Origin of the sequence: Enterobacter cloacae complex sp. 309I3, assembly GCF_050031595.1 — a bacterium.
GTDB lineage: Bacteria > Pseudomonadota > Gammaproteobacteria > Enterobacterales > Enterobacteriaceae > Enterobacter > Enterobacter cloacae.
Window position 1 is genome coordinate 2,800,374 of the sequence record NZ_JBLGWI010000001.1, and the last position, 115,343, is coordinate 2,915,716.

General features: G+C 55.3%; 96 protein-coding genes, 2 tRNA genes and 2 pseudogenes (2 of these 100 cut by a window edge). 28 read left to right on the forward strand and 72 right to left on the reverse strand.

All coding sequences use genetic code 11. The features are described from left to right. Nucleotides 1-1,104 carry the 3' portion of a cardiolipin synthase gene (gene cls / locus ACQG22_RS13330; RefSeq protein ID WP_020690926.1) on the forward strand. The gene continues 357 nt to the left of window position 1, outside the view, so the window shows 1,104 of its 1,461 coding nt (coding positions 358-1,461); its start codon lies off the left edge, out of view; the stop codon is at nt 1,102-1,104. A gap of 33 nt (nt 1,105-1,137) precedes the next feature. Further along, on the forward strand, nt 1,138-1,467 hold the full coding sequence (locus ACQG22_RS13335; protein WP_013096276.1) for an HI1450 family dsDNA-mimic protein: 330 nt from the start codon (nt 1,138-1,140) through the stop codon (nt 1,465-1,467). 29 nt (nt 1,468-1,496) lie between these two features. Here the strand turns inward: ACQG22_RS13335 and ACQG22_RS13340 are convergent, their stop codons facing one another. The 7 genes from ACQG22_RS13340 to ACQG22_RS13370 all read right to left on the reverse strand — a co-directional run bounded on the left by ACQG22_RS13340 (nt 1,497) and on the right by ACQG22_RS13370 (nt 9,381). Further along, a complete protein-coding gene (locus ACQG22_RS13340; RefSeq protein ID WP_020690925.1) occupies nt 1,497-2,366 on the reverse strand; it encodes an ion transporter in 870 nt (289 codons plus the stop codon). Nucleotides 2,367-2,380: 14 nt separating this feature from the next. After that, nucleotides 2,381-3,385 (reverse strand): murein tripeptide/oligopeptide ABC transporter ATP-binding protein OppF, encoded by a 1,005-nt coding sequence (oppF, locus tag ACQG22_RS13345; RefSeq protein WP_020690924.1) that lies wholly within the window; start codon nt 3,383-3,385, stop codon nt 2,381-2,383. Next, on the reverse strand, nt 3,382-4,395 hold the full coding sequence (locus ACQG22_RS13350) for an ABC transporter ATP-binding protein (RefSeq protein ID WP_102752826.1): 1,014 nt from the start codon (nt 4,393-4,395) through the stop codon (nt 3,382-3,384). The genes oppF and ACQG22_RS13350 overlap by 4 nt, the downstream gene beginning before the upstream one ends. A gap of 11 nt (nt 4,396-4,406) precedes the next feature. Further along, entirely contained in the window at nt 4,407-5,315 is a 909-nt protein-coding gene (oppC, locus tag ACQG22_RS13355; RefSeq protein ID WP_013096272.1) for an oligopeptide ABC transporter permease OppC, read from the reverse strand. 12 nt (nt 5,316-5,327) lie between these two features. Beyond that, nucleotides 5,328-6,248, reverse strand: a complete 921-nt coding sequence (gene oppB / locus ACQG22_RS13360; RefSeq protein ID WP_013096271.1) for an oligopeptide ABC transporter permease OppB — start codon at nt 6,246-6,248, stop codon at nt 5,328-5,330. 83 nt (nt 6,249-6,331) lie between these two features. Further along, on the reverse strand, nt 6,332-7,963 hold the full coding sequence (gene oppA / locus ACQG22_RS13365) for an oligopeptide ABC transporter substrate-binding protein OppA (protein WP_020690922.1): 1,632 nt from the start codon (nt 7,961-7,963) through the stop codon (nt 6,332-6,334). Between the two features lie 770 nt (nt 7,964-8,733). Beyond that, nucleotides 8,734-9,381 carry a YchE family NAAT transporter gene (locus ACQG22_RS13370; RefSeq protein WP_020690921.1) on the reverse strand — a complete coding sequence of 216 codons (648 nt, stop codon included), beginning with the start codon at nt 9,379-9,381 and terminating at the stop codon, nt 8,734-8,736. Here ACQG22_RS13370 and ACQG22_RS13375 point away from each other — a divergent pair. Together ACQG22_RS13375 and adhE are read left to right on the forward strand one after the other, a co-directional pair. Then, complete coding sequence (locus ACQG22_RS13375) at nt 9,287-9,562, forward strand: hypothetical protein (protein ID WP_162185062.1); 276 nt, start codon at nt 9,287-9,289, stop codon at nt 9,560-9,562. The genes ACQG22_RS13370 and ACQG22_RS13375 overlap by 95 nt on opposite strands. A gap of 297 nt (nt 9,563-9,859) precedes the next feature. Continuing rightward, nucleotides 9,860-12,538 (forward strand): bifunctional acetaldehyde-CoA/alcohol dehydrogenase, encoded by a 2,679-nt coding sequence (adhE, locus tag ACQG22_RS13380; RefSeq protein WP_013096268.1) that lies wholly within the window; start codon nt 9,860-9,862, stop codon nt 12,536-12,538. 73 nt (nt 12,539-12,611) lie between these two features. Here the strand turns inward: adhE and tdk are convergent, their stop codons facing one another. Then, a complete protein-coding gene (gene tdk / locus ACQG22_RS13385; protein ID WP_013096267.1) occupies nt 12,612-13,226 on the reverse strand; it encodes a thymidine kinase in 615 nt (204 codons plus the stop codon). A gap of 549 nt (nt 13,227-13,775) precedes the next feature. Here tdk and hns point away from each other — a divergent pair. Next, nucleotides 13,776-14,189, forward strand: coding sequence for a histone-like nucleoid-structuring protein H-NS (hns, locus tag ACQG22_RS13390; protein WP_008502781.1), 414 nt, complete (start codon nt 13,776-13,778; stop codon nt 14,187-14,189). Nucleotides 14,190-14,388: 199 nt separating this feature from the next. Here hns and galU read toward each other — a convergent pair whose 3' ends face one another. From galU to rssA, 3 genes are all read right to left on the reverse strand, one after another. Next, the gene (gene galU, locus ACQG22_RS13395; RefSeq protein WP_029883446.1) at nt 14,389-15,297 is read right to left on the reverse strand and encodes a UTP--glucose-1-phosphate uridylyltransferase GalU; all 909 of its coding nucleotides are present in this window, start codon (nt 15,295-15,297) and stop codon (nt 14,389-14,391) included. A 200-nt stretch (nt 15,298-15,497) separates the two neighbouring features. Continuing rightward, nucleotides 15,498-16,511, reverse strand: a complete 1,014-nt coding sequence (rssB, locus tag ACQG22_RS13400) for a two-component system response regulator RssB (protein ID WP_013096265.1) — start codon at nt 16,509-16,511, stop codon at nt 15,498-15,500. Nucleotides 16,512-16,602: 91 nt separating this feature from the next. Then, a complete protein-coding gene (gene rssA / locus ACQG22_RS13405; RefSeq protein WP_013096264.1) occupies nt 16,603-17,505 on the reverse strand; it encodes a patatin-like phospholipase RssA in 903 nt (300 codons plus the stop codon). Between the two features lie 115 nt (nt 17,506-17,620). Between rssA and ACQG22_RS13410 the strand changes: the two genes are divergently transcribed. The 4 genes from ACQG22_RS13410 (at nt 17,621) to ACQG22_RS13425 (ending at nt 19,331) form a co-directional block, all read left to right on the forward strand. Then, complete coding sequence (locus ACQG22_RS13410; protein ID WP_369706753.1) at nt 17,621-18,079, forward strand: YchJ family protein; 459 nt, start codon at nt 17,621-17,623, stop codon at nt 18,077-18,079. Between the two features lie 48 nt (nt 18,080-18,127). Then, nucleotides 18,128-18,970 carry a formyltetrahydrofolate deformylase gene (gene purU, locus ACQG22_RS13415; protein ID WP_013096262.1) on the forward strand — a complete coding sequence of 281 codons (843 nt, stop codon included), beginning with the start codon at nt 18,128-18,130 and terminating at the stop codon, nt 18,968-18,970. A gap of 156 nt (nt 18,971-19,126) precedes the next feature. Next, nucleotides 19,127-19,211, forward strand: a tRNA-Tyr gene (locus ACQG22_RS13420). 35 nt (nt 19,212-19,246) lie between these two features. Continuing rightward, nucleotides 19,247-19,331, forward strand: a tRNA-Tyr gene (locus ACQG22_RS13425). A 137-nt stretch (nt 19,332-19,468) separates the two neighbouring features. Here ACQG22_RS13425 and ACQG22_RS13430 read toward each other — a convergent pair. Beyond that, complete coding sequence (locus ACQG22_RS13430) at nt 19,469-19,912, reverse strand: Lrp/AsnC family transcriptional regulator (protein ID WP_029740417.1); 444 nt, start codon at nt 19,910-19,912, stop codon at nt 19,469-19,471. Nucleotides 19,913-20,019: 107 nt separating this feature from the next. On the opposite strand from ACQG22_RS13430, the gene ACQG22_RS13435 reads away from it, so the two are divergent. Continuing rightward, nucleotides 20,020-20,916 (forward strand): DMT family transporter, encoded by an 897-nt coding sequence (locus ACQG22_RS13435; protein ID WP_038419835.1) that lies wholly within the window; start codon nt 20,020-20,022, stop codon nt 20,914-20,916. On the opposite strand, the gene narI is transcribed toward ACQG22_RS13435, so the two are convergent. The 5 genes from narI to ACQG22_RS13460 all read right to left on the reverse strand — a co-directional run bounded on the left by narI (nt 20,913) and on the right by ACQG22_RS13460 (nt 29,351). Then, on the reverse strand, nt 20,913-21,590 hold the full coding sequence (narI, locus tag ACQG22_RS13440; RefSeq protein WP_369706754.1) for a respiratory nitrate reductase subunit gamma: 678 nt from the start codon (nt 21,588-21,590) through the stop codon (nt 20,913-20,915). The two genes, ACQG22_RS13435 and narI, sit on opposite strands and share 4 nt — an antisense overlap. Continuing rightward, a complete protein-coding gene (gene narJ, locus ACQG22_RS13445) occupies nt 21,590-22,300 on the reverse strand; it encodes a nitrate reductase molybdenum cofactor assembly chaperone (protein WP_013096258.1) in 711 nt (236 codons plus the stop codon). The genes narI and narJ overlap by 1 nt, the downstream gene beginning before the upstream one ends. Then, nucleotides 22,297-23,832 carry a nitrate reductase subunit beta gene (gene narH, locus ACQG22_RS13450; protein ID WP_013096257.1) on the reverse strand — a complete coding sequence of 512 codons (1,536 nt, stop codon included), beginning with the start codon at nt 23,830-23,832 and terminating at the stop codon, nt 22,297-22,299. Before narH ends, narJ begins: the two co-directional genes overlap by 4 nt. Continuing rightward, nucleotides 23,829-27,572, reverse strand: coding sequence for a nitrate reductase subunit alpha (locus tag ACQG22_RS13455; protein ID WP_038419839.1), 3,744 nt, complete (start codon nt 27,570-27,572; stop codon nt 23,829-23,831). The genes narH and ACQG22_RS13455 overlap by 4 nt, the downstream gene beginning before the upstream one ends. A gap of 381 nt (nt 27,573-27,953) precedes the next feature. Further along, nucleotides 27,954-29,351 (reverse strand): NarK family nitrate/nitrite MFS transporter, encoded by a 1,398-nt coding sequence (locus tag ACQG22_RS13460; protein ID WP_369706755.1) that lies wholly within the window; start codon nt 29,349-29,351, stop codon nt 27,954-27,956. Nucleotides 29,352-29,660: 309 nt separating this feature from the next. On the opposite strand from ACQG22_RS13460, the gene narX reads away from it, so the two are divergent. Beyond that, a complete protein-coding gene (gene narX, locus ACQG22_RS13465) occupies nt 29,661-31,457 on the forward strand; it encodes a nitrate/nitrite two-component system sensor histidine kinase NarX (protein ID WP_151348028.1) in 1,797 nt (598 codons plus the stop codon). Continuing rightward, nucleotides 31,450-32,100, forward strand: coding sequence for a two-component system response regulator NarL (gene narL, locus ACQG22_RS13470; RefSeq protein WP_003856701.1), 651 nt, complete (start codon nt 31,450-31,452; stop codon nt 32,098-32,100). Before narX ends, narL begins: the two co-directional genes overlap by 8 nt. Before the next feature lie 3 nt (nt 32,101-32,103). Here narL and ACQG22_RS13475 read toward each other — a convergent pair whose 3' ends face one another. The 7 genes from ACQG22_RS13475 to nasR all read right to left on the reverse strand — a co-directional run bounded on the left by ACQG22_RS13475 (nt 32,104) and on the right by nasR (nt 44,467). Next, nucleotides 32,104-33,510: a YchO/YchP family invasin gene (locus tag ACQG22_RS13475; RefSeq protein ID WP_044158289.1), complete on the reverse strand. Its 1,407-nt coding sequence runs from the start codon at nt 33,508-33,510 to the stop codon at nt 32,104-32,106. Between the two features lie 137 nt (nt 33,511-33,647). After that, the gene (locus tag ACQG22_RS13480; RefSeq protein WP_259387372.1) at nt 33,648-36,125 is read right to left on the reverse strand and encodes a nitrate reductase; all 2,478 of its coding nucleotides are present in this window, start codon (nt 36,123-36,125) and stop codon (nt 33,648-33,650) included. Next, complete coding sequence (gene nirB, locus ACQG22_RS13485) at nt 36,122-40,111, reverse strand: nitrite reductase large subunit NirB (RefSeq protein WP_369706756.1); 3,990 nt, start codon at nt 40,109-40,111, stop codon at nt 36,122-36,124. Before nirB ends, ACQG22_RS13480 begins: the two co-directional genes overlap by 4 nt. 13 nt (nt 40,112-40,124) lie before the next feature. Next, nucleotides 40,125-40,913: an ABC transporter ATP-binding protein gene (locus ACQG22_RS13490; RefSeq protein WP_013096250.1), complete on the reverse strand. Its 789-nt coding sequence runs from the start codon at nt 40,911-40,913 to the stop codon at nt 40,125-40,127. A gap of 9 nt (nt 40,914-40,922) precedes the next feature. Then, nucleotides 40,923-41,804: a nitrate ABC transporter permease gene (gene ntrB / locus ACQG22_RS13495; RefSeq protein ID WP_013096249.1), complete on the reverse strand. Its 882-nt coding sequence runs from the start codon at nt 41,802-41,804 to the stop codon at nt 40,923-40,925. 2 nt (nt 41,805-41,806) lie between these two features. Further along, complete coding sequence (locus ACQG22_RS13500) at nt 41,807-43,054, reverse strand: CmpA/NrtA family ABC transporter substrate-binding protein (RefSeq protein WP_095454523.1); 1,248 nt, start codon at nt 43,052-43,054, stop codon at nt 41,807-41,809. 228 nt (nt 43,055-43,282) lie between these two features. After that, a complete protein-coding gene (gene nasR, locus ACQG22_RS13505; protein ID WP_129328040.1) occupies nt 43,283-44,467 on the reverse strand; it encodes a nitrate regulatory protein NasR in 1,185 nt (394 codons plus the stop codon). A gap of 72 nt (nt 44,468-44,539) precedes the next feature. Between nasR and ACQG22_RS13510 the strand changes: the two genes are divergently transcribed. The 3 genes from ACQG22_RS13510 to ACQG22_RS13520 all read left to right on the forward strand — a co-directional run bounded on the left by ACQG22_RS13510 (nt 44,540) and on the right by ACQG22_RS13520 (nt 47,236). Then, nucleotides 44,540-44,893: a DsrE/DsrF/TusD sulfur relay family protein gene (locus tag ACQG22_RS13510; RefSeq protein WP_048972373.1), complete on the forward strand. Its 354-nt coding sequence runs from the start codon at nt 44,540-44,542 to the stop codon at nt 44,891-44,893. A gap of 106 nt (nt 44,894-44,999) precedes the next feature. Next, complete coding sequence (locus tag ACQG22_RS13515; RefSeq protein WP_057072599.1) at nt 45,000-46,784, forward strand: methyl-accepting chemotaxis protein; 1,785 nt, start codon at nt 45,000-45,002, stop codon at nt 46,782-46,784. A gap of 212 nt (nt 46,785-46,996) precedes the next feature. Continuing rightward, complete coding sequence (locus ACQG22_RS13520; protein WP_013096243.1) at nt 46,997-47,236, forward strand: DUF1883 domain-containing protein; 240 nt, start codon at nt 46,997-46,999, stop codon at nt 47,234-47,236. 41 nt (nt 47,237-47,277) lie between these two features. Here the strand turns inward: ACQG22_RS13520 and ACQG22_RS13525 are convergent, their stop codons facing one another. Together ACQG22_RS13525 and chaB are read right to left on the reverse strand one after the other, a co-directional pair. Further along, complete coding sequence (locus tag ACQG22_RS13525) at nt 47,278-47,973, reverse strand: gamma-glutamylcyclotransferase (protein WP_013096242.1); 696 nt, start codon at nt 47,971-47,973, stop codon at nt 47,278-47,280. Between the two features lie 177 nt (nt 47,974-48,150). Next, complete coding sequence (gene chaB, locus ACQG22_RS13530; RefSeq protein WP_013096240.1) at nt 48,151-48,381, reverse strand: putative cation transport regulator ChaB; 231 nt, start codon at nt 48,379-48,381, stop codon at nt 48,151-48,153. A 270-nt stretch (nt 48,382-48,651) separates the two neighbouring features. Here chaB and chaA point away from each other — a divergent pair, with 270 nt between their 5' ends. Continuing rightward, a complete protein-coding gene (gene chaA / locus ACQG22_RS13535) occupies nt 48,652-49,752 on the forward strand; it encodes a sodium-potassium/proton antiporter ChaA (protein ID WP_013096238.1) in 1,101 nt (366 codons plus the stop codon). A gap of 89 nt (nt 49,753-49,841) precedes the next feature. Here chaA and kdsA read toward each other — a convergent pair whose 3' ends face one another. From kdsA to hemA, 7 genes and pseudogenes are all read right to left on the reverse strand, one after another. Further along, entirely contained in the window at nt 49,842-50,696 is an 855-nt protein-coding gene (kdsA, locus tag ACQG22_RS13540) for a 3-deoxy-8-phosphooctulonate synthase (RefSeq protein WP_013096237.1), read from the reverse strand. Between the two features lie 36 nt (nt 50,697-50,732). Continuing rightward, nucleotides 50,733-51,542: an invasion regulator SirB1 gene (gene sirB1 / locus ACQG22_RS13545; protein ID WP_013096236.1), complete on the reverse strand. Its 810-nt coding sequence runs from the start codon at nt 51,540-51,542 to the stop codon at nt 50,733-50,735. 3 nt (nt 51,543-51,545) lie between these two features. Then, nucleotides 51,546-51,688, reverse strand: a pseudogene (locus tag ACQG22_RS13550) (siroheme synthase); the annotation flags it as partial. Between the two features lie 123 nt (nt 51,689-51,811). Beyond that, nucleotides 51,812-51,910 (reverse strand): annotated as a pseudogene (locus tag ACQG22_RS13555) (siroheme synthase); the annotation flags it as partial. Beyond that, on the reverse strand, nt 51,880-52,716 hold the full coding sequence (gene prmC / locus ACQG22_RS13560; RefSeq protein ID WP_369706757.1) for a peptide chain release factor N(5)-glutamine methyltransferase: 837 nt from the start codon (nt 52,714-52,716) through the stop codon (nt 51,880-51,882). The gene prmC and the pseudogene ACQG22_RS13555, both read right to left, overlap by 31 nt. Continuing rightward, nucleotides 52,716-53,798 (reverse strand): peptide chain release factor 1, encoded by a 1,083-nt coding sequence (gene prfA, locus ACQG22_RS13565; RefSeq protein ID WP_013096233.1) that lies wholly within the window; start codon nt 53,796-53,798, stop codon nt 52,716-52,718. Before prfA ends, prmC begins: the two co-directional genes overlap by 1 nt. A gap of 41 nt (nt 53,799-53,839) precedes the next feature. Then, nucleotides 53,840-55,096, reverse strand: a complete 1,257-nt coding sequence (gene hemA, locus ACQG22_RS13570) for a glutamyl-tRNA reductase (protein ID WP_013096232.1) — start codon at nt 55,094-55,096, stop codon at nt 53,840-53,842. 201 nt (nt 55,097-55,297) lie between these two features. On the opposite strand from hemA, the gene lolB reads away from it, so the two are divergent. From lolB to dauA, 4 genes are all read left to right on the forward strand, one after another. Next, nucleotides 55,298-55,909 carry a lipoprotein insertase outer membrane protein LolB gene (lolB, locus tag ACQG22_RS13575; protein WP_013096231.1) on the forward strand — a complete coding sequence of 204 codons (612 nt, stop codon included), beginning with the start codon at nt 55,298-55,300 and terminating at the stop codon, nt 55,907-55,909. Next, a complete protein-coding gene (gene ispE, locus ACQG22_RS13580) occupies nt 55,906-56,775 on the forward strand; it encodes a 4-(cytidine 5'-diphospho)-2-C-methyl-D-erythritol kinase (RefSeq protein ID WP_369706758.1) in 870 nt (289 codons plus the stop codon). Before lolB ends, ispE begins: the two co-directional genes overlap by 4 nt. A gap of 127 nt (nt 56,776-56,902) precedes the next feature. Continuing rightward, a complete protein-coding gene (gene prs, locus ACQG22_RS13585; RefSeq protein WP_003856663.1) occupies nt 56,903-57,850 on the forward strand; it encodes a ribose-phosphate diphosphokinase in 948 nt (315 codons plus the stop codon). Nucleotides 57,851-58,095: 245 nt separating this feature from the next. Then, complete coding sequence (dauA, locus tag ACQG22_RS13590; protein WP_038419850.1) at nt 58,096-59,775, forward strand: C4-dicarboxylic acid transporter DauA; 1,680 nt, start codon at nt 58,096-58,098, stop codon at nt 59,773-59,775. Here dauA and ACQG22_RS13595 read toward each other — a convergent pair. Together ACQG22_RS13595 and ychH are read right to left on the reverse strand one after the other, a co-directional pair. After that, entirely contained in the window at nt 59,761-60,819 is a 1,059-nt protein-coding gene (locus ACQG22_RS13595) for a MerR family transcriptional regulator (RefSeq protein WP_161657418.1), read from the reverse strand. The two genes, dauA and ACQG22_RS13595, sit on opposite strands and share 15 nt — an antisense overlap. Nucleotides 60,820-60,943: 124 nt before the next feature. After that, nucleotides 60,944-61,219, reverse strand: a complete 276-nt coding sequence (gene ychH, locus ACQG22_RS13600) for a stress-induced protein YchH (RefSeq protein ID WP_013096227.1) — start codon at nt 61,217-61,219, stop codon at nt 60,944-60,946. 273 nt (nt 61,220-61,492) lie between these two features. Here ychH and pth point away from each other — a divergent pair, with 273 nt between their 5' ends. Then, on the forward strand, nt 61,493-62,077 hold the full coding sequence (pth, locus tag ACQG22_RS13605) for an aminoacyl-tRNA hydrolase (protein ID WP_013096226.1): 585 nt from the start codon (nt 61,493-61,495) through the stop codon (nt 62,075-62,077). A 126-nt stretch (nt 62,078-62,203) separates the two neighbouring features. Beyond that, nucleotides 62,204-63,295: a redox-regulated ATPase YchF gene (gene ychF / locus ACQG22_RS13610; RefSeq protein WP_013096225.1), complete on the forward strand. Its 1,092-nt coding sequence runs from the start codon at nt 62,204-62,206 to the stop codon at nt 63,293-63,295. Between the two features lie 135 nt (nt 63,296-63,430). On the opposite strand, the gene tri1 is transcribed toward ychF, so the two are convergent. The 28 genes from tri1 to ACQG22_RS13750 form a co-directional block, all read right to left on the reverse strand. After that, entirely contained in the window at nt 63,431-64,501 is a 1,071-nt protein-coding gene (tri1, locus tag ACQG22_RS13615; RefSeq protein ID WP_369706759.1) for an ADP-ribosylarginine hydrolase Tri1, read from the reverse strand. Further along, nucleotides 64,498-65,832, reverse strand: a complete 1,335-nt coding sequence (locus tag ACQG22_RS13620; RefSeq protein ID WP_369706760.1) for a PAAR domain-containing protein — start codon at nt 65,830-65,832, stop codon at nt 64,498-64,500. The genes tri1 and ACQG22_RS13620 overlap by 4 nt, the downstream gene beginning before the upstream one ends. A 2-nt stretch (nt 65,833-65,834) precedes the next feature. Further along, nucleotides 65,835-66,629: a DcrB-related protein gene (locus tag ACQG22_RS13625; protein ID WP_045903136.1), complete on the reverse strand. Its 795-nt coding sequence runs from the start codon at nt 66,627-66,629 to the stop codon at nt 65,835-65,837. 11 nt (nt 66,630-66,640) lie between these two features. Beyond that, nucleotides 66,641-68,569 carry a type VI secretion system Vgr family protein gene (locus tag ACQG22_RS13630; RefSeq protein ID WP_045903137.1) on the reverse strand — a complete coding sequence of 643 codons (1,929 nt, stop codon included), beginning with the start codon at nt 68,567-68,569 and terminating at the stop codon, nt 66,641-66,643. A 65-nt stretch (nt 68,570-68,634) separates the two neighbouring features. Then, nucleotides 68,635-69,102, reverse strand: a complete 468-nt coding sequence (locus ACQG22_RS13635; protein ID WP_369706761.1) for a hypothetical protein — start codon at nt 69,100-69,102, stop codon at nt 68,635-68,637. Between the two features lie 51 nt (nt 69,103-69,153). After that, nucleotides 69,154-69,618: a hypothetical protein gene (locus tag ACQG22_RS13640; RefSeq protein ID WP_251999594.1), complete on the reverse strand. Its 465-nt coding sequence runs from the start codon at nt 69,616-69,618 to the stop codon at nt 69,154-69,156. Then, nucleotides 69,602-70,405 carry a hypothetical protein gene (locus tag ACQG22_RS13645; RefSeq protein WP_045903140.1) on the reverse strand — a complete coding sequence of 268 codons (804 nt, stop codon included), beginning with the start codon at nt 70,403-70,405 and terminating at the stop codon, nt 69,602-69,604. The genes ACQG22_RS13640 and ACQG22_RS13645 overlap by 17 nt, the downstream gene beginning before the upstream one ends. 20 nt (nt 70,406-70,425) lie before the next feature. Then, nucleotides 70,426-71,859 (reverse strand): serine/threonine protein kinase, encoded by a 1,434-nt coding sequence (locus ACQG22_RS13650; RefSeq protein WP_280595779.1) that lies wholly within the window; start codon nt 71,857-71,859, stop codon nt 70,426-70,428. Nucleotides 71,860-71,883: 24 nt separating this feature from the next. Next, nucleotides 71,884-74,499: a type VI secretion system ATPase TssH gene (tssH, locus tag ACQG22_RS13655; protein WP_369706762.1), complete on the reverse strand. Its 2,616-nt coding sequence runs from the start codon at nt 74,497-74,499 to the stop codon at nt 71,884-71,886. A 38-nt stretch (nt 74,500-74,537) separates the two neighbouring features. Continuing rightward, nucleotides 74,538-75,581: a type VI secretion system baseplate subunit TssG gene (tssG, locus tag ACQG22_RS13660; RefSeq protein ID WP_350365570.1), complete on the reverse strand. Its 1,044-nt coding sequence runs from the start codon at nt 75,579-75,581 to the stop codon at nt 74,538-74,540. Beyond that, nucleotides 75,578-77,449, reverse strand: coding sequence for a type VI secretion system baseplate subunit TssF (tssF, locus tag ACQG22_RS13665; protein ID WP_368267312.1), 1,872 nt, complete (start codon nt 77,447-77,449; stop codon nt 75,578-75,580). Before tssF ends, tssG begins: the two co-directional genes overlap by 4 nt. 2 nt (nt 77,450-77,451) lie before the next feature. Then, nucleotides 77,452-78,015, reverse strand: coding sequence for a type VI secretion system baseplate subunit TssE (gene tssE, locus ACQG22_RS13670; protein ID WP_013096188.1), 564 nt, complete (start codon nt 78,013-78,015; stop codon nt 77,452-77,454). Then, nucleotides 78,008-78,820 carry a type VI secretion system accessory protein TagJ gene (locus ACQG22_RS13675; RefSeq protein ID WP_048972779.1) on the reverse strand — a complete coding sequence of 271 codons (813 nt, stop codon included), beginning with the start codon at nt 78,818-78,820 and terminating at the stop codon, nt 78,008-78,010. The genes tssE and ACQG22_RS13675 overlap by 8 nt, the downstream gene beginning before the upstream one ends. A 9-nt stretch (nt 78,821-78,829) precedes the next feature. Beyond that, nucleotides 78,830-79,816 carry a hypothetical protein gene (locus ACQG22_RS13680; RefSeq protein WP_369706763.1) on the reverse strand — a complete coding sequence of 329 codons (987 nt, stop codon included), beginning with the start codon at nt 79,814-79,816 and terminating at the stop codon, nt 78,830-78,832. Nucleotides 79,817-79,832: 16 nt separating this feature from the next. Next, a complete protein-coding gene (locus ACQG22_RS13685) occupies nt 79,833-80,630 on the reverse strand; it encodes a PP2C family protein-serine/threonine phosphatase (RefSeq protein ID WP_013096185.1) in 798 nt (265 codons plus the stop codon). After that, nucleotides 80,627-82,396, reverse strand: a complete 1,770-nt coding sequence (gene tagH / locus ACQG22_RS13690) for a type VI secretion system-associated FHA domain protein TagH (protein ID WP_061771445.1) — start codon at nt 82,394-82,396, stop codon at nt 80,627-80,629. Before tagH ends, ACQG22_RS13685 begins: the two co-directional genes overlap by 4 nt. Nucleotides 82,397-82,483: 87 nt before the next feature. Further along, a complete protein-coding gene (locus tag ACQG22_RS13695; RefSeq protein ID WP_013096183.1) occupies nt 82,484-82,837 on the reverse strand; it encodes a T6SS amidase immunity protein Tai4 family protein in 354 nt (117 codons plus the stop codon). After that, nucleotides 82,834-83,325 (reverse strand): type VI secretion system amidase effector protein Tae4, encoded by a 492-nt coding sequence (locus ACQG22_RS13700; protein ID WP_248047895.1) that lies wholly within the window; start codon nt 83,323-83,325, stop codon nt 82,834-82,836. The genes ACQG22_RS13695 and ACQG22_RS13700 overlap by 4 nt, the downstream gene beginning before the upstream one ends. Before the next feature lie 58 nt (nt 83,326-83,383). Continuing rightward, entirely contained in the window at nt 83,384-83,866 is a 483-nt protein-coding gene (locus ACQG22_RS13705; RefSeq protein ID WP_008502640.1) for an Hcp family type VI secretion system effector, read from the reverse strand. 335 nt (nt 83,867-84,201) lie between these two features. Then, nucleotides 84,202-85,701, reverse strand: coding sequence for a type VI secretion system contractile sheath large subunit (gene tssC, locus ACQG22_RS13710; RefSeq protein WP_013096181.1), 1,500 nt, complete (start codon nt 85,699-85,701; stop codon nt 84,202-84,204). A gap of 3 nt (nt 85,702-85,704) precedes the next feature. After that, the gene (gene tssB, locus ACQG22_RS13715) at nt 85,705-86,229 is read right to left on the reverse strand and encodes a type VI secretion system contractile sheath small subunit (RefSeq protein WP_008502644.1); all 525 of its coding nucleotides are present in this window, start codon (nt 86,227-86,229) and stop codon (nt 85,705-85,707) included. A gap of 75 nt (nt 86,230-86,304) precedes the next feature. Next, nucleotides 86,305-87,321, reverse strand: a complete 1,017-nt coding sequence (tssA, locus tag ACQG22_RS13720; RefSeq protein WP_013096180.1) for a type VI secretion system protein TssA — start codon at nt 87,319-87,321, stop codon at nt 86,305-86,307. Between the two features lie 11 nt (nt 87,322-87,332). After that, nucleotides 87,333-88,049, reverse strand: a complete 717-nt coding sequence (gene tagF, locus ACQG22_RS13725; RefSeq protein WP_048972782.1) for a type VI secretion system-associated protein TagF — start codon at nt 88,047-88,049, stop codon at nt 87,333-87,335. A 16-nt stretch (nt 88,050-88,065) separates the two neighbouring features. Next, nucleotides 88,066-91,686 carry a type VI secretion system membrane subunit TssM gene (gene tssM, locus ACQG22_RS13730; protein ID WP_369706764.1) on the reverse strand — a complete coding sequence of 1,207 codons (3,621 nt, stop codon included), beginning with the start codon at nt 91,684-91,686 and terminating at the stop codon, nt 88,066-88,068. A gap of 2 nt (nt 91,687-91,688) precedes the next feature. Further along, nucleotides 91,689-92,927 (reverse strand): DotU family type VI secretion system protein, encoded by a 1,239-nt coding sequence (locus tag ACQG22_RS13735; RefSeq protein WP_013096177.1) that lies wholly within the window; start codon nt 92,925-92,927, stop codon nt 91,689-91,691. A gap of 17 nt (nt 92,928-92,944) precedes the next feature. Further along, the gene (gene tssK / locus ACQG22_RS13740) at nt 92,945-94,288 is read right to left on the reverse strand and encodes a type VI secretion system baseplate subunit TssK (protein WP_020690866.1); all 1,344 of its coding nucleotides are present in this window, start codon (nt 94,286-94,288) and stop codon (nt 92,945-92,947) included. Between the two features lie 25 nt (nt 94,289-94,313). After that, a complete protein-coding gene (gene tssJ, locus ACQG22_RS13745) occupies nt 94,314-94,817 on the reverse strand; it encodes a type VI secretion system lipoprotein TssJ (RefSeq protein ID WP_013096175.1) in 504 nt (167 codons plus the stop codon). A 23-nt stretch (nt 94,818-94,840) separates the two neighbouring features. Beyond that, nucleotides 94,841-95,335 carry a hypothetical protein gene (locus ACQG22_RS13750; protein WP_013096174.1) on the reverse strand — a complete coding sequence of 165 codons (495 nt, stop codon included), beginning with the start codon at nt 95,333-95,335 and terminating at the stop codon, nt 94,841-94,843. An 861-nt stretch (nt 95,336-96,196) separates the two neighbouring features. Here ACQG22_RS13750 and ACQG22_RS13755 point away from each other — a divergent pair. Next, on the forward strand, nt 96,197-98,485 hold the full coding sequence (locus ACQG22_RS13755; RefSeq protein WP_369706765.1) for an FdhF/YdeP family oxidoreductase: 2,289 nt from the start codon (nt 96,197-96,199) through the stop codon (nt 98,483-98,485). 101 nt (nt 98,486-98,586) lie between these two features. Here ACQG22_RS13755 and ACQG22_RS13760 read toward each other — a convergent pair whose 3' ends face one another. The 3 genes from ACQG22_RS13760 to ACQG22_RS13770 all read right to left on the reverse strand — a co-directional run bounded on the left by ACQG22_RS13760 (nt 98,587) and on the right by ACQG22_RS13770 (nt 101,801). After that, nucleotides 98,587-99,189, reverse strand: coding sequence for a hypothetical protein (locus ACQG22_RS13760; RefSeq protein ID WP_102752121.1), 603 nt, complete (start codon nt 99,187-99,189; stop codon nt 98,587-98,589). An 892-nt stretch (nt 99,190-100,081) separates the two neighbouring features. Then, nucleotides 100,082-100,837, reverse strand: a complete 756-nt coding sequence (locus tag ACQG22_RS13765) for a phosphate/phosphite/phosphonate ABC transporter substrate-binding protein (RefSeq protein ID WP_369706664.1) — start codon at nt 100,835-100,837, stop codon at nt 100,082-100,084. Then, a complete protein-coding gene (locus ACQG22_RS13770; protein WP_369706663.1) occupies nt 100,830-101,801 on the reverse strand; it encodes a fatty acid desaturase in 972 nt (323 codons plus the stop codon). Before ACQG22_RS13770 ends, ACQG22_RS13765 begins: the two co-directional genes overlap by 8 nt. Before the next feature lie 164 nt (nt 101,802-101,965). Here ACQG22_RS13770 and ACQG22_RS13775 point away from each other — a divergent pair, with 164 nt between their 5' ends. Then, a complete protein-coding gene (locus ACQG22_RS13775) occupies nt 101,966-102,946 on the forward strand; it encodes a GlxA family transcriptional regulator (RefSeq protein WP_020690861.1) in 981 nt (326 codons plus the stop codon). A 78-nt stretch (nt 102,947-103,024) separates the two neighbouring features. Next, the gene (gap, locus tag ACQG22_RS13780) at nt 103,025-104,035 is read left to right on the forward strand and encodes a type I glyceraldehyde-3-phosphate dehydrogenase (RefSeq protein WP_040020048.1); all 1,011 of its coding nucleotides are present in this window, start codon (nt 103,025-103,027) and stop codon (nt 104,033-104,035) included. 41 nt (nt 104,036-104,076) lie between these two features. Here gap and ACQG22_RS13785 read toward each other — a convergent pair whose 3' ends face one another. Next, nucleotides 104,077-105,264, reverse strand: coding sequence for an MFS transporter (locus ACQG22_RS13785; protein ID WP_013096167.1), 1,188 nt, complete (start codon nt 105,262-105,264; stop codon nt 104,077-104,079). 115 nt (nt 105,265-105,379) lie between these two features. On the opposite strand from ACQG22_RS13785, the gene ACQG22_RS13790 reads away from it, so the two are divergent. Next, nucleotides 105,380-106,336 carry an AraC family transcriptional regulator gene (locus tag ACQG22_RS13790; RefSeq protein ID WP_058684083.1) on the forward strand — a complete coding sequence of 319 codons (957 nt, stop codon included), beginning with the start codon at nt 105,380-105,382 and terminating at the stop codon, nt 106,334-106,336. A gap of 13 nt (nt 106,337-106,349) precedes the next feature. Here ACQG22_RS13790 and ACQG22_RS13795 read toward each other — a convergent pair whose 3' ends face one another. Together ACQG22_RS13795 and ACQG22_RS13800 are read right to left on the reverse strand one after the other, a co-directional pair. Further along, on the reverse strand, nt 106,350-107,729 hold the full coding sequence (locus ACQG22_RS13795) for a carbohydrate porin (RefSeq protein ID WP_289467064.1): 1,380 nt from the start codon (nt 107,727-107,729) through the stop codon (nt 106,350-106,352). A 94-nt stretch (nt 107,730-107,823) separates the two neighbouring features. Then, complete coding sequence (locus tag ACQG22_RS13800) at nt 107,824-109,182, reverse strand: glycoside-pentoside-hexuronide (GPH):cation symporter (RefSeq protein WP_038984676.1); 1,359 nt, start codon at nt 109,180-109,182, stop codon at nt 107,824-107,826. A gap of 365 nt (nt 109,183-109,547) precedes the next feature. On the opposite strand from ACQG22_RS13800, the gene ACQG22_RS13805 reads away from it, so the two are divergent. Next, entirely contained in the window at nt 109,548-111,233 is a 1,686-nt protein-coding gene (locus ACQG22_RS13805) for an alpha,alpha-trehalase (RefSeq protein WP_040020044.1), read from the forward strand. 67 nt (nt 111,234-111,300) lie between these two features. Here ACQG22_RS13805 and ACQG22_RS13810 read toward each other — a convergent pair whose 3' ends face one another. Both ACQG22_RS13810 and ACQG22_RS13815 read right to left on the reverse strand, forming a co-directional pair. Further along, nucleotides 111,301-113,403, reverse strand: a complete 2,103-nt coding sequence (locus ACQG22_RS13810) for a TonB-dependent siderophore receptor (RefSeq protein ID WP_038419884.1) — start codon at nt 113,401-113,403, stop codon at nt 111,301-111,303. A 113-nt stretch (nt 113,404-113,516) separates the two neighbouring features. Next, entirely contained in the window at nt 113,517-113,771 is a 255-nt protein-coding gene (locus ACQG22_RS13815) for a GlsB/YeaQ/YmgE family stress response membrane protein (protein WP_013096161.1), read from the reverse strand. A gap of 206 nt (nt 113,772-113,977) precedes the next feature. Between ACQG22_RS13815 and ycgR the strand changes: the two genes are divergently transcribed. After that, entirely contained in the window at nt 113,978-114,709 is a 732-nt protein-coding gene (gene ycgR, locus ACQG22_RS13820) for a flagellar brake protein YcgR (protein ID WP_023621730.1), read from the forward strand. Between the two features lie 38 nt (nt 114,710-114,747). On the opposite strand, the gene emtA is transcribed toward ycgR, so the two are convergent. Next, nucleotides 114,748-115,343, reverse strand: partial view of a membrane-bound lytic murein transglycosylase EmtA gene (gene emtA, locus ACQG22_RS13825; RefSeq protein WP_023621731.1) — the 3' portion only. It continues 16 nt past the right edge of the window; 596 of the gene's 612 nt are visible here — the last part of the coding sequence; its start codon lies off the right edge, out of view; it ends in the stop codon at nt 114,748-114,750.

Below are 115,343 nucleotides of genomic sequence, written 5' to 3' on the forward strand. Positions count from 1 at the left end.
CAGCTCCAGCTGCTGACCTCTTCTGATGACGTCATGCAGGCCTTGATCCGCGATATTCAACTGGCTCGTCACAATATCGAGATGGTGTTCTATATCTGGCAGCCCGGCGGGATGGCAGACCAGGTGGCGGAATCGCTGATGGCTGCCGCACGTCGTGGCATTCACTGCCGTTTGATGCTCGACTCCGCAGGCAGCGTCGCCTTTTTCCGTAGCCCCTGGGCAGGGATGATGCGTAATGCCGGCATCGAAGTGGTGGAGGCGTTAAAGGTCAATTTACTGCGCGTTTTTCTGCGCCGGATGGATCTTCGCCAGCACCGCAAGATGATCATGATCGACAACTATATTGCCTATACCGGCAGCATGAACATGGTTGACCCCCGCTTCTTCAAGCAGGACTCGGGTGTCGGCCAGTGGATTGACCTGATGGCAAGGATGGAAGGACCGATCGCCACCTCCATGGGGATTGTCTATTCCTGTGACTGGGAGATAGAAACCGGCAAACGTATTCTCCCGCCGCCGCCGGATGGCAATATCATGCCCTTTGAAGAGGCCAGCGGACATACCATCCATACCATTGCCTCTGGGCCGGGTTTCCCGGAGGATTTAATCCATCAGGCGCTACTGACCGCCACTTACGCAGCGCGTGAATATCTGATCATGACCACCCCCTACTTCGTTCCGAGCGATGACCTGCTGCACGCAATCTGCACCGCAGCACAGCGCGGTGTCGATGTCAGCATCATTCTGCCACGCAAAAATGACTCACTTCTGGTGGGCTGGGCCAGCCGCGCGTTCTTTAGCGAACTGCTTGCCGCCGGGGTAAAAATCTACCAGTTTGAAGGCGGGCTCCTGCATACCAAAAGCGTCCTCGTGGACGGTGAGTTAAGTCTGGTGGGCACGGTAAACCTGGATATGCGCAGCCTGTGGTTAAACTTTGAAATTACGCTGGTCATTGATGATGCCGGATTCGGCGGAGACCTGGCGGCGGTACAGGACGATTATATCTCCCGTTCGCGCCTGCTGGATGCCCGGCTGTGGGTAAAACGTCCGCTGTGGCAGAGAATTGCTGAACGACTGTTTTACTTCTTTAGTCCGTTGCTGTAAAACGTGCCCAACGATGTTTAACAGGTAGTCATCATGGAAATGGATCTGAACAATCGCCTGACCGAAGACGAAACGCTCGAGCAGGCCTATGACATTTTTCTCGAACTGGCGGTTGATAACCTCGATCCCGCAGATGTGATCCTCTTTAATCTGCAGTTCGAAGAGCGCGGCGGCGCGGAGTTATTCGACCCTGCAGAAGACTGGGCTGAGCACGTGGATTACGATCTCAATCCTGACTTCTTTGCCGAAGTGGTGATTGGGCTGGCAGATGAAGATGGTGGCGAAATTAATGACATCTTCGCCCGCGTGCTGCTCTGCCGCGAGAAAGACCATAAGCTGTGCCATATCATCTGGCGCGAATAGTAAAAGGCTGCGGATGCAGCCTTTTTTGTTTAATCCGGTAGCGCACTCCCGCAACGGTTACAGAAGCGGGCGTTAAGCTCATGTTCAGCCTGGCGACAACCCGGACATTTTCGCTGCTGTTTGCGGCTCTGAAATGCGCTGCTCATATGGGTTGTGATAAGACCTGTCGGAATGGCAATCACCGAATACCCAATCAGAATCAGCACCGATGCGACGATACGTCCAAGCGGCGTATGCGGCGTGATATCCCCGTAGCCAACGGTCGTGACGGTGACAATGGCCCAATACACAGAGGCATTCAGCGTTGTGAAGCCATATTTTGGCCCTTCTATCAGGTACATCAACGCACCGAAAACAATCATGACGATCGCGATAAACGAGTAAAACAGAATGAGCTGATGCCGGGCACTGACTATTGCGCTCCAGAAGACCCGCAGAGACGGCATAAAACGCAGCAATTTCAGAATACGTAATACACGAATAACGCGCATCGCCCGCCATGCAAAGACATAGCTCAGGCTAATCTCCGGCCACAACCACATGACGTAGAGCGGCAGGACGGTGGCTAAATCGATAAATCCCCAGAAACTGAAAACATATCTCGCCGGGTTGGGCCAGCAGACGACCCGCAGCAGATATTCGGCAGTAAAGACCAGGGTAATAATCAGTTCGATCCAGACAAATATATGCCATTCATCATAGGTCAGGTGATACTGCGTCCCGGCTCCCGATTCAAAGAAAATAACCACCACGCTGATGAGTGCAAACAGCCCGCAGATCCCTTCGAAGCGGCGTCCGGATATCGTTTTAGGATCGAATAAAAAATGATAAAGCCGCCGACGGGCAGAGGTGAATAGACTCGACACGGTAACCTCGCAAAAAATAAGGGCTGACATCATGTCAGCCCTTGCGATTATAACGGGTCTACTTTCAGGCAGGAAACCGCATGTCGGAAACTGCCTTCCAGAACTGGTCGTGTTTTCGCACACTCCGGCCCGGCCAGTGGGCATCGCGTACGGAACACGCAGCCTGATGGCGGATTAATCGGCGACGGCAATTCGCCTTCCAGCAGCTGGATGGTTTTATTTTTTTCCAGATCGGGATCGGGAATTGGCACCGCGGACATCAGCGCTTTGGTGTAGGGGTGCAGTGGATTGTGGTACACCTCATCATAGGTGCCCAGCTCCACGGCATGGCCCAGGTACATAACCAGTACGCGGTCAGAAATGTGCTTCACCACCGCCAGGTCGTGCGCAATGAAGATCAGCGACAGCCCCATCTCACGCTGTAGCTTCTGCAGCAGGTTAACCACCTGCGCCTGAATCGACACGTCCAGCGCGGAGACAGGCTCATCGCAGATGATCAGCTTCGGCTCAAGGATTAACGCGCGGGCAATACCGATACGCTGACACTGGCCGCCGGAGAATTCGTGCGGATAGCGGTTGATGAGGTTTGGCAGCAGCCCCACTTTCATCATCATCGCCTTAACACGATCGCGTACTTCCTGACGTGGCATCTTCGGATGATAGGTCCGCAGCGGCTCGGCAATGATTTCACCAATGGTCATACGCGGGTTTAAGGACGCCAGCGGATCCTGGAATATCATCTGGATATCGCTGCGTACGTCGCGCCACTCTTCGGGCTTCATCCCCAGCAGATCTTTACCCAGCCATGCCACTTTACCACCGGTCGCTTTCACCAGACCGATAATGGCACGCGCAAAGGTCGATTTACCGCAGCCGGACTCACCCACCACGCCCAGCGTTTCCCCTTCATACAGACGAAGCGTTACGCCATCCACAGCTTTCAGGGTCTTGGGCGGCTGCCAGAACCACTGTTTACCGTCTTTGATGTCGAAATGCACTTTAAGATCGGCAATTTCGAGCAGCACATTTCTTTTTTCATCTAATGCGTTCATACCAGCTCCTCCTGCGGCTTAAAGCAGGCGCGCAGACGGCCTGGTGCAAACTCTTCCAGCGGCGGAGCGCTGTTACAAATCTCCATCGCGTGCGGGCAGCGCGGCTGGAACGGGCAGCCTTTCGGCAGGCGCAGCAGGTTTGGCGGGTTGCCCGGAATGGTCAACAGGGATTCCCCTTCCGCATCAAGACGTGGCACCGCATTCAACAGGCCGATCGAGTACGGATGCGCAGGCTGATAGAAAACATCGCGCGCTTTGCCATATTCCATCGTACGACCAGCATACATCACCAGCACTTTGTCACAGATACCGGCAACCACGCCCAAATCGTGGGTGATCATGATAATCGCCGTGTTGAACTCACGCTTAAGCTCGTTCAGCAGGGTCATGATTTGCGCCTGGACGGTCACATCCAGCGCGGTGGTCGGTTCATCGGCAATCAGCAGTTTTGGACGACACAGCAGCGCCATGGCAATCATCACACGCTGACGCATACCGCCAGAGAACTCATGTGGGAACATGCGCATGCGCTTACGCGCCTCTGGCATTTTTACCGCATCGAGCATTTGAACGGACTCTTCAAAGGCTTCGGCTTTGCTCAACCCTTTGTGCAGCATCAGGACTTCCATCAGTTGCTCACCGACGCGCATGTACGGGTTCAACGAGGTCATCGGATCCTGGAAAATCATCGAAATCTGCTCAGCACGCAGCTTGTTCAGCTCGTGTTCAGGCAGGTTGAGGATCTCACGTCCGTTGAATTTGGCGGATCCGCCAATTACACCGTTTGCGGCCAGCAGCCCCATCAGCGCGAACGCCGTCTGAGATTTCCCGGAGCCGGATTCGCCCACGATACCCAGCGTTTCACCCGCGCGCAGGTTGAAGTTGAGATCGTTTACGGCGGTGACATCCCCGTCCGGCGTCTTAAAGGTGACGCGGAGATCGTTTACATCCAGCAGAAGGTCACTCCGCTGTTGCGCCTGTGGCGCGGTTGCCGTTTCAATAATTGTCATGACGGCGCTCCTTAACGGTCTTTCGGGTCGAGGGCATCACGCAGGCCATCGCCGATAAAGTTGAAACAGAACAGGGTCACGACCAGGAAACCCGCCGGGTATAACAGCAGCCACGGTGAAACTTCCATTGAGTTTGCGCCATCGCTCAACAGCGCGCCCCAGCTGCTCAGCGGCTCTTGCGTGCCCAGCCCAAGGAAGCTCAGGAAGGATTCAAACAGGATCATGCTTGGTACCAGCAGTGAGGCATACACCACCACCACGCCCAGCACGTTAGGAACAATGTGGCGGACAACGATATTTCCTGTCGATACACCCCCCACCTGCGCCGCTTCGATAAACTCTTTGCGTTTAAGGCTCAGCGTCTGGCCACGTACGATACGCGCCATATCCAGCCAGGAAACCATGCCGATGGCCACGAAGATCAACAGGATGTTCTGGCCGAAGAAGGTCACCAGCAGGATCACGAAGAACATGAACGGGAAGGAGTTTAAAATCTCCAGCAGACGCATCATGACCGAGTCCACTTTCCCGCCGAGATAGCCGGAGAGCGAGCCATAGAGCGTGCCGACGATCACGGCCACCAGCGCTGCAGCAATCCCCACCATCAATGAAATACGGCCACCAATGGCGACGCGGACCAGCAGGTCACGGCCGGACGAGTCCGTACCAAAGTAGTGGCCGGACTCCATATCCGGCGCGCTGGACATCATGCCCCAGTCCGTATCGAAATAGGTGAATTGCGAGAGCATCGGCGCCAGGGTCACAAACAGCGCGATCAGCACCAGAACAACCAGACTGGCGACCGCTGCGCGGTTATGCATAAAGCGACGGCGGGCGTCCTGCCAGAGGCTACGCCCTTCGACTTCCAGTTTTTCACTGAAGTTTTCCAGCGCCTCGCTGTTTTTCTTACTCAACATCATGGCGTGCTCCAGTTAGTAACGGATTTTCGGGTCGATAACGGCATACAGCACATCGACAACAGCGTTAAAGAGAATGGTCAATGCACCCACAAGGATCGTCAGGCTCAGCACCAGAGAATAGTCGCGGTTAAGGGCACCGTTAACAAACAGCTGGCCAATACCCGGCAGACCGTAGATGGTTTCAATAACCATTGAACCGGTAATAATACCGACGAACGCCGGTCCCATGTACGAGAGCACAGGTAAAAGAGCCGGCTTGAGCGCATGGCGGAAGATAATCCGGCGCATCGGCAACCCTTTCGCGCGCGCGGTACGGATGAAGTTTGAATGTAACACTTCAATCATCGAACCACGGGTGATACGCGCGATACTGGCGATGTAAGCCAGAGAAAGCGCCACCATCGGTAAAATCATGAATTTCAATGCCCCGCCGTTCCAGCCGCCGCCGGGCAGCCATTTCAGCGTGATGGCAAATATCATCACCAGTAACGGCGCGACAACGAAGCTGGGGATAACCACCCCGGTCATTGCAACCCCCATTACCGTATAATCCCATTTGGTATTTTGTTTAAGCGCGGCGATAACGCCTGCGGTGACCCCGAGAACCACGGCCAACAAGAATGCCGCAGCACCCAGTTTTGCCGATACCGGGAAGCTGGACGCCACCAGGTCGTTAACGGAATAGTCTTTATATTTGAATGACGGCCCGAAATCGCCATGCGCCAGTTGCTTCAGATAGTTGAAGTATTGCGTGGAGATAGGATCGTTTAAATGATATTTCGCTTCGATATTCGCCATCACTTCAGGTGGCAGCGTACGTTCACCCGTGAATGGACTTCCCGGCGCGAGACGCATCATAAAGAAGGAAATTGTAATTAGAATAAATAACGTTGGTATCGCTTCTAAACAGCGACGCAGGATAAATTTCAACATTGCCCGTACCTTCTGGCGTGTGCCTGATGAATGTTACAAAGTAGACACAGTGGGGCAAGCCAGGCCCGCCCCACGTATTGCCATTAATGCTTGATAATATAAAGATTCTTAACGGAAATATTATCCAACGGGTCTTTACCGGTATACCCGCCAACCCATGGTTTCACCAGGCGGGCGTTCACGTAGTAGTAAACCGGTACAATTGCCGAGTCTTTATCGAGCTGTTGTTCTGCTTTGGCGTACAGGTCTGCGCGTTTTGCATCGTCAGTAACCTGCAGCGTTTCAGCGATAAGCTTATCGAATGCCGGGCTCTTATAGTGCGCCGTGTTGTTCGAGCTGTCGCTGAGCATGGTATTCAGGAAGGATGTCGGTTCATTATAGTCCGCACACCAGCCTGCACGCGCCACGTCAAAGGTGCCCTGATGACGGGTATCCAGGAAGGTTTTCCACTCCTGGTTTTCCAGCTTAACGTTCGCGCCCAGGTTTTTCTTCCAGATAGAGGCAACGGCAATCGCCAGTTTTTTATGCAGATCGGAGGTGTTGTACAGCAGGTTAAACGTCAGCGGCTTATCTGCGGTGTATCCTGCTTCGGCCAGCAGTTTTTTCGCTTCTTCGTTACGTTTTTCCTGTGACCACTTGAACCACTCAGGTTCAACCAGTTTCATGCCATCGGTGTACGGTGGAGTGTAGCTGTAGGCTGGCAGATCGCCCTGGTTTTTCACTTTGTTCACGATGATATCGCGATCCAGTGCCAGCTTAAGCGCCGTACGGACACGTACGTCGGTGAACGGTGCTTTCTGGTTGTTAATTTCGTAGTAATAAGTACACAGGTATGGATCGACATGAACTTCTTTTGGGATTTCTTTCTTCAGTTTCTGGAACAGTTCAATCGGCATGTTGTTATAGGTCATGTCGATTTCACCGCTGCGGTAGCGGTTCACGTCAGTCACTTCAGAAGAGATTGGCAGGTAGGTCACCTGGTTAATCACGGTTTTGGCGTTATCCCAGTATTGCGGGTTACGCTCCAGAACCATACGTTCGTTGACCACCCAGTCTTTCAGTTTATAAGCACCGTTGGTCACAATATTGGCAGGCTGGGTCCATTTTTCACCGAATTTTTCCACTGCGGATTTCGGTACCGGGGAGACAGACGGGTGAACCAGCAGCTTATAGAAGTACGGAACAGGTTCGCTCAACGTCACTTCAAACGTGTTGGCATCAATCGCTTTTACACCCAGATCGGTGACCGGTTTTTTACCGGCGATGATGTCATCGATATTGGCGATATGGCCATATTGCAGATAGCTCGCATACGGAGAGGCGGTGTTTGGATTCGCCAGGCGCTGCCAGCTGTAAACGAAATCTTCGGCGGTAACCGGTGTACCGTCGGACCATTTAGCATCTTTGCGCAGATGGAAGGTCCAGACTTTAAAATCTTTGTTTTCCCACTTTTCGGCGACACCCGGCGCCGGGTGGCCTTCTACGTCAGTGACCAGCAGCCCTTCAAACAGGTCGCGGTTGACGTTTGACTCTGGCACGCCCTCAATTTTATGCGGATCAAGAGACTGAACTTCCGCCCCGTTGTTACGTACCAGCGTCTGCTTCTCAGCCAGCTGTACCCCTGCAGGCACGTCCGCAGCCATTGCAGCGTTGCCCGCGATTAGCGCAGTTAAAATCCCCGCCGCTACCAGATTTTTTTTTGTGATGATGGACATTGTGTTGGTACTCCACTCATTATAATTACTGGCCTTCGCCAGCTGTGTAATCCCCTGTTGGGGCCTGTACAGCGCAGGAGTTTTTTTTGCTGCTGTCAGGTTCTTTTTTTACTTCTTGCTATCACCGACTTCTTTATTACTGACCGCTCGTATGGCCGTCTTGCGTCGATTCTTTACACGTCTCCCCTGTCTGAGACATGTGTTGGATATTCGCGAAGATGACTATATGAAAATAATTCTCATCTTCTTGTTTTATGCTGCAAAATATTAGGCCGGAAAGTATCAAAAGGCGTAAACGCACGCCAATACATTTTGCAAATTTGTTAAGCAATTCTCTTTTACGAAGTGTACTAAATCGTTGAGGGCAGCCCTGCCTGACATGAAAGGACAAGAAAAATCTTTTCATTCAAAGAGATAAAAAAATCAGTCTCTCTGCGCGCGTCGCTGCGCTACCATCACGTCATTTTGTACAAAAATTTAACAGCTGATTATTATTTAGCACATTCCTCTAAGGGAACGTTGAATTTACTAATATCATTTCGGTTATCACTCAGCAAGCCCCAGAGTATCGTGTGAGTAAAATAACAGAATGATCGCAGGTTTTCTGTGCAGGCAGGAAACGGTGGGATTAATAACTTGTTGAAATATAAGAATTGAACATTATTAGTAGAATTTATTATGGCAGGTAAGCATTTCAACTTTATTTATATGATTTGCTGATATTCACGTAAAAAAACGGAGCCGTTGGCTCCGTTCTTTCATATGAAACGTCAGTGCAATAAGCCGGGGAAAATGCTTTTGATGCCGGTCACAATGAATTCGATGCCCAGGGCCATCAATAGCAACCCCATAATACGGGTAATGACGTTGATGCCTGTCTGCCCAAGCAGACGCACCAGCCAGGGTGCCATGCGGAAAACGCCCCAACAACAAAGCGCAAAAATGGCAATGGCGACAGAAAAGCCAATCAGATGCATCCAATTGTGGTAGCGCGTACCCCAGACAATCGTCGAGCTGATAGCGCCGGGACCGGCCATCAGCGGTAACGCCAGCGGCACTACGCCAATGCTCTCGCGAATGGCGGTTTCTGATTTTTCCTGCTTGTTCTGTTTGTCTTCCCCCAGCTTACCGCTGATCATCGACATAGCGATGGTGACCACCAGGATCCCACCCGCAATACGGAAAGAATCAATCGAGATACCGAACACCTGAAGAATGGCATCCCCAAGGTAAAGGGAGGTCAGGAGAATAATCGCCACTGACAGGTTAGCGGTAAGATTGGTTTTGTTTCTGGCCGCCGCCGTCTGGTAACTGGTCATACTAATGAAGACAGGAATGATCCCCACCGGGTTGACCAATGCAAACAAACCAATAAAAAACTTAAAATATGTAGGAAAATCAAAGAGCGATAAGATCACATTTTGCTCCGCTTATGCGTATGCCCCGGGGCTGACAACTGTCAGTGAAAATCGCGCTGAAGATACGCTTTTTATCAGCATACTTCACCAGAAATCTGTGCCAAAACGTTATCAATTCATGATGTTAAATATTTGTATAAGCAATGATAGCGCCACTTCCAATAGTTACTTAATTATTTAACACTGGAATAATCTCAAAGAAATAACCCTGCTGAAAGGTATCAGCTTGGGGGAAAATTGACGCAGATCATGATTTTCGTACTCAGAAGTGAGTAATCTTGATTACGCCCCCAGGGAGATGACCTGCCAAAAAAGGATGATGCTAAGGTAAGGCTCTTTTAGTAAATTAGTGTGCTGGTGCAGGAAGTAACCCATTGTTTTACTGTGTGTTACGCAAGTCGTATTGGCTCTGTCTATACTGTCTGACGTATCGAGCGCTGGTTTACTAAAAGAGTTTAAACATTATCAGGAGAGCATTATGGCTGTTACTAATATCGCTGAACTGAACGCCCTCGTCGAGCGCGTTAAAAAAGCCCAGCGTGAATATGCCAATTTCACCCAAGAACAGGTTGATAAAATCTTCCGCGCGGCCGCTCTGGCTGCTGCAGATGCTCGAATCCCTCTCGCTAAAATGGCCGTTGCCGAATCCGGCATGGGTATCGTTGAAGATAAAGTGATCAAAAACCACTTCGCTTCAGAGTATATCTACAACGCCTATAAAGATGAGAAAACCTGTGGCGTGCTGTCTGAAGACGACACTTTCGGTACTATCACCATTGCAGAACCTATCGGCATTATTTGCGGTATCGTTCCAACCACCAACCCAACGTCTACCGCTATCTTCAAATCTCTGATCAGCCTGAAGACCCGTAACGCAATCATCTTCTCCCCGCACCCACGTGCAAAAGATGCGACCAACAAAGCCGCTGACATCGTTCTGCAGGCTGCGATTGCTGCCGGTGCACCTAAAGATCTGATCGGCTGGATCGACCAACCGTCCGTTGAGCTTTCTAACGCGCTGATGCACCACCCGGACATTAACCTGATCCTGGCGACCGGTGGTCCTGGCATGGTTAAAGCGGCATACAGTTCCGGTAAACCTGCTATCGGCGTAGGCGCGGGTAATACCCCAGTGGTTATTGATGAAACAGCCGATATCAAACGTGCTGTTGCGTCCGTGCTGATGTCCAAAACCTTCGACAACGGTGTTATCTGTGCTTCTGAACAGTCTGTTGTTGTTGTTGATTCCGTTTATGATGCTGTTCGCGAACGTTTCGCCAGCCACGGCGGCTACCTGCTGCAGGGCAAAGAGCTGAAAGCGGTTCAGGATATCATTCTGAAAAATGGCGCGCTGAACGCGGCTATCGTGGGTCAGCCAGCGTATAAAATCGCTGAACTGGCAGGCTTCACTGTTCCGGCAACCACCAAAATTCTGATTGGTGAAGTTAAAGTTGTCGACGAAAGCGAACCGTTCGCTCACGAAAAACTGTCCCCTACTCTGGCGATGTACCGCGCCAAAGATTTCGAAGACGCAGTAGAGAAAGCAGAGAAACTGGTTGCGATGGGTGGTATCGGCCATACCTCGTGCCTGTACACTGACCAGGATAACCAGCCAGAACGTGTTGCTCACTTTGGTCAGATGATGAAAACTGCACGTATCCTGATCAACACCCCGGCTTCTCAGGGTGGTATCGGCGACCTGTACAACTTCAAACTCGCACCTTCCCTGACTCTGGGTTGTGGTTCCTGGGGTGGTAACTCCATCTCTGAAAACGTTGGTCCAAAACACCTGATCAACAAGAAAACCGTTGCTAAGCGAGCTGAAAACATGTTGTGGCACAAACTTCCGAAATCTATCTACTTCCGCCGTGGTTCTCTGCCAATCGCGCTGGATGAAGTGATTACTGATGGCCACAAACGTGCGCTCATCGTGACTGACCGTTTCCTGTTCAACAACGGTTACGCTGACCAGATCACCTCTGTTCTTAAAGCCGCTGGCGTAGAAACTGAAGTGTTCTTTGAAGTTGAAGCTGACCCAACCCTGAGCGTTGTGCGTAAAGGTGCGGAGCTGGCTAACTCCTTCAAACCAGATGTGATTATCGCACTGGGTGGTGGTTCCCCAATGGACGCCGCGAAAATCATGTGGGTAATGTACGAGCATCCAGAAACCCACTTCGAAGAACTGGCGCTGCGCTTTATGGACATCCGTAAACGTATCTACAAGTTCCCGAAAATGGGCGTAAAAGCGAAGATGATCGCCGTTACCACCACTTCCGGTACAGGTTCTGAAGTTACGCCGTTCGCAGTGGTCACTGATGACGCAACGGGTCAGAAATACCCACTGGCTGACTACGCGCTGACCCCAGATATGGCCATCGTTGATGCCAACCTGGTGATGGATATGCCGAAATCACTGTGTGCATTCGGTGGTCTGGACGCTGTGACTCACGCCCTGGAAGCCTATGTTTCCGTACTGGCTTCTGAGTTCTCTGATGGTCAGGCTCTGCAGGCGCTGAAACTGCTGAAAGAAAACCTGCCAGCGTCTTACAACGAAGGGTCTAAAAACCCGGTTGCCCGTGAGCGTGTCCACAGTGCAGCAACCATCGCCGGTATCGCGTTTGCTAACGCCTTCCTCGGGGTTTGCCACTCCATGGCTCACAAACTGGGTTCTCAGTTCCACATCCCTCACGGTCTGGCGAACGCCCTGTTGATCAGCAACGTTATCCGTTATAACGCGAATGACAACCCAACCAAGCAGACTGCTTTCAGCCAGTACGACCGTCCGCAAGCACGTCGTCGTTACGCTGAAATCGCAGACCACCTGGGTCTGAGCGCACCGGGCGACCGTACTGCTGCGAAGATCGAGAAACTGCTGGCATGGCTGGAAAGCCTGAAGGCTGAACTGGGCATTCCTAAATCTATCCGCGAAGCGGGTGTTCAGGAAGCTGACTTCCTGGCACACGTTGATAAGCTGTCTGAAGATGCATTCGATGACCAGTGTACTGGTGCGAACCCGCGCTACCCACTGATCTCCGAGCTGAAACAGATCCTGCTGGATACATTCTACGGACGTGAGTTCAAAGAAGGTGACGTCGCTGCTGTGAAAACAGAAGCACCCGTCATTAAAGCTGACAAAAAAGCGAAGAAAAGCGCTTAATTGACCGCTGTTAAAAAACCCGCCTCTGGCGGGTTTTTTTATGTCTGAAGATCAGGCTTTAAGTTCTTTGAAACTACTTCCTGTTATCGTGCTGAATCGCCGTCAGGGAGCCCACAGACAACGCCTCTTTATAATGCTTACGACAGACCGACACATAGCGTTCATTGCCCCCTATCACCACCTGCTCACCGTCTGCATAGGGTTTACCAGACTGATCGAGACGAAGCACCATACTCGCTTTACGGCCGCAAAAACAGATGGTTTTCAGTTCGACCAGTTTATCGGACCAGGCAAGCAAATACTGGCTACCGGCAAATAGCTCCCCGCGAAAGTCGGTGCGCAAACCATAGCAGAGAACGGGAATATCAAGTTCATCTACGACCTCTGAAAGCGCATGCACCTGTTCACGCGTCAGGAACTGGCTTTCATCGACCAGAACGCAATGAATGGGCTGGGAAGTATGCTCGGCACGGATATCCTGCAACAGGTCCGTTTGTGGGTTAAACAGTCTGGCCGGAGACGAGAGACCAATTCTTGAACTCACCTTACCTGCACCGAAGCGATCGTCGATTTCAGCGGTGTAAACAACGGTGCGCATCCCTCGTTCCTGATAATTGTAAGAGGATTGCAGTAACGCCGTGGATTTTCCGGCATTCATTGCCGAATAGTAGAAATAAAGTTGTGCCATTGGCCGTCAAACCCTAATCAATGTGTAATATTCCCAATGATTCATTGTACCATATTTTGTCTGGTCATCAGCGATACACCACACAGAGTATGGGGTTCAAGCCGCAGTTAACCACGAGATGTACAGGAAAATAATGCGATAAAACAGGAGGTAAACTGATTCAGCATGCTCTATATGTCGCGAACCCACTAAACATAACACTTCTTTTTATACTGGAATCCACGTTCATTAAAATTCACTATTTATTAACTATTTTTGCCTTGGCAACGCTGGCAGAAACTAATACAAAAGGCTGATATTTATCCGCCGCAACTATAATTCCTGCGGTAAATGTCACAAAAAAAAGATGCAACCGAACGGGTTAAGCAGGTAAGCGTGATAACAAGCGAGCCTGTGTGGGTATGAAATTTAAGTTAGCGTAATTAATAATAGCGCCCATTATTCCGTATTTTTTGAATTCCTTACATTCCCACCTATTGCACAACTGAATTTATCGCTCTATTATTAGGACAACAAACCACCCCCCATTATAAGTTTGAGATTACTACAATGAGCGAAGCACTTAAAATTCTGAACAACATCCGTACTCTTCGTGCGCAGGCAAGAGAATGCACCCTGGAAACGCTTGAAGAAATGCTGGAAAAATTAGAAGTTGTAGTTAATGAACGTCGCGAAGAAGAAAGCGCTGCTGCTGCTGAAATCGAAGAGCGTACGCGTAAACTGCAGCAATATCGTGAAATGCTGATTGCTGATGGTATCGATCCAAATGAATTGCTGAACAGCATGGCTGCAGCGAAGACCGGTACTAAAGCAAAACGCGCTGCTCGTCCTGCTAAATATAGCTATGTAGACGAGAACGGCGAAACTAAAACCTGGACTGGCCAGGGTCGTACACCTGCTGTTATCAAAAAAGCCATGGATGAGCAAGGTAAACAGCTGGACGACTTCCTGATCAAGGATTAATCCTAACGTATTCAGAAAAATCCCGCTTAATGCGGGATTTTTTTTATCCTCAATTCCTGCAAACATCCCCTTACATACCGTCATATTGGGACATCGTACTATTTAGCGTTCCTTACAGACCGGCGTGGTTACCCTGAGTTATGGGCATAAAAAAACCGGTGGGCATCGCCTCACCGGTCTTGATCATTTGCAGCCGGGGTTATTTTTTAATACCCACGCTCTCTTTCAGCCAGGCTTTAAATTCTTCACCCAGTGAGTTGTGGCGGATGCCATATTCTACGAACGCCTGCATATAACCGAGTTTATTACCGCAGTCATGGCTCTTACCTTTCATATGGTAGGCTTCAACGGTCTCTTTCTCGATCAGCATATCGATGGCATCGGTCAGCTGGATCTCATCTCCTGCTCCTGGAGGCGTTTTCGCCAGCAGTGGCCAGATTTCAGCACTCAGGACATAGCGACCTACTACCGCCAGATTAGACGGCGCTACGTCGGCTTTAGGCTTCTCTACGACGCCTACCATTGGCACGCTTTCACCGGGTTCAAGATTAACGCCTTTACAGTCAACAACACCGTAAGCCGTCACGTCTTCAACAGGTTCAACCATAATCTGGCTGCTGCCCGTTTCGTCAAAGCGCTTGATCATCTCAGCAAGGTTATCCTGAGAGAGATCGGATTCATATTCGTCCAGAATGACGTCTGGCAGAATGACCGCAACAGGTTCATTACCCACAACAGGATATGCACAAAGTACCGCGTGGCCCAGACCTTTCGCCAGCCCCTGACGCACCTGCATAATGGTAACGTGCGGAGGGCAAATAGACTGAACTTCTTCTAACAGCTGACGCTTAACGCGTTTTTCCAGCATGGCTTCGAGTTCGAAACTGGTATCGAAATGGTTTTCGATAGAGTTTTTAGATGAATGTGTAACCAGCACAATTTCAGTGATGCCGGCCGCGATACATTCGTTTACGACATACTGAATTAATGGCTTATCAACCAGTGGCAACATCTCTTTAGGAATTGCCTTAGTTGCTGGTAACATCCTGGTCCCCAATCCCGCTACCGGGATGACGGCCTTTCTGACTTTCGAATTTAGGGCAGCCATTCAAATTCTCCTGAGCTGTTCAAGTTTTGAACTTTTATGCATTAAATAACGCGTTGAGTATATCAGCCTCATCACACAGTCCGGGTCTGAAAAGAACGCGTTGCCGATCAATTAGGATAAATACGCATGAATCTGGGCAGCGATAGTAGCACTCCCCACAAAACACAGGTAAGGCAATCTTAAAATTAAGATCCAACTGCTTATTCCGTGGACAACATTAACCGCAACCGTCCGCCGGCACCCCAAATTTGGCACTGCCAGGAAGAACAGCGATGGCTAATTTGATTAAGATAAGCCGTACCCAATGTCCCCAGCGGCACACCGTTGCTAACCTGAATATGATGTTCCCCGGTATTCAGAGAGGCGTTCAGACCCGCTGAAACGAGGATAAGATTTTTCAATCCACTATGGTAATAGCCAACCAGCAATGGAAATTGTCCTGGTAAATTGGCCTGGCGAAAAAGCTGGTTAACCTGTTTAAGTAAACTGCCTAACTCCGGAAGCCGTTGCCCCTGATGCGATAACTGTTCCTGCAACAGCCCGTTAAATAGCGCACGAAGTAATAATGCTGCTAATACACCATTATCCCCGGCACGGGTAACATCCAGGGAATAAAACGCAAGATCGGAATCCGATAATGGCGCAATATCCAGCACCAGACCGGGCTGATCCGCGGCCACAAGCTGGCGATAATTTATTCGACAGTGTGAAAAGGTCTGTTGTACCGGCGGCTGAAGTTCCTGCAATAGCTTGGCCGCGGCAGGCGGATTACTGACTAAAGCATCCCAGTCCTGGAAAAGGCGCTCTTCTTCCTCGACGCGGGAATTAAACATATTCGGATAAAGGCAGGCCAATACCGTTTCACGCAAACGGTTCAGATCTTTTACTGGTTTCAGCAGAATATCCTGCACCCCCAGACGCAATGCTTTGGCAATATCCGCCATATTTTCCGTCGCGGAGATCACCAGTATGGGCGTCTGGTTGCCCTCATTACGCAGATGTTCAACCAACTTCAGGCCATTCATCCGTGGCATTGCGATATCACAGATCATCAGGTCGGGCGTGATACTGACCATTTTTTCCAGGGCATCAACACCATCTTCAGCCAGGGCAGTGGTTGCCCCCAGCGAGGATAACCACGAATCCAGTAGCGATCGGAAAACGGGCTCGTCTTCAACAATCAAAATGTGTTTTCCGGCCAATGGCTGCGTCATGGTTCCTCCCCTGGCTGACAGTTACTAAATAGTGGCATGCTATCGGCACTATCGCCTGTCAGATTTTGCTGAAGTAGTCAAAAAAAGGTGCTCAACGTGCGGTTCGCACAAATGGCAATAATTCGTCCATTTTCTTTTCGACGGCTAAAGAGCCCGCTGCGATGGCGGCCTCAGCCCGATGGAAATCAAGGGTAGAGATTTGTGGACAATAGGGTTGAATCAGAATATCCGGTGGGTCGCCCGCCATACGGTTACGTTTCAGGCGGTTTTCCAGCACCTGGATTGAGGTGGTCATAATCTCCATTGCCGTGGGTGCAGCGACCGAGCGGCGCGCGGCTATCCGACCAATTCGCCCGCGTAAGCGCTCATGCCAGGCCAGTTTTTCCGCCTCGGCATCTTCGCTTTGCAAATTGACCGGCATGAGGTCTTGCTGCATCAGGTGAGCGTCGTGTTGTAAATCGACCGCGATCACGATGTCAGCCCCCATTGCCCGCGTCAAAGAGATTGGCACAGGGTTAACGACACCGCCATCAACAAGCCAGTACCCATTATGCGGGACAGGAGCCATAAGGCCCGGCATACTGCAGGAGGCGCGAACGGCAAGGTGGATGTCCCCTTCGGTCAGCCACAGCTCACGTCCCGTACTGAGATTCGTCGCCACGGCACCAAATGGCAGCTGACAATCGCTGAAGTCCTGAAGAGGCATAATCTGACGGAACTGGTTAAAGACGCGTTCACCGCGAAGCAACCCACCGCGCTGCCACGAAAGGTCCATCAGGCGCAGCACGTCCCAGTAACTGAAGGATCGCACCCACGCTTCAAGTTCAGGCAATTTGCCGCACGCATAGGCGGAACCTACCAGCGATCCAATCGAACATCCTGCAACAATATCGACATCGACGCCCATCTGGTTTAAGGCATTTATCACGCCGATGTGTGACCATCCGCGGGCTGCACCTGAGCCCAGCGCCAGTCCAATTTTAACCTTTCTCATTCGCCCTGTTTTACTTCCCCTGGATTCCCGACATAGCGTCAACGCAACAGCTCAGTTAACATGGTGCTACCCGAAGCGTTTTACGCCCTTAATTTTTTGTTCCAGGAAGAGAATCGTGTCTCAACTCTGCCCCTGTGGTAGCGCTCTGGAGTATAGCCTATGTTGCCAGCGATATCTTTCTGGCGATCAGGTTGCACCAGACCCATCACACCTTATGCGTTCACGGTATACCGCTTTTGTGATCAAGGACGCAGACTACCTGATTAAAACCTGGCACCCCTCATGCCAGGCCGCCAGTTTCAAACAGGAGATCGAAGCTGGGTTCGCCAATACCCAGTGGCTCGGTCTTACCGTTTATGAATCCGCACCCGGTAGTCACGAAAATGAAGGTTACGTCAGCTTTGTTGCCCGGTTTACTGAACACAATAAACCGGGTGCCATTATCGAGCGTTCCCGGTTCTTAAAGGAAAGCGGGCAATGGTATTATATTGACGGAACGCGCCCGCAGCTTGGTCGTAACGATCCCTGCCCTTGTGGTTCTGGTAAAAAATTTAAAAAGTGTTGCGGGCAGTAACGCCCGACAACCGAGACTTCGCAAATACTCAAACAGGATTTCCCGGCGATGCAATCACTACAACGTAAAGTTCTGCGCACCATCTGTCCCGATCAAAAAGGGCTGATCGCACGAATTACCAACATCTGTTACAAACATGAATTGAATATCGTGCAGAACAACGAATTCGTTGACCACCGTACCGGTCGTTTCTTCATGCGTACCGAACTGGAAGGTATTTTCAACGACACCACTCTGCTTGCCGATCTGGACAGCGCGCTGCCGGAAGGTTCCGTACGCGAGCTGACACCAGCAGGCCGTCGTCGCATCGTGATTCTGGTGACCAAAGAAGCCCACTGCCTGGGCGATCTGCTGATGAAAGCTAACTACGGCGGTCTGGATGTCGAAATCGCCGCCGTTATCGGTAACCACGAGACGCTGCGTACGCTGGTAGAGCGTTTTGATATTCCCTTCGAGCTGGTGAGCCATGAAGGCCATACGCGTGAAGAGCACGACAATCTGATGGCTGAGGCTATTGAAGCGCACAACCCGGACTACGTTGTCCTGGCGAAATACATGCGCGTGTTGACGCCCTCCTTCGTGGCGCGTTTCCCGAACAAAATTATCAACATTCACCACTCCTTCCTGCCCGCCTTTATTGGCGCACGCCCCTACCACCAGGCCTATGAACGCGGCGTGAAGATCATCGGCGCAACGGCGCATTACGTGAATGACAATCTGGATGAAGGCCCAATCATCATGCAGGACGTGATTCATGTGGATCACACCTACACGGCGGAAGACATGATGCGTGCCGGACGCGATGTTGAGAAGAACGTTCTGAGCCGCGCACTCTATCAGGTGCTGGCGCAGCGCGTATTCGTGTACGGTAACAGAACGATCATTCTTTAATCGACAGTGAAATGAATTGGTTAGCTTTACAGCTTTGCGGGTAAAAATCAGGCAACCAGTTTATTTTTCTTGTGGTAACGCTTTACAGGGGCGTGTCATTTGATATGATGCGCCCCGCTTCCAACAGGAAGCAGGCCAGTACAAGCATTACCCCGTGGTGGGGTTCCCGAGCGGCCAAAGGGAGCAGACTGTAAATCTGCCGTCATCGACTTCGAAGGTTCGAATCCTTCCCCCACCACCATCTCTCAGCACGACCTCAAAATTTGAATTACCCCTGGTGGGGTTCCCGAGCGGCCAAAGGGAGCAGACTGTAAATCTGCCGTCATCGACTTCGAAGGTTCGAATCCTTCCCCCACCACCATTACCTCCATGCCGCAGGGCGCAACGCGCCGAGTAATCCTTCCCCCACCACCATCAATTCCAAAAATCATAATAAAACCAAACCAAGCACACTTTCGTAGGCCGGGTAAGGCGCAGCCGCCACCCGGCGACAGACGGCTACATTGGCGGCAAGCGTCGCTTCACCGGTGAGCTCTTCACAATCGACGTATTACACTGGGCATGCTCCGCCAGCCCGTCCAGCAACACATCCAGTTGCTCAATTGACCGCACCACCAGCCGGATGACAAAACAGTCTTCACCGGTCACTTTGTCACTTTCAATGCACTCCGGCATCGCCTGGATGTATTTATCCACTTTATGTAACAGTCCAGGCAACGGGCGAACCCGCACCAGCGCCTGCAGCGTATAACCTAACGCCGCCAGATTGACCCGCGCACCGTAACCCTGAATCACTCCACGCTCTTCCAGCCTTTTCAGGCGTTCTGCCGTGCTGGGCGAAGTCAGACCGATACGGCCGCTGAGCACCTTCAGCGACATACGCGCATCCTCGACCAGACAAGCCAAAATTTGCCGATCGATATCATCGAGAAGGTATTCCATCGTTTTCACCTAATTTTAAAAAGCCATTCGCGTATTTAACCTTATCTCAACCCTGTAAAACCCGACAGCAATTTTCGACAATAGCGTCATCAACCAGGAGGTGAATGATGCGTGACTTACATAAAGGCGTCTGGCAAATGAGCCTGGCGATGTTAATTTCCGGCTCGATTGGCGCGTTTGTTTTACTCTCCGGACTGCCAGTGTCAGAAGTGGTTTTCTGGCGCTGTCTGATCGGCGCAATCGCACTGTTCATTTTCATTCGAATGAGCCAAAAACCCTTTAGTCCCCTCACCCGCACCTCTCTGCTGCTGGCTATTCTCGGCGGGGTAGCATTAGTGGTGAACTGGCTGCTGCTGTTCGCTGCCTATGAACGTATTTCGATTGGCCTTTCCACTGTGGTCTATAACACTCAACCCTTTATGCTGGTGATGATGGGTATGTTATTAGGCGAACGCGTCAGTCTGGTCAAATGGGGCTGGCTGTTTCTTGCCTTCGGCGGGGTGATAATTTTGCTCTCAGGCGAACTGTCCGGTTCCCATGGCTCAGCCTGGCTCGCGGGGATCGGTCTGGCACTGGGTGCGGCGTTCTTCTATGCGTTGACGGCGATTATTGCCCGCAAACTGAAATCCATCGCGCCACAGCATATAGCGTTTATTCAGGTGCTGACAGGCGTGGTAATGCTACTGCCGTTTGCCCGTATGCCCGCCTTGTCCGCTGATTTTCCGTGGCCAATTTTACTGACGCTGGGCATTGTCCATACCGGTATCATGTATCAGCTGCTGTATAGCGCCATCCAAAAACTTCCGACGCCCATTACCGGTTCACTGTCCTTTATCTATCCGGTAGTAGCCATCGTTGTCGATAACGTGGTCTTCGGGCATTCGCTGGATATTACCCAACTGGCGGGCGGCGCGCTGATCCTGTTTGCTGCGGCAGGCAATAACCTGGGCTGGGGCGAAAAAAAACCCCGCGAATGCGGGGTTAGTATCAAAACGGCAAATTAGCGACGGGCACGCACAATCTGGTATTTGCGCGTCAGGTACTCCACCGGCGCGCTCCAGATGTGCACCAGACGAGAGAACGGGAACAGCACAAACAGGGTCATACCCAGCACCAGGTGCAGGCGGAAGATAAACGCCACCCCGTCCAGATGTTCAGATGCACCACCGTGGAAGGTCACTACGGACTGCGCCCATCCCACCAGCTTCATCATCTCGCTGCCGTCCATATGCTGCGCCGAGAATGGAATGGTCAGCAGACCCAGTGCGCACTGAACCATCAGCAGAGAGAGGATCAGGATATCCGCCGTGGTAGTGGTAGCCCGCACACGCGGACTGAACAGACGGCGTTTCAGCAGCAGCAGACCACCCACCAGAGTCATCACGCCGCAAGCGCCACCCGCGCTCATCGCCATCTTCTGCTTCACTTCGATGGGCAGCCACGCTTCATACATCCAGTGTGGCGTCAGCATTCCCAGGAAGTGACCGGCAAAAATCCCCAGAATACCGATGTGGAACAGGTTAGACGCAACGTGCATCCCTTTACGATCCAGCATCTGGCTGGAGGCAGCACGCCAGGTGTACTGGCCATAGTCATAACGCAGCCAGCTTCCCACCAGGAACACGGTGCCCGCGATATACGGGTAAATGTCAAAGAAGAACATATTCAGGAAGTGCATTAGTGCCGTCCTCCGTTAGAGATATTCAAATATTGCGGGGCAACCGCGCCGGCAAAACGACGCTGGTGAGCCGAAATTTCAGATTCGCCGCAGCTCTGGTCAGCAAAGAATTTCACCTGCTCTTCTTCCCAGACTGCATCCAGCGCCTGTGGCGTGTCGTCGCGGGCTTCGTCCGCAATTTTCTCCGCCACTTTTTCACTGTCGACCGAGGCATTCGCCAGCTTCACCAGCACCCCAAACAGCACCGCATAGCGGCTCTCGCGCTGCTGAAGACGGGCGCTGAGCAACGCCAGAATCGGCGCGATGTCCTGCAGACCACCCAGCGCTTCTTCTTTTGGCAACTGCGCCAGATACTCCAGGTACAGCGGCAGATGATCCGGCAGCTCGCGGCTGTCGAGCTGCAGGCCGTGCTGCTCGTACTGGGCCATCAGGTCCACCATCGCCTGCCCCCGATCGCGGGATTCACCGTGAACGTGTTCAAACAGCAGCAGCGAGGTTGCGCGACCGCGATCAAACAGCTGGCTGTAATCCGCCTGCGCATCGAGAAGATCGCGCGCTAACAGGTCGCGGAGGAAAACGCCCAGTGTCTGGGCATCTTCTTTATCCAGGTTTTCAGAGGACGCGAGCGCATCAAAGAGTTCCTGCTGATGCTGCGCCAGCGCGGCATCCGGGTACTCCAGCAGACGCGAAACAATCACGAGTTCAATCATGGGTGCGGCTCCGTTTTGCTGGTCACATCCATGGCGTCGATGCGGCGGCTGTTGAACAGGTTGAATTTGCTGTCTGACCCGTGGCAACCGTCGCCAAAGCTAAAGCCACAACCGTTTTTCTCCGGGAAGGCTTCGCGGGCCAGTTCACGGTGGCTGCTTGGTACCACGAAACGATCTTCATAGTTGGCAATGGCCAGGTAGCGGTACATCTCCTGGGCCTGCGCTTCGGTCAGGCCGACCTCTTCCAGCGCACGGGTGTCGGTCACGCCGTCCACGGTTTCCGCACGTTTGAAGTGGCGCATCGCCAGCATACGTTTCAGCGCCAGCAGTACCGGCTGGGTATCGCCTGCGGTCAGCAGGTTTGCCAGGTACTGAACCGGGATACGCAGGCTCTCCACGTCCGGCAGAATGCCGTTGCTGCCCAGCTCGCCTGCATCCGCGGCTGACTGAATCGGCGACAGAGGCGGCACGTACCAGACCATCGGCAGCGTGCGGTATTCCGGGTGCAGCGGCAGGGCCAGCTTCCAGTCCATCGCCATTTTGTATACCGGAGACTGCTGCGCCGCGTCGATTACGCTCTGCGGAATGCCGTCTTTCAGCGCCTGCTCAATCACTTTCGGATCGTTCGGGTCAAGGAACACGTCCAGCTGACGCTGGTACAGATCTTTCTCGTTCTCGGTGCTCGCGGCATTTTCAATCGCGTCCGCGTCATACAGCAGCACGCCGAGGTAACGAATACGACCTACGCAGCTCTCAGAGCAAACGGTCGGCATACCGGCTTCGATACGTGGGTAGCAGAAGATACACTTCTCTGACTTACCGCTCTTCCAGTTGAAGTAGATTTTTTTGTACGGGCAGCCGGTGATGCACATACGCCAGCCGCGGCACTTATCCTGGTCGATCAGCACGATGCCGTCTTCTTCACGCTTGTAGATGGCGCCGCTCGGGCAGGTCGCCACGCACGCCGGGTTGAGGCAGTGCTCACACAGACGCGGCAGGTACATCATGAAGGTGTTTTCAAACTGGCCGTACATCGCCTTCTGCATGTTCTCGAAGTTCTGGTCTTTGGCGCGTTTTTCGAACTCGCCGCCCAGAATCTCTTCCCAGTTTGGACCGCTGGTAATTTTGTCCATGCGCTGGCCGGTGATCAGCGAGCGAGGACGGGCGATCGGCTGGTGCTTACTTTCCGGCGCGTTATGCAGGTTCTGGTAGTCGTAGTCAAACGGTTCGTAATAATCTTCGATACCCGGCAGATGCGGGTTGGCGAAGATTTTACCCAGCAGCATCGCACGGTTACCCATGCGCGGCTGCAGCTTACCGTTGATTTTACGGATCCAGCCGCCCTTCCACTTCTCCTGGTTTTCCCAGTCGGTCGGGAAGCCGGTACCCGGCTTACTTTCCACGTTGTTGAACCAGGCGTATTCCATCCCTTCACGGCTGGTCCAGACGTTCTTACAGGTGACTGAGCAGGTATGACAGCCGATGCATTTATCCAGATTCAGCACCATGCCGACTTGTGAACGAATTTTCATTTTACGCTCTCCTGTACCTGGTCATTACCTTCGCCATCTAACCAGTTAATATTTTTCATCTTACGTACCACCACGAACTCATCGCGGTTAGAACCTACCGTACCGTAGTAGTTAAAGCCGTAGGCCAGCTGTGCATAGCCACCGATCATGTGGGTCGGCTTCGGCGTAATACGGGTCACGGAGTTGTGAATACCGCCGCGCTGCTCGGTGATCTCTGAACCCGGCAGGTTCACGATACGTTCCTGCGCGTGGTACATCATGGTCATCCCGGCCGGTACGCGCTGGCTCACCACCGCACGCGCCGTCAGGGCGCCGTTGCTGTTGAACACTTCGATCCAGTCGTTATCTTCAATACCCAGATCTTTGGCGTCCGCTTCACTCATCCACACAATCGGACCACCGCGGGACAAGGTCAGCATCAGCAGGTTGTCGCTATAAGTAGAGTGGATCCCCCACTTCTGGTGCGGCGTCAGGAAGTTCAGCGCCTTCTCCGGGTTACCGTTCGATTTCGCGCCCATCACCGCTTTCACGGAGCGGGTGTCGATTGGTGGACGGTAAACCAGCAGGCTTTCACCGAAGTCACGCATCCACTGGTGATCCTGATACAGTGACTGACGACCGGACAGAGTACGCCATGGGATCAGCTCGTGAACGTTGGTATACCCGGCGTTATAAGAGACATGTTCATCTTCCAGGCCAGACCAGGTCGGGCTGGAGATAATTTTGCGCGGCTGCGCCTGAATATCGCGGAAGCGGATTTTTTCGTCTTCTTTGTTGAGCGCCAGATGCGTGTGGTCGCGGCCGGTAAATTCGCTCAGCGCTTTCCAGGCCTTCACGGCAACCTGGCCGTTGGTTTCCGGTGCCAGGGTCAGGATCATTTCTGCCGCATCAATCGCCGTATTCAGCATTGGCTGGCCTTTGGCCGGGCCGTCCGCTTTGGTGTAATTGAGCTTGCGCAGCAGATCCATTTCGCTCTGGGTGTTCCAGGCAATCCCTTTCCCGCCGTTGCCGATTTTCTCCATCAGCGGGCCGATAGAGGTAAAGCGCTCGTAGGTCGCCGGGTAGTCACGTTCCACCGGAATAATGTGCGGTGCCGTTACGCCCGGGATCAGGTCACACTCGCCTTTTTTCCAGTCCTTCACGTCCAGCGGCTGCGCCAGTTCAGCGGCGGAGTCGTGCTGGATAGGCAGCGTCACCACGTCGGTCTCTTTGCCCAGGTGCCCTACGCAGACTTCAGAGAACTTCTTCGCGATGTCTTTGTAGATATCCCAGTCGCTTTTTGATTCCCACGCCGGATCAACGGCCGCAGACAGCGGATGAATAAACGGATGCATATCCGAGGTATTCATGTCGTCTTTTTCGTACCAGGTAGCGGTAGGCAGCACGATATCGGAGTACAGGCAGGTGCTGGAGAGACGGAAGTCGAGGGTCACCACCAGATCCAGCTTGCCGTCGAGACCGTTGTCTTTCCACTCCACCTCTTCCGGCTTCACGCCGCCCTGCTTGCCGAGATCTTTACCCTGGATACCGTTTTCGGTACCGAGCAGGTATTTCAGCATGTACTCGTGGCCTTTACCGGACGAGCCCAGCAGGTTGGAACGCCAGATGAACAGGTTACGCGGATGGTTTTTACCGTTTTCCGGCTGCTCGGCCGCAAAACGGATTGAACCGTCTTTCAGAGACTTAACGGTGTAATCCACCGGCGACATCCCTGCCTTCTTCGCCTCTTCTGCAATACGCAGCGGGTTAGTGCCCAACTGAGGTGCAGACGGCAACCAGCCCATGCGCTCGGCACGGACGTTAAAGTCGATCAGATGACCGCTGTAGCGGGATTTATCTGCCATCGGTGATAGCAGCTCCTGCGCGGTAACCGTCTCATAGCGCCACTGGCTGGAGTGGTTATAGAAGTAGGAAGTGCTGTTCATATGACGCGCCGGACGCTGCCAGTCAAGGGCAAACGCCAGCGGCTGCCAGCCGGTCTGCGGACGCAGTTTTTCCTGGCCCACGTAGTGCGCCCAGCCGCCACCGCTCTGACCGACACAGCCGCAGAAGATCAGCATATTGATCAGGCCACGGTAGTTCATATCGAGGTGATACCAGTGGTTCAGACCGGCACCGACGATAATCATTGAACGACCGTGGGTTTTGTCAGCGTTTTCTGCGAATTCACGGGCGATACGGGTGATCTGCGCACGCGGTACGCCGGTGATCTGCTCCGCCCAGGCTGGGGTGTACGCCTTCACATCGTCATAGCTGGTCGCGCAGTTTTCATCGTTCAGACCGCGCTCCAGACCGTAGTTGGCCAGCGTCAGGTCATACACGGTGGTCACCAGGGCGCTAGAGCCGTCGGCCAGCTGCAGGCGTTTCACCGGCAGTTTGTGCATCAGGACGTTCTGTAGCTCAACCTTGTTGAAGTGCTCAGAACCTTCGCCGCCGAAGTACGGGAAGCCCACTTCTGCGATCTCATCCTGGCTGCCCAGCATGCTCAGGCGCAGCTCGGTCTCTTCGCCGGTTGTACCGTTACGTTGTTCAAGGTTCCATTTGCCCTTCTCACCCCAGCGGAAGCCGATTGAACCGTTTGGCACCACCAGCTCACCGTTGCTGTTATACGCGACGGTTTTCCACTCAGGGTTGTTTTCCTGGCCAAGCGCGTCCACCAGATCCGCCGCACGCAGCGTACGGCCTGCCGCGTAGTAGCCGTCACGCTCTTCCAGCATCACCAGCATTGGCATGTCGGTATAACGACGCACGTAATCGGTGAAGTACTGGCTTGGTTTATCGAGGTGGAATTCACGCAGCATGACGTGGCCCATCGCCAGCGCCATCGCGGAGTCAGTACCCTGTTTAGGCGCCAGCCACAGGTCACACAGCTTGGCAATTTCGGCGTAGTCCGGGGTCACCGCAACGGTTTTGGTGCCTTTGTAACGCACTTCAGTAAAGAAGTGTGCATCCGGGGTACGGGTCTGCGGTACGTTTGAGCCCCAGGCGATAATGTAGCTTGAGTTATACCAGTCGGCGGACTCCGGCACATCGGTCTGTTCACCCCAGGTCTGTGGAGACGCTGGTGGCAGGTCGCAGTACCAGTCGTAGAAGCTCAGACAGGTTCCCCCAATCAGGGAAAGATAGCGCGCGCCAGAAGCGTAAGAGACCATCGACATCGCCGGGATCGGCGAGAAGCCTGCCACGCGGTCAGGACCGTAAGTTTTGACGGTATAGACGTTAGAAGCGGCAATCAGCTCATTCACCTCTTTCCAGGAGGAGCGAACAAAACCACCGCGGCCACGCGCCTGCTTGAAGCTTTTCGCTTTGTCGGCGTCTTCGATAATGGATGCCCACGCCTCTACCGGATCGCTGTGCTGCACCTTCGCTTCACGCCACATTTTCATCAGGCGCTTGCGCATCAGAGGATATTTAAGACGGTTCGCACTGTAGAGATACCAGGAGTAGCTGGCGCCACGCGGGCAGCCACGTGGTTCATGGTTCGGCATATCCGGGCGGGTGCGCGGATAGTCGGTCTGCTGCATTTCCCAGGTCACCAGACCGTTTTTAACGAAAATCTTCCAGCTACACGAGCCAGTGCAGTTTACACCGTGGGTTGAACGGACGACTTTGTCATGCTGCCAGCGCTGGCGGTAACCGTCTTCCCAGTCCCGGTTGGTATCCAGAACCTGGCCGTGCCCATCGGCAAAAGTTTCACCCTTCTGTTTGAAGTAGCGAAACCGGTCCAAAAATTTGCTCATCGGGTATCTCCTGTGTGGAGCCTGTGGCTCTCTAAATCGACATTGCTGATTTGCAGCGAAGGTAACGTCCTGTAAGAGAGGGAGAATTGATAACGATCAAGACGGAGGGGGACTATGAAGTAAGGTGTTATAGCGAATACCACCAAAGCGGTAGAATTTTTATTTTTATATCATGATGATTTTTAAAGGTATTTTTTATTTATCGTACAATAAGCCCGCCTGTTTTTAACATCTCGGGTATTAAGGGGTAGGCTCGGCTGAAAAGCGATGGCGATCACAGAGTTACCTGCGGGCAGGACGTTAGAAAAACCAGGAGTATGTTGTAACTACTGAGAAAACAAAAAAACGCGACCCGAAGGTCGCGTAAACGGATAATCAAACTTACTTATTTTTCTTGGAATTACGGCCATATACCAGCCATGTGATGGCGACACAGGCGATATAGAAAACGAGGAATACTTTCATTGCTCCTGCCGGGGAGCCGGTCAGGTCCAGCGAGATCCCGAACGCTTTTGGAATAAAGAAGCCACCGATAGCGCCAATCGCGGAGATAAAGCCCAGCGCTGCCGCCGTATCCGTTGCCGCTTCGCGCATGGCCTGCTCTTCGCTACCGCCCTGCGCTTTCACGCGGTCCATGGTCAGCTTACGGAAGATGACGGAGATCATCTGGAAGGTAGAAGCACTTCCCAGTCCGGCCGTCAGGAACAGCACCATAAACACGCCGAAGAAGGCGATGAAGTTACCGCCCTGTTCGTCGGCTGGCAGGGTCAGGAACAGCAGCGCACAGAAGACCGCCATCACAACGAAGTTAATCAGCGTCACGCGGGTCCCGCCCAGACGGTCAGAGACCATGCCGCCCAGCGAACGCGCCAGCGCGCCAATAAACGGTCCGAAGAAGGCGAACTGCAGAATTTGCACTTCCGGGAACTGGGTTTTCGACAGCATGGCAAAGCCCGCAGAGAAACCAATGAACGAGCCGAAGGTCGCCAGATAGAGCAGCGCCATTACCCACAGGTGGCCGCGCTTCAGCACCGGCAACTGCTCGCTCAGGGATGCCTTCGACGCAGACAGGTCATTCATAAAGAACCAGGCCGCAAGGGTAAAGACCACCAGGAACGGTACCCAGATCCAGGCCGCGTTTTGCAGATAGAGGGAAGAGCCATCTGCCTGCGTCACACCACCGCCGCCAAACGCCGCGAAGATAGAGACGGAGATCGCCAGCGGTGCAATCAGCTGCATTACGCTGACGCCCATGTTACCCAGGCCGCCGTTAATCCCCAGCGCACCGCCCTGCTTCGCTTTCGGGAAGAAGAAGCTGATGTTTGCCATGCTGGACGCGAAGTTTGCGCCCGCAAAGCCGCAGAGCAGAGAGATGATCACGAACACGCTAAACGGCGTGGAGGTGTCCTGCACCGCAAAACCGAGCCACACACAAGGCACGATCATGATACCGGTACTGAACGCCGTCCAGCGACGGCCGCCAAAAACCGGCACCATGAACGCGTAAGGCACGCGCAGCAAGGCTCCCGACAGCGACGGCAGCGCGGTCAGCATAAACAACTGATCGGTGGTAAAGGTAAATCCGACCTTAGGCAGATTCACCGCTACCGCGCTGAACAACATCCAGACGCAAAACGCTAACAATAAACATGGAACGGAAATCCACAGATTTCGGCTTGCGACACGGTGGCCGCGCTGCTGCCAGAACGCCGGATCTTCCGGACGCCAGTCAGTTATAACGGCACCATTTTCCCTTTCGGGAGCGGATGTGTGACTCATAGACACCTCTGATTCTCGAATGATGCTGCAAACATTAGGGTTTTAGGGCGGCGGTAAGTTGATATAAATCAAAGGAAAAGTGGGAGGATTTGCGGCGAAAAAAAAGCCATCATCCTTAGTGAGTAGAGTAAAACGGTAAAAAAGACGTGGTTTTTCACAGGACTGACGTCTCGCTGTCCATTCCTCCCCCTGAGCCTTACCCCATTGGCAATTTAGAGGTAATCCTTTATTGGTATGGGTATACTCCAGGGTATGCACCAGAATAACGCCATTCCTGCAAGCAGGCCACGTCAGGAGCCCGGCAACTCTATGTTAAAAAGATGTTTATCTCCGCTAACACTCGTCAATCAGGTCGCCCTGATCGTTTTGCTGTCCACCGCCATCGGCGTGACCGGCATGGCGATTTCCGGCTGGCTGGTACAGGGTGTACAGGGTAATGCCCATGCCATCAACGAGGCAGGCTCACTACGCATGCAGAGTTATCGTCTACTGGCATCGGTGCCGTTAACCCAGGACGATCAGAAGCTGCTGGACGATATGGAACATACCGCTTTCAGCACCGAACTGGAAAGTGCCGCGATTCGTGCCGGTCAGGAATCCCAGCTTAAAGCCCTTCAGGGCTACTGGCACACTCAGCTGGAGCCGGGGTTAAAGCAGGCGAAAAATCCTGATACCGTTGCCCATGATGTCGCCGGGTTCGTTTCCCGCATTGACACCCTGGTCTCTTCTTTCGATCAAACCACCGAATTACGCATCGACCGGGTGGTGATGATCCACCGGGCGATGGCGCTGTTTATGGGGCTGCTGCTGATTTTCACCATTGTCTGGCTGCGCGCCCGGCTGCTGAATCCCTGGAAGCAACTGCTGGCGATGGCCCGCGCGGTGACCGCCCGGGATTTTACCCAGCGCACCCACATCAGCGGACGTAACGAAATGGCGATGCTGGGCCAGGCGCTCAACACCATGTCAGATGAACTCGCCGAGAGTTATGCGGTACTGGAAAAACGCGTACAGGAGAAAACCGCGGGGCTGGAGCAGAAAAACGAGATCCTCTCGTTCCTGTGGCAGGCTAATCGCCGCCTGCATATGCAGGTGCCGCTGTGCGAACGTCTCTCCCCGGTCCTGAATGGCCTGCAGAATCTGACCCTGCTGCACGACCTGGAGCTTCGGGTGTACGACATGGAAGATGAAGAAAATCACCAGGAGTTTACCTGTCAGTCAGACATGACCTGCGATGACAAAGGCTGTCACCTGTGCCCACGCGGCTTACCGCCGCTGACCACCAGCGGCACGACGCTAAAATGGCGGCTGACAGACAGCCACAACCAGTACGGTATTCTGCTGGCGACCCTGCCCGCCGGGCGTCATCTGAGCCACGACCAGCAGCAACTGGTGGATACGCTGGTTGAACAACTGACGGCCACGCTGGCACTCGACCGCCATCAGGAGAAGCAGCAGCAACTGATCGTGATGGAAGAGCGCGCCACCATCGCCCGCGAACTCCACGACTCTATTGCCCAGTCGCTCTCCTGTATGAAAATGCAGGTCAGCTGTCTGCAAATGCAGGCCGCAGAAATGCCGGAAAGCAACAAAGCGCTGCTGAGCCAGATCCGCAACGAGCTGAACACCTCCTGGGTACAGCTTCGCGAACTGCTGACCACCTTCCGCCTGCAGCTCACCGAGGCCGGCCTGCGCCCGGCGCTGGAAGCAAGCTGCCAGGAATTTAGCGCCCGACTGGGGTTCCCGGTGAAGCTCGATTACCAGTTACCGCCTCGTTTTGTGCCTTCGCATCAGGCCATTCATTTACTGCAGATCGCCCGCGAAGCGCTGAGCAACGTGCTAAAACACGCTGACGCGACGGCGGTCACCGTTACCGTTAGCCAGCACGATAATCAGGTGAAGCTCACGGTTCATGACAACGGCCGCGGCGTGCCGGAAAATGCCGAACGGACAAACCATTACGGTTTAATTATCATGCGAGACCGCGCCCAAAGCCTGCGCGGTGATTGCCAGGTTCGTCGGCGAGAAACAGGTGGCACAGAAGTGGTTGTCACCTTTATCCCCGAAAAACCCCTCACAACTATCCAGGGAGAAACCCATGACTAATCAGGAACCGGCATCCATCCTGTTGATTGACGACCATCCGATGCTGCGTACTGGCGTAAAACAGCTGGTCAGCATGGCACCTGATATCACCGTCGTTGGCGAAGCCAGCAACGGTGAACAGGGTATTGAACTTGCCGAATCGCTTGATCCTGATTTGATCCTGCTCGATCTCAACATGCCAGGCATGAACGGTCTGGAGACGCTCGATAAGCTGCGTGAAAAATCGCTGTCGGGACGCGTGGTGGTCTTCAGCGTCTCAAACCATGAAGAAGATGTGGTCACGGCGTTAAAACGCGGTGCAGACGGCTACCTGCTGAAAGACATGGAGCCGGAAGATCTGCTCAAGGCCCTGCAACAGGCTGCCGCAGGCGAAATGGTACTGAGCGAGGCGTTAACCCCGGTGCTGGCCGCCAGCCTGCGGGCAAACCGCGCCACCTCCGACCGCGACGTCAGCCAGTTAACCCCGCGCGAGCGCGATATTCTGAAGCTGATTGCCCAGGGTCTGCCGAACAAAATGATCGCCCGTCGTCTGGATATCACCGAAAGCACGGTCAAGGTGCATGTGAAACATATGCTGAAGAAGATGAAGTTAAAATCCCGCGTTGAAGCCGCCGTGTGGGTGCATCAGGAACGCATTTTCTGAGGATTACTCATCCGGGAGTAACTTCCAGCGCGGGTCGTCGTCAGGTAACGCGACAAGCGGCTGAACCACGGTAAGCGTGATCTCATTGGATGAGACGCGCTGTCCTTTTTCATCTTCAACCACCGCCGACAGGTGCCAGCGGTTCTTCGCCCCGTCACTGTCATCCCAGGCAGGCATAATCACACTCCAGCCATCGCTGCTGTGCGTGTTGGCCGGTGCGGTCAGGCTCAGTGCCTGGGTATCGCCCTGCCAGTGGATCTGCCGAATACCGTGAGTGCTGCGTACCTGAAGCTTGAGCATCACGGTCTCGCCCCCTTTCAGATCCCACGGCGGGGTCGCCAGCCAGACGGAGAGCGTTTTGCGCTGGCGAAACTCCATTACCGGCAGGTTATCCCGCTCCGGTGAATCATAGCGACTGCCGCGCAGGGAGCGCGTGGCGGCAACTTCGCTGGCGGAAAGCTGCTTGGAAAGAGGCACGCCGAAGCGGTAGTTGAGCTTAAGCCCGAGGTTGTTCTGACTCGCACCGCTCTCGCCCTGCTTATGCGCCGCCGTCAGGGTGACCAGCGGAACAGGCGTATAGTTAAGCCCCAGGTTGACCGCCACCGGGTTGTGATAGCCGGTTCCACTGTTGAACAGGTCAACGTTGTCACCAAAGTACTGCTCAAAGCTGACGCTGGTGTTGAAATGATGAAACCACGGCAGCCAGGCTTTAGCGGTCACGTCATAGCCACGCGCCATGCGCTGCTCCTGCACGTCCGAACTCTCGCGCCAGCTGGCCAGCGGTTGATAGTAATTGGCAGACAGACGCAGATTCTCGCCCCACGCCTCCGCACCCAGTCCGGCACGCTGCAGGTTTTCATCAAGCAGATTATCGTAAAAGGTGTTGTAGCCGAGCAGCCATTTTCCGGCAACCCAGCGCTGACCGATGCCGGCATTGCTCACCAGGCCGTCACTCTGCTGCGTCAGCCCCAGCTGGCTCCAGCTCAGGTAACGGTTGTTATCATTCCAGGGGATGAACCAGCTCCCGCTGCTGCCGTTAAAGTTCCCCTCGTCATCCACCAGTAAATTGACGCTGGCGTTGCCCCAGGGCGAGAGCCAGGACTCAATCTGCTGATTCACCTCGCCGCTCACCGCGTCACGCACCTTACCAAACGCGAACTGACGCGCCTGCTCGCCGGTGGTGAGGCCGTTATCGGTCATACTGGCTTCGCCAAAGGCTTTTGCCATTTCGGCCAGGTGCTTTTCCCCCTCGTCTGTTGGCGTCGCCATGCCGAGATCGGGCAAACTGTCCCCGTTGTTATCAAAGGGGTTTTCTGCCTGATGCATAAAGGAATTCGGGGCACCGTGAACGGCACCCGCCGTAAGAAGTGGGAGTAATAACAGAAAGCGAATGCGGGACGATACAGCCATCAACGTCGTAAATAAGAACCTGTGTTTATGAGGCAACGCTTTTAATGTTAACGCGATAAGCTGTGAAATGCAGTCTTAGCGCAAATTTCAGGAATATCCTGAACATTATTGTCGCTTTACCCGACACTCTTAGACCATTATCCAAACAGCCCTTTCAGCTCCGGCACGCAGGAACCGCAGTTGGTGCCACACCGTAGCTTCGCCCCCAGCGATGCAACGGAATCGCACCCGCCGACAATCGCCTCCCGTATCGCATTTTCCCCGACGCAGTAACAGCTGCAGATAATGCGTCCCGGATCGACACTCTCCCCCGCGCCCGCGCCGTTCAGGAGCGCATGCCGCTCCGCAAGCGTCTCAGGAGCCCGACGAAAAGCCTCTTCGATAGTCGCATGCGCCAGCGCTGGCAACGTAGTCCCTTCCCAGAATCCGAGCATCAGCTCGCCGTTATGCCATGCCAGTACGCTGCTGCGCGCATCCGTCCGGGCAAGTTGCAGTTGCCAGCCCTGCTGTTCAGCATACTCTTTCACCCACGGCATCAACGGTTCGTCACTCGCCACCGTCAGGCGTGATGCTTTGCGCCACCAGTGTACCGAAGGCGGCAGTTCCGGCAGCACACGGGCATACAGCTCTCCCTGCCATTCAGGCTGCCATGGCATGATCCTGACGGCGGTCTGTTTACTCTCCGGCTGGCCGGACTGCGGATCGCAGCGCCCTGCCACCAGCGTATTGACCTTTCCCTGACGGGCAAACTGCGCATTCCAGTGCATGGGCGCGAATACTTCCCCCTCCCTTTGTCCATCGTTGATACGTACTTTTGCCACCATCACTCCACGCGGAGAGCTGATCCGTGCCAGTTGCCCGTCGCAAAGTGAGAAGCGGGCGGCATCTGCGGCGCAGATCTCAACGCAGGGCTCAGAGATATGCTGCATCAGCCCGGGAACATATCCCGTACGGGTCATGGTATGCCATTGATCGCGGATGCGTCCGGTATTCAGCAGCAACGGATATAACGCATCTGGCACCGCGCCGTGCGGACGCGGCTCAACGGGCACAATATTCCGGTGGGGAAAATCGCCCGCCGCCCACTGATAAGGCTCAAGCTGATCCCACGCCTCACGGGTAAGCCCCGCCAGCGCATGCAGATTAAACGCCCGTGCCCCGTCATTCTCAAATGCCGACAGCGCCGCATGTTCACAAAAAATCTCCTGCGGATGTTCCCAGGCAAAGGCCTCACCATAGCCCAGCTGTTTCGCCACCTGGGCAACAATCCACCAGTCCGGTTTTGCCTGGCCCGGGGCAGCCAGAAAGGCGCGCTGGCGCGAAATCCGCCGTTCGGAGTTGGTGACCGTACCGTTTTTCTCTCCCCAGCCCAGCGCCGGGAAACGAATATGGGCGTAGCGGCTGGTGTCGGTCTCCTGCATCACCTCAGAAACAATGACCAGCGGACAGTTCGCCAGCGCCTGGCATACCGCGTGACTGTCCGGCAGCGAGACAGCCGGATTGGTGCCCATGATCCATACCGCCTTTACCTCACCGCGGGCAATGGCGTCAAACAGCTCAACGGCCATCAGGCCCGGCGTTTGCGCCAGCCGTTCTGTTCCCCAGAAACGCGCCACCCGCAAGAGATCGTCCGGCTCGAAGTTCATATGCGCCGCCAGTTGATTCGCGAGGCCCCCCACTTCCCGTCCCCCCATCGCGTTTGGCTGGCCGGTCAGCGAAAACGGCCCGCAGCCCTGACGGGCAAATTTCCCGCTGGCAAGATGGACGTTAATGATGGCGTTGCACTTGTCGCTGCCGCTGGAAGACTGGTTGATCCCCATGGTGTAGAGCGTAATGGCACGCGGCGCCGTGAGGAACCAGTCGTAAAACGTGGCAATCTCCTGTGCATCAAGACCACAAAACCCGGCCACGCGGGCAATCGGCCAATCGTCAGTACCCTGGATCAGGTTGAGCAAACCGACAAACAGCCCGGCGTCACTGCCGGGTGCGAGTGCCAGATGCAGGTCGGCGATATCACAGGTGGCGGTTTTACGCGGATCGATCACCACCACTTTCATTTGCGGATTGTTTTGCCGCGCCTGAACCAGCCGCTGATAAAGCACCGGATGCGTCCATGCCGCGTTTGAACCCACCAGCACCACCAGATCGCTGTTCTCCACGTCCTCATAGCTGCACGGCACCACATCTTCGCCAAATGCGCGCTTATAGCCTGCTACTGCCGACGACATGCAGAGTCGCGAGTTGGTATCGATGTTCGCCGCGCCTATAAACCCTTTCATCAGCTTATTGGCAGCGTAGTAATCCTCGGTGAGTAGCTGGCCGGAGGCGTAAAACGCCACCGCCTGCGGCCCCCAGGTGTCGATAATCGCCCGCAGCCGCTCGCCGGCCGTGCTTAACGCCTGCGGCCAGTCCACCTCCAGCCCGTCCACCACCGGGTGCAGCAGCCGCCCCTGCAGGCCCGTGGTTTCACCTAACGCCGCGCCTTTGACGCACAGCCGTCCAAAACTGGCGGGATGGCGTTCATCGCCGCGCACCGTGACCTTGTCGCCCTCAACCCGGGCCACCACGCCGCAACCGACGCCGCAGTACGGGCACGTTGTTCGGGTTTCATTCATGATGCCTCCGCACGCACCAGCAACGCGTCGTTCCCCACCCACACCTTGCCGTTTTCGATTTTCACCGGCCAGGCGCGCACCGCAGGCTCACCGTTATCCACCTGGCAGCCGTCGCGCAGGCGAATACGCTGTTTATAGAGCGGCGAGATAACCACCGGCTCACCCGCCGCATCGCCAAGAATACCGCGAGACAGCACGTTCGCATCGCTGCCTGGCTCCTGATCGTCAAGGGCATAGACCGATTTGCCAAAACGGAACAGCGCGATCGGCTTACGCCCCAGCCGGGCGCCGATCCCCGCCTGCTCCGGGATCTCATCCAGACCGCAAATTTCCTGCCAGCGTTTACTCTCTTCCGTCGCCGGACCGTTCACCGCCGTGCGGAACAGCGCCAGACGGTTCGGATCGTTAAGCGTGGTCTGCCATTCACACTGATACGTTTCCACCACACGGGCCATCTCCTGCTCCATCTCCTGCGCAATACCGAGGCTATCGTCGAGGATCACCTCCCGCAGATAGTCGAGACCGCCTTCAAGGTTGTCCATCCAGGTGCTGGTCCGCTGCAGGCGATCCGCCGTGCGAATGTAGAACATCAGAAAACGGTCGACGATACGGATCAGCGTCTCTTCATCCAGATCGCTGGCGAAGAGATCCGCGTGTCGCGGCTTCATGCCGCCGTTGCCGCACAGATAGAGATTCCAGCCCTTGTCCGTGGCGATCACGCCGACATCTTTGCTTTGCGCCTCGGCACACTCGCGGGTACAGCCGGACACCGCCATTTTGATTTTGTGCGGCGCGCGCAGCCCCTTGTAACGGTGCTCCAGTTTGACCGCAAGGCCGGTGGAGTCCTGCACGCCATAGCGGCACCAGGTTGACCCGACGCAGGATTTCACGGTCCGCAGGGATTTACCGTACGCATGCCCGGTTTCAAATCCGGCCTCCACCAGCGCCTGCCAGATCTCCGGCAACTGCTCCAGCGTGGCACCAAACAGGTCAATACGCTGGCCGCCGGTGATCTTGCTGTACAGCCCGTAGCGCTTTGCGATCTGCCCGATAGCAATCAGCCCGTCGGCCGTTACTTCCCCGGCGGGCATGCGCGGCACGATGGAGTACGTTCCGTCCTTCTGAATATTGGCAAAGTAGCGGTCGTTGGTGTCCTGCAACGGCAGATGCGCCGGTTTCAGCAGGTATTCGTTCCAGCAGGAGGCCAGCACTGACCCCACCAGCGGTTTACAGATCTCACAGCCGTGCCCTTGGCCGTAGCGGCTAATCAGCTGGTCGAAGGTACGAATATGGTTGACGCGCACCAGGTGATATATCTCCTGACGTGAGTACGGGAAGTGCTCACAGATATCTTTTTTCACCTCCACGCCCTGCTCAGCCAGCTGGAACTCCATCACCTGTTTCACCAGCGCGCTGCACCCACCGCAGCCGGTCGCCGCTTTGGTGCACTGCTTGATGGCACCGATCTCCGTCGCACCGGCGCTCACTGCCTGGCAGATATCGCCTTTGCTGACGTTATGACAGGAGCAGATCTGCGCGCTGTCCGGCAGCGCCGCCACCCCCAGCGCTTTTGGCGCGCTACCGGAGAAGGCTGGCAAGATGAGCGTTTCAGGCTCTTTCGGCAGGCTGATTCCGTTAAGCATCATCTGCACCAGCGTGGCGTATTCGCTGGCATCCCCCACCAGCACGCCGCCGAGCAGGGTTTTGTTGTCATGGCTGACGACAATTTTTTTATAGATTTGCTGCGGGCCGTGGGTCCACTGGTAGCTCAATGCCCCCGGCGTACGGCCATGGGCATCCCCAAACGAGGCCACGTCCACGCCCAGCAGCTTAAGTTTGGTGCTCATATCCGCGCCGGTGAAGGATTTCTCCTCACCCGCCAGCGTGGCCGCCGCCACGCGTGCCATCTGGTAACCCGGCGCCACCAGACCGAAAATTTTACCTTCCCACAGCGCGCACTCCCCGATGGCGAAGATGTCCTTATCTGAGGTCTGGCAGGCGGTATCAATGCAGATCCCGCCACGCTCGCCGATCGCCAGGCCGCTGCTGCGCGCCAGCGCATCCTGCGGGCGGATCCCGGCAGAGAAGACCACCATATCGGTGTCCAGCTGTTCACCGTCGGCAAAACGCAGGACCAGCCCGTCGTCGGTGGCCGCAATTTCAGTGGTGGCTTTGCTGGTGTGAACCCCGACGCCGAGCGCTTCAATTTTTTTACGCAGCATCGCCGCGCCGTCGTTGTCGAGCTGTACCGCCATCAGGTTGGGGGCGAATTCCACCACGTGGGTTTCAAGCCCCAGCTGTTTGAGGGCGTTGGCCGCCTCCAGCCCGAGCAGGCCACCGCCAATGACTACGCCGCGTCGGGATCCCTTCGCATGCGCGGCAATGTTATCGAGATCGTCCAGCGTACGATAGACAAAGCAGCCCGGCAGCGTGTTGCCCGGCACCGGCGGCACAAACGGATACGAGCCGGTCGCCAGCACCAGTTTGTCCCAGTGGATTTCGTGACCGCTGGCGGTACGCACCACGTGCGCGTCGCGATCGATGGCGACAATTTGCTGCGACAAACGCAACTCTATGCCGTGTATGGCAAAGAAATCGCCCTCCACCAGCGAGAGGGACTCCGCGCTGCGGCCGCCAAAATACTCTGAGAGATGGACGCGGTCGTAAGCGGCATAACGCTCTTCGCCAAAGACGACAATCTGGTATTGCTGATGCAGATTGCGGTTTACGCAGTCTTCAAGAAAATGGTGGCCGACCATACCGTGTCCAACCACCACCAGAGTAGGTTTTGTCATAGCGTTCTGTCCTGCAACCTGCGGTTGCGTCGTAGTGAATCGATCGAACAGCCAGTCCACGTGTGCGGGCGCAGCCGTTGCCAGTAAATCGGTAAATGTTGCCGCGCTGCGGCAATCTCCCATCAGCAGTACGCCAGCCAGCGCACCGCGATGAATCAGTAAGCGACGGTAGTGATGGGTCAGCGGATCCCACGCGTCCCAGACCGTATCCTCCGGTTGCGCCGTTACGCGCCCGGCGCTGAAGAGCTCCACACCGGTGACCTTCAGGCGCATCCCGCTGTCGGTATGGGCAAAAGGCACAGGGGCGTCCCCTGCCAGCCGGGCGGCGAGAATGTCCGCCTGTGCCAGGCAGAGGGCAACCAGGCCAAACGTCTGACCGTCGATTTCGCAGCACTCCCCAATGGCGCTAATAGCCGGGACGGAGGTCCGCATCTGCTGGTCGACCACGATGCCACGGGCGCAGCGAATACCGCTGGCGCTTGCCAGGGCGATGTTGGGCAGTACGCCAGTGGCCAGCACCACGCGCGCGGCGCTAACCTGGCGTCCGTTGTGTAGCGTCACTGAATCAGGCGCGATTGCCGCGATCCCGGACGACAGCTCGCAGCGTACGCCGCGCTCCGCCAGCGCAGCCTCCAGCAGCAGCCCCGCCTGCTGATCCAGCTGTTGTTCCATCAACCACGGTCCGCGATGCACCAGCGTGACGTTGTCACAAGTTTGTGCCAGCGCCGCTGCCGTCTCAACGCCCAGCACGCCACCGCCCAACACCACCGCTGGCCCCGGGATCTGCGCAATGGCTCGCGTATCCTCAAGGCGGCGGAAGGTAAAGACGTGTGGCGCATCGCCCCCGGGGATCGGCGGCACGAACGGTATCGACCCGGTGGCGAAGACCAGTTCATCCCACGCCAGCGTGGTCTGCGCGGTACGGATTTCCCGTTTCGCCACGTCCACGGCGAGCACCTTTTGCCCCCTGAGCACCGTGACGCCGCGCTCGCGGTACCAGTCATCGTCCTGCAGGCGGATCTGTTCCGGACGTTTTTCCCCACCCAGCACCGGCGAAAGCTGGATGCGGTTGTACGCATGCTCAGGCTCCTCACCCAACACGGTGATCGCGAAGCGGCCAGGCGCACGCCCGGTCAGCGAGGCAATCAGCCGTGTTGCTGCCATTCCATTGCCGATAATGACCAGTCGCATCGTGGTGCCCCCACTACGCCGCTTTGGGCTGTTTTTCATAGAGGAAATGGAGGATCTGCTGGCGCATGTGGTGGTAGCGGCTGTCGTCCGCCAGCTGCACCCGGTTACGCGGACGCGGCAGGTCAACCTCCAGGATTTCGCCGACGGTCGCCGCCGGGCCGTTGGTCATCATCAGCACGCGGTCAGAGAGCAGCACCGCTTCGTCCACGTCGTGGGTGATGAGCACAATGGTGGTGTTGAGCGCCTGCTGGATTTGCATCACGGAGTCCTGCAGATGGGCACGCGTCAGGGCATCCAGCGCGCCAAACGGTTCATCCATCAGCAACACTTTCGGCTTCATCGCCAGCGCACGGGCAATGCCCACGCGCTGCTTCATGCCGCCTGAGATCTCCCCCGGGCGTTTATGTAGGGCGTGCCCCATCTGCACGCGATCGAGGTTGTGTTCAATCCACTCACGACGCTCCGCCTTGCTCATGGTGTGGCGGAACACCTGATCGACCGCCAGCGCAACGTTGTCGAAACAGGTCAGCCACGGCAGCAGGGAGTGGTTCTGAAAGACCACCGCACGCTCCGGTCCCGGACCCGCAATTTCACGGTTGTCGCAAATCAGTCCCCCTTCCGTCGGCAGGGTGATCCCGGCGATCAAGTTCAGCAGCGTTGATTTGCCGCAGCCGGAGTGGCCAATCAGGCTCACGGTTTCCCCTTCGTGGATATCAAACGAGACGTTCTGCAGCGCCAGAAATTCTCCGCTGGCGGTAGAAAAACGCTGGCTTACGGCCTGGACCTGAATGATTGGTTTCATGTTCGCTCCTTATTTTTCCTGCCAGCTAAAGCGACGGGCGATCAGCATCAGCCCCTGCTCCAGCAGTAACCCGACCACGCCAATGATGACGATGGCGATGAGAATGTTTTCGACGTTGAGGTTGTTCCACTCATTCCAGATCCAGAAACCGATCCCTAAGCCGCCTGTCAGCATTTCGGCGGCGACAATCACCAGCCAGGCGATACCGATGGAAAGACGTACCCCGGTCAACACCGCCGGCAGCACCGCCGGGAAGAGGATCCGACGCAGAATGGTCCACTCAGAAAGCTGCAACACGCGGGCGACGTTGAGGTAATCCTGCGGAATACGGCGTACCCCTTCGGCGGTGTTAATCACCATTGGCCAGATCGAACAGATAAAAATGGTCCAGCTGGAAGCCGGCTCTGCTTTCTGGAACAGCAGCAGGCCGATAGGCAGCCAGGCCAATGGGCTGACCGGGCGCAGCAGCGCAATCAGCGGGCTGAACATGCGTGAGAAAAAGGTGAAACGGCCAATCAGAAAACCGAGCGGGATACCGACTAACGCGGCCAGGCCAAAGCCCACCGCCACGCGCTGCAGGGAGGCAAGCACGTTCCAGCCGATCCCCATGTCGTTTGGCCCGTCGCGATAAAACGGATCGGCAAACAGGGTGATGGCAGAATCCAGCGTGCTCAGCGGCGTCGGGAAGCCTTTGCTGTTGATTGCCGCCAGTTGCCAGAGCACCACCAGCAGCCCCAGCCCCAGCAGCGCCGGAATGATACGCTGGAGCACGTCGTTAATCCGGCGGGCAATCGCCGGAGGACGACGGCGAACCTGAACCGGTGGCAGGGTAATCACCTCGCCACTCACCGGCGTCTCGTGTTTTGCTTTCGTGCTGTGCAGATGCTGCATAATCAGGCCCCTTTACGGTGAATAGCGAAGCGGTTGGCATAGCCTTCAGGATCGGTACCGTTCCAGACGGTGCCGTCCATCAGGGTGCTACTGCGTAGTGGTGAAGTCGGTGTGGTAATGCCCCCCACCGCGGTGGCGGCATCCTGCCAGACCGCGGTCTGGTTAATGCGCTGCGCGATGCCCGCGTAGTCCGGCGCGGCTTTGAGCAAACCCCAGCGGCGGAACTGGGTTAAGAACCACATGCCGTCGGAGAGATACGGGTAGCTGACGGCGCCGTCGTTGAAGAAACGAATCGGATGCGCGTCCTGCCAGCGCGTGCCCACCCCGTTGTCGTACTCACCCAGCATCCGTCCGGTGAGGTACTGCTCTTTGGTGTTCAGCCATGCGCGACGCGAGAGGATCTGCGCCGTTTCACGTTTGTTTTCCGGTGAAGCGTCGATCCAGCGCGCGGCTTCCAGTACTGCGCTCACCAGTGCCCGCGCGGTGTGCGGATTTTTCTCCACCCAGTCGCGACGGGTACCGAGGATTTTTTCCGGGTGGTCAGCCCAGATAGACTGCGACGTTGCAGCGGTAAAACCGATGCGATCGTTAATGGCCCGGGCATTCCACGGCTCGCCGACGCAAAAGCCGACCATATTGCCAATGCGCATGTTCATCACCATCTGCGGCGGCGGTACCACCACGGTGCGAACATCGTCAAACGGGTTAATGCCCGCACTGGCCAGCCAGTAGTAGAGCCACATGGCGTGCGTGCCCGTCGGGAAGGTATGCGCGAAGGTGTACGTGCCCGGTGCCTGCTGACCAATCAGTTTCTTCAGCCCGTCGAGATCGCGAACGCCCTTCTCTGCCAGATCGGCAGAGAGCGTAATCGCCTGGCCGTTCTGGTTGAGGGTCATCAGATTCGCCATCTGCTGTGGCTTACCGGCGATCCCCAGTTCCAGTCCGTACAGCAGACCGTAAAGAATGTGCGCCGCGTCCAGCTCCCCCGCGACTAACTTGTCGCGCACGGCCGCCCAACTCGCCTCTTTGGTGGGCACGATGGTAATGCCATGCTTTTTATCGAACCCTTTCAGCGCCGCGATGACCACCGGAGCGCAGTCGGTCAGCGGGATAAACCCGATGCGCACCGTCTCCTGCTCGGGTTTATCCGAGCCTGCCGCCCACGCGGCCTGCATGACACCCGGTAACAACATTGCACTGCTCGCCAACACGCTGGCCTGCAAAAAACGCCGTCTCGACAAATCCGCCATGACCACTCCTGAAAAAAAGACAAAAAAAAGCGCCCGACAGTGCCGAAGCACCGCTGGACGCCTTTATCCCGAAGACTGATGCACCGCCGTTGGCGCACCGTCAAAATTGGTTACTGAAATAATGCAAAGCGAATGCCAGGTTTTAATGCCTTGTTTTTATGGCTTTTGCCCCACTGGCTCTGCAAAAACGCACCTCAATCAGGCACAACGTGCCCACTGATTGTGCAGCTACTCCTTAGGGGTTAGCTGCCACAATCGCTTCACGGTAAGCAGCGCGCGGGCGATATCCACCATGCGCTGGTTCTTGTCCATCGCCATTTTGCGCAGCGCCGTCCACGCCTGTTCCTCACTCATATTGTGGTGGGTCATCAGCACGCTTTTGGCTTTATCAATGGTCTTGCGCTCTTCCAGCGTATCGCGCAGCGTCGCGAGCTGGCGGGAAAGCTGTTCTATTTCACGAGCCTGCTGGCGAACCAGCGGCAGCAAAGGTTTATCCGGATAAAGCGCGAGCGGATCGTCATTCTCATCGGCACTTACCGGATGTTTAGGGTCATGATGGATACGCTCATCAACCGCCAGCATCAGGTCGGCGATAACCATCTCCTCCAGGGTGCGCAGGTGCTCAAGACGCGACGTTTGCAGGGCGAACCAGTTCAGCGCCGTATCGCCATTATCCGCAGCAGGCTGGCGGGTACAGGCCACACGCCGGAGTTGCTCTGTCTCGCGGTCGGGCTGGCAGTCCCGGGAAAAGGTGCTCTGCACATCCGCCGGGCTGTGGCTTAAAAAGATCTCAAAACAGGCCTGCTGCCCGTCAATGCGATCCACCAGCCTCTGACGGGTGACATCATCAAAAAAACCCTGCGTGAAGCCAATGGCCCCCAGCGCCCGCTCTTGTCCCGCCAGCTCTTTGCCCTGCATCAGGCTGTAGAGGGCAACAAAACGCCCCGCCAGATGCGGATCGTCAATGCTGTCGTTGAGCTGCGGCACGATACTGAGCAGATGGCGAAGCATGCGACAGTAATGCTCCATCGCCTGCGGAGCGGTAACGGTTTGTTGGTTCACCCCTTCTCGCAGGGCGGGGAGTGATTCAAGGCTCTGCAACGCAGCGGCGATGCGCTCACACACGGCGCTGCCCGGCACTGGGGAGTGTCTATCCAGAATGCCATACAGTATGGTGAGATTTTCATCCACCAGCGCCCGGCTGGCTTTGCATTCGGGGGCATAGAGCTTACCCTGTGAGCAGAGCCAGACGTTTGATGCACCGCGCTCGCACTGTAGCATATGCACCAGTTGGCTAATGCCATTCACCAGTACGCCCAGCTGTGCCAGTTTGCTGAGCTGCTCCTGACGCAACGCCTTTGCGCGCTGGAGCCATTCGGTTGCACCCGACGAATTGCCAGCCATTAATGTCATGCTTACTCTCCCGGATAACCCTACCTGGGAGAATGAAGCAATATTCGTGCCTTAATATAAACAGGAGTTAACATGCAGAAGATTGTGATCGTCGCCAACGGGGCGGCCTACGGCAGCGAATCCCTTTTTAACAGCCTGCGTCTGGCCATAGCATTGCGCGATAACGCGAGCGAGCTGGAGCTGCGGATCTTTTTGATGTCCGACGCGGTCACCGCTGGCCTGAAAGGCCAAAAACCGGCAGAGGGCTACAACATTCAGCAGATGCTGGAGATCCTGACGGCGCAAAACGTGCCGGTTAAGCTCTGCAAAACCTGCACTGACGGGCGCGGTATCACCGGGCTGCCGCTGATTGACGGCGTGGAAATTGGCACACTTGTCGAGCTGGCCGAATGGACGTTAGACGCCGATAAAGTATTAACTTTTTAATAATAAAGCCGTAAAAATATTATTTTCTTATGGACGCGGTTTCAGCATCAAGTTTACCTGCGGGGTTGCCGATAGGCATGGAAACAACACAGCAGGTATTTCACTTATGTTCAGATCGATTCGTGCTCGCATCATTGCCGCGACGACAGGCTGTCTGGTCGTCGCCCTTCTTCTCAATACCGTCATTAATTTCCAGGTCACGCGCCAGGATAATCAGCAGTCGCAGCGTGACATTCTGACCAGCACCAGCGCCAGCCATAACATGGCGATTGCCGACTGGGTGAAAAGCAAAATGACGGTCATTACCTCCGCCCAGAGCGTGGCGCTGAGTGACGACCCGGTACCGGTCTTTAAACAACTCGCCCAGGCGGGAGGCTTCACCAACGTCTATGTGGGCTATGCCACTAAAACGGCGAAATTCTCTGAGCCTGCGGGCGTGCCTGCGGATTATGACCCGACCATTCGCCCCTGGTATCAGCAGGTGGTCAGCCAGGACGGACCTGTGGTGACCGCGCCTTACGTGGATGCCGGAACAGGAAAACTGGTGGTAACTTTTGCGGTACCGGTAAAAGAAAACGGGACCCTGAAAGCGGTGGTGGCGGGCGATGTGGCCATGGATAGCGTGGTGGCTAACGTGCGCGGCATTCACCCGACCCCGGCCAGCAGCGGGTTACTTCTGAACAGCGACGGCAGCGTTATCGCCGCCAACGATCCGGCCCTGACGTTAAAACCGTTTGCAGAGACCATTACCGGCACCGATTTAGCGACCCTGAAAAACGGTGAACCGGTTGATGGCACATTTGACGGCGGTGATAAAACCCTCGTCGCCACGGCCGTTCCGGGAACAAACTGGATGCTGGTGGTCGCGCTCGACAATAACGACGCCACCTCCGGCATGCGCTCGCTGCTGAAAGCCTCGGCACTCTCGCTGGTGATCCTCGCCCTGCTGAGCGGCGCGCTTGTCCACATCCTGATTGCCCGCCTGCTCAAGCGGTTGTCCGATATCCGCGACGCGATGCATAACATCGCCAACGGTACCAACGACCTCTCCCAGCGCCTGCCGGAGAGCGGTAACGACGAAGTGGCGCAAATCGCCCAGGCGTTTAACGCCTTTAGCGATAAGCTCTCGGTGGTGATGATCCAGCTGCGTGATGCCAGCGCCTCGGTGAAAAATGCCGCCCAGGAGATTGCGGCTGGCAACCAGGATCTCTCCGGGCGCACCGAGCAGGCAGCCTCCAGCCTGCGTGAAACCGCCAGCGCCGTAGAGCAGATCACCGCGTCGGTGACCCAGTCAAATGAGTCTGCGGCAGAAGCGAATGAACAGGCCAGTAGAGCCTCCGCTGCGGCCTCACGCGGCGGTGAGGTCGTCTCTCAGGCCATCAGCACCATGCAATCCATTGAAGTGGCTTCGGCAAAAATTGGCGATATCACCAGCGTGATTGATGGCATCGCCTTCCAGACCAATATCCTGGCGCTGAACGCCTCGGTGGAAGCAGCGCGCGCCGGTGAGCAGGGCCGCGGGTTTGCCGTGGTGGCAGGCGAAGTACGTAACCTGGCGAGCCGCAGCGCCCAGGCGGCGAAGGAGATCAAATCGCTTATCGACTCCACCACCGACAGCGTGGCAACCGGCTCCCGCTATGTACATCTGGCCGGGGAAAGCATGGATGAGATCCGCGCCAGCATCGGCAGCGTCTCGGGTATCATGCGTGAAATTTCCATCGCCACCAGCGAGCAGATGAAAGGCATCCATGAGATCAACCATGCTGTCACGCACCTCGACAGAATGGTGCAGCAGAACGCTGAACTGGTGGTGCAATCCGCCGCAGCCGCCAGCGCCCTGCAGAGCCAGGCGGGCGACCTTGCTGAAACTGCCGGACATTTCCGCATTTAATTTTCTTCTGGCGCGCCTTCACCGTGTAAACGCGCGCCAGCTGAATGCTTTCAGGTATTTTGTCATTTTTGTTTAAACGTTATGCCATTTTTTGATCAAAATCAGCATCCCGACGCTCCCCCTTTGGTGTTATGCCATGAGTGAATTGTGAACAACATCACGCTCGGAAATGGCAGCAGGGAGAGCGTTGTTTAAGACTACGGGGTAAATAAATGGCACTGGTAAAAACAAGTTTGAAACTGTTTGGCGGGGATACGGTAGTGGTGCGTTGTTCAGAGCGCTGCCGTATTCATTTGATGAGTGCGAAGGCACAAAAACAATCGCAGGCAGATATCCTGACCGTGCAGGATGATAAGGCGTGGCTAACCGTCCCTTATACCGGCACATGGGATGTCCTGATTGACAGCCATAGTCAGTCACTCGAACACTCAGTCAGCTACGTGGCCGCTTAAAAACAGACGCCCGGTCTGCACTCTCGCAGCCGGGCGTATTATCAGGCAAAACCCGGACGCAGCGGGTTATTCAGCGGATTTCCTTCCAGCAGTGCTTTCACCTTCGCTACCAGCTCATTCAGACACTCGTCCTGCATGCCGAGGCGCGTCAGTTCCTGATCGAGTGAAAACAGATACTGCGCGTTTGTGCCGAGCGGTCCACTGGCCGCCGCAATCAACGGCGCGATCACCTGCGTGCGGGTATCCGCTTCATACAGGGGATGGCGCGGATCCATAATAAACACCAGCGCGTTGACGGTGCGTCCGTCATCAAGTTCCAGCTTGCACCAGCTTGGCATATAGCAGCCGGTGATCATCTCGCGCTTCCAGAGCAGCGTCAGCTCCTCTTCGAGCGTGGCATCCGGCAGGCGATACGCCACCCCCGTGGTGCGTCCGCCCTCTTTCAGTGCAAGCATACGTCCCGGCTGACAGGCACTTCCGCGTCCGGCGGTTAATCGCAGACAAAATGCGCGATGCCACCCCGGGAGCGTACCTGTCGCCGATTCGACAAATTCCAGAGCCGGGTTCCACATCAGCGAACCGTAGCCAAAAATCCATACCGGGCCATCATCCGGGCGGCAGGCAAGCGTGGCAGCGAGCGACGCCGCACGTTGTTCAGCTGACCAGAGAAGCGATTCCTCAATAGCACCAAATGCCGTCTTACAATCTGCCTTCATTAAGAAATCACGCGTTAACACTTTACACCTCCGCCACTGCATGCTTCCTTGCGACATCTGTAATTCACCTTCCCGGCATTATCTACTGGTCATTTTGCCAGCAGTTGAATAACGATAAGCAATTCGCGGGCCAGTTGCAATACAACGGCAGTTCAACCGCCTGAAAAGTCAAAATGAAGGCAGCTTATTATTTTACGGCTATTTCTTTTTATGCCATTTATCATCGTCTCCTTTCTCGTAGTCATGTTTTACTGCCGCCCAGGCCACTTTATGCGCCGTCTCTTCCCGGCTGGCATCGTCCCGACGATCGTCTTTATCTTTGTATTGATCCCAGGCGCTGTTAAACGCCTCTTTATAGATATCCTGCGCATGTGCGGGCAGTACGTTTTGCACGTTATCGGGTAAATCGCGTTTCGTTTTATATGGCATCACTAACCTCTCTTTTGCTTAAAAACATAAGTGTGGACGACGATGCTGCAAGCTGCCAGTCGTGGATCAATTTTGAAGAATTAATTAAGTTAATTACATGTTATTTAATATGTATTAATCAAAAATATGACATTATGGATATCAGGAGACTTAAAACAGGATTAGGGTAAAATTAAGTAAAATATAAAGGGTATTTAATAGAGATCTGTTAATGTAATGACCTCAAAATTCTATCTATAATTACAAGCACCTGCATTGATGGAGAAGCACATGACAGCAGCACACGAGGCGGTAAAAACCCGCCACAAGGAGACGTCGCTCATTTTCCCGGTTCTGGCACTGGCTGTGCTGCTCTTCTGGGGAAGCAGTCAGTCACTGCCAGTGGTGGTTGGTATCAATATTCTTGCGCTGGTAGGGATTTTAACCAGTGCCTTTAGCGTGGTTCGCCATGCCGATGTCCTGGCCCACCGTCTGGGCGAGCCATATGGATCGTTAATTCTCAGCCTTTCCGTTGTGATTCTTGAGGTCAGCCTCATTTCCGCGCTGATGGCGACCGGCGACGCCGCGCCAACCCTGATGCGCGATACGCTCTATTCCATCATTATGATTGTGACCGGCGGTCTGGTGGGCTTTTCACTGTTGCTGGGCGGCCGTAAGTTCGCCACCCAGTATATGAACCTGTTTGGCATTAAACAGTATTTGATTGCCCTGTTCCCGCTGGCGATTATCGTGCTGGTCTTCCCGATGGCGTTGCCGGGAGCAAACTTCTCTACCGGTCAGGCGCTGCTGGTCGCATTGATTTCAGCCGCCATGTATGGCGTGTTCCTGTTGATTCAGACCAAAACGCACCAGAGTCTGTTTGTGTACGAGCATGAAGACGACAGCGACGACGATGACCCGCACCATGGCAAACCATCTGCCCATAGCAGCGCATGGCATACGGTTTGGCTGATCGTACATCTGATTGCGGTTATCGCCGTCACCAAGATGAACGCCAACCCGCTGGAGACACTGTTAACCGAGATGAATGCCCCGGTGGCCTTTACCGGCTTCCTGGTGGCGCTGCTGATCCTCTCGCCGGAAGGGCTGGGCGCGCTGAAAGCGGTGCTGAACAATCAGGTACAGCGCGCCATGAACCTGTTCTTCGGCTCGGTACTGGCGACCATTTCGCTTACCGTTCCGGTGGTGACGCTGATTGCCTTTATGACCGGTAACGAGCTGCAGTTTGCGCTGGGCGCGCCGGAGATGATTGTGATGGTAGCGTCACTGCTGCTGTGTCAGATTTCGTTCTCAACCGGGCGCACCAATGTACTCAACGGCGCGGCGCATATGGCGCTGTTTGTGGCGTATTTGATGACGATATTTGCGTAGTTTTATCTGGTGCGGGCTGATGCCCTCACCCCAACCCTCTCCCACGGGGAGAGGGAGAAACAAAAAACCCGCCGAAGCGGGTTTTTTTATTAGTTGCTGGTATCCAGCTCGTCGAAGCTCTTCACCAGATCGTCAATCGCTTTGATCTGTTTCAGGAACGGCTCCAGTTTGTCCAGCGGCAGCGCGGATGGACCGTCGCATTTCGCATTCGCCGGATCCGGGTGCGCTTCAATGAACAGACCCGCCAGGCCGGTCGCCATACCGGCGCGCGCCAGTTCGGTCACCTGCGCACGACGGCCACCAGACGCGGCACCAAACGGGTCGCGGCACTGCAGAGAGTGGGTCACGTCAAAGATCACCGGAGACTGGTTAGAGACGTTTTTCATCACGGTGAAGCCCAGCATATCCACAACCAGGTTGTCGTAACCGAAGTTGGAACCACGGTCGCACAGGATCACCTTGTCGTTACCGCCTTCGATAAACTTATCGACGATGTTCCCCATCTGGCCTGGGCTCACGAACTGCGGCTTCTTCACGTTGATGACCGCACCGGTTTTGGCCATCGCTTCCACCAGGTCAGTCTGACGAGCCAGGAACGCTGGCAACTGAATAACGTCAACCACGTCAGCCACAGGCTGCGCCTGAGACGCCTCGTGAACGTCGGTGATCACTTTCACGCCAAAGGTCTGCTTCAGTTCCTGGAAAATTTTCATCCCCTCTTCCAGGCCCGGGCCACGGTAGGAGTGAATGGAAGAGCGGTTGGCTTTGTCAAAAGAGGCTTTAAACACGTACGGGATGCCCAGCTTCTGGGTCACGGTCACGTAGTGCTCGCAAATACGCATGGCGAGATCGCGGGATTCCAGCACGTTCATACCGCCAAACAGCACGAACGGCAGGTCGTTTGCCACGTTGATATCACCAATGCTAACCACTTTTTGTTTCATAGGATCGCCTTATTTAAGTGTGAATCGGAATAAAGATTAATGCAGTGTAATTTGTTTGTGCGAGATCGCGTTGATCTGCGCGCGAATCATTTCGCTGATCGGGTCTTCCGGGCATTGCTCGACGAAATAGCTTAAATCGTTCAGCGCCACATGCTCGCAGTCGAGCTGGGCATAAATCAGCCCGCGGTCGCGAATTTCGTACGGGTCTTCCGGATTAAATTGCAGCAGCACTTCGCTGGCGCGCAAGGCCAGCTCCATCTGCCGCTCTTCCATCAGTGCAGATTTCAGCGTATCCAGCAGCTTGCGGATCACTTCGGCGTTATCGGCTTCGTCGAGATCTTCGTTAAAGAGCTCGGCCACCGGGCTGATATTACCTTTCAGCCAGACATCCAGCGTATGTTCATCCAGCGTATCGCCGTTAAACGGATTGATTAACCACATCTCCCCGTCCAGCCACTCGGCACGCAGGATCATCTGCGTCGGGAAAATGACCGGCACCAGTGGAATATCCAGACGGTGCGCGATCCACAGCAAAATAGAGCCCAGCGCAACGGCGCTGCCCTGACGATTTTTTAAGACCTGGTCCAGCCATAATGCGTCAGACAGGCGATACACGCCACGCGTGTCGCAGAAACCCCACTCGCCGTAGAAAAGCTCCAGCAGCTTTTCCAGTTGCCAGTCCTGCGGACGCGCCTGATTGATCTCTTCGCGCGCCAGGCTGACCAGACTTTCCAGCTCATCGTAGACATACTGCGACGTAAAATCGTCGCGAATCATCTCCGAAATCAGGATCATGCCATCGCAGAGCGGCACTTTATTAAATTCGAAATCGGCTAAGGACCTCATGACTTACCCCAGTAACGGTATTCTAGTGGTGGCGAGTTTAATGATGATGTACAGCACCACCAGACCCAGCAGAAAGGCGATAAACCCGACCTGCTGGCTGCGCGGACGACGACGTCCAGGCGCGATAAAACCCAAAACGATATATACCCATCATACTTCAAGCTGCATGCGCGTTGGCTGCGCTCGCTCACCTCAGTCACATAGTTAACTATGCTCCTGAGGACTCGCTCTCTTGCCGCCTTCATGCAACTCGAATTATTTTGGGTATAGATGATAACGCCAAACAGCTTTTCAGTCAGCCATGCGCCTTTATCAGTAAATGGCAGATAACCTGTTTTCACTGCCACTGCCACTGCCCCAGCGTCAGACGCTCGTTACCGCCGTAGTCGCGGCAGGTCTCGACAGCAGCATAACCCGTCTGCCTGAAAAGCCCACGCACCGCCTCCCCCTGCGTCCAGCCATGCTCCACCAGCAGCCAGCCGCCGGGCAGGAGATGTTGTCGTGACGTTGTCACAATGTGTTCCAGATCGGCCAGCCCTGCATTACCTGCGACCAGCGCCGTCAGCGGTTCAAAGCGAACATCCCCCTGCGCCAGGTGCGGGTCGTGTTCGTCAATATAGGGCGGATTACTGACAATCATCGCGAACGTCTGCTTCTCCAGCGCACTGAACCAACTGCTTTGCAGCACGGTCACATTAGTCACGCCCAGTCGCTCAACGTTACGCTGCGCCAGTGCCACCGCGTCGGGCATCACATCGACCGCCGTTACCGCGCAATCGGGCCGCTCGGTGGCGAGCGCCAGCGCGATTGCGCCAGTGCCCGTTCCGAGATCGAGAATGCGGCTGGCCGCTGCGGGTAACCGCGCCAGCGCCTGCTCCACCAGACATTCGGTGTCAGGACGCGGGATTAGCGTCGCCGCTGAGACGAACAAGGGTAACGACCAGAACTCGCGCTCCCCAACCAGATGCGCCACCGGCTCGCCGGTTTTACGGCGGGTAAGCAGCGCGGCCAGCTGCGCTTCCTGCTCTACGGTCAGTTCGGTTTCACCGAAGGCCAGCAGATACGTGCGGGCTTTTCCCGTCACATATTCCAGCAAAATTTCGGCGTCGCGCTTCGGGCTTTCACTGTCAGGGAGCGCGCCGGTGGCCAGGCGTAACCAGCTCTGAAAATCCATTATTCCTGCTCGGACAATGCCGCCAGCTGGTCGGCCTGGTATTCCTGCACGATAGGCTCAATCAGCATATCAAGCTTGCCTTCCATCACCTCATCCAGACGGTATAACGTCAGGTTGATGCGGTGGTCGGTCACGCGGCCCTGCGGGAAGTTGTAGGTACGGTTACGGTCGCTACGATCGCCGCTGCCCAGCAGGTTACGACGGGTTGACGCTTCCGCCTGCTGCCGTTTGGCCATTTCCGCCGCGTGAATACGCGCACCCAGCACGGACAGCGCTTTCGCTTTGTTTTTGTGCTGAGAGCGTTCGTCCTGACACTCCACCACAATGCCGGTTGGCAGGTGGGTAATACGGATGGCGGAGTCGGTGGTGTTAACGTGCTGACCACCCGCCCCGGAAGAACGGAAGGTATCAATACGCAGATCGGCCGGGTTAATGTCCGGCAGTTCCGCTTCCGGCAGCTCTGGCATCACCGCAACCGTGCAGGCTGAAGTGTGAATACGGCCCTGCGACTCGGTCGCCGGTACACGCTGCACGCGATGGCCGCCGGACTCAAACTTGAGACGGCCGTACACGCCGTCACCGCTGATTTTGGCGATCACCTCTTTAAAACCGCCGTGCTCGCCTTCGTTGGCGCTCATGATCTCCACGCGCCAGCGACGCGATTCGGCGTAACGGCTGTACATGCGGAACAGGTCTCCGGCGAACAGTGCCGCCTCATCACCGCCCGTTCCGGCGCGGACTTCCACAAACGCGTTACGCTCGTCGTCTGGATCTTTCGGCAGCAGAAGCACCTGCAGCTGTTGCTCCATCTCTTCTGAGCGCGCTTTGGCATCCTGCAGCTCTTCCTGCGCCATTTCGCGCATTTCAGGATCGTCGAGCATCATCTGCGCGGTTTCGATATCTTCCTGAACCTGTTGCCAGTCGGTAAAGCATTTTGAAACATCACTTAACTGCGCATATTCACGCGACAGTGCGCGAAAACGTTCCTGGTCCGCAATGGTCCCGGCATCGCCGAGCAGCGCCTGGACTTCTTCATGGCGCTCGTGCAGAGCTTCCAGTTTAGCGACGATAGAAGGCTTCATAGGCGTAAGTGCACCTTGTAATAGAAAATGGGTATAGAGCGCTATTCCAGCCCGAGGCTGTTGCGCAGAATAGTCAGGCGTTCATCGTCCCCGTCACGGGCAGCCTGCTGGAGTGATTTGGTTGGTGCATGGATCAAGCGATTGGTCAGTTTCCAGGCCAGATCCTGCATAATAGCGTGTGCGTCGCCGCCCTGTTCCAGAGCCGCTAACGCTTTGGCAGTCAGGTCATCACGCACCTGCTCCGCCTGACCGCGATATTCGCGGATGGTCTCGCTGACGCTTTGCGCGCGCAGCCAGGCCATAAATTCACTGGCTTCCTGCTCGACAATGGTTTCCGCCTGCACCGCTGCCGCTTTACGCTGGGCAAGGTTGTGCGAAATGATGCTTTGCAGATCATCCACGCTGTAGAGATAGGCGTTGGCCAGTTTGCCAACCTCCGGTTCGACATCACGCGGAACGGCGATATCCACCAGCAGCATTGGCTGATTACGACGGGATTTCAGCGCGCGCTCTACCATCCCTTTACCGATAATCGGCAGCGGGCTGGCCGTCGAGCTAATGATGATGTCCGCCTCTTTCAGACGTTCGTCGATCTCGCTCAGCGCAATCACCTCGGCCCCGACTTCGTCTGCCAGCACCTGTGCACGCTCGCGGGTGCGGTTAGCGATAACCATCTTTTTCACTTTATGCTCGCGCAGATGGCGCGCCACAAGCTCAATGGTTTCGCCCGCGCCGACCAGCATCACGGTGACGGTCGACAGGGATTCGAAGATTTGACGTGCAAGGGTACAGGCCGCGAACGCAACAGAAACCGCACTGGCACCAATGTCGGTTTCGGTTCGCACACGCTTCGCCACGGAGAATGACTTCTGGAACATACGCTCCAGCTCGCTGGCTTTCAGATGCCCTTTTTGCGAATCCGCAAACGCTTTTTTTACCTGACCGAGAATTTGCGGCTCGCCCAGCACCAGCGAATCCAGACCACTCGCGACACGCATAAGATGGCTCACCGCATCGTTATCCTGATGCCAGTACAGGCTCTTACGCAGCTCGTCTTCGTTGAGATTGTGGTAGTCGCATAACCAGCGGATCAGCGCTTCATGCAGGTTATCCTGCTCTTCCACGCTTAAGTAAAGCTCGGTACGGTTGCACGTCGAGAGCACCACCCCGCCCTGCACCATCGGTTGTGCAAGCAGGCTATCCAGCGCCAGGTCGAGCGTATCCGGCGAAAACGTGACGCGTTCTCGCAGCGAAACCGGGGCGGTTTTGTGGTTGATGCCGAGTGCTAATAGGGTCATGTTGAGCGGGAGTAGTACCAGCGTTAATAAGGTTAGCAAGACGCATCATACAGGATGCGCGAGATCAATAAAAGAGACTGCCCCCTTTCGGAGTAATAGGTTACTCAACGCTTTGAGATAATTTGAACGTAGACGGTGACACCCTTCAACGCTAGCATTAACAGTTATAACTGCAACGTATCTCAAGGATTTGTCCTCATTATGACCCGACTGATTCGCCTGCTGCCGCTGGCAGCACTGGTTCTGACCGCATGTTCTGTCACTCAACCAAAAGGCCCGGGCAAAAGCCCTGACTCACCACAGTGGCGTCAGCACCAGCAGGACGTACGTAATTTAAGTCAGTACCAGACCCGCGGCGCGTTTGCTTATCTCTCTGACGAACAAAAGGTTTATGCCCGCTTCTTCTGGCAGCAAACGGGGCAAGATAACTACCGCCTGCTGCTGCTGAACCCGTTGGGCAGTACCGAGCTGGAGCTTAACGCTAAGCCGGGTGAAGCGCAGATCACGGATAACAAAGGCCAGCACTACACCGCCACCGACGCGGAAGAGATGATTGGCAAACTGACCGGAATGCCTATCCCGCTGAACAGCCTGCGCCAGTGGATCCTGGGCCTGCCGGGTGACGCCACCGACTACACCCTGGACGATCAGTACCGTCTGAGCCAGGTGAACTACACGCAGAATGGTAAAACCTGGAAGGTGGTGTACAGCGCCTATGACAGCAACAGTAAACCGTCGCTGCCGTCGAATATGGAGCTGACGCAGGGTAGCCAGCGCATCAAGCTGAAAATGGACAACTGGATCGTTAAATGATGACCCACTGGCCCTCTCCGGCAAAACTTAACCTGTTTTTATATATCACCGGCCAACGTGCTGACGGGTATCACATCCTGCAGACGCTGTTTCAGTTTATCGATTATGGCGACACGCTCTCGATTGAGCTGCGTCAGGACGGGCAGATCTGTCTGCTGACGCCGGTGGAAGGCGTAGCGCATGAGGATAACCTGATCGTGCGCGCCGCGCGTCTGCTGATGAACGCAGCGGCTGACACCGGGCGCTTGCCCGCCGGGAGCGGTGCGGATATTCGCATTGAGAAGCGTCTGCCGATGGGCGGTGGGCTGGGTGGCGGTTCATCCAATGCCGCGACCGTCCTGGTCGCCCTGAATCATCTCTGGGGCTGCGGATTGTCAACGGATGAACTGGCCGCGTTAGGGTTAACGCTGGGGGCGGATGTCCCGGTGTTTGTGCGCGGTCATGCAGCATTTGCTGAAGGGGTGGGTGAAATCCTCTCCCCGGTTGAACCGCCGGAAAAATGGTACCTCGTAGCCCATCCAGGCGTCAGCATTCCGACTCCGGTCATCTTCAAAGATCCTGAGCTGCCACGCAATACCCCGGCGCGGTCAATAGAAACGTTATTAAATTGTGAATTCAGCAACGATTGCGAGGTTATCGCAAGAAAACGTTTTCGCGAGGTTGATGCGGCGCTTTCCTGGCTGTTAGAATACGCGCCGTCGCGCCTGACTGGTACAGGGGCCTGTGTCTTTGCTGAATTTGACACCGAATCCGCCGCTCGTCAGGTGCTTGAGCAAGCGCCGGATTGGCTGCATGGTTTTGTAGCGCGCGGGATGAACACCTCCCCCCTACAGCAGGCCATTCTGGCGCAGACTGAGTTTCGGTGACAACGTCACCCTGTTCCAGACGTTGCATCGCGCTCTTTAATACACCGCCTGGATAGCATTTCGCCTGGCCCCGCACAGTTTGCGGCGAACGCTATCCACCACTGGACGCATGCCTGAGGTTCTTCTCGTGCCTGATATGAAGCTTTTTGCTGGTAACGCCACCCCGGAACTAGCACAACGTATTGCCAACCGCCTGTACACTTCCCTCGGCGACGCCGCTGTAGGTCGCTTTAGCGACGGCGAAGTCAGCGTACAAATTAACGAAAATGTACGCGGTGGTGATATTTTCATCATCCAGTCCACCTGTGCTCCAACGAATGACAACCTGATGGAATTGGTTGTTATGGTCGATGCCCTGCGTCGCGCTTCTGCAGGCCGTATCACTGCTGTAATCCCTTACTTTGGCTATGCCCGCCAGGACCGTCGCGTCCGTTCCGCGCGTGTGCCAATCACCGCTAAAGTTGTCGCGGACTTCCTGTCCAGCGTTGGCGTTGACCGCGTACTGACCGTTGACCTGCACGCAGAGCAGATTCAGGGCTTCTTCGACGTCCCGGTTGATAACGTATTCGGCAGCCCAATCCTGCTGGAAGATATGCTGCAGCTGAACCTGGACAACCCAATTGTGGTGTCTCCGGACATCGGCGGCGTGGTACGTGCTCGAGCTATCGCTAAGCTGCTGAACGATACCGACATGGCAATCATCGACAAACGCCGTCCGCGCGCTAACGTTTCTCAGGTGATGCACATCATCGGTGACGTTGCTGGCCGTGACTGCGTGCTGGTTGACGACATGATCGATACCGGCGGTACGCTGTGTAAAGCCGCTGAAGCGCTGAAAGAGCGTGGTGCCAAGCGCGTGTTCGCGTACGCGACTCACCCGATCTTCTCCGGTAACGCGGTAAACAACCTCCGTAACTCCGTCATTGACGAAGTTGTGGTATGCGATACCATCCCACTGAGTGACGAGATCAAGGCACTGCCAAACGTGCGTACCCTGACCCTGTCCGGGATGCTGGCCGAAGCGATTCGTCGTATCAGCAACGAAGAATCCATCTCTGCAATGTTCGAACACTAATCGAACACGGCCGAAAAACCCGCTGCGGCGGGTTTTTTTGTTTCTGATATTTATTAATGCTCTAAATAATTCGGGTTGCAGGAAGGCGGCAAGTGAATGAATCCCAGGAGCTTACTCAAGTAAGTGACTGGGATGAATGAGCGCAGCCAACGCATCTGCAGCGCGAAGTATGACGAGCAATGATTAATGCCTCCTTCACCTGCCATTCATATGACAGATGATGCGCATACGGATGATAGATAATTGTGAAAAACATCACTTCCTCACATGTTCTGCCCTTTCGCGCCCTCATCGACGCATGCTGGAAAGAGAAATACACCTCGTCACGCTTTATCCGTGACCTGATTGCCGGGATCACCGTTGGTATTATCGCCATTCCGCTGGCCATGGCGCTGGCGATTGGCAGCGGCGTGGCTCCACAGTATGGCCTGTATACCTCGGCCGTCGCCGGGATCGTGATTGCCCTCACGGGCGGTTCGCGTTTCAGTGTGTCCGGCCCTACCGCTGCTTTTGTGGTGATCCTCTATCCGGTATCACAGCAGTTTGGTCTGGCAGGCCTGCTGGTTGCCACGCTCATGTCTGGCCTCTTTTTGATTCTCTTTGGCCTGGCCCGCTTTGGCCGGCTGATTGAATATATTCCCCTTTCCGTAACGCTGGGATTCACCTCCGGGATCGGCATCACCATCGGAACGATGCAAATTAAAGATTTCCTGGGGCTGCAGATGCCTCACGTTCCTGAGCACTATCTGCAGAAAGTGGGGGCACTGTTTATGGCACTGCCCACGGCCAACCTGGGCGATGCCGCCATCGGGATCGTTACGCTGGGTACGCTCATCGTCTGGCCGCGCTTAGGCATTCGTCTGCCTGGCCACCTGCCCGCGTTGCTGCTGGGCTGCGCGGTGATGGCCATCGTCAACATGTTTGGTGGTCATGTCGCCACCATCGGCTCGCAGTTCCACTATGTTCTGGCGGACGGTTCTCAGGGCAGCGGTATTCCCCAACTGTTACCACAGCTGGTTCTTCCCTGGGACATGCCCGGTTCCAGCTTTACCTTAAGCTGGGATTCGCTGCGCGCACTGCTGCCCGCCGCCTTTTCAATGGCGATGCTGGGGGCGATTGAATCTCTGCTCTGCGCCGTAGTGCTCGATGGCATGACCGGTACCAAGCACAAAGCCAACAGCGAGCTGGTCGGCCAGGGCTTAGGTAACCTCATCGCTCCGTTCTTCGGCGGTATTACAGCCACCGCGGCTATCGCCCGTTCTGCGGCCAACGTGCGCGCGGGTGCAACCTCACCGGTTTCAGCGGTTATCCACTCTCTGCTGGTGATCCTCGCGTTGCTGATCCTCGCGCCGCTGCTCTCCTGGCTGCCGCTCTCCGCCATGGCTGCCCTGCTGCTGATGGTGGCCTGGAACATGAGCGAAGCGCATAAGGTGGTGAACCTGCTGCGTCGCGCACCGAAAGACGACATCATCGTCATGCTGATCTGTATGTCGCTGACCGTGCTGTTCGATATGGTGATCGCCATCAGCGTCGGCATCGTGCTGGCCTCCCTGCTGTTTATGCGCCGGATCGCGCAGATGACGCGCCTTTCCCCGGTAAACGTGGAGGTGCCTGATGATGTGCTGGTGTTGCGGGTAATCGGTCCGCTGTTCTTCGCTGCGGCGGAAGGCCTGTTCAGCGATCTGGAATCCCGCATTGCGGGCAAACGGATTGTGGTGCTGAAATGGGATGCCGTACCGGTGCTGGACGCCGGTGGGCTGGACGCCTTCCAGCGCTTTGTAAAACGTCTGCCGGAAGGCTGTGAGCTGCGGGTGAGTAATCTGGAATTTCAGCCGCTGCGCACTATGGCGCGCGCTGGCGTGCAGCCGATCCCTGGCCGCCTTGCCTTCTATCCCAACCGCGACGCCGCGTTAGCGGATCTGTGATTCATCTGATGCGGAGAAACGTCTCTGCATCATTATCCCTATCGCCTGCTGGAGCCATTCAAGCACAGCAGGCGTCATCCACGTCCCTTTCATCAGATGCGGCTCCTGCTGCATAGCAGCGCGAAACTTTTGCTGCGTCTCAGGGTTTGTTCCTGCATATGACTGGAACAACGCCAGCCAGGTTTCAGCCAGCTTTTGCGCCTCGTCAGAGGCGGGATCGAGATTTTCCCGCTGCGCCTGGTGCAGCTTCGCCACCAGCGGCGGCCACTCCATCATGCGGTCAAAGTAGTGTTTCCGTGTAAAAGCCATCTCATCGGCAGAGAGATACTTTTCCCAGATGGCCAGCTTCGATTCGGCAAACGCCCGCGTGATGTAGTCGGTCATCTCTGCGGTGATGCCCGTTTGCTCACGCATTTGCGGTTCGACGCTGTGCATCTCGTTCAGCCGGGTGAGAAACTCCGGCTTGCCGGCAGTGTCCTGCTCCAGGCGCTCCATCCAGCGCGTCGCGAGATCCATCGCCCGTGGGTCAGAAACGGGTATGTGCTGTTCCAGCAGCGTGTTGGCCTCGGTAACCAGCCCTGACCAGACAGCCGCCAGCGCATCTTTCTGCACCGCAAACGGCAGTTGCTGTAACTCTTCTTTGCTAAACCAACGATCGTACATATTCATTAACTCCAGAGTCTGTAGCCAGGATTCCAGATCGGGGGTTTCATCGCGGGTAAGCCCGGTGCGCAAGTCCACCAGCCTGTCACGCAGCGTGTTAATGCTGCGCAGCTGTTTATCCAGCAAACTGATTTGCGCATCGAGGAGTTCCGTTAACGAAAGCGACGCCTGCTCCAGAAAATCCCTGATTTCAGCAAGCTCCAGCCCCGCTTTTGCCAGTGCCTGAATCATATGCAAGCGCTGTACATCCGCCAGATTATAAAGCCGGTAGCCTGCCGCGCTTCTGGCAGAAGGCAGCAATAACCCTGTTTGCTCATAGTGATGCAATGTGCGCACGGTGATCCCAGCGCGTTTTGCCAGTTCACCCACCTGAATCAACATAACTGCTCCTTTTATTTTGCCAGTGACGCCACTCTGGTGCCTTACGTTACGTGAGGGTCAACCCCTCAGGCAAAAAAAAACGACTCCATCTGGAGTCGTTTCAGTGTTCTTTATTCTATGCGCACTAGCTGTGCTTATGCTGGTCGCGGCGGCAGCGTTTGTCGTAATGGCGCACCCACCAGTATTTATCACACACTTCCTCATGACCGCTCACACGCGCCCCGGCGAGCCACAGAACCGCCCCCAGGAAGATGCTCAATACCGCACCATGCGCAAAGTATTGTGGGAGATCAAGCTGCGGCAATTGGTTTAAAATTGAATAACCCACACCGGCTACCATCACGAACAGCCCCAACCCCATCAGCACGTTACCGAGTAACGAAGCGTTTTTGCGTTTCATATGTCACCTCCGGAACTTTGGGTTGTAGGGAATAAGTCCCTATTCCTTGTGTGTAAAGTATAGACAACGCCCCTTTTATGAGTTGCGTCAATGATCACAATTACAGATTACTCCCAAACAAAAATTTACAAATAACGCATTGAACAACTTGAAATTCTAATTGTTCAAATAAGTAATTATTCGTATTTCGCTGTTAAGGTCGCAGAATTTTGTCAAGCGGCGCGCCAGACAGTAAACTACGCGCCAGATCTGGAACCCATTAGGAATTGAATCGTGACGATTAAACTGATTGTCGGCCTCGCCAACCCAGGCGCAGAGTACGCTGCAACCCGCCACAATGCCGGGGCCTGGTACGTTGATCTGCTGGCCGAACGGTTACGAGCTCCCCTGCGTGAAGAACCAAAATTCTACGGGTATACCTCACGTATCAATCTCGCCGGTGCGGATGTGCGCCTGCTGGTGCCTACCACCTTTATGAACCTGAGCGGCAAGGCCGTGGCGGCAATGGCAACGTTTTATCGCATCAATCCGGATGAGATTCTGGTTGCTCACGATGAGCTGGACCTGCCGCCAGGGGTGGCAAAGTTTAAACTGGGCGGCGGCCATGGCGGACACAACGGTCTGAAAGATATCATCAGTAAGCTGGGTAATAACCCGAATTTTCACCGTTTGCGCGTAGGAATCGGCCATCCGGGCGATAAAAACAAAGTTGTTGGTTTTGTGCTGGGTAAGCCCCCGGTTTCTGAGCAGAAACTGATTGATGAGGCGGTAGACGAAGCGGCGCGCTGCACTGAAATCTGGCTCAAAGATGGGTTAACCAAAGCGACAAACCGCTTACATGCTTTCAAAGCGCAATAATCTGCCCGATACGGCATTTTTACCGCGCGGTAGGCGGGTTACGTGTATAATAGGCGTAGTTATTTACTTTTCATCAGTCGGTTATCGTTAACGGATTGATTATCAAGATATTAAGGTGATTTAGAAATGGGATTCAAATGCGGTATCGTCGGTCTGCCAAACGTGGGCAAATCCACCCTGTTTAACGCGCTTACCAAAGCGGGTATCGAAGCGGCGAACTTCCCGTTCTGTACCATCGAGCCTAACACCGGCGTTGTGCCAATGCCCGACCCGCGTCTGGACCAGCTCGCGGAAATCGTGAAGCCGCAGCGCATTCTGCCAACCACCATGGAATTCGTGGACATCGCGGGCCTGGTGAAAGGTGCATCCAAAGGTGAAGGTCTGGGTAACCAGTTCCTGACCAACATCCGTGAAACCGAAGCGATCGGTCACGTGGTGCGTTGCTTCGAGAACGACAACATTATCCACGTAGCGGGCAAAGTAAACCCGGCGGAAGATATTGATGTAATCAATACCGAGCTGGCGCTGTCGGATCTGGATACCTGCGAACGTGCGATCCACCGTATCTCCAAGAAAGCCAAAGGTGGCGATAAAGACGCCAAAGCCGAATTAGCGGTACTGGAAAAATGTCTGCCACAGCTGGAAAACGCAGGTATGCTGCGCTCTCTTGACCTGAGCAAAGACGAGAAAGAGCTTATCCGCTACCTGAGCTTCCTGACGCTGAAGCCAACCATGTACATTGCCAACGTGAACGAAGACGGTTTTGAAAATAACCCGTACCTCGATCAGGTTCGTGCTATCGCCGAGAAAGAAGGTTCTGTCGTTGTTCCGGTTTGTGCCGCTGTAGAAGCCGATATCGCCGAGCTGGATGACGAAGAGCGTGACGAGTTCATGGCCGAGCTGGGACTGGAAGAGCCAGGTCTGAACCGCGTTATCCGCGCAGGTTATGCCCTGCTCAACCTGCAGACCTACTTCACCGCTGGGGTGAAAGAAGTGCGTGCGTGGACTATCCCTGTTGGCGCAACGGCTCCACAGGCTGCGGGCAAGATCCACACCGATTTCGAGAAAGGCTTCATCCGTGCGCAGACTATCGCGTTCGAAGACTTCATTACCTACAAGGGTGAGCAAGGCGCGAAAGAAGCTGGCAAGATGCGTGCTGAAGGGAAAGACTACATCGTTAAAGATGGCGATGTGATGAACTTCCTGTTTAACGTCTGAGTCGATATGAATGAAAAAAATCCACGCTTTGGCGTGGATTTTTTTATTATTAGAAGTAATCGGCGGAATTATCTTTATATTATGGCTTTAGCGCCTAAATACACGGCACGGGATAATAACCGTACTATGTTGTATTTATAAAAAAGTATCCTCGGGTGCCCTATCGAACAATTCACCTGCCATTTGGAAAATTCTATCGTGCTGGACCAGCTTGTTTTTCCACTCCAGCGGAATACCGGAATAACCATACAACGCACCTGCTATTTGTCCCGCCGTCGCCGCAACGCTGTCAGCGTCATCGGCAAGATTGGCAGCCAGCAGAATCGCATCCCGAAAATTATCAGTATTCCATACGGACCACATCGCGGCCTCAAGCGTATCGATTACGTAACCACTTGAGCGGATTTGGTCACGGCTTTTATTTTTGTATTCACCTGCGTTGATAACCATTACACGCGCGCAGAGAGGGAAAACATGAGGTGAAAAAGTTTGTTCTTTTGAATAACCATTTATCAAATAATGCAGTATCAACCCCAGAAACTGGCATGCATTAATAGATTCCACCGCGCCATGGGTAGCCCGGCTCTGAGCCTGAGATTCAAAATAAATGGCGCGCAACGATTTTCGACGAAAGATCGACACCGGTGCCTGACGAATCACTGCCGCATTACCCGCAGTATGTTTTTCTGTATTACCATACCAAGATGGTCCAACGCGCATATACTGTTCTAGAGCAAAGCGTGTTGTATTTCCAATGTCGAAACAGCGTCCATTACTGCTATTTTCTCCTTTTAAATACCAGTTCAAAAGATACTGTCTCAGTACATCAGTATGCATTCTTTTTTCGGAAAGATATGTTTCTGCCACACATAATGCCATTGAGGTATCATCTGTCCACTCCCCAGGATTTAACTGAAAAGGTCCACCGCCCAGCATATCATGTACATATTCACTGTCTCTTTTTTTAAACTCAAGGGTTGTTCCGACTGCATCTCCAACAGCCAAACCAACAAATGCTCCAAGCGCTTTATTGCGGGAAATCTCTACCGACGAAATTAATGGTAATGTTTGATCCCATGCATGAATGGAAGAAACAGATTCATCACTGTCACGTTTTACAGCCTTACGGACATTTACGGGCATATAGCAACGATAGCGATCGGCATAATGATTAATTATTGAATCTTCGACATGTAGGTCGATCATGGTATTTCCTTTAATTCTATGTTCGTAACTCCAAGCTCATCTGACCTGCTGATAACCTCAAACGTTGTATTGGGTTTAAAGAGTACTTCAGTTTCAGTAGCATTGAATTCTGACAAAAAGTCAATTTTCCTGCCCGAAACCCCTTCAATACGCATTTGAATCGGTCCGCTGAATCCTTGGTTAATATCAGTACTTACAAAGGCGGGATCGATAACCGTTTTGCCTGGAGTATAGCCTTCCAAAATATTTGAAGGTAAGCTATTCATTCCTCGGAAAGTCTCACCGCTGTATACCGGAAGCTGATCCAGACCATCATTTATATGTTGAGTAAATGCTTCCATTTCTTTGGTCATGGGTTTCATACCTCGTAATGCAGGATTCACCATCTGGTACCCCGGATCCGTAGTATAACCATATAATGCACCTACTTGTTCATCACTCAGTAATGCAGACAAAGCAGGATCACGATTATCCGCGAGCTCCCTGCCGCGGCTAATCCAATTTTCTGCCCTTTGTTTCCCTACAGCTTCAGCTAAACTCATCTTGGGCATCGCCGGCGCGATTGCGGGTTCAGCAACAACACGCGGCATAGATTTCCCAGCACGCCACGCATCAAATCGTGCCCCGCCTTTCATGCCAGCCCCGCCGCCGATAACGGAGCCGATTAGCATCCCCCATTTCTGACCGTCGCTACCTTCGCCAAAAAGCATCCCACCCGCGTAGCTACCAATAGTTCCACCGCCCATTGCACCGAGAGTGCTCAGAAGTGCAATTGCCGGACTGGCCAGCACCGCCACCGCTCCGGCACCAACGGCGAGCATCGTCCAGTTTACCCATTCAGGAATTTCAGGACTTATTTCATCGGTCTGGACCTTGCCTCCACCAATGATAACATTACGCGAACCCTGGCTAATCTCAGCGCTGCATGTCAGCTTATCGCCAGTGCGAGAAGCAGGAAAGTTGTTGATGTAAACCTTTATCGAACCTTCGGCAACCCGTTGCAGGCTGCCGCTGTGTTCGTCACACTCTCCAGCCGATAGATGAGCGCGGATAGCCTTTCGGCTGTTGATAAAAACATTGGGCGAACCTTCTTTCAACGTACCCGTAGTGTGACGCGGTGCCCATGACATACTTCCCAGGACCTCACCCAAACCACCGGCAGCACACGCCCCTGCGGCGACAGCAGAAACGGCTACCAGAGCGGTCCCACCGGTAACAACAACGGCAGCTGCTCCCAGAATTGCCCCACCTACAAGCCCAGCGATCATCCATCCTTTTGAGGCTGTATGAGCAATCTCGTCATCTACACGTGCGGCCAGACATTCGGACATGACTATTTGGCTCTCTGCGCCATCAGATACTTGCGGATCTGATCTGTTGAGTTAAGGTCGTCAGAACCTGAGACCTGGCGGCAAACAGAAAGCTGTGAAACTAAGTGGTGGGATTTTTCTGCAGAAAGGGTCCACAGCGCGTAACGAAGAGGCTGACTGCCCGGGACAGGCGCAATACTTAAAGGTGCCCCCTGCTTATCAAAAAGTAAATAGTGTCCCTCTTTCGCCCGCTGAAGCGAAAGATGCCCGTAAAGCTCCTGAATGTTTTTAAACACGCTGAGTATCTTACTCTCGCTATCAAGTGCAAAAAATGGCCCCTCTGTGTTGGCCTCAAGCATGTCTCTGGTTTCGGTCGGAGCTGGCTTATGGAACTTGATACTGCGGATAATTGCTTGATATTGATTGTGATAATAATCGCTAAACTCACCAGGACAGGTACCGATGTAACACACCATTTTTCGCCCAGCGGGATGCTCGTCCATTAAAATAATGGTCTGCTTCTGAAAAACGGTCGTACCATCATTTTTAAAATGATAAAAAAGCTCCGCAGCCGCGTGATTATCAACAGTGGTCATATGCGAGGACGTCAGGTTAAAATCTGGTACGGTAATTTCTAACTCACGCACCAGACGAGTTGCCACATCATGCACACTCTCATCTTTTTTTACACTGGCACGAGAAACAACGAAGGTAAACTCACTGGCACCATTTTCGCTCAGGGTAAATAAATTCATGGTTCTGTCTTTATATACATCTGGTAACGCCAGGGTAGCTTCCTGGAGAATATATTCAGCCATTTGAGTTACTCTTATTTGTTGGCATTAATAACAAAAAAACCATCCACTTCCTGCTGAATTGCCGTCTGGTGGGATGCCCCTGGCGCATCGATGGCATTGCTGCCATCAGCAGGGTTAAGATGCAATTCCCCGGAAAGCGTGTTTATTTGTGCACTCTGTTTTGCGGTAAAGTTAAAGTTATTGCCAATGATGTTCACGCTCCCGTCTTTTGATAATTCGATAGCGCTTTCACCACACTCCAGCCTCAACGTATTGCCCGCTGAAATAATAAAGTTATTAACAACTTTATCGCTGCGGCTGTTGCCCGTCAGGCAGACCACATCCCCTTTAACCCCTGCCTTCTGATTTTTTGCCACCCGTAAGGTTTCATCCTCTCCCACATATTGGGTTCGATTTTTTTCCGTGGCATGCGATTCATCATTTTTGACGTTGATATCGAGATTGCGCTCGGCCTGGATCCACACCTGCTCCGCACCCGCCTTGTCCTCAAACCGCAGGGCGTTGGCGTTATCCACGGAGCCATCTTTCGTGCGGCTCATAAAGCCCATCTGCGTCGCCGCTGCCGGCAGCGCCCACGGTGGCATGCTGGCATCGTTGTACACGCGCCCGGTGATAATCGGACGGTCCGGATCACCGTTGATAAAGTCCACCACCACCTCATCGCCCACGCGCGGGATCTGCACCCCGCCGTAACCCTGGCCCGCCCAGGCGCTCGACACACGCACCCAGCAGGAGCTGGTGTCGTCCCCTTTTGCCAGACGGTCCCAGTGGAATTTCACCTTCACGCGGCCATATTTGTCCGTCCAGATGCTCTCTCCCTGCGGCCCGACAACCTTCGCCGTCTGCGGGCCGTAGGTGCGCGGCCACGCCGTGGACTGCGCCGGACGGAACGACACCGACGCCGGGATAACCGTGAAATCGATGCGGTGGATGGTCTCCCCTTCGCCGCTGGCATAGCGGTTCTCTTCCAGATGATACCCGGCCGCCGTCACCAGATAGTCACCGTTATCGCTGAAGAACGGTGCGTTGGTCAGGGTGAAGGTGTGGCCCGGCGCAATACCCGCTGCCGTGGCCGTGGCCTGAATCTGCTGATGCTCCACCTGCCAGCGCTCCTGGCGAATGCGGGCGTAGAACTCCGCATGCCCGGTCTCCACAAAGCGCCCAGGCCAGTCATACACGTCAATGCTGCCCGGTTTCGGCGACGCCGGGTTCTGCTGCGCCTGGAACAGCCACGCGTTCGGCTTGCGGAAGTCGTAGTCGTCGAGGCTGTAAATGCCCGGCGTGACGCTGTCCTCCAGCGCCCACTGGCTGATGCCCTCTTCGTCCGTGCTGCCGCCGGACGGCGTCTGGTGATAGGGGATGACCTCGTAACCGCTGAACGGCTGATGCTGCGTGGCGGCATCGGTGAGCACCAGGGTGTGTTTATCGGCCTCGTGGCTGAAGTAATACGCTATTCCCTCCAGCTCCATCAGGCGGCTGATGAAGTCCAGGCTCGACTCCTGATACTGGACACAGTAGTCCCACACCCGGTAGCTGCCGGTGAGCTTATCTTCCACGTTGACCTGATGCTCGCCCAGCAGGGTTTTCACAATCTGCGGCACCGTCTGCCCCTGGAAGATACGCAGGTTACGGTCGCGCTTCATCGGCCACAGGTCCGGCTCCACCGTCAGCTGATACACCGCATAGCGCGTGCCCGTCAGCTCAACGGCGCTCACCGCCACGCGCGTGACTTTGCCGTTGATATAGCGCGGGGTAAGCAGGTTCTGGGTCGGGATGGTCACCGTGACCGGCTGGCCCAGCAGTTTGCTGCGGTCGATACGCGCATCCGTGCCGAGCAGGGTCAGCGTCAGGGCGAACGACTCGGACATCGCCTCGCGGCCGGAGAGTTTCCAGAAAAGCAGCCCCTCGACGGGGAGCTGAACGGTAATTCGGTTGAGCATAATCGTTATTCCATATGGCTTATGCGACACAAATGATTACGTCAGTAGATCTGACATGCTGAATACTATTCTGATTCAGCCGACTTATTTATGGCGGGTTGACTTTTTATGAGATAAATAAGTGAACCTATCTTTGCTATTTCAGACAGGACAAGAAGAGAGATATTTACTTTTAATCCGCCCCATCCTAATCCACCTGCAATCATAGGAAAAAAAGGTACTGAGCTTCGTAAAGTGATAATGCGCAAAACCTCAAGTGACAATGAAAACTTAACAGCATAATGCTTTTTCTTGAAAAAAAACCACGCAGAAAAAAGCAACACCAGCGGTATCAACACATAAAAAAGGTAATACGTCCCCTGCAACGTATCATCTACCCCTCCGAACCATGTCATGTACACTAGCAAAGCCAGATTCACTAATGCTGAAACCCAATCCCCACCCAGAAAACCCCAGGAATCAATGGCGTAATACACAGCCCCAATGACATCCATGACACCCCAAAAGTAGAATATTTTTTCTCTCGCAGTCATACTGGGCACCAACGTAATTTAAATTTCGCAAAGAAAATTTATTTTCGTCAATCAACGCGAGTCATTTAAACTACGTTCTGTTTTCCTGTTGCTCATCAAATAGAGCATAGAATATAATTTCAGACACTCAGATAAAACAAACAACCCTAAATTCAGCCAAGCGTTTGATATTCCAGACACGGTTACTAACAGAGGAAATAGCGTTACTGAACATCTGAAAGAAATAAACCGCAAAACCTCTTGGATAATCGCAAACTTAATCGCATATGTTTTTCTTTTAAAGAAGAACCAGGCAGAAGCAAATAGCGAAAGTAAGAGAACTAAATCCAAAATAAAAAAAAGGAATACCAGAGCACTATAACCACCGCTTGCAACATCGCTGGAAAGGCCACTAAACGCCAAGATATCAGAAATAAATGGAATTCTACCCTGCCGAATTGCATTCACAAAATAAAGCATGACTGCCAGGACATCCATACATCCCCAGAAATACCATAATTTATTTTTTAAATTCATAATCTTCTTCTCTGACTCCCGGTATCCATTGCCATGATTTACCACTTACAGCCCAGGCATCATCCCCTTCCTGATACTTTTGATAAATCGATCGTGCTTCACCATATCGCCTGATTACAGACTTTTCCGATATCAAGGCACGAGAAACATTATCTAAATCATCAGGTAAAGGCGTCCAATGTTGAATTTTATCACGTGACGTATTCATATAATCTTTGCCGTCAGATCCAAAAACTCGCCCCTCATCCCCCATACTTGTCAGTCGGTTTATCGCCATAATCAGAACATTTTTTGTGCCATGATAATCATTGTCTACCGTCTTCCAATATCCAGGCCCATATTGAGCCGTGGCGGGAACAAACGTATCTCTCGTTGGAGAAGGTTTTCCGAACAGAGCCACATTATGGCGATAGCGCTCGATGATGTAATTTACAAAAGCCGAGTTGTACATCGTCGGATCAACACAAAATAAATCACCCGATTCAGCGATGAAAAAAGGGTAAGTGGATTTTGTACGTTGGCGTTGAGCAATTAAAACCACTTCCCCTGAGTCAATTAATCGCTCAATCTTATTCAGGTTCTGAGCATATAGCGGATCAAATACCGCGTTAGGGTTAAATTCGAAGCGATGTCGTATACTCAGGCCGTCTATGCTGTGAAATGGATTAGATACTCCACGAACCACGACAAATTCACGACCTACATCGCTCCGTGCATACACAGGAGAGACAATCTTTTCGAATTCCTTTGGATGAAGTCTTTGGCTTCTAAGATCGTACACTTCCATAAGATCTCCTGTTTATATTCCTACGGATTCACCAGCCAGGTGCCAGGCTTCACGATATCCAGCGTCTGGCTACGGGTTCTGCCGTTGCCCTGCAGTTCAATGCTCACCTCACCCGCCGGCAGCTTGAGCGATGCATAGCCGTTGTTCGCCGGACGCAGCGCTTTTGGCTCGCCGTTCACTTTCAACGTCTCGCCGTCAAGAATGCGAATGTAGACCAGAGCAATCGGGCTGGCTTCAACCGGTGGCGGCGTCGGTTGCGCTGTTGCAGGCGTTGCCGCTTGTTCGCTCACCTTCGCGGTCTCCGGTTTGACATCTGGCGCGTTCGATGCGGTTTCCGTCGTGCGGGATGCTTCCGGCGCTTGCGCAGCCTGTTCTGGCGCATCGTGGCCGCCGCTGAACAGCATCGCGCCAGCGACCACCCCGACCAGCACACCCGCGGCAACCATCCCGGGGATCTTGTAACGATGCCAGTCAAACGCCGAAGCCGGTGCCTCTTCTTCCACCGGCACCAGCATGGTGCCCGGTTTTTTAGCAGTCAGCACGTCATCGATACCGGCGACCGGCATCTCGATTAACGCCGCGAACTCATCAATAGACTGCGGACGGTCTTCCATGTGCAACGCCAGGGCACGGTCGATAGCCTGCAACAGCGACAGGGAGTACCCCTGCGGCTGGATTTCCGCCAGCGGTTTGCAGGTATCCTGAATGGAACGCACCACGCTGACCGGTGGCGGTGAGCCCACGATCAGGGTGCGCAGCACCGCGCCGAGCGCGTAGATATCCGTCCACGGTCCCTGCTCGCTTTCGTTGTCGTCGGTGTACTGCTCGATAGGCGCAAAGCCCGGACGCAGCATGGTCTCGGTTTCGTCAGAGAGGTTACCGATGGTGCGACGCGCGGAGCCGAAGTCCAGCAGCACCGGCAGGCCGTTATCCTGGATCTGGATGTTATCCAGCGAAATATCGCGGTGCAGATAGCCCTCGTCATGGATGGTCTTTATTGCGCCAAACAGCATCGGCAGCGTACGACGGATCCATGCCTCGTTAATCAGCTCCGGCTTCTCCTCGCGCAGGCGAGAAAGCGTGGTGCCGCTGTAAAACAGCGTGCCCATGTAAGCCGTATCGTTTTGCACCCAGAAGCGCAACACGTGCAGCAGGTTCGGGTGGTTGAAGCGCGCCAGCAGGCGGGCTTCCTGAATGAAGCTGTTCAGCCCCGCCGAAAACGCTTTGCCAAAGCGTTCGCTGCGCAGTACCAGCGTCATGTCGTCGCCGCGCACGGCGAGCGAAGAAGGCATAAATTCTTTGATAGCGATAGTGCGTTCGAGCTGGTGATCCCAGGCGCGATAGACGATGCCGAATCCGCCGCCGCCAATCACCTCTTTAATTTCAAACTCGTTGAAGCGATACCCGACCGGGAGCGCGTTTGGGACAGTCCGATTGTTATCATTATCCGTCATCTTTTACAGTTCTCTTGATGATTATTACGCGGCAAACTGACAGTGAAACTCGCCCAGCTCGCAGGTGACATGCAGACGTCGGTACTGCTCGTCGCTGCGGCTGGCGGTAAGTAATATCTGACTCATCTGAGGCAGCAAGGTGTTGGTCAGGATCGCATCCACCATACGTCCACCTGATTCCACCTCGGTACAGCGCTGAACAATCTGTTCTACAACGCTGTCATCAAACTCGGAAATAATATTGTGATTCTCTTCCAGCCGACGCTGAATGCGTTTGAGCTGCAGGCGAACAATTTGCCCCAGCATCGCGTCGCTCAGCGGATAGTACGGCACCACCAGCAGACGGCCCAGCAGCGCCGGTGGGAACACCTCCAGCAGCGGCTGGCGCAGCGCCCCGCTTAACGCCTCCGGCTCCGGCATCAGTTCCGGATCGGCACACATGGCGCTGATAAGCTCGGTCCCGACGTTAGACGTCAAAATAATAATCGTATTACGGAAATCAATGTGACGACCTTCGCCATCCTCCATCCAGCCTTTGTCGAAGACCTGGAAGAAGATCTCATGTACGTCCGGGTGCGCTTTTTCGATTTCGTCCAGCAACACCACGCTGTAAGGACGGCGACGGACGGCCTCGGTTAACACCCCGCCTTCACCATACCCGACGTATCCCGGGGGTGCACCTTTTAAGGTGGAAACGGTGTGCGCTTCCTGGAATTCACTCATATTGATGGTAATGACGTTCTGCTCACCACCGTACAGCGACTCCGCCAGCGCCAGCGCGGTTTCGGTTTTCCCCACGCCGGACGGGCCACAGAGCATAAACACGCCAACCGGCTTGTTCGGATCGTCGAGTTTTGCCCGGGAGGTTTTCACCCGGCGGGCAATCAGATCCAGACCGTGACGCTGGCCAATCACCCGCTGGTTCAGCGTGTCGGCGAGGTTCAGTACCGCATCTATCTCGTTTTTCACCATCCGGCCCAGCGGGATGCCGGTCCAGTCAGAGACTACGGCCGCCACCACGTTTTCATCCACAGCGGCAAACAGCAGCGGTTCATCACCCTGTAAGGCGTTCAGCGCCTGCTGCTGCTCTGCCAGTTGGCTGCGCAGCTCAGCGGTATCCTCATCGCCCGCCGCAAACAGTGCGGCACGCAGGCGAATGATCTCCTGCACCAGGCTACGCTCGTCTTCCCAGCGCCGGGCCAGGGCCTCACGTTTGGCTTCATACGCGTCACGCTCTGCGGTTAATGCCGTGACGCGCTCAGATTCCCCTGCACCGACGCGCGCTTCGCGCTCCGCTATCTCAATTTCTACGTCCAGCGCCGCAAGATGGCGCAGGCAATCTTCCAGCTGCGCCGGAGGTGCACTCTGGCTCACCGCCACGCGAGCGCAGGCCGTATCCAGCAGCGCAACGGCTTTATCCGGCAGCTGACGGGCCGGAATGTAGCGATGCGAAAGCTTCACGGCTGCGCTAACCGCTTCGTCGAGCAGTAAGACCTGGTGGTGGGTCTCCAGCGGCGACACGGTGCTGCGCAGCATCAGAACCGCTTTGGCCTCATCGGGTTCATGTACCTGCACCGTCTGGAAGCGACGGGTCAGCGCCGGATCTTTCTCGATGTATTTTTTGTATTCCGCCCAGGTGGTGGCGCCAATGGTACGCAGTTGTCCACGCGCCAGCGCTGGCTTCAGCAGGTTGGCGGCATCACCGGTGCCCTGCTGACCGCCCGCACCGATCAGGGTGTGGATTTCATCGATAAACAGAATGACTGGCGTGGCGCTGGACTGTACTTCATTGATTAATGCCTGCAGACGGGCTTCGAACTCGCCTTTCATCCCGGCACCGGCCTGCAGCATGCCGATATCCAGCAGCCACAACTGAATGTTTTGCAGCGGCTCCGGCACATCGCCGTCGGCGATGCGCAGCGCCAGCCCTTCCACCACCGCCGTTTTTCCGACGCCGGCTTCCCCGGTCAGCAGCGGGTTGTTCTGGCGGCGACGCATCAGGATATCGATCATCTGGCGGATCTCTTCATCGCGCCCAACCACCGGGTCAATTTTGCCTTCACGGGCACGGGCGGTCAGGTCCTGACCATACTGGGCCAGCGTTCCCTGGGCAGCAGGCACCGAACCGGCTGGCGCATCCACTGCGGCCGCGGCCTGCTGCGTCTCTTTGCTGTTGGCACAGATAGTATCGAACTGCTCAATCAGCACCTCGACGTTAAGACGGGTAAACTGCGCCGAGATGCTCTTCAACACGTTCGCCAGATTCCAGGTTTTCAGAATGCCGATCAGCAGATGGCCACCGCGGATACGGCTGACGCCAAACTTCAGCGATCCATAGACCCAGGCGCGCTCGACGGCGCTGTCGATATGTTCGGAGAGATCGGAAACGGAACTGGCTCCGCGCGGCAGGGCATCGAGCGCCGCCACGATATCGCGCGTCAGCTGCTGTTCGTCGAGGGCAAAATGACGGATCACCTGTTGCAGATCGCCATCCTGCTGCTGCATCAACTGATGCAGCCAGTGCACCAGCTCGACGTAGGGGTTGCCGCGCAGCTTGCAGAACGCGGTGGCGCTTTCCAGAGAGGTAAATAACAGCGTATCCAGTTTGCCGAAAAGCACGGCACGGCTAATTTCTGACATGTTAGTTTCCATTAACAATGATTCGGTATACGGAAGGATTACCGCTCTGCGCGATACACCAGATCGCCACGCGGGACAGGCTGTGGCTGAAGGCCCAGCCAGGTGTTGTACCCCAATCGCCCGGTGCTGCCGAGCGTGGCGCCCTGCACGGCGTCAGCGCGCAGGATCACCCGTGTTTCCCATTCAAATTCCACCCCTGCGTACTGGCGTACCCAGTCCCGCAGTTCGGTTACCCATGCTTCACCGGGCAAAAACCGGTTGTACTCTTCCGCGCTGAGTGGGCCAATCTCGATGCGAAATTTATGCTGCACGTCGCGGACCGCCACGCCCAGAAACGCAGATTCGCCCATCCGCGGCACGCGGCGTCCTGCTCCCAGCTGCGCCTGCTCGCGCGGTGTAAGCGGCATCCACTGCGGTACGTTGGCGATCAGTTTGACCGGGGCTTTAAAATAGTTACGCAGGATTTTTTCCAGACCTTCAGGATCCCGTCCGTGGCGGGTCAGGTGTCCGGCGTGGGTAAAGCGGGCATGGGCGCTCAGGCTGCCTTTGTCCATCTGGCCGGGCTGCCCCATACCAATCAACGACGCCAGATATCCCTCAAAACGTTTATTGTCGGCGCGGTCGAGGGAGACGGCAGGCTGCGCATCGGCCCAGGCGCGATAAAACAGCAGCGTCAGACGATGATGGAACAGATCGGCAAACGCGCTCAGGCTGGTGTCCTGATGATGATGGATCCGCTCGCGGGCGTACTCGGTCATGTGAACCGGCAGCGGCCCATTAGGACCAAACAGGCCGAAGCTCAGAATGGAGACCTCGTGCAGCCCGTTGCCTTCGCGCTGGCGTACCTGCGCCACCGTCGAAGGTGCAAAACTCATCGACGGCTGCTGGCCCAGGCGTAGCGGCTCGAATTTTGGCAGCGGCGCACGCCCCAGCGGGTAGCGCTCCCCGCCCTGAGCATCAATGCGCCTTAACAGCTGGAACAGATCGTAGCGCCATGGCGTCTCGCGAACCCCGCGCCAGAAACTGTCCGGCAGCGGCGTCAGACGATGGACCTTCAGTGGCGCAGTGACAACGTCGCTCATACCAGTGCCCTTTTGCCCATACGCGGCGCCCAGTAGCCGATCTCGCCGCGCTGCTGACTTTTCAGGGTGAATTCCGTGAAGCTGTTGATCGACACCAGACGGGCAAACAGCCGCTCCAGCACGCTACCGAAAAGCCAGGGACTGGCACCGGAAAACGCACGTTCATCCACCGTCAGGGTAATGCCGATGCCACGGGCGAAGACGACCGGTCCCGGCTCGGGCACGCGGCGGTGAACCGGCTCCAGCACGCAGTGACGAACCCCTTCTACCTGACGCGCAACCGGCGTCTCCGCGAGATTGGCGTACAGCCCTAACAGCTGACGCAGCGCGGCGGCACCCTCTTCGTTTTCACTGTCCATCAGGCTGAGGTAGTTCATCTGTAGCTGGCTGATCAACCTCCAGGTGCTGAACCCTTCTGCCAGCGCCGGACGCGGCGGCGTCGGCCCCTTACGCAAGGTCAGCGACTTCACCGGCATGGAGTCAGCCATAATGAACTGTCCCAGCTCCTGCTGCAGCATCAGCGGCAGATCCCGGCTGGTGCACAGCACCTCGGCCGAGATGTAGCGCAGGTTCTCCTGCCAGGGCGCATGCTGCTCATCCACCAGCGAGACAAAGACCTCCGAGCCAATGTAGCCGGTGCGGGTGCCGTAACGCAGGGCATGCTCAGAGAGCACGCGTTGTTCCCGGCGCAGGGAAAAGTAGGCCCCGTAGTTGCCCGCATCACCGCTCCAGGTGCTCCAGAACGGACGAAACGTCTGGTCGTCGCGCTGACCATCCGCACTGCCGTATATCTTGTTTACCGCGTAAATTTCGTAATCCAGCGGGCGGATGTTATCCACCACCAGATGGTATTCATGCTGGCCTTCGCTCAGCTTCTGACGCGCCGCTACCTTCGGGAACAGGTTGATCACCGGCGTGCAGTGCAGGGCCAGATGGCTGGCATCGACAACGCGCTCCAGCTGTTCATCGGTTTTATCCAGCAGAATGAAGATATCGAAGGCTTTTTCGTTTTCGCAGCGCTGGATCAGTTTGCTCAGCCCGCTCAGGCTGATGAAGCGGAAACGGGCCGGAAAAGCAAAGTACTCCTGCAGCAGACGGTAGCCGTCAAAGTTGCGCAGATCGTCCGGGAGTAGCGACTGATCCGCGTCAAACCCTTCCTGACGCAGGGCATCAGACGTCAGCACATCACGCTGCGGATGTTTGCTGACGGTCTGGCAGACCACCCCGACATGGTGCTCCATTACCAGCTCCAGCAGCTTTAACGCCTCGATATCCGGGCCGCTAAGGAAAAACTCCAGCCGGTCAAAATCAAGGTGGCCGAGGTTTTGCGGACCGTCGCAGGCAATGCGGATCCGTAAGGCGCTGCTGATCCCCTGCTGGCCCAGACCAAGCTGTGTCAGGGGCAGGTCGGCAGGCACACCGCCCAGCTCAACCTTGTCGATTTTCAGCGGCAGCAGGTTCACCTCATGCGCCGTGGTGTAGCTGCAGGTCACGCCGGTTTTCTTCAGCGCCAGGCTGTCCATCATTGTGCCGCGTGGCACGATAAAACCGTTGCTCAAATCGCCACGGCTGCTGTCAGGCTGAATTTCAGCAATCGCCATGGACGGAGTGGGCGCGAGATAGTTCGGCGCAATCATCTCCAGCAAGCGCTGGGAGAAGCGCGGAAACTCCGCGTCCATTTTCATCTGCACGCGCGAGGTCAGAAAGGCAAAGCCCTCCATCAGTCGTTCGGTGTACGGATCCGCCACTTCGATGCCGCGCATGCCCAGCCGTCCGGCCACTTTGGGATAGCGCTCGGCAAATTCGGCGCCCATCTCACGCAGATAGGCCAGCTCACGGTTGTAATATTCGAGCAGTTTACTTTCCACGATCACCCCGCATCTTTCAGTTCAAAGTGGCCGTTTTCCAGATCGACATCGGTACGAAACAGAAACTCCAGCGGGTACGGCACACACCACAAACGCCCTTTTATCTCGATGGAGAGCACGTTGTGCAGATCCAGCGAGGAGGTGTCCGACACACAGCGGACCTGCAGCCCCTGGGGCAAAATGCGGGGTTCAAAGTTGACAATGGCCTCAGTGAGTTTGCGCTGAATGTCGTGCCATTCGATATCCGACATGCGCTTTCCGGCCAGCGGCGCAACGCCAAAATTCACCACCGAACGGCTTACGTGTGGCAGCATGCTCAAATCGCCGGAGGCGTCGTGGTTGATGGTATTAAACAGCCACTGCAGATCCCGTAGCACGTTGCGACGCAGCGCGGCATGGGTGATCAGGTTGCTGTTGGCCGACTCGCGCTTTTTCTCCGGGTCGTTATCGGTGAGGCGATCGAGCAGCGAGGGCTGCATTTTATCGCGCGCCCCCACCTTCTCCTGCTTACTGCGGGCTTGCCAGCCGCTGCGCAGCAGATCGCCTTCGCCAGCAGGATTACTCATGGGCTCCATCCGTTGCAAAAGTAACGAGACTCAGCGACAGCAGCGGGCTTTCGCTTTGCTCGCTGAGCCAGGCTTTCTGCCCCAACCCTTCATACAGAGTGCCGTCATCATCAAGCGGCAGCCACTCGGTGGTGCGTGCGAGTTTAACGGCGTCAGAGGCATCGGTGGCAAAAGGATAACGCGCCGGGATCTGACACACCTGCTCCGTCCCATCGGTCAAACGCACCAGCGCATGACGCCAGACCAGATCGGTGACGCTGGCCGGAGCCTGGAAACGGATCTCCGCGATAGCGCTAAACGGCAGCCAGAAGTAACGGCCGTTAACAAGGGTTTCGCACACCGGCCCCAGACGGGCATCGCCGTCCATCAGCCATTCAAAGGTCTGCGTCTCATCATTCTCTAGCGTCCATTGCCCCGCGCTCGCCTGCGCCTGTTCAAGGGCTTCCAGACGCAGCGCGTGAGCGCGTTCATCGCTCTCGCTCAGCGCGGCGGCAAGGGTGGTCAGCCATGGCCACTGGGCTTCCGGCATGGCCGGACGACGTTCTCCCGCCATCACCTGCGCGCGCTGCAGTTCTCCCTGAATGCACTGCTCCAGCAGGGTGACGGTGGGTTTCGCCTGCGGCTTAAGCGCCAGCCAGCTTTTCAGCTGGGTCAGCGCGCGCGTCCAGTTACCGCTGAGGGTGAGAAACTGCACAAACGCGGCACGGAGATCGGCATCCGCCGGACGGGCTTTAATCTCGTTTTCAAGACGCACCAGCGCGTCGCTGAGCGACTCACCCGCCAGATGTTGATAGAGCGTATTCATAGCCATTCCTTAGTTTGCCGCGCGCCAGGCGCCCACTGCCGGGTCACGCAGCTGAGGACGCAGGGTATCAATCAGGACAATATTCAGCGTGGTGCCAGGGGTAACCCAGGCGCTCCAGACCTTCTTCACTGCAGCAATACGCGCCTGCAGTTTTGCATCGTCGCTGGCGGTTTCACGCGAGATCTCCACGGCCACCGTGCCGTTGCTTTTCCAGCCGTTCAGGGCGCTGTCGTAAGGCAGGATCATCCAGCTCTGGTCGCTGTTCGGGGTGCTGAAGACCATACGCTCTTTGTTGACGGAGGTGATCAGAGCATGTTCCGGGTCGACGCTTTGATTCAGCCCCATCACCGGGAAGCCGTGAATGTAAGTCACCGCTATCTCTTTTTGACCGCCGCTGCGGATCTGCGAGATAACCGTGTGGCCGCTCAGCCAGCTGCCGTTGCCGCAGCGGGTCGTGTCGGAATCCGGGATAAACAGCGCCGGCGCGGAAGATCCGCCTTCCCAGAAGGTGCGCAGATGGCAGCCGTCCTGGAGGGTAAACTCCTGCCACGGTGTGCGGTCAGCGGCCACCGTATTGGTTTCAGCGTTCTGGTCAGGTGGCAGTAACGCGCCGCTGGTCTGGGTCGCAGCGGGCGCCGTCTGCTGCTGTTTCACCACCAGCTTCCACTCCTGAGCTTTGTTTGCCGTTCCCTGCGCAAGTGTAGTCCCTGCCGGATCGTTGAGGGCCCAGCTCAGCTTATTCACTTTGCTGCACTGGTGTTCCAGCAGCGAGCCGAGACGCGGAACAAAGTTTTCCAGCACTGAAACGTCTTTATTGCCGTTCGCCACAATGCGCAGCGCAATCTCTGATTTACACCAGCTCTGCGGGGTGTTGTCTTTGATGTTGTCGATCCAGATATCCAGCTTCTGCGCAGGAGACTGCACGATGCGGAAATTTTCAGCCTGGGCGGTGGAGGCCACCGCCAGAAGTGCCAAACCCGATAGCCAAAGTTTCATATCGTTCCTTGTGTGTCTAGTCAGTTCCGCAGGGAAGAAATTGTGCTGCGTCAGAGAGCGTATGCAGCAAAGTGGTGTCCTGAGGGTTGCCCATCCATACCGCCAGCGCCGTATAGTTATCCTGAGCATTCCCCTCCTGTTCAGCATTCTTTTGAATGATTTGGTTCATTAAGGTCAGCCACTCCTGTGGGGTGTTGACCATATGCAGCGACTGTTTCATCTGCTCTTCGCTGACGCCGTGCCAGAAACCGTCGGTGCAGAGTAAAAAGGCATCGCCGTCTTCAACCTGCACCACGTCGCTGTAACTCGCTTCCGGGCCACCGTTTTCAATACCCAGCGCCAGATACAGCAGGTTGCTGTTGAGGTTATCGGTCTGGTGACCGGCATCTTTCATCTGCTGAACCAGGCTGTGGTCGGTGGTGACATGCCACAGCCAGCCGCGACGAAACAGGTACAGACGGCTGTCCCCGGCGTGTGCCCAGTAGGCCAGACGGTAATCCCGGTCGATAAACAGGCTGACCAGCGTGGTGCCCATCCGGCGATAGTCCTGCACCGCCTGCTGTTCGCTGAGAATGGTGCGATTCGCGGTTTGCACATAGTCACGAATATGCTGCGCATTAAGGTGTTTGTCGCCATCAAAACGGGAGATGATGCTGTTGCGGGCCAGTTCAGCGGCCACCTCACCGCCCGGCAGACCAGCGATGCCGTCACAGACGACAAAGCAGGCTGAACGTTCCCCTATGGTTTCTCCCGTCTGGTCCTGATTGCTGGCGCGCGTTCCCTGGCGGGAGAGAGAAGCCGTTGCGATATTCATTTTTCTTCCGATCCGCTCTGTGAGTCTTTGTACTGATTGACCTCCATGTCATAGGCATGAAGGAACGCTTCGCCAAACAGGGTGTGGAAGTCATCCTCAATCTCACCGGCCGTCTCGCCATAGCTGCGAACAAAGTAGTCCCACAGCGCGGCTTTGCGGCTGCCCGGCAGCGCCAGACGAGAGGTCATGCCGTTCTGCTTCGCCTGCTCTTCCAGTTGCTCCGGATTAAAGGACTGCAGCATCGCGGCGATGATGGCGCGGATACCGGAGATCATCCCCAGCTGATGCGCCTGCAGATCGATCAGCGCGTCACGCACTGATTTGGTGGGTGGCATAAAGCCCGGCATCGGCGTACCGAACATCTGAATCAGGACCGTTTTCCCGGTCGGCAGCAGCTTGAACGGGTTGTTGGCATCGTCCAGCACCATGGTCATATCGGCTTTTACGCCGCGCTTGAGGATAGAGCGCGAAGAGAGCAACGCCACGGTGCCCTGCGAGAACATGCCGAGGATCTGGCCCAGCTGACGCATATTTTCACGGTCAAACTGCGGCACCGGCTGCATTTCGCTCAGGCCCATCCCTTCCAACAGCGCCTCCAGCAGCTCGCCCTGCAGCACCTCGCCTTTCTCACCGTTTTGCGCCGTAGCGCTTGGCACAGCCGCGTTTTTGACCGGGTCGATACGCAGACGCCCCTTCGGCGTCTGTGCGCTGCTGCGTGCGACGGCCTGCGGCGTAGGCATAGTAAAGCCTGCGTAATCGGTACGTACCGGCTCTTCCTCTTCCGCACGCGGTGGGTCCTGTGGCTCAGGGGCAAACAGCGGAGAATCCGCCAGCGGATCGTCCTGCGGTACGGCCTCTGGCTCTGGCGCGGGTGCAGATGTCTCAGGCACGATCTCATCCGGATGGGTTAATGGCGCCCCGCCCATCAGCCCGAGCGGATCATCGTTACGCGCGGCTGGCGCGCTGGCCGAACCACCAAACAGGGCCAGCGGGTCGAGTTCATCCGTCGCCTCTTCTGCAGGCGCAGGTTTGCTCTCTACCGGCGGCACCAGCGTTGAAGGGGTGACATCGTCAAAAATGCTCTCTTTTTTGAACAACGCTTCATCGCTGAACAGCGTGTCGGGATCGACATTCTTACGCTCAAGCTTCGGCTCGCTGTCGTTGAACATTGCCAGCGGGTCTTCAGCGTTACGCTCGGGTGCCGCGGGTTGCGAGAAGGGATCGTGGGACGCCGCAGGCTGCGGTTTCGCGCGGTTGCTGGAGATGCTGTCAGAGATAGAGAACTCCTGCATCAGGCTATCCCAGATTTCCGACGGCACGGCCGTTGGCTCCGCCTTGCCGCGCGGTGCGGCACTGGCTGGCTTCGGCTGCGGAGCAGGTGTCGGCGCCACTGTCGGGCGAGCCTGCTGCTGCATACTGGCGGCCATGCGGCTCACCGGCTGCGTGTCGTGGATAAGTTCCGTCACTTCGATGCGGTAGTCATCAATACCGAGAATATCCCCGTCCTGCAGCTCTACCTGACGCCCCCGCTCCAGCGGGATGTCGTTCAAAACCACGCGGGTGACGCTGCCACGGTTGGTCACGCGGCATTCGCCCTGGGCGTCAACGTGAACAATAGCCTGCAGGCGCGAGATGGTGCGGTCATTGTCCGGCAGTACCAGATTGTTATCCGTACCGCGCCCAATAGTGCCCCCGGGGGCATAAAAATCACAACTGCTCTGCGGCGGCTGATGACCGGGTTTCGTAGAAATAATCGTGAATCGCATGGCGTATTCCTGCTGGTATGATTAGCGCTCAAACGCTGCCGCTCTCGGAGGTGAGAACGGCGGCGTTTGGGGCCGATTTCATCTTTACTACTTTGAGGATTTGAGTGGCCGAATAGCGTCACTATTAGCGATCAAGGTGCACTTCAATATCTGATAATGACCAGGCTCGGTACCACCTACCTTCTGTTTCAGTAAAGAAACAATCACCTCATCAGCTTTTTCAAAATTCTCAGCAGGCAGATTGCTTGCTTCCAGCCATGCCGCGGCGCTGGCGTCAGCATCTTCTTTCAGGCTTTTACTGTCCGCAATCTTACCGATGCATCGATTCTGCACCCAGTTTTCGAAGATTTGTTGTTGAGAAAAAGTACTGATATCAGGCAACGTCTGGGCATTTGCGGCGGAGGCAACGAAGGCTAAGACAAAGAGCAATGGCTTTTTCATTTCAGGCTCCAGAAGGTTGCGTTAGTAGGGATAAATGAACCATTACCCGGTGAGCCAAGGAAATGACAATCATCCGAACAAATATTTCCGTTCCAGAGTGTTACATGCCCGGTTGCATCAAGCCAGCCATGCCCGGTAAAAATAATAATACCTTGCTTGCCCGCAAATTGTACTGGGGTTGGAGAAGAAACAGATATGTCAGCTTTTCCCAATACCGTGGGTAAAAAAGCAATCATATCTTTAACACGGAACATATATCGCTTCTTGTCGCTCCCGGTCACAGTTGCATATTTACTATTAGAAGGAACTGGAATGCCACAATAATTTAAAACATAGCTCATACGAATGGGGCAGGCATTTTTAAAAATACCAGCATCTATATTATGCTGAACTTTCCCCCCCAATAACTTGCCAACCTGTTCTACGTTGACGTTCACTTCTTTAAATCGGTTCCAGGCGGCACCAAAAGCAGGACGCATATGAGACATCTTGTTTCTCCTTGAAAAGAAGCTCAGGAAAAAGTGGGCCCTTTCGGACCCACTACTATTATGCTTCTTTGTTTTCTTTGATGTTCCAGCCAGCGCTGCTTTCAGCACCTTTACCACCAGAGGTGGTCTGCTCCCAGTACTGCTGTTTCACTTTCGCAGCCTGGAATGCATAGGTCACACCAACGGTATCGCCGTTGTCTGCACCGGTGTACTGAACAGACGTTACCAGAACGTCTTCCAGGGTAATGCGAGAGTATTCCACCTGCTGGCCACCGGCTTTACAGACGGACAGCTCAACTTTGGTCAGGTGTTTACCGCTGGCGCAGTGTTTCAGAATTGCTGTGGTGGATTTGTCGATCAGAGCGTTAACGTGCAGATCGTTAAAGTTAACTTTACCGGCACCGCCGCCACCGCCAACGCTCATATTACCTGGCTGGGAAGCGCCCCAGGAGAAGGAGGTAATATCAGTCCAGCCGGTGTGGTTAGAATCTTTAGATTCGCCCGTAACACCCTCGACCTTCAGAAACATATCAATAGCCATAATATCTACTCTTCGTGGATGAACAATATTGCTTTCGAAAAAGCACTTATATGGCAAACAGGAAAGCATGGGGCTGAATAAAACCGTCCATATTTTACCTCTGCCTCACATCAAATGACCCGTGTCATTTGACAGTCTTACATTCCCTCCCGAATAAAAGGAAAGAATGAGAAGTCTTTTACTACCGAACGTTATTCCGGAACCTCTCAGGACCAGTCTTTCTTGCCGGGTGGCGCTTTGCTTACCCGGCCTACATGGTGCAGCGATATCAATATATTTCACGTTGCATTGTAGGCCCGTGCAAGCGGAGCGCCGCCGGGCGAAACTCACAAAAATTACGCGTCTTTCGTCTTCAGCGACGGCAGTTTAGATACCAGACGCAGAGAAACGGTCAGACCTTCCAACTGGTAGTGCGGACGCAGGAAGAACTTCGCGGCGTAGTAGCCCGGGTTGTCTTCAATCTCCTGCACCTGGACTTCTGCAGCGGCCAGTGGCTTGCGGGACTTGGTCTCCTGAGAGGAGTTGGCCGGGTCACCGTCCACGTAGTTCATGACCCAGTCGTTCAGCCAGCGTTCCATCTCTTCGCGCTCGCGGAAGGAGCCGATTTTGTCACGCACGATGCACTTCAGGTAATGCGCAAAGCGGCAGCAGGCGAACAGGTACGGCAGACGGGAGGCCAGACGCGCGTTGGCGGTGGCATCCGGGTCGTGGTACTCGGCCGGTTTTTGCAGCGACTGCGCGCCAATGAAGGCAGCAAAGTCGGAGTTTTTGCGGTGAACCAGCGGCATAAAGCCGTTTTTCGCCAGCTCGGCTTCGCGACGGTCGCTGATGGCGATCTCGGTCGGACATTTCATGTCCACGCCGCCGTCGTCGCTCGGGAAGGTATGGCACGGCAGGTTTTCAACCGCCCCGCCGGACTCCACGCCGCGAATGGAGGTGCACCAGCCGTACTCTTTGAAGGAGCGGTTGATGTTGGCCGCCATCGCGTAAGCAGCATTCGCCCAGGCGTAGCTGTTGTGGTTCGCGCCGTCGGTCTGCTCTTCAAAGTCAAAGCTGTCGACCGGGTTAGTACGAATGCCGTAAGGCAGGCGCGACAGGAAGCGCGGCATCACCAGGCCCAGATAGCGGGCATCTTCCGATTCACGCAGTGAACGCCAGGCGGCGTATTCGGTGTTCTGGAAGATTTTGGTCAGATCGCGTGGGTTAGCCAGCTCCTGCCAGGACTCCATCTGCATCACGCCCGGTGCGGTACCGGTGATGAACGGACAGTGAGCAGCAGAGCCGATACGCGCCATTTCACCCAGCAGTTCAACGTCCTGCGGGCTGTGGTCAAAGTAGTAGTCGCCGACGATGCAGCCAAACGGCTCACCACCAAACTGACCGTACTCCTGCTCGTAGATTTTCTTGAAGATCGGGCTCTGATCCCAGCCCACACCCTTATAACGTTTCAGGGTACGACCCAGCTCCTGCTTGGAGATGCTCATAAAGCGGATCTTCAGCATCTCGTCGGTTTCAGTGTTGTTCACAAGATAGCTCAGACCGCGCCAGGCGCTCTCCAGCTTCTGAAACTCTTCGTGGTGAATGATCTGATTCACCTGCTGAGAGAGCTGTTCGTCGATACCCGCAATCAGGTTCTGGATGGTGCGATAGGTGTCGTTGGAGAATGTAACGGTGTTTTCCAGCGCCTGCTGCGCCAGAGTTTTTACCGCGCTCTCGACGGCGGAACGCGCCTGGTCAGTTTTAGGACGGAACTCTTTGTTCAGCAGTGCGCTGAACTCGTCCTGACTGAACGCCTGACCTGCCTGCTGCTCGTGTTGTTGAGTCTGGTTGCTCATCGATTACTCCTCGCTACCTTTCGCACTTTCGTCATTTTTCGGCAACTGGCTCAGGGATTTGAGCAGCGTCGGATCCTGCAGAATTTTGGCGATCAGCTCTTCTGCGCCGTTTTTACCGTCCATGTAGGTCAGCAGATTGGAAAGCTGAGTACGCGCTTCCAGCAGCTTGTTCAGTGGCTCAACCTTGCGGGCCACCGCATCCGGCAGGAAGTCGTCCATGCTGTCGAAGGTCAGATCGACGTTGAGCTTGCCTTCGCCGGTGAGGGTGTTATCCACCTGGAACGCCACGCGTGGCTTAAGCGCCTTCATGCGTTCGTCAAAGTTATCAATGTCGATTTCGAGGAATTTACGCTCATCGACGGCCGGCAGATTTTCCACCGGTTTGCCGACCAGATCGGCCATAACGCCCATCACGAACGGCAGCTGAATTTTACGTTCTGCACCGTAGATCTCTACGTCGTACTCGATCTGCACGCGGGGGGCACGGTTACGTGCGATAAATTTCTGCCCACTGTTACTCATTGCCATGATGTTCTCCATCAAAGATGCGCGGTGAAGGTGAAACGACAAGCTCCGTGCCCGTCGTCATAATGCCTGGACGCGTCATTCGCGGCGTCCAAAGATATTTTCCAGTTGGTTAACGCCGTCTGGCGCCAGGTCGCGAATAATGTCCATAAAGTTAAGTTCTGACAGCCGCTGCACCCGTTCAATCATCAGCGGTGCGGGGTGGCTCGGTTCGTACTGCGCAAAATACTGTTTCGCTTTCTCCAGCATCAGCTGGGCGTCGGCGCGACTGGTAACCTGCACACTGCGCCAGTCGGTGACCTGCTGCACGGGTTGGGTGGCCACCGTCTGCGGTTCAGCGTGGTGTTCCGCCTGCGCATCCCGATTGGGCAGCAGCTTGCTGATGTCGGTCACCTGACAGGCGCTGGCGACCAGGCCCACGGTTTTCAACAACTGCTCCATTTCCGGTACGCCGCTTTCACCAAGGTAACCGCTGAGCAGATCGCGAATGGCCAGCAGCCTTTCATTAATCAGGATGACGGCCTCTGTACCTGGCTGGTCGCCGCGCGCCAGTTCGTCAATCAGTCTTGGGCGGCCGCCGGGATAATCCGGGCATTCGGTTTTGCTGCCATCCAGCAATGCCTGCGCGTCACGCAGCGAAATTTCATCGCCGTTTGAGCGCAGCAGCGAGGCGTTTCGCAGCGCGACGGTCAGGTCAGATTTATCGCTCAGCGCGGCAAGGGCGTTAATGCGATAGAACGGGTCCGTTTCGCCATACTCCTCCAGCAGTGGATAGAGCGGCTCCCAGTAGCGGGTGATCGCCTCCTGCACCAGCAGCAGGCCGTCCGCGTAGCCCGGCAGCCCACGACGTCGGGTCCAGGCATGGGTTAACGCCAGCATGACGCGAAGATCTTTGGTGCGCCCCAGCAGGCTGGTGGCGAGCTTTTCTACCGTATTCCAGTCAGCGGGCTCGGCGGGAATGATCGTGTCGCCGAACTGCTGTTCCGCTTTACCCTGGCTTGCCTGTCCCATAGCCTGAAAATCGGCGTCGTACTCAAGGTTGTCGCCGCAGGGTTTTTCGGGGCTTATCGGCGCGAGAAATTCTTCGATATTCATGTGATCCCTGCTTATTCAAACATAGGCGGATAAAGACCGTGACGGCCTGGTCGGGCGCCGCCAGCCGGATCGAACAGCAGCGTAAAGAGCTGCCCGGTGAAGTTTCCGCTGTGGACGTGGGTGTAGAGCGGGTAGCCGTCGCAGCGGTTGGTCCACCAGTAGCTGGTCTGACGAAGCGGGTCAAAACACTCCGCCGCCTGAGGCCAGCCCAGCGTGCTCTGGCCGTCTTCGTCATAACCAATCACATCAAGGATGTCGGAACGCTTTTGCGGCTCGACGGGCTGCGGCGCCGGAATCGACATCAGCATCTCATCCAGCTGCGAGGCGGAAAAACTGTTGCGCACCGCATGCAGCCCGAGACGGCCAATCTGCTGATACCAGCTTTCAGCCTGGCTAAGCAGGTTGGCCGACCACTCTGACGGGGCGAAGCTCAGTTGAATGCAGATCGGGTACTGTCGGCCCACGCTGTCGCGGCCCGGCAGCAGGCAGCCCATCTGGATCATCTGGCTGCCCAGCATCGGCGGGACAACAAAGTTCCACACCGGCGCCTTATTAAACTGGCGTTCGCCGCTGCGCTGCTCTTCCTGTTGCCAGGCCAGCAGGCCGACCTGAAACCAGTGTGACCACTGACGCTGTAGGGTGTCAGGAAAGCGACGCTGCAAAAAATCTCCGGCGCTGGGTAATTTGCCATACCAGCTGTAGCGGTTCATCGCAGGGGTATTCGTCATACGGCTGTCCTTGCGGTTATGGGCATGAGAAACGAGGAAGCTGGAACGGATTGCGAATGCTGTTCGGCGCAAACTCCAGCGTGACCTGATGGCCATCGACGTTGAACGTGGCCTGACGGCTCAGACTACCTGCCCCAGGGCTGGTGCGCGCTTTATCGAAGAAGCGGTTCAGGGCCCAGGCGCCGTTGGTTACCAGCGTCGCGGTGCTGCCGTTGGCCAGACCCAGCTGCATACGCACCTGGTTGGTGCCGCCCGGCCCTGGCCAGTTCATGATCTGCACCGCCTGTGGACCGTGGCTGTAACGCAGCAGTTGGCCGTCAACGTCCAGCGTCAGGTTAAGAATGGTGTTATCCATCCGCACGGTACGCACCGTCACCTTGAAAGAGGGGGTCGTCGCACCGTTAGCAAAGAAGGCATCGCGAATGGACTGGGCCTGCTGGAACGGTCGCAGCAGTCCTTCACTTCCCGGCAGCGTTTTCCCGTCGATCCCCGGCATAAAGCGCCAGTTCGCCTGAGTGGTATCCACTTTGTTGGTCAGGTTGTCGCGAAAGAAGGTGTCCATCAGCCCGGTACCCGGCGCAAACATGCGTGCCAGATCGTCCGGCGTCACCTCGGTGCTGGCGCTGCGCACCAACGGGTAGCGACCGGCAATTGCCTGACGGCAGAAACCGCCCACTTCGACGTTAATGCGCTTACGGACGTTTTCCAGATCGCGACGCTGGGTATCACTGCTGGCCCCCACCGCCATGTTGCTGAACATGGTTTGCAGCCCGCCCGGCAGACGCCCGGCGCTGGCCTGCAGACGGCTGATTGCTTCACCACCCGGGGCTGGCATGCCGCTGTTGGCAGCGTCCTGCACCGCGGTCAGGTAACGATACAGCTCATCCACCTGCTTGAGGAAATCATCAAAGACGATGGTCTTGCCGCCCTTCTCCAGCGGCTGAGCCAGCTCGATCATCGGCGCGTAGTGGTCGGTCACCAGCTGTTCAGGTGCCTGCGTCACTACTGCCCCCTGCGTCGGGGCATTGTCGTTATTGCTGAACAGCGCTTCGAGGGTACGGGTGGCGCGGTTACTCTGGTCTTGCGCTTTCCCCGCGTCCTCCGGCGCTGGCGCGTTGCGCGACAGCGTCAGCACCTGGCTCAGGTTCTGCACCAGACGGCGCAGCGGCGAGTTTGCGCCGGAGAGCAGGCGCGCCGTGTTGATGCGCTGCGAGAGATCGGCGCTGTTGTTAAGCTGAATGTCGGCAAGGAAACGATCCCAGTTTGCGATAAAGTCGCGCATGTAGAGCTGACGCACGGCGTTATCGATCTGCTGCTTGTCTTCCCCGGAGGTGGTCGCGCCCAGCACCCAGGCATCATCTTCGTGCAGCGCCGTGGTCACGCTGTCAATCTGGCTGTTAAAGCTCTTCCAGTAGCCGTCCGGGGTGTAGAGCCCCGGCACGCCTTCGCTCACCGGTTTGCCGCTTTTGCGGGAGAACACCAGTTCGCTCTGCGGGCCACCCAGGTCGGACAGGGAGACCGGCTTCAGGTTTTCGTCATGCTCCAGCAGACGCTTCAGACGCCCATACACGCGGGTGGAGAGCGGCTGCTGGTTGATGAGTGCCCTCTCGCGGGCCACCAGCGCTTCGTCCTGGGCATACGGCGAGGCCTGAATTTTTGGCTCCAGCAGCTGCGTCAGGTGCCACTCCAGCTGTTGCAGCTGCGCCTGCGTCACGTTCTGCGGCAGATTACGCTGCAAATTGAGCATCACCCAGGAATGCAGGAATTTGCCGTCGTAGTGTTTAGGCTGATACAGCATCTGGTAGGCTTTCAGCGCCTCGTAGCTGTATTCCACGTCGCTGCCGTTGTCGTTACGCAGCCAGGTGGTGATATGCATCGCCACGGCGGGCAGCAGCATCTGATCCAGCGCTTTCTGATACAGCGACTGAGAAGCATCGCTGACGTCATCCCCACGATAGAGTCCCATACGGCGGGAGACCGGCGGGTCGTTGACATCGAAGGCCTCGCTTTTCGGCAGATCGACCAGGCTGTTCAGCAGCGGCAGGAGCGCGAACAGATCGCGCTGAGGCTGATTCTGTAACGCTTTACTCTGCTGCTCCAGCTGCGGGACTTTAGCGTCCACCTCTTCCAGATAGGCCTTATTTTTGGCATAGCTGGTCAGCCACAATCCGCCGAGGATCACCAGCAGCACCAGCAGCGCCGCGTATCCGGACCAGATCACCGCGCGGTTGCGCAGTTCCCACCAGCGGTTTTCACCGGCAATACCGGCTTCCTGGAAAATGACGTTTTGCAGCAGGTTTTTAATGAAGAAGCTCTGCCCTTTTGCACCAGGGATCGGCGCCTCTTTACTGACCGAATCCCACTTCTCTGCCTCTGCCCCTTCCGGCAGTGACAGGGCGCGGTTCAGTTCACCCATGACGCGGTCGAACGGCATGCCTTCCTGGGTGCCGCTGGCGAAGTATATTCCGCGTGGGGAGAACTCGGTCTCAAAGTTAGAGCGGGCAAAGACCGTGCTCAGGTAGTCTGCCAGCAGCGGGCGCAGCGCCGCGAACTCCTGCGGGAAGAGATACGCTTCGGCACGGGTTTTGGCGTCATGCTCTTTCAGCATGGTCTCCGGCAGCCCGGCGTCCAGACGCTGCTGCAACAGCGAGAACTCCTGGTGGAAGTTCCCCATCAGGTCGAAATCGGCGTGTTTGGTCTGTTCCCACGGCAGCGTGAAGCCCCAAATCTGGTCGCGCTGCGCTTTGTCGTAGTCAGCAAACCAGGCGCGGAAGCCTTTAAGCAGGTCCGCCTTGGTCACCATCACGTAAACCGGGAAGCGGATACCCAGCTGTTCATGCAGCTCAGACAGCCGCTGGCGCAGGTTGACCGCCTGCTGGCGCGCGGCTTCCGGGGAGAGCGTCAGCAGATCGGAAATGCTGATGGTGATAATGACGCCGTTAATAGGCTGGCGGCGGCGATACTTACGCAGCAGGCCGATAAATTCCAGCCACTCCCCGGCATCCTGAACCTGCTCGCTCTCCTGAGTGGTGTAGCGCCCCGCGGTGTCCAGCAGGACGGCTTCGTTAGTGAACCACCAGTCGCAGTTGCGGGTGCCGCCAATGCCGCGCAGAGCGGTTTTACCGAAGCGATCCGCTAGCGGGAATTGCAGGCCGGAATTGACCAGCGCCGTGGTTTTACCAGCGCCCGGTGCGCCGATAATGACGTACCACGGCAGCTGGTAGAGATATTGCGTACTGAAGCGCTGCGTCCACTGGGCACCGTGTCCCGCTTTGCTGAAGTGGGCTTTTTTCAGCATTTGCGCCGCTTCATCAAAACGTCCGGCGAGGATCTGCTCCTCGCTGTTCAGCCGCTTCTGGGGATCGGCCGCGTCCGGTTTGGCGGTGTTTTCATTGAGCTTGTCCATCAGCTTGCGGTTCAGCCAGGCGTTGTACAGCCGCGGCAGAATATGCCCCTGCGCCCAGAGCAGATAAACCACCGCAATACTGATGATGCGGTTTTGTTCAGATTCGAGCGGGCGGGTATCCACGATGGATAACAGCGGACCAATCATCCAGATCACCGCCGACAGGGCTGTAACGCCCAGGAAGCTCCACAGAATGCGATTGGTCAGTATGGAAAGAAGAGTCGTCAGCATCCTTAGTTTCCTTGCGGCAATCCGTTCAGCTCAGCCTGCGTATTTTCAGGCGACACCAGCAGAGTTATTTCCACACGGCGGTTACGGGCGCGGTTTTCAGGCGTATTGTTTGGCGCCACAGGATTGATCTCTCCCCGCCCTTCCGCTTTCACGCGGTCAGGCTGCGAGAGGCTTCCCTGCAACATTTTTTGCACGGACCGGGCGCGATCCAAAGAGAGTTCATAGTTGGAGGCGAAGCGCGCGCTGCGAATTGGCACGTTATCGCTGTAGCCCACCACCAGAATTTTGCCGCTGACGTTGTTCATCGCCTGGGCAATCCGGTTGATGACCGGCTCATAGCGGTCACGCACCACGGTAGAAGCAGAAGCAAACAGCCCGTCTCCTTTCAGGATCACCACGCTGCGATCCGCTTCATCCTTCACCGCCACCAGACCGGCGTCGATTTCCGGCTTCAGGAAGCCACGCAGGTTAAGCACCGCAGGCAGTTGACGCGCAGGTTGCTGAATGGTGGTTTCAGGCAGCTGAGACTGGTAAATCTTCGCCAGTACCGGGTTGGTGTTGTCGCCAAGACGCCAGTTGAGAATGATGTAGAACAGGCAGGCGATAAACCCGGCCAGCGCGACACAGGCCCACAGCGGCACCATCGGCCGCCACAGCTTGCGCAGCACGGGACGATCTTCCGGGTGTGGAGAGAGCGGTGCCGGATAGCTGCCGCGCACGCCACGGATCATCTGCCACAGCCGCTGCTTGATAGTTTCCAGCTGGGTGCGGCCATTATCCAGAACCCGATAGCGCCCTTCGAAACCGAGCAGCAGGCAGTAGTTGATCATCTCCAACAGGAGGATATGTTCACGCGGGTTCTGCGACAGACGCGCCAGCAGCTGGAAGAACTTTTCGCCGCCCCAGGTTTCGTTATGAAACGTGACCAGCAGACCATTGCTTGACCAGACACCGCTGCTGCCCCAGGGGGTCAGCGCCGCGGCTTCATCCAGCGCCGTGCAGAGGCAATAGCGCGCCCCGACGATCACCTCATAAGCCAGCCCTGCCTGCTGGCAGCGGACTTCAAAACGGCGAATCTCGTCGATCAGACGCTGGCGCAGTGCCACCTGATCGTCATGAGACACCGAATGACGGATTTGCGGAATCGCGTTGAGCAGCGGATTGGCGGCCGCCACCAGCTGATTGTTGCTACTGGCTCCGGTAAACGCGGCATCACTGCCGGTATCCTGTCGTTCCTGCATATTAAGCGCTCGCTTTATTATTCAGTCGGGCTACGGATGGCCCAAAACTCCATATCAAGACCCGGGAACTCCCCTGCGAGATGCAGGGCGAATGCACCGGACTTATCCATCTCGTGCCACAGCTCGCTGCCCTTCTCCAGCTCAAAGTAGCTGTAGCCCGCATGCCATGGGATTTGCGGCGGCGCAACCGGCATGGCGCGCAGCATGATGCCCGGCAGCTGTAACTGAACCAGATCGCGGATTTTCGACACCGGCGCGACTTTCATCTGGGCAGGGAAATGGGTTTGCAGGTGTTCGCCCGGCACGTTGGCTTTGACCGCCAGGACGAAGCCGAACTCGCGCACCATGCTGGTCTCCGGCACCGTGGCGATGTTCAGGCCATGAGAGCGCTCGTTCAGCGGCAGCTGAATGGCCTGATCTTCCATCACCAGCGACAGCCCCTGACGCAGCATCAGCATCAGCTTGCTGAAGCATCCCGCAAGGTCGTCGTGATCGTAAATCGGCAGCACGCTTTCGGCGGTGCGTTGCGAGGTCCAGGTGGCAAGCTCCGTGGCAAACGGCAGCCAGCTGCGCCAGAGCGTTTCCGGGTGCAGTAGCGGGAGCGTTTTTAAATGGGAGACTTCGCCCAGTTGACGGTTAACCAGCGACAGCAGCGTAAATTCGATCAGCTCTGAGGTGTTAAAGCGGCCAGGCTGGCGCAAACGCCCCCCAATCTGCTGGCTGCGCTGCACCAGCAAGCCGTGGAGATCGTTGACCATGCTGTAGAGTTGCGGGCTGTTGCAGGCGTTCAGCATCGGCGGAATGTAGCTGCTATCCAGACGCACATGGTTGTCGTTGCGCTTTTCCGCGACAAACGCGATGCCAATCGCCGTCCATTCGGCCGTCAGATCTTTTTCCAGCATCAGGGTCAGACGTAAACGGCCAAACTGCACCGTGGCATCCCCCACCGACATGGCGTTATCGTCTTCCACCTCCTGCTCGAAGGCGATGAAACGCGCCAGTGACGCGGGCTCTTCGCTGAAAATAACCTCTTCACGCTCTCCCCTACGTACCGGCAGCGCGAGCACCACCTTTTCGTTGGTGAGATTGTCAGGAATTTTCAGCGGGGCCGGGCCATTGCGCCCGTTACGAACCTGGAAAAACGTACCGTCGGGTAGCACGCCGCTGGCGTAGCTCAGGGCAATGCAGCCCTGGCGAAGCATCGCTTCGTCCAGTTCAACATCGAGGAAGCCCCAAAGATACGATCGCTGCAGCGCACCCCATTCCCGAACGTGGTTGAGCAGATAACTTTCTGTCCGTTGAAAATGGTGTGGACGCAGGAACATGCCTTCGGTCCAGACGACCTTCTCTGCTTTGGTCATGATAGGTTTCCTGTTTTTAAGCGCGTTACTGGCTGATGACCCGGATGCCATTTATGTCGAGAAAGACATTGGCCTGGAGTTCATCGGATGACCATTTCCAGAACTGGTAGAGATGGTTTTCGCCCGGAACAGGCAGTGGGAGTGAGACACGCCATTTCTTTCCATCCAGCATCTGATATTCGGCCATAACACCGATATAGCGCGCTTCGGGTGAGCTTTGTCCGCTAAGGGTTTTCGAAAGCTGGCCCGGCATCAGGAAGAAAACATCGCTGTTCAGCAGATTCGCGCCAAGCGTGGCTGACGCGTTGTTCTGCAGGGAATAGAAGTCACTGGACATGAAATCCGCATCGGACTTCAACAGCAGCACTCTGACTTTAAGCGGCGCAGAATCATTGATTTGTGGATGAGCCTGAAACTGCAGATTGTAGCGGGAGGGGTCGCTGTGTGAAGACGACGAACAACCACTGACCAGGGCGAATATCACCGCGTAAAAGACGAACCACAGCTTATGAAAATTTTTATTATTCATAAAAATACGCTCAGAAAAGCCGTTTAGTTCAGGATCCAGGTACCGTTAGCGCTGTCTTTGCAGGCTTTGCTGTTACCATCGACATCGACACAGGTCGCTTTTTTACGCGCCTTAGGACGAATAGCCTGTTTACGCACGGTGGCTTCGTACTGATCGGCTTTGATTACCGCACGCATTGGAACGTAACCAATCAGCTGGTCTTGTCCTTCATCGGCAAGCGCCATCCAGTAGTGTTCAACCTGCCCCAGCACCACGTAGGTTTTACCGGTGACAAGCGTACTGACCACTTTCCCACCGAAATCAGGGCGGCTCATCAGGGAGGCCGGATACATGGCACGGTATGGCTCGTTAACCTGAGTGAATTCAGCAGGAGGCGTGATGGCATGACGGTGGGTTAAGGTGACGCCGTTGACCTGGCTGGTCACGATCGTATCGTCGGTGATCACAGGTTTCTGCGGCGCTTTACAGCCCGCCACCGCCATTACAAACAGAAGTGAAAACAATACGCGCATTTTCATATGCTTTTCCGTAGCGATATTTCGATGATGAGATAAAGGGGATGAAGTTTGACTTAAGTGCTATCGTTAAAATAGCCAGGATATTTTCGGGGCGTTACTATTATTCGGGCATAGCTACCGCACGAGCCCTTCAGAATAAGGCCCAGCGTCTTCCTGACATATTTTGACAAACGGTAAACAAGTTTACATGAGCTTGTCACCAATTCAATATTTCCTTCCTCACAACTGCTGCTTAATGAAGCACCCGACTCATTATAGGATTAATCTGAGAAAAAAAGCTTACTTTGCTGAATTTGTCTTATTATTACGCGCTCCTCTAACACAAACCATTGATTCAGAAATAAAAAAATCAAAAGAGAACCATTGTCATTAACGCAATACTGCTATTATCGCCACTACCATAATTAGTAGAATGGGGATTTTTTCAGGGGGAGTATGAATATATCTTCCATGAATTATTTGTTGCATTGATAGCGTATCTTTAATAGCGATGACTTTTCCGCCCTGAATTAAGACAATTCATAGACGATGAAAAAAATTAATTTTACGGCGCAAAATAACCTGGTGCCTTTAATCCCTTAGAGGCACGATTTACACTACCTGCAGAGAATTAACAGTTAAGCAGGACTACATCTTTATTCCCCGGCGCATTGTTCACTTTATCGCCTTCAGCATCGTCGGGTAAATATATTGCAGGTTCCCCTGCCCGCCTTTCGTTTGAAATTTTACTGTCACTAACATTGTCGCCTTCACGCCACCCTGGTCAGGACACATTATCGACATGATAAAAATTTGTTATGATTTCTTTAATTTTTCTCAGCCGCATCATGCACGACCGGCGGTCTAACAGGGTAATCTGGAATGAATAACAAACGACGTGCCGTTCCCGGCATCAGACCTTACGACGGCCCTGCAGGCGGCTGGGGAGCATTAAAAGCGACGGCAATTGCCGTGCGAACACAGATGGATGCCCTGGAGGCTCCCGCCACGCTGTTGCGCACCAACCAGCCTGACGGCTTCGACTGCCCGGGCTGCGCGTGGCCAGACAAAGAGCATAAATCCACATTTCAGTTCTGCGAGAACGGGGCAAAAGCGGTCACCTGGGAAGCCACCAGCAAACGGGTGACCCCTGAGTTCCTCGCTCATAACACCGTTACGTCGTTACTGGCAAAATCTGACTTTGAGCTGGAAGGATACGGGCGCCTGACCCATCCCCTGCGCTATGACCGGGCAAGTGACACCTTCCGCCCCGTTGAGTGGGAGGATGCCTTCGAACGCATCGGCGAGGTTCTGCGCGGGCTTGAACCAGACCAGGTGGAGTTTTATACCTCCGGCCGCGCCTCCAACGAAGCGGCCTGGCTGTTCCAGCTTTTTGCCCGTGAGTACGGAACCAATAATTTTCCCGACTGCTCCAACATGTGTCACGAAGCCACCAGCGTCGGTTTACCGCGCTCTATTGGTATCGGGAAAGGCACCGTCTCGCTGGACGATTTTGACAAGACGGAGCTGGTGATCTCCATCGGGCATAATCCCGGCACCAACCATCCGCGTATGATGGGCACCCTGCATGAACTGGCGCGCCGCGGCGTGCCGATCATCGTCCTGAACCCGCTGCGCGAGCGCGCGCTGGAACGGTTTGCCGATCCGCAGAGCGTGATTGAGATGGCGACCTACAGCTCTACCGACATCGCCTCTACCTACTTTCAGGTTAAAGCCGGGGGCGATGCCGCCGCGCTAAAAGGCATCGCCAAACACCTGCTGCAAATGGAAGCCGGGCGCGGCAACGTGCTCGACCACGCGTTTATCACCGAACACACACAGGGCTTTGAAGACTTTGCGGCAGACATTGCGCAAACGAGCTGGGACGCCATTGAACGTGAGTCCGGGCTGAGCCAGGCGGCGCTGAAACAGGTCGCCGATGCCTACGCGAAATCGAATGCCACCATCATTACCTACGGCATGGGCATTACGCAGCATAATAAAGGGACTTCCAACGTCCGCCTGATCGCCGATGTGCTGCTGCTGCGCGGCAATATAGGCAAGCCCGGTGCGGGGATCTGTCCGCTGCGCGGCCACTCTAACGTTCAGGGAAACCGTACCGTCGGGATAAGCGAGAAACCAACCCCGGCGTTTCTGAACCGTCTTAAGGAGGTGTTTGGCTTTGAGCCGCCCTCTCACCATGGCCATGACGCAGTGCAGGCAACCCAGGCCATGATTGACGGTCGTGCCAGAGCGCTTATCTGCCTCGGCGGCAACTTTGCGGTGGCGATGCCCGATCACGAAAACGGCTTCCCGGCGATGAGTAAGCTGGATCTGAGCGTGCACGTTGGCACCAAGCTGAACCGTACGCACCTGCTGGTGGGTAAAGAGACCTTCATTCTCCCCTGCCTTGGCCGCACGGAACTGGATATGCAGGCCAGCGGACGTCAGTCCATTACCGTTGAAGATTCCATGTCGATGGTTCATGCCTCCTCAGGCAAGCTGAAACCCGCCTCTCCTCTGCTTCGCGCCGAACCGGCTATTGTGGCCGGCATGGCGAAAGCGACCCTGAAGACAACCCGAGTGGACTGGATGCACCTGGTTGCGGATTACGATCGCATTCGCGATCTGATTGAGCAGACCATTCCGGGCTTTGAGGACTATAACGCGCGGATCCGGGTACCCGGTGGATTCCGTATGCCGCTGCCGCCCACGAAACGTATCTGGCCGACGGCGACGGGCAAAGCGATGTTCTCGGTATTTGAAGGGGTCAATGAAGATGCCAGCGGTGAAGGCGATAACGTCCTGCGTCTGATCACGCTGCGCAGTCACGACCAGTACAACACCACGATTTACGCTCTCGACGACCGCTACCGGGGCGTCTTTGGCCGTCGCGACGTGCTGTTTATGAATGAAGCGGATATGGCGCAGTCAGGACTGGAGCACGGCGACCGGGTGGATATCGAAACCGCCCTGCCGGGCAGCGCTCAGCGTCTGGAGGATATCACTGTGGTGGCGTATGCCATCGCTCCGGGCTCGGTCGGGGCCTACTATCCTGAGGCCAACGTGCTGGTTCCGCTCGACTATCTGGATAAAGAGAGCGGCACGCCGTCGTATAAATCGGTGCCTGTCCGCCTCACCCTGCGCTCGAAAGAGATCCGAATTGCATAACAAGATTTGCCTACCTATAAGGCAGGCAAATCTTTTATAAAGGGGGCATAAACTAGATATTATTAATTCCCATAAACAACCGGAATTGCAGACTCTTTACTTTAGCGCTCCGTTGAATCCGAACTTGAATTCTTATTCTTCCGCACTAGCTGTTCTACTTTTTCATTAACAAATAAATACAAGTTCGTTGAGAACATCCCTACAAAAATTGCGACAAGAGCTAGTGTATAAAAAGAATGGGCAGATTCAGCCACACTTTTCATATCGATATTTTGCCCAGATAAATGTGGAGTAATGATTGAAACTAACACACCGCTCTTTATACCAATCCATGAAAATGAGGCCATCAATGCTGAACCCATTATCAAATAAATCTTATCTAGTAAACGTACCCCAGACAACATCAATCTTGCGAGAGCACCAAATCCACCGAAAAAACATGGGATAAGTAAAGTAATTATGGCATTGTAAGTTACATTAATTAAATTCAGGGTTTCTTCATTTATCACATACAGTCCCGGATTTCGGATTGAAGATGTAATAAGCAGTATGATTACAGCAATTATTAGAATAACGGGAATTGTTTCAATAAGCCGCCTAACAATTAAAGCTTGAAAACTATTTTTACTTTCATACCCCTTGAGAATCTCTGACTTATTTGAAGTGTTATCATCACTTTGCTTTGGTATGTTTTTATCTTCCAACGTCAACACTCCTGTATTTTTGCTGACTAAGTTTACGCTTACAAATAAAAGGTGCAATCACATAAACCATGATAGGCATCTGGATAAAAACGATTATTGCGTTTTAGACCTTGAAAGTCCAGTAACAACCTGATACTTAAGTTAAATTGCATAAGTTTTTTGACGTTTTTATTAGCGTACGCATAAACACCACGCTCAGGATGAGATCTATACTGTTTAGTGTGAAGGATACCATCAACTTAATCTTAGCGCTCTACATTCATATACTCTTAACTGCGATAATACTAATGTCATCAGTGTCGTTCCATGAATTCTTTATGACCCCGCCTAAAAATACAATCCTCGGCAGGCTGTTATTTTCAAAAAAAATACATTGAAAAATTTGAAGTATAACCCTTAGATCTTTTATAGAAATCATGCTTTAACCTAAAAAATCGCCCTGAATAATTACATGTCAATATTAATACTTGACAATAAACTCCATACACCTTTCCTTACACTACCCATGCAGTATACTTCAGCATTAATTGAATTTTATTAGCCCATTTACCTTTGATTTATTATTGCCCTTTTCATTTTTTGGCCTAGAGTTAGCTTAAACATTTGAGTCGCTAATGGTGAAACTTATACATTAGAAAATCATATAAGCTTACTCCAATACCATAGTGGAATCTTTACGTTTCGCATCGATTGCGCAGCGAGTGAATAAAGACAATTTTCATTGAGTTATAGATATTATTTGTTAAAAATTACTAGAGAATTGCTGGCAAGCTGATTCAAGCGACTCCTTACTTAACTTGTTGCAGCAGGAGATCCTTTATCTAAATAATAATATAATCCTTGTCCCACAGATATGATAAATTTTTCCAGTAAGTTATCTTTGACTCTATAGCTAGAGCAACACAGACCAGGCCTCACGCGCCACGACGCTAAACCCGCCGATAAACAGCGCATCACACACGCCCCGGTATTCCGGGGCGCTCACCAGCGTGGTTAGCGCATCACGGATGGCATGAAGCGTTTCGGGTGCGGTGCCGGACGCGGTGATCAGCGGCAGTCCTGGCGTAAGGGGCGTCTGGTCAATCACAGTTAGCCCCGCCAGCAGGGTCGGTTCATGCCGCTGCAACAGCGCATACGTCACGCAGTCGATCGCTGCGATATCCCCTCCCCCACGTTTTACTTCGATCAGCGACTGGCGATGGCTGCCGCTAAAGATAACCTCTGAGAACCAGGCGTTTAACGCACGCGGCGGCACGCGGTTGCGCAGCGCATTGTAGCCAGACTGGGAATCGGGCGCGTTACATACCACCCGCCGTCCGCGAAAATCAGCCAGCGTGCGGTGTTTATCCTCATCACGTACCACCAGAAAACTGCGGTAGTGAATACCTTCGCAGCCCGGTACCCGGTAGTGAAAACAGCCGACGACCTGCACCTCCGGAAGTTGTGTCATCAGCGGGTAGCCGCAGGTCTGGCTCAGAATAAGATTAGGCTGCTGCCAGTGTGCCAGCAGGTCAGGCTCAGGCCTGCCGGGAATAAGCTCCTCCACCGGCAGACCACGCGCCACCAGCAGACGCTGGACGGCCCGCCACAGGGCAAGAGTATCGGTACTATCCACCGCATACATCGGAAACGCCAGCCGGTTATTCATGTCCTTCCTCCTGTTGACGCCAGGGATGTACGGTGACGTCCACCGACGTTTTCCAGAACCGTCGCATCCATTCGCCATACCCTCTCACCAGAAACCCGTGGTTACGCTCCCGGTACGCCTGCTGGTTTTGCAGGTAGATCGTCTTAAGCCCATACCAGGGCACGCCGGGTAAATCGTGATGTACTGAATGGTAGTTAAGATTTAAAAACAGCACGCGCCAGAACAAGCCTGCTTCGTTAATCACCGAACGCGCCAGCGGGTCGTCCGCCGCGCGATGTTCCAGAAAAGAGCGTACTTTTGTCAGCGCCAGCGCCGGGTAGCTTACCGCCAGCACAAACCAGAGCGGAGAGAAATCGTTGTGCATCATCCAGGTAAAAAGCAGCGCCAATAACGCTATATGCACAAGCCACATCACCATCGTACGCAGTTGAAGATGGCGAAACGCCGCCACCGCGCTGCCCAGCGTCTGGAGAATATCCAGCAGCGGCGCCAGCAACAGTCGCCCGGTAAAGGTGTTTCGGGCGAGGATCACCCGCTTCTGCCAGGGCGACAATCGCGCCCAGCTCGCCTGCGTAAAGTAATATGACTCCGGGTCATCCACCGGAATGGTGAGATGGTCGTGACGATGGTGGGCCAGATGAGAATCCCTGTACAGGCCATACGGATACCAGACCGCCAGCGGCAGCGTGCCAAAGAACTGGTTCAGCCACACGAAACGCGTGGGATGGCCGTGGATCAATTCATGCTGAAGAGACATATACCAGGCGGTAAACCCAATCAGCAACAGCGTGGCAGGCAGCAGACCGAGGGTGTGCCAGAACGCCAGCGTCGAGAACCAGCCGCCATAAATGGTGGCGATCAACAGCCACGTGGGCAGTTCGGTTCGCCAGAGAAACCCCGAGGCGAGATGGTGAATTTGGTCGCGTTGCTGCGGATGTAAATAGAGGGAGCTTCGTTTACCCATTCCTTTAGAGCCGTTTCGCCAGAGATAATATGCTGACGGTCCGGGATAACGCCTGAAATAACAAAGAACTTAAATCACTTTGCTTTGCCAGAAAGGTGTGTTGTGCCAGCCAACGCCCTTGCCCTCCGCTTGACTTATTTTGCAATAAAGGTACTTTTCAGGACATGAAGAAGATCCTGATTATTGTTCCTGACGGCGGCATGCTGTTTGAAGCCGCCGGCATCGCCGACATTCTGATGCAAGCTAACCGCCTGCACCCGGGAGGCCTTGCGCAGCCCTGCTATCGCATCATCATCGCCACGACCCAGCCGCACCAGGTGATCCACGGCCAGTCTGGTCTCAATCTGCTGGCAGATTATCGCCTGCCGGAGCTGGATCCCCGTGAGCCGCTTGATACCATCATCATTACCGGGCGCGGCATGAACGAGCAGGAGAGCACCGCCGTGGTGGACTGGCTGCATCTTGCAGCCCCCCATGCGCGGCGGATCGCCTCCATTTGCGGTGGCGCAATGCTGCTGGCCCAGACCGGTTTGCTTGACGGCCGTCGGGCAACCACCCACTGGCGGCTGCTGGAAACCATGCAAGCGCAGTACCCCACCATCCGTGTTGAGGGGGGGCCGCTCTATATTCAGGATGGCCCTGTCTGGACCTCCGGTGGCGTGAGTTCCGGCTTTGATCTGACCCTGGCGCTGGTGGAAGACGATTATGGCTTCAGCCTCGCGCGCGACGTGGCGCAGGATATGGTGATGTATCTGCGCCGCCCGGGAGGACAGCTACAGTTCAGCCGCTATAACCTGTCGCAGTCCGGCTCCTCCGGCCCCATCAGCGAGCTGCAAACCTGGATCCTGCAAAACCTGACGGCCGACCTGTGCGTCGAAAAGCTGGCGGAAAAAGTAGCCATGAGCCCGCGCAACTTCACCCGGGTATTCACCCGCGACACGGGGGCGTCTCCGGCACGCTATGTGACCGAAGCGCGCCTTGCCGCAGCCCGACAGTTGCTTGAACAGACCGACGATCCGCTGTCCGTTATCGCCGAGAAAAGCGGATTTGGCACCAGCATCAACCTGCGTCGCGTATTTGAAAAACAGCTCCACCTCACACCCGGTGAATACCGTCAGCGTTTTCACTGCCGCAAAATGGCGTAATGTGATCCTTTTTTGTCGTTTACGCCATCCGGCCTGAAGCCTACAGTGACTCCAGACAACAGAGATAAGGAGTGCATTATGGTTAAGGTCGGCATTAACGGTTTCGGCCGTATCGGACGTAATTTCCTGCGCGCGGCACTGGGCAATCCGGACCTGCAGATTGTGGCGATTAACGATCTGACGGACAGCAAAACCCTCGCCCATTTGCTTAAGCATGATTCCCTGCTCGGCACGCTACCGGCACCCGTTGAAGCGGCGGACGGCGCGCTGCAGGTTGACGGCCAGCGCATTACCGTCTTTAGCGAACGCGATCCGGCGAATATTCCCTGGCGCGATGCAGGCGTTGACGTGGTGATTGAAGCGACCGGTTTCTTCACCGAGCGCGAAAAAGCGCTGGTGCATATCATCCACGGTGGTGCGAAGCGCGTCATCATCTCCGCGCCGGGTAAAAATGACGATCTGACGGTGGTGATGGGCGTTAACCACGAGCAGTACGATCCGGCTAAGCACGTGGTAGTGAGCAACGGGAGTTGCACCACGAACGGCCTGGCCCCGGCCGCTCAGGTCCTGCATCAGCAGTTTGGTATTGAGCATGGCCTGATGAACACCACGCACGCTTATACCAACAGCCAGGCGCTGCACGACCAGCCGGAAAAAGATCTGCGCGGCGCACGTGCAGCAGCCCTGTCGATTGTGCCGTACTCCAGCGGTGCCGCGAAGGCACTGGGGAAAGTCATCCCGTCTCTGGACGGCAAGCTGACCGGCTATTCCCTGCGCGTACCGGTTCCGGTGGTCTCGATTGTGGACTTAACGGTAACGCTGAGCCGTGACGTTACGGCCGAAGAGGTGAACGATGCGTTCCGCAAAGCCGCGGCCAGCGGGCCACTGAAAGGCATTCTGGGATACAGCGATGAACCGCTGGTCTCCAGCGATTATCAGGGCGACCCGCGCTCTTCGATTATTGACGGTCTCTCCACGCTGGTAATTGGTGGTCGGATGGTGAAGATCCTGGCGTGGTATGACAACGAGTGGGGCTTCTCTAACCGCCTGGTGGATCTGGCGGTGCTGATGGATAAGAAAGGGTTGTAAGGTTTAAGCCGGGTGGCGCTTGCGCTTACCCGGCTAATAATTCACTCCGCCTTAACCTTCACGCCCATCAACACAATCACCATCGCCGTTACCAGCAGGAAACCGCTTCCGGCAAAGACGCCGCTGGCGCCGTTGAGGTCAAATACCGCCCCGCCCACGGCAGCACCGGCGCTGATTGCCAGCTGGATAGAGGCTACCAGCAAACCACCTGCGCTTTCGGCTTCATCTGGCACCGTCGTGGCAAGCCAGGTTGACCAGCCCACCGGAACCAGACCAAACGCAAAGCCCCACATCGCCACCAGCAATCCATCCAGTATCGCCAGATGACCAAACGCCACCATGGTGAGTGCCAGCACGCCCATGGCGAACGGTACCAGCGCCAGCGTCAGGCGCAGATTACGCGCCAGCAGATGTCCGGCTACGGAGGTACCGATAAAGTTGGCTATCCCAAAGCCCAGCAGGATCAGCGAGATGCTCTCCACGCTTGCCTGCCCCACCGTTTCAAGGAACGGACGCAGATAGGTAAAGAAGGCAAAATGGCCGCTGAAGATCAGAATGGTCGCCAGCATTCCACCGATCATTCCCGGACGACGCAGCACGCGGAACAGTGTGCCCAGGCTGCCGCTGCTCTCCGGCTTCATTGACGGCAGTACCCAAAGCTGCCACAGCAACGCCAGCATGCTCGGCAGAATGCAGAGGATAAAGACGTTACGCCAGCCAATCAGGCTGCCAAGATAGCTGCCCAGCGGGGCCGCGACCACCGTGGCGATCGACACGCTGGAGAAGATCACCGCCAGCGCTTTCGGCACTTTATCGGCAGGCACCAGACGCATCGCCGTGGCGGTCGACATCGCCCAGAATCCCCCGATGGCAATCCCTAACAGCAGACGTCCCATCAGCAGTACGTGCAGCGTGGGTGCAAAAGCCACCAGCAGGCTGGAGACGATTTGCAGCACCGAGAAAAACATCAGTACCCAGCGACGGTCGATACTTTTGGTCGCCGGGGTGATCAGCAATCCGGTGACCAGCGCGACCAGCGCGGTGGCGGTCACCGCCTGCCCAGCCATCCCCTCCGTTACGCCCAGGCTTGCGGCCATGGGCGTTAACAAACTGGCGGGCAGGAACTCCGCCGTGATCAAACCAAACACCCCCAGCCCCAGTGAATAGACGGCCCGCCAGGCGGGTTTTGCAGGCACAACAGCCTCTCTCGCCGCGACACATGAACTCATCTGTTGATCTCCCGTTATGAAAATGTGACAACTGTCGCAAAAGGATAGAGTGTTCACCCTGGACGATCTATGACATATAATCTCCACTTATTGATTATTCGTCCGGAGTTTTGCCATGACCGCTCAGTCCCCCGATCTGATCAGCGAGCTGTTGCGCGGAATGCGCCTGTCGGGCGTGAAATACCGCCGCATTGAAGCCAGCGCGCCTTTCGGCGTGGCGTTCCACCAGGCACCGGGCAAAGCACAGTTTCATTTTGTCAGCCGCGGCAGCGCCCTGCTGCGTATGGAGAGTGGCGCAACGTTCACCTTAAGCGGCGGCGATGCCCTTTTTATTCCGAACGGTAATGCGCACGCCCTGCTGTCTGACGAGAAGGCAACCATCACGCCGGTTAGCGCGTTTCCCAGCGAGCCTATCTGCGGCTCGGTCTGCGCCATCACCTGCGAACCCTGCCCGGACAGCGAAAACACCGTGATTTTCAGCGGATGCATGAACTTTGAACTGGGCGGAATGCAGCCGCTAATTAAAGCGATGCCGGAGGTGATGATGGTGAGCCGGTTGATGTCCACCTGGCCGGAGATCCACCCGCTGCTGGCGGCGATGGAGCGCGAATCCATGACGCGTCAGGCCGGATTCGCCGGGATCCTCGCGCGGCTGGCGGACGTGGTTGCGGCGCTAATCGTGCGGGGCTGGGTTGAAGGAGGCTGCGGAAAAGCCACCGGCTGGGTGCAGGTACTGCGTGACCCGCGTCTGAGCCGGGCCATTTACGCCATGCACCAGCAGCCGGGTCTGAACTGGAGCGTGGCGGATCTGGCAAAAGAGGCTGGCACCTCCCGCTCGGTGTTTGCGGAACGTTTTCTCGCCGCGACGGGCACCACCCCGGCGAAATACCTCAGCGAATTGAGGATGCGCCTGGCCATTCAGTACATTCGCCATGAAAATCAGCCTATTGAAACGGTCGCGCTGCGCCTGGGGTACGGATCCCTTGCGGCGTTTAGCCGGGCGTTCAAGCGAATTATCGGCCATGCGCCGGGCACGCTGCGGGAGACCAGCCAGACCCCGGAAGAGGCCTGACTGGCGCAGGACATCAGAAGTAGTATTTGAAGCGCACGCGCCCGCCATAGCGATCGTCGTTACGGTCATCGCCGTCATTCGGATGTGCTTCAACCCAGGAGGCATACGCACCAAGATAGATATTGAAATTCTTCATCTTCATGACGTTCGGGATCAGGTACGACGCATGAATGGTGTGAATATCATAATCACCGGGATCGGTCACCCAGCAGTCGCCATCACAATCCGCATTAAAGTTGGCGGTGTTGAAATTATCGATCTGGTTATGCGCGTAGATATAGCCCAGCTCAACATTGCGCCATAAGGCATTCACGCCCGCGGTGAAATCCGTCTCGTCGGTAGCATCCATGTAGGCGGTATTCAGGTTCGCCACGATACCGTCATCCGGATCGGTTTTTTGCCCGTTCCAGGTCATGGTAAAGCCATAGCCGGTGCGGTCAGACTGGTCGACCCATCTTCCGGACGCATCGTGGTAGCCGTAGGCATTGTTGACGAGGTTGCTCTCCATCGCGATGGCGGTCGAGAAGTTTCCTTCCTGCCAGGCAATCACCGGACGGACGTAGGCGACGTTTTTATCGTTATCCAGGTCCATGCCATGATACTGCTGGTCAACAAACAGCGAGCTGCCGTCTTCCAGCAGCGTGTTAACCTCGAGATACCAGTTGCCCAGGGTTTTACTCAGCAGGAAGTTACCGCCGCTGTCGCTACGCCCCCGCCCCTCTTTCATCATATAGATATAGCCGTAACCATCGCCGTAGAGATCGTTAGCGGTGTTGCCGGAATATTCAACGAAGGTATCCTGGTTTAGCGGGAACATGTCATAGGCTTCAAAGCGGCCAACTTTTACCTTCCAGTCGTTTTCCGTGCCAAAGAAGAAGACCGCGTCATCCAGGTTCATTTTGCCCGTTAAGTCCGCCAGCGGCTGTACGGAGAAACCGGCAAAATTGCCGTTTTCCATTCGCTTATAGCCGTCAAACCCCAGCAGCAAACGCCCGTTAATATCCCAGCGTTCATTGTTACCGGGTGCCCAGTCTTTATTGGCTGTCGTTTTCATGGACGTTAAACTGCCGGTCTTGCTGGCCGCATCCATATTAAATTCAACGTCACCATAAAATTTAATATCACCGTAGCCGGATAACGTAAGCTTAGGTGCCGTTTGCGCTGTCGCAGGCTCTGTGGATTCAACCACCACAGGATTTGCAGCTACCACGGGATGCTGCTGTTGCTCAAGAACCTGAATTTGTGCTTCTGCCTTTGCTGCCCTTGTTTCGGCCTTTTCGAGGCGCGCCTCCAGTTGCGCCAGTTTATCTTCCAGACGTTGGGTATCATTTGCTGCCATTGCTGCGGTAGAACAAAACGCACTGACGAGCAGTGCAATATTTTTCACTTTCATCGACTCCATCCTCGTGAGTTAATCATTATTTCCTGACGGACACAGAGAACCTCACCGATAATTCAAATGAATTATCGGCTTACTGCTTCAACTATTAAGAGTTAGCGAATTCGCCTTTGTTTAAATCACTCACCACGCCATTCATGACGTTTTCAGTTAATTTATAAAATTTGATCGAGAATGCGGTGAGTAAATAAAAGAGTGATGGGATTAATGTGAACAATAAAATAACGCCCTGAATGGCGGATTCTGACTGTACGGTACTGTTCGACTGGTAATTAAACCAGGCCAGCACCCACCCCAGAATGGCACCACCGACGGCGACACCCAACTTAATCACGAAAATATTGGCCGCAACATTCATACCTGTAATACGACGTTGGGTTTTCCATTCACCGTAATTATTTGCATCAGTGATCATTGACCACTGCAACGCGCCGTTACCGCCCTGGACAATCTGAATGAGCACATGGGCAATCAGTGGAATGACCCAGAACTCCAGCGGCAGCCAGAAGCAGGCCACGCCTAACGCAGCGTTGAGAATATTGATCCAGAACGAGAGTTTAACCTTGCAAAAACGGGTCCCGAACGGCTGCGCCAGAACCGAACCAAACATCGAGGCCAGCATCCCACCCAACATAAAGAACGAGATGACGTCAGCCCCCTTGTTGAGAACAGTGTTCACGTAATAGACCACTGCACCACCGCGGATCACCACCGCCACCAGCATCATAAAGTTGTAGATCGAGAGAATGCGCCACTGATCGTTACGAAAGAGGATTTTAACGTCCCGGGCGATGTTCAGATTCTCCTCTTTGATCGGCTGGACGCGCTCTTTGGTGGTGACAAAACAAATGATAAACATCACGCAGCCGATTGCGCCAAAAAGCGCCATCGCCACCTGGATGCCGGTCGCCCTGTCGCCGGGGTAGAGATAGTCCGCCAGGGGCAGAATCAACGCGGTGCCGAGCGCCCCGCCAATTGGCGTAATGGCAAAGCGCCAGGACTGCAACGAGAGGTTTTCACGCGGATCGGACGTCAGCGCCGCCCCCAGAGAACAATACGGGATATTTATGGCGGTATACATCAGGGTCATAAATATATACGCGCCAACGGCATAATAAATTTTCCCGGTTTCAGTAAAATCAGGTATGGAATATACCAGCACGCAACTCACCGCAAAAGGAACGCATATCGCCAGCAGCCAGGGACGAAAACGTCCCCACCGTGTGGATGTTGCATCGGCAATCGCTCCCATAACGGGGTCGGTAATGGCATCTAATAAGCGGACCAAAAGAAACATGGTTCCCATTACGGCCGGGGGTAAGCCATAAATATCCGTGTAGTAATACGCCAGAATGGCGACCGAGGAGTCAAAAACAATATGACTCGCGGCATCTCCAAGGCTGTAGCCTATTTTTTCCCGGACCGGAATTTTTTCACTCACTGACATCACGTTACTCCTTATTGATGAAACCGGTTTCTGCTTTGGCAATAATTTCGCCTGAGCGCAACGAGGCGATCCATTATGTTTTTTCACCATGAAGTTATGTTTTTTGCTTTATGTGATCGGGATAATTAAAAGAAAGCCTTTATCCGGAAAATTATGCGTAACGGATCGCAATTTATTTTCTCGCCTACAGCCATTCACAATATCAATATTTCAGCCGCGCCACCGGGGCATTAAACGCAACGGTAAATTGTCTGGATTTGTGCAAAGTGCGATGTTCGACACGCGAAGCGCGGAATATTCGACTAAGGTTTTCTGGTGAATGATTACAGCGTGACCGCTGCTCAGCGAAATAAGGAGAAGCACCGATGATAACACCTCAAAAGCTGCGCCCTCGCCTCTTACCTCTGGTTCTGGGCAGTGCGCTGCTCGCGGTTGCCGCGACAGGTAACGCGGAAGAGATGAACTCTGGCCAGACAAATTCACCGGATATCTTGCTCGGCCCTCTTTTCAACGATGTCCAGAGCGCCAAACTCTTCCCCGATCAAAAAACCTTTGCCGATGCCGTACCGAAAAGCGATCCCCTGACGATCCTGGCCGACTACCGCATGCAGCGTCGTCAGTCCGGGTTTGATTTACGCCATTTTGTTGATATGAACTTCACGCTTCCCGCGGAAGGGGAAAAATATGTTCCTCCTGCGGGGCAGAGCCTGCGTGAGCATATTGACGGGCTGTGGCCTGTGCTGACGCGTACCACCGATAAAGCCAGTAACAAATGGGATTCACTCCTGCCCTTACCGAAATCCTACGTTGTGCCGGGCGGGCGTTTCCGCGAGGTCTACTACTGGGACAGCTATTTCACCATGTTAGGGCTGGCGGAAAGCGGCCACTGGGACAAAATCAGCGATATGGTGGACAATTTTGCCTACGAACTGGATACATGGGGGCACATTCCGAACGGCAACCGCAGTTACTATCTGAGCCGCTCCCAGCCGCCATTTTTCTCGCTGATGGTGGAACTGCTGGCCACGCACGACAGCGAGGCGCTGAAGAAATACCGTCCGCAGATGGAAAAGGAGTACGCCTACTGGATGGAGGGCGCAGATGCGCTGCAGGCCGGAGAGGCCAACAAACGCGTGGTGAAGCTGGAGGATGGCTCGCTGCTTAACCGCTACTGGGATGACCGCGACACGCCGCGTCCGGAGTCGTGGCTTGACGATATCACCACCGCCAAAAGCAACCCTAACCGCCCGGCAACCGAAATCTACCGCGATTTGCGCTCTGCGGCGGCCTCAGGCTGGGACTTCAGCTCCCGCTGGATGGACGATCCGCAAAAGCTGGGCACCATCCGCACCACCAGTATTGTGCCGGTGGATCTGAACGCCCTGATGTTCAAGATGGAAAAACTGCTCGCCCGGGCAAGCCAGGAGAGCGGCGATGCCGCCAGCGCGAGCAAATATGAAGCCCTGGCCACGGCGCGCCAGAAGGCGATGGAGAAGTATCTGTGGAACGATAAAGAGGGATGGTATGCGGATTACGACCTGAAGAGTAAGAAGGTGCGTAATCAGCTCACGGCTGCAGCCCTCTTCCCGCTGTATGTGAAGGCCGCGGCACAGGATCGCGCGGATAAAGTGGCTGCAGCGACGTCCTCACGTCTGCTGAAACCGGGCGGCATCACCACCACCACCGTGAACAGCGGCCAGCAGTGGGATGCCCCCAATGGCTGGGCGCCACTGCAGTGGGTAGCCACGGAAGGGTTGCAGAATTATGGACAGGACAAGGTCGCGATGGATGTCACCTGGCGCTTCCTGAAAAATGTTCAGCATACCTACGATCGCGAGCAGAAACTGGTGGAGAAATATGATGTCTCCTCCACCGGTACGGGCGGCGGCGGCGGTGAGTATCCGCTGCAGGATGGATTCGGCTGGAGCAACGGCGTGACGCTGAAGATGCTGGATCTGGTCTGTCCGAAAGAGAAACCGTGTGACAGCGTGCCGCAGAATCAGCCTGCGGCGAATGATGAGGCTGCGCCGGTGAAAAGTACGGCGCAGTAAGTGAACAATGCCGGGGGGCGCTAACGCCTACCCGGCCTGCATTCCCTGCGGGAGAGGGAAACGATAATCAGAAGCTGTAGCTCGCCCCCAACTGATACGTCCGGTCACGCCCAATCCAGCAGTTTGTCGCGTCGTAGCAGGTCAGCGTCTCTTTGTTGGTGATGTTTTGCGCGCTGGCTTTCAGCGTTAATCCCTCCAGCGACGGCAGGATTTCCCCCATACGATAGGAGGCCGCCAGATCGTACTGCATGGTGCCGCCCAGTTTGCCCGCATCGTTGTTCGGTGAAATTTCCATGGGTCCGGTGTAGCGCGCCCCTGCCCCCAGCATCAGCCCTCTCAGCGGCGTGTTGTCAAAGGTGTAATCCCCCCACAGGTTGAACGCGTTCTCCGGCACCTGCGTTGGCCGTTTGCCCTGGTATTTGTCATCTTCGGTATTGATCAGATGGGTGTAGGCATAGTTGGCAATCAGGGTCACGTTATCCGCTGGGCGGCTGACGATTGAGAGCTCAGCCCCTTTAGATTCCACTTCTCCGGTCTGGCTGTAATTCAGGAAGCCCGGATCGGAGGTGACGACATTTTTCTGACGGATATTAAATACCGAGGCGGTAAAGGTTGTGGCGTAATCCGCCAGCAGGTATTTGACCCCGCCTTCCACCTGCTTGCTGGTGGTTGGCTTCACGTCTTTAGCCGTAAGCGTCCCCTGCGGCGACACCGGGGCAAACCCTTCGGAGTAACTGATGAACGGTGAAAGCCCATTCTCAAACGCGTAAAGCGCGCCCAGGCGTTTGGTCACGCGGTCCTGCGAGACCCACGCCTTGTCGCCATTCTGCATATAATTGGTGGTTACCGAGCGGTAATCGTCATAACGCAGGCTGGCCAGCAGATTTAAACCGCCAAACTCCACCTGATCCTGCAGGTAATAGCCGTTTTGCTGATAGCTCAGACGATTTTTCTGCCCCGTATACAACCCGAGATCGCGTTCGTTGATCTGCGAATAGTCAGGATTTCGCATATCGATGCCAGGCGTTGTTGAGGCATAACGGTAGTAGAAGTGAGAGTCCATCTTTTGATAGTCAAACCCGGCCAACAGGTGGTGTTTCCACTCTCCCAGCGCCACGGTTTTGGTGACCTGGTTATCGATGTTGAAGCTCTTCAGATCTTCATCCGTGGTGTAAGCAAACCGGTTAAGCTGGTAGACCGCGCTCCCCGTCCCCGTGGCATAAACGCTGCGCTGGTGGGTGTCGACATCAAAGTACCGTGCTTTCTGGTTAAAGCCCCAGCCACTGTCAAACTCATGTTCAAAGCTGTAGCCCAGCATCCACTGACGCTGTTTGAAACCGCTCCACTCATCCCCGGCATAATCCCGGCGGTCGGCATATTTCGAGTGCAGATAAGCAAGCGGCAACGGGTTGGATGGAGACAGGCTCGGGGAGTTTTGCGCCAGTGCATCAACCGTAAGACGCGTTTTGCTGTCCGGCTCCCAGGTCACGGACGGGGCAACCAGATAATTTTCATAGCGCGTGGTATGGGGCTGATCGTCATTTTCCGTGGCTTTGCCCAGCAGTCGGTAGTTCCAGTCGCTGTCGGCAATTTGTCCGGTCGAGTCGAGATAACCCTCCTTCAGATTGCGATTGCCGGTGTTGAAACCCAACTCGGTATGGGCGGTTTTTTGTGGCTTTTTACCCTGAATATTTACCAGCCCCCCCGGGGAGCCACCGCCGTAGAGCACAGAAGATGGCCCTTTGAGGATATCAACGCTTTCAATCAGCAGTGGATCGATGCGCGCTTTGGTATTTCCGGTGACGTTATACGGCAGTTGCAGTCCGTTGTAGAACTCCTGGTCAACGGAAAAACCACGGATTTTATATTCGCTCATGTAGGTGGTATTGCCACGCAGCTCTGTCGAAACGCCCGGAACATAGCGCAGGATTTCGTTCACGGAGTTGGCATGGCGTTGCGCGATCTGCTGCGCAGAGACGGTATCGATCACCTGCGGCGTTTTACTTTCGGCAACGGCCGATTTGGTTGCGCTGTTTGTCCATGCGGGGAGAACGCTGCCCTGCTCAGAGCCGGTGACAAGAATGGTGGATTCTTCAGCAAATGCCTGTGCCTGTAATGCCAGCGTCACGGCTCCTGCCAACGCGCATACTGCAAAACGTGAGGTGTTCATAATGTCGTCTTGTGATTATATGTAACTAGGAACGACAATTATTATCATTTCGATTAGCAAATCAATATCACGACAAAAAAAACGGCCCTGTCGCGAGAGCCGTTTTGTGTCATCTATGCCCGTCGGAGCAACCTGAATATGCCCAGGACAACAATGGCGCCCACCACAGCCACAAGGAAACTGTGCAGGTCGAATCCACTGATGTCGCCCCCAAAGCCAAACATGGTCGCCAGCCAGCCGCCGACAACCGCACCAACAACCCCAAGAACACAGGTCAATATAAAGCCGCCGCCATCATTTCCCGGCATGATGAGTTTAGCGATAGCCCCGGCAATAAGACCAAAGATGATCCACGCGATAATACCCATAGCGATGCCCTCTTGCAGGTTTAACGCATGCGCAGAAAACCTTCCGCGCAGGTAACGTAAGTATAGGTCATCACGGTAAAACCGATTTCATCTCACCGACTTAACTTCTCTGTACTGCGAAAAAAACTCACCGGTTTGTATTAAGTTTCGTTTCACGCTGCCGATAACGCAGAGACAGTCTGTCATTTATCAAGGAGCCATCCGGCGTGAGTAATTACAGTGAGCAGTTCCTGAAGCAAAATCCGCTGGCTGTATTAGGGGTATTGCGCGACCTGCAAAAAGGCGAGGTGCCGCTGCGCATCAGCTGGTCAAACAATCAATTCATCAGCAAGATCCTGGATGCTTCTGCAGAGAGGCTGGTCATTGACCTGGGCAGCCAGGAGCATGAAAACCGCGCCGCGCTGCGGGCGGAGAAAATCTCGGTGATGGCAGAAACGCACGGCGCAAAAGTGGAGTTTGTCCTGCCGCGCCTGGAGTTGAGCGAATACGGTGGTCTTCCGGCGTTTGTCACCCCGCTGCCGGCCAACCTCTGGTTTGTTCAGCGCCGTGAATATTTTCGTATCAGTGCCCCGCTTCATCCTGCCTATTTTGGTAAGGCCAAAATGCCGGACAAAAAAGAGATCCGCTTTCGCCTTTTTGACCTCTCCCTGGGCGGCATGGGTGCGCTGATGGATACGCCAAAGCCTGACGGACTGGTAGAAGGCATGCGATTTACCCAAATCGAACTGGATATGGGAGGCTGGGGGCGTTTTTACTTTGATGCGCAGCTGATTGCCATCAGCGAGCGTAAGGTGGTCGACAGCAAAAATGAAACGATCGTCACGCCGCGTCTGAGCTTCCGCTTCCTGAACGTCGGGCCGGGCGCAGAGCGTGAACTGCAGCGGATTATCTATTCTCTGGAGCGAGAGGCGCGGGAGCGGGCGAATAAAGTGTTGTGACAGGAGCCGGGCAGCACACAGGCCGCCCGACAACGGCATTACATGGCATCCATCGCTTTCTGAACTTTCCAGATATAACGCGGAGCCTGTGGTGCCGGATGATTTTTCACCACGTGTTCAAAGAACTCGTCTTTGTCCATGTCGTTGATCTCTTCTATCGCCTCCTTACGGTCCGATGAGAACGTCCTGAGCAGCGCACCCGCGCCGTTCACGTAAGAGACCACCAGCGCATACTGCATCACTTCTGGATCCTCGATTCCCTTCAGCACGCCGTGTTCCAGAATGCTCAAATAGGCCGTGCCCATGGAGATGTTGCGTTCCGGGTTTTTCAGCTCGCTGGTTGACGGCTGACCACGCCAGCCCATATAGCGGTAGACCTCTCTCCCTGCGGTTGAGGCCTTAAGCTGCATCAGCCCCACGGCGTTAGATTTGCTGACAAGCGTTGGGTTACCGCCGGATTCCACGGCAATGATCGCCGTGATCAGTCGCGGGCTGACGCCCCAGGCCTTGCCTGCCTGTTCACTGATCGGCATCCACTGCATGGCCCGTTTTACTGGCACTTCCGGGTTCCATGCCGGGTTTTGATAGTCATGTTTTGAACTACAGCCAGCCAGCAACACAATCAAAAAAGCAA

Bases quoted from the DNA above. Each gene is read 5' to 3' on its own strand.
- ACQG22_RS13375 (WP_162185062.1), top strand. From the start codon at position 9,287: ATGAAGACAGGAATGATCCCCACCGGGTTGACCAATGCAAACAAACCA.
- chaA (WP_013096238.1), top strand. From the start codon at position 48,652: ATGACAGCAGCACACGAGGCGGTAAAAACCCGCCACAAGGAGACGTCG.
- galU (WP_029883446.1), bottom strand. From the start codon at position 15,297: ATGGCTGCCCTAAATTCGAAAGTCAGAAAGGCCGTCATCCCGGTAGCG.
- tssE (WP_013096188.1), bottom strand. From the start codon at position 78,015: ATGAGTAATCCTGCTGGCGAAGGCGATCTGCTGCGCAGCGGCTGGCAA.
- purU (WP_013096262.1), top strand. From the start codon at position 18,128: ATGCAATCACTACAACGTAAAGTTCTGCGCACCATCTGTCCCGATCAA.
- oppC (WP_013096272.1), bottom strand. From the start codon at position 5,315: ATGATGTTGAGTAAGAAAAACAGCGAGGCGCTGGAAAACTTCAGTGAA.
- oppA (WP_020690922.1), bottom strand. From the start codon at position 7,963: ATGTCCATCATCACAAAAAAAAATCTGGTAGCGGCGGGGATTTTAACT.
- ACQG22_RS13695 (WP_013096183.1), bottom strand. From the start codon at position 82,837: ATGAAAAAGCCATTGCTCTTTGTCTTAGCCTTCGTTGCCTCCGCCGCA.
- ACQG22_RS13455 (WP_038419839.1), bottom strand. From the start codon at position 27,572: ATGAGCAAATTTTTGGACCGGTTTCGCTACTTCAAACAGAAGGGTGAA.
- tri1 (WP_369706759.1), bottom strand. From the start codon at position 64,501: ATGATCGACCTACATGTCGAAGATTCAATAATTAATCATTATGCCGAT.
- ACQG22_RS13775 (WP_020690861.1), top strand. From the start codon at position 101,966: ATGAAGAAGATCCTGATTATTGTTCCTGACGGCGGCATGCTGTTTGAA.
- sirB1 (WP_013096236.1), bottom strand. From the start codon at position 51,542: ATGAGGTCCTTAGCCGATTTCGAATTTAATAAAGTGCCGCTCTGCGAT.
- ACQG22_RS13700 (WP_248047895.1), bottom strand. From the start codon at position 83,325: ATGTCTCATATGCGTCCTGCTTTTGGTGCCGCCTGGAACCGATTTAAA.
- ACQG22_RS13705 (WP_008502640.1), bottom strand. From the start codon at position 83,866: ATGGCTATTGATATGTTTCTGAAGGTCGAGGGTGTTACGGGCGAATCT.
- ACQG22_RS13620 (WP_369706760.1), bottom strand. From the start codon at position 65,832: ATGTCCGAATGTCTGGCCGCACGTGTAGATGACGAGATTGCTCATACA.
- ACQG22_RS13805 (WP_040020044.1), top strand. From the start codon at position 109,548: ATGATAACACCTCAAAAGCTGCGCCCTCGCCTCTTACCTCTGGTTCTG.
- ACQG22_RS13435 (WP_038419835.1), top strand. From the start codon at position 20,020: ATGCGTGACTTACATAAAGGCGTCTGGCAAATGAGCCTGGCGATGTTA.
- ACQG22_RS13490 (WP_013096250.1), bottom strand. From the start codon at position 40,913: ATGAAACCAATCATTCAGGTCCAGGCCGTAAGCCAGCGTTTTTCTACC.
- narL (WP_003856701.1), top strand. From the start codon at position 31,450: ATGACTAATCAGGAACCGGCATCCATCCTGTTGATTGACGACCATCCG.
- ACQG22_RS13460 (WP_369706755.1), bottom strand. From the start codon at position 29,351: ATGAGTCACACATCCGCTCCCGAAAGGGAAAATGGTGCCGTTATAACT.
- oppF (WP_020690924.1), bottom strand. From the start codon at position 3,385: ATGAACGCATTAGATGAAAAAAGAAATGTGCTGCTCGAAATTGCCGAT.
- ACQG22_RS13630 (WP_045903137.1), bottom strand. From the start codon at position 68,569: ATGCTCAACCGAATTACCGTTCAGCTCCCCGTCGAGGGGCTGCTTTTC.
- lolB (WP_013096231.1), top strand. From the start codon at position 55,298: ATGACCCGACTGATTCGCCTGCTGCCGCTGGCAGCACTGGTTCTGACC.
- ACQG22_RS13675 (WP_048972779.1), bottom strand. From the start codon at position 78,820: ATGAATACGCTCTATCAACATCTGGCGGGTGAGTCGCTCAGCGACGCG.
- ACQG22_RS13340 (WP_020690925.1), bottom strand. From the start codon at position 2,366: ATGATGTCAGCCCTTATTTTTTGCGAGGTTACCGTGTCGAGTCTATTC.
- rssB (WP_013096265.1), bottom strand. From the start codon at position 16,511: ATGACGCAGCCATTGGCCGGAAAACACATTTTGATTGTTGAAGACGAG.
- oppB (WP_013096271.1), bottom strand. From the start codon at position 6,248: ATGTTGAAATTTATCCTGCGTCGCTGTTTAGAAGCGATACCAACGTTA.
- adhE (WP_013096268.1), top strand. From the start codon at position 9,860: ATGGCTGTTACTAATATCGCTGAACTGAACGCCCTCGTCGAGCGCGTT.
- ACQG22_RS13815 (WP_013096161.1), bottom strand. From the start codon at position 113,771: ATGGGTATTATCGCGTGGATCATCTTTGGTCTTATTGCCGGGGCTATC.
- prmC (WP_369706757.1), bottom strand. From the start codon at position 52,716: ATGGATTTTCAGAGCTGGTTACGCCTGGCCACCGGCGCGCTCCCTGAC.
- ACQG22_RS13765 (WP_369706664.1), bottom strand. From the start codon at position 100,837: ATGAATAACCGGCTGGCGTTTCCGATGTATGCGGTGGATAGTACCGAT.
- rssA (WP_013096264.1), bottom strand. From the start codon at position 17,505: ATGAGAAAGGTTAAAATTGGACTGGCGCTGGGCTCAGGTGCAGCCCGC.
- tssG (WP_350365570.1), bottom strand. From the start codon at position 75,581: ATGAGCGACGTTGTCACTGCGCCACTGAAGGTCCATCGTCTGACGCCG.
- ACQG22_RS13640 (WP_251999594.1), bottom strand. From the start codon at position 69,618: ATGAATTTAAAAAATAAATTATGGTATTTCTGGGGATGTATGGATGTC.
- ACQG22_RS13795 (WP_289467064.1), bottom strand. From the start codon at position 107,729: ATGAAAGTGAAAAATATTGCACTGCTCGTCAGTGCGTTTTGTTCTACC.
- ACQG22_RS13800 (WP_038984676.1), bottom strand. From the start codon at position 109,182: ATGTCAGTGAGTGAAAAAATTCCGGTCCGGGAAAAAATAGGCTACAGC.
- narX (WP_151348028.1), top strand. From the start codon at position 29,661: ATGTTAAAAAGATGTTTATCTCCGCTAACACTCGTCAATCAGGTCGCC.
- tssJ (WP_013096175.1), bottom strand. From the start codon at position 94,817: ATGAATAATAAAAATTTTCATAAGCTGTGGTTCGTCTTTTACGCGGTG.
- ACQG22_RS13500 (WP_095454523.1), bottom strand. From the start codon at position 43,054: ATGGCGGATTTGTCGAGACGGCGTTTTTTGCAGGCCAGCGTGTTGGCG.
- tdk (WP_013096267.1), bottom strand. From the start codon at position 13,226: ATGGCACAACTTTATTTCTACTATTCGGCAATGAATGCCGGAAAATCC.
- ACQG22_RS13680 (WP_369706763.1), bottom strand. From the start codon at position 79,816: ATGAAACTTTGGCTATCGGGTTTGGCACTTCTGGCGGTGGCCTCCACC.
- ACQG22_RS13350 (WP_102752826.1), bottom strand. From the start codon at position 4,395: ATGACAATTATTGAAACGGCAACCGCGCCACAGGCGCAACAGCGGAGT.
- ychF (WP_013096225.1), top strand. From the start codon at position 62,204: ATGGGATTCAAATGCGGTATCGTCGGTCTGCCAAACGTGGGCAAATCC.
- narH (WP_013096257.1), bottom strand. From the start codon at position 23,832: ATGAAAATTCGTTCACAAGTCGGCATGGTGCTGAATCTGGATAAATGC.
- ACQG22_RS13625 (WP_045903136.1), bottom strand. From the start codon at position 66,629: ATGGCTGAATATATTCTCCAGGAAGCTACCCTGGCGTTACCAGATGTA.
- ACQG22_RS13475 (WP_044158289.1), bottom strand. From the start codon at position 33,510: ATGGCTGTATCGTCCCGCATTCGCTTTCTGTTATTACTCCCACTTCTT.
- ychH (WP_013096227.1), bottom strand. From the start codon at position 61,219: ATGAAACGCAAAAACGCTTCGTTACTCGGTAACGTGCTGATGGGGTTG.
- ACQG22_RS13755 (WP_369706765.1), top strand. From the start codon at position 96,197: ATGAATAACAAACGACGTGCCGTTCCCGGCATCAGACCTTACGACGGC.
- ACQG22_RS13595 (WP_161657418.1), bottom strand. From the start codon at position 60,819: ATGTTGATTCAGGTGGGTGAACTGGCAAAACGCGCTGGGATCACCGTG.
- ACQG22_RS13790 (WP_058684083.1), top strand. From the start codon at position 105,380: ATGACCGCTCAGTCCCCCGATCTGATCAGCGAGCTGTTGCGCGGAATG.
- tssA (WP_013096180.1), bottom strand. From the start codon at position 87,321: ATGAATATCGAAGAATTTCTCGCGCCGATAAGCCCCGAAAAACCCTGC.
- tssK (WP_020690866.1), bottom strand. From the start codon at position 94,288: ATGACCAAAGCAGAGAAGGTCGTCTGGACCGAAGGCATGTTCCTGCGT.
- ACQG22_RS13510 (WP_048972373.1), top strand. From the start codon at position 44,540: ATGCAGAAGATTGTGATCGTCGCCAACGGGGCGGCCTACGGCAGCGAA.
- ACQG22_RS13750 (WP_013096174.1), bottom strand. From the start codon at position 95,335: ATGAAAATGCGCGTATTGTTTTCACTTCTGTTTGTAATGGCGGTGGCG.
- ACQG22_RS13635 (WP_369706761.1), bottom strand. From the start codon at position 69,102: ATGACTGCGAGAGAAAAAATATTCTACTTTTGGGGTGTCATGGATGTC.
- hns (WP_008502781.1), top strand. From the start codon at position 13,776: ATGAGCGAAGCACTTAAAATTCTGAACAACATCCGTACTCTTCGTGCG.
- narJ (WP_013096258.1), bottom strand. From the start codon at position 22,300: ATGATTGAACTCGTGATTGTTTCGCGTCTGCTGGAGTACCCGGATGCC.
- prfA (WP_013096233.1), bottom strand. From the start codon at position 53,798: ATGAAGCCTTCTATCGTCGCTAAACTGGAAGCTCTGCACGAGCGCCAT.
- ACQG22_RS13335 (WP_013096276.1), top strand. From the start codon at position 1,138: ATGGAAATGGATCTGAACAATCGCCTGACCGAAGACGAAACGCTCGAG.
- chaB (WP_013096240.1), bottom strand. From the start codon at position 48,381: ATGCCATATAAAACGAAACGCGATTTACCCGATAACGTGCAAAACGTA.
- hemA (WP_013096232.1), bottom strand. From the start codon at position 55,096: ATGACCCTATTAGCACTCGGCATCAACCACAAAACCGCCCCGGTTTCG.
- tssM (WP_369706764.1), bottom strand. From the start codon at position 91,686: ATGCTGACGACTCTTCTTTCCATACTGACCAATCGCATTCTGTGGAGC.
- ACQG22_RS13650 (WP_280595779.1), bottom strand. From the start codon at position 71,859: ATGACGGATAATGATAACAATCGGACTGTCCCAAACGCGCTCCCGGTC.
- ACQG22_RS13810 (WP_038419884.1), bottom strand. From the start codon at position 113,403: ATGAACACCTCACGTTTTGCAGTATGCGCGTTGGCAGGAGCCGTGACG.
- ACQG22_RS13645 (WP_045903140.1), bottom strand. From the start codon at position 70,405: ATGGAAGTGTACGATCTTAGAAGCCAAAGACTTCATCCAAAGGAATTC.
- nirB (WP_369706756.1), bottom strand. From the start codon at position 40,111: ATGCGACTGGTCATTATCGGCAATGGAATGGCAGCAACACGGCTGATT.
- tagF (WP_048972782.1), bottom strand. From the start codon at position 88,049: ATGACGAATACCCCTGCGATGAACCGCTACAGCTGGTATGGCAAATTA.
- ACQG22_RS13480 (WP_259387372.1), bottom strand. From the start codon at position 36,125: ATGAATGAAACCCGAACAACGTGCCCGTACTGCGGCGTCGGTTGCGGC.
- tssC (WP_013096181.1), bottom strand. From the start codon at position 85,701: ATGAGCAACCAGACTCAACAACACGAGCAGCAGGCAGGTCAGGCGTTC.
- ACQG22_RS13685 (WP_013096185.1), bottom strand. From the start codon at position 80,630: ATGAATATCGCAACGGCTTCTCTCTCCCGCCAGGGAACGCGCGCCAGC.
- tagH (WP_061771445.1), bottom strand. From the start codon at position 82,396: ATGCGATTCACGATTATTTCTACGAAACCCGGTCATCAGCCGCCGCAG.
- nasR (WP_129328040.1), bottom strand. From the start codon at position 44,467: ATGACATTAATGGCTGGCAATTCGTCGGGTGCAACCGAATGGCTCCAG.
- ACQG22_RS13785 (WP_013096167.1), bottom strand. From the start codon at position 105,264: ATGAGTTCATGTGTCGCGGCGAGAGAGGCTGTTGTGCCTGCAAAACCC.
- ispE (WP_369706758.1), top strand. From the start codon at position 55,906: ATGATGACCCACTGGCCCTCTCCGGCAAAACTTAACCTGTTTTTATAT.
- ntrB (WP_013096249.1), bottom strand. From the start codon at position 41,804: ATGCAGCATCTGCACAGCACGAAAGCAAAACACGAGACGCCGGTGAGT.
- ACQG22_RS13770 (WP_369706663.1), bottom strand. From the start codon at position 101,801: ATGGGTAAACGAAGCTCCCTCTATTTACATCCGCAGCAACGCGACCAA.
- ACQG22_RS13430 (WP_029740417.1), bottom strand. From the start codon at position 19,912: ATGGAATACCTTCTCGATGATATCGATCGGCAAATTTTGGCTTGTCTG.
- tssH (WP_369706762.1), bottom strand. From the start codon at position 74,499: ATGTCAGAAATTAGCCGTGCCGTGCTTTTCGGCAAACTGGATACGCTG.
- ACQG22_RS13735 (WP_013096177.1), bottom strand. From the start codon at position 92,927: ATGCAGGAACGACAGGATACCGGCAGTGATGCCGCGTTTACCGGAGCC.
- narI (WP_369706754.1), bottom strand. From the start codon at position 21,590: ATGCACTTCCTGAATATGTTCTTCTTTGACATTTACCCGTATATCGCG.
- ACQG22_RS13515 (WP_057072599.1), top strand. From the start codon at position 45,000: ATGTTCAGATCGATTCGTGCTCGCATCATTGCCGCGACGACAGGCTGT.
- gap (WP_040020048.1), top strand. From the start codon at position 103,025: ATGGTTAAGGTCGGCATTAACGGTTTCGGCCGTATCGGACGTAATTTC.
- tssB (WP_008502644.1), bottom strand. From the start codon at position 86,229: ATGGCAATGAGTAACAGTGGGCAGAAATTTATCGCACGTAACCGTGCC.
- kdsA (WP_013096237.1), bottom strand. From the start codon at position 50,696: ATGAAACAAAAAGTGGTTAGCATTGGTGATATCAACGTGGCAAACGAC.
- ACQG22_RS13520 (WP_013096243.1), top strand. From the start codon at position 46,997: ATGGCACTGGTAAAAACAAGTTTGAAACTGTTTGGCGGGGATACGGTA.